This is a genomic window from Psychrobacillus sp. NPDC093180 (assembly GCF_044754065.1).
Classification (GTDB): Bacteria; Bacillota; Bacilli; order Bacillales_A; family Planococcaceae; genus Psychrobacillus.
The window spans coordinates 115,343-230,685 of sequence record NZ_JBIVOJ010000002.1 but is presented as its reverse complement, the minus strand read 5'-3'; the positions used below and the strand labels follow the sequence as shown (position 1 = coordinate 230,685).

The following is a 115,343-nucleotide window of genomic DNA, read 5'->3' as shown; positions in this document are numbered from 1 at the left end:
GACAATGCCGCAAGCGTATGGTTTAAAACTATTTTTCAATAGCTCCCAGTCTTTTCCCCAATTGATATTTACTTTTTCTAAATCGTGCTCCGGTGCCAGTACATTGGCAAAGCCTCGTTTTGCTTCTAAAATCTTTTCAGAACTAGTAAATCCTTTTTTAGCTAGTAAAGCAGCAAGCAATCCATTTTGTGCAGCCTTTCCTGGATGGAATGGTTTTGTCATGGTGCCGAAAACTTCTCTTAAACCTGAGGCTTGTGTCCCAGCAATACCTAATGCCCAAAGCATTTGTTCCTGATCCAGCTTTAGTAGAATTCCCGCTGCAATCGCTGCGCCAAAAACACCAGTTGAACTTGTAATATGCCAGCCTAGCTGATAATGGCTTGGATAAACAGCGTTTGCAATTCTTAGTTCTGCTTCGCACCCTAGAATAAAAGCGTGTAATATCTCTTTTCCACTTAAACCTAAATGCTCTCCTAAAGCTAAAACTACTGGAGCAATTGGACCACTTGGATGGTGAATCGTATCTAAGTGGGTATCGTCGTAGTCGAATATGTGGGATGATGTTCCATTTATTAATGCAGCCATTAATAAATCAACCTTTTCTTCCCTTCCGAAAATGGAAACTTGCTCTGCAGTTTTTAATTCTTTTGATAACTCTAGTAATATATCAATAGAGGGATGGGTAGAAGCTCCTGCTGCTACACCCATCCAATTTAACAAGCTTCTTTTCCCATGGAGTATTACTTCTTGTGGAATCTGATCATAGGAAGTTGACAAACAATGATTCACTAATGTTTTCGTTACCATCTTATTCCGCCTTTTTACACGGCCTTATTGTCAGGTCGATTTAGTTTTTATTTTCCTGCATTTCTTGCTGCTTCAATTACATCCGCACCGATTTCATCCTCATATTCTTCATAAATAGGCTCTAGAACTTTTCGGAATTCTTCAATTTGCTCTGGCGTTAATTCAACAATTTCTACATTGCCTCTTTCTTTAATCGTTTCTAGTGCTTTTTCATTTAGACTTTTTGCTTCTGCACGTGCCACTTCCGTACCTGCTGCCAATCCACCTTCTACTATTGCTTTTGTCGCGTCATTCATGCTGTCCCAGAATTTTGTGTTTGTAAACACAGCATAGTCCACGCGTGTATGGTTCATAACTGTCATATACTTTTGAACTTCGTCGAATTTTTTCGATTCAATATTACTAAATGTGTTTTCTTGTCCGTCTACTACCCCTTGGTCAAGTGCAGTGTAAAGTTCTCCAAAAGGAATCGACTCAGAACCTGCTCCAAGTGCCGTGTACATAGATTCTAATACTTGCCCACCTTGCGTACGGAATTTTAAGCCTTTTAAATCCGCAGGTGAACTAATTGCGTGTTTACCGTTCGTTAAATGTTTTCCACCATTTGGCCACATAGATAACCCAAGAACACCATCATCTTTAAGACTTCCTAAAACTTCCTGTCCTTTTTCTCCATCCCAGAATGCAATCGCTTCGTCATCATCAGCAAATGCAAATGGAAGTGCAGGAACATTGAATTGTGGATTGTTTCCAACGAATTTTGTTAAGTCAGGTGCGATAAATTGAATATTATTTGCTACTAAGTTTTGGTATTCATCTTGATCTCCGAATAGGGAGCTATTTGGATAGATTTCTACTTTAATCTTGCCATCAGATTCTTTTTCAATATATTCTTTCATAGCTAGAGCACCTTGGTGCTTTGGCGTATTTTCTGCAACAACGTGAGAGAATTTAATCTTTAGTTCTTGAACCCCATCTCCACTTGCACCAGACACAGCAACTTTTTCATCACTTTGACAAGCTGCTAATACGAATATAGATAGAACAAATAATAAAAATATAGATAACCTTTTCACAAAAATCCCCCTTATTTTTTAGTGTTAAGACAATAATTTCGAGTATTGCATCTTAGTTGAAAGGGCTTTCAAACAAGCTACTTCATTTTAATTCTGCACACCACGCTTTCTTATTAACTTTTGTAAAGATTTAATAAGAGTTGTCTTACATGTTATGAATCTTGTTTATTGGATACAACTCAAGTAACAAATTATCACAACAAAAAAACAATGTAAAGAAAAATTAAAATATTTAGTATATTCTGCATTAAGGTATTGTTTTTTGAATATTCCTATATTATTATTGGTTTGTAATCCTGTATCCGAAATACAAAGTTAATAAGGGGAGGAATTTTATTGAGAATTTTAAATTTTATTGAAAGCGCTTTATCCGGACTCTTTTTCCTTGTAGGTATTGGCATAAGTCTCTACTCCGTCTTTATGAGGTATGTAATCGGGGCTTCTCAAAGCTGGGCAACAGAAGTTTATACGATGCTACTTGTATGGGCGATTTTCATAGGCTTCTCCACAGCTTTAAAAGATGACAGACATATCGCAATAGAATTTCTGTACGACAAATCAGGCCCAAAGATGAAAAGCTTCTGTCAAATCATTACTTTTGTAATTGGGATTGGATTTAGTATATTTATCTTTTGGACAGGCTTAGAGATGGTATTAGTGGCGCACGAACAAGCTATTAAAACGATTGATCTTGGCTTCCCTATTTGGATTAATTATTTGATCATGCCAATCGCGGGTGCATTGTTATTTATACGTTTCTGTGAGAAAGCCTATAGATTTTTTGTGAAAAAAGAAGATGTTACAGGCGGGAGTGATTTAGAGTGGCAGCAATAATCGTTATTGTTCTATTATTTGTGTTAGCTTTTTTACGAGTTCCTATCGCGATAAGTTTAGTCGTTTCCAGTGTCACCGGTCTATTTTTAGTAGATTTCTCGCTTAACACAGTTATTCAAAAAATGTTTACCGGTGTGAATAGTACTACGCTAATGGCCATCCCTGGTTTCGTGTTCGCGGGATTAATAATGGCTAAGGGTGGAATTTCTAAGTATTTGATCGAGTGTATTAAAACTTGGGTAGGTCATACAAAGGGTGGTTTATCTGTCGTAGCTGTACTAACTTGTATGGTTTTTGCTGCAATTTCCGGGTCTAGCCCCGCTACTGCAGCGGCTATTGGAGCGATTATGATTCCAATGATGGTAAAAGCAGGATATGACAAAAATTACGCAATGGGATTAGTGGCTGCAGCTGGGACACTAGGAATATTAATTCCTCCTTCTATCCCACTTATCCTTTATAGTTCTGTTTCGGAAGAGTCCACTGGAAAACTATTTTCTGCAGGTATTTTACCAGGTATATTGCTTGGTGTTGCATTAATGGTTTATGCAGTAATTGTTGCACATCGAAAAGGATATGGCGGATTAGAAAAGGTGCCTTTAAATGAGCGTTGGAGACCTACTTTAAAAGCTATATGGGGATTAATAATGCCCGTCCTTATATTAGGAGCGATTTATAGTGGTATTGTTACACCAACAGAAGCTTCCTTTCTAGCTTGCTTATACGCTATTATTGTTTCCATTTTTATTTACAGAGAATTAGATTGGGCTAAATTTAAGCAAATTCTAACAGAATCTGTTACTACGACATCGATGATCTTTTTAATTATTGCTGCCGCACTTATATTAGGAATGTTTTTAACAACAGAACAAATTCCTCAAGAGTTTGCTACTTGGGTAAGTGATAGTGGATTTAACAAATGGACATTTTTAATCATCATCAGTGTTGTATTTTTTATTCTTGGAATGTTCCTAGAGCCAACTGCAATCATCCTAATCACACTTCCGATTTTATTGCCAATTATTACAGCTTTGGATATCAACGTGATCCATTTCGCAATTATCATGGTAGTAAATATGGAGCTTGGTATGATTACACCACCTGTTGGACTCAATTTGTTTGTTGTCAGTGCTATTGCCGAGGAAAAAGTCGATCGTGTAATAAGAGGTGTAGTACCATTTTTCGCCATCTTCGCGATTGTACTTGCACTTATTATCATTTTTCCTGAAATATCATTATTTCTTGCAAAATAATAGTAAGACAATAATAAAGCCAAGAACCATTGGATTTCTAAAATCCTGGGTTCTTGGCTTTGTTTTGTTATTTTGTCCTAACAATGAGCTAGTTGTCAGGCATTTAACGAAATGCCTCTATTATTTATAACTGTATTTATTATTTTAGACGAGTGATCCACCCGATTTACTGTATTTAATAATACCTTCTGCGCTCTTGTATGCTAATGCCCCTACTGTTCCAGTCGGATTGTATCCACCGTTATGTGGGAAATTACCAGCTCCAACAACAAATAGATTCTCAGCATCCCAATGCTGTAAGTAAGTATTAACTACGCTATTATCAGGACTTGCCCCCATAATCGTACCGCCCGTATTATGTGTTGTCTGATAACCGACGATATCATAGTCAGTAATAGGATTTTTACCTTCGACTGTTTTTGCACCCATTTCTTTCATGATATTCTGCGTAACTTCGGTGATATACTTATGCAAAGCACGGTCTTGATCAGTAAAGTTATACGTCATTTGAAGAAGTGGCAATCCATAAGCATCTTTATAGGTACTATCTAAAGAAAGGAAATTTTCTTTGTGTGGCATGGATGCACCTTGGGTTCCAATTCCTAATGTACGAGTAAAGTTATGAATAGAGTTCTTTTTGAATTCCGCTCCCCATGTAGGCGTATCACGTGGGATTGGATTGGTTTCAATCGGTCTGGAACCTGTTTGAGTAATGGAAATACTACCACCATGAATAAAATTCAAATCACTATGATCGAAATTATCGCCATTAAAATCATCAATTGTCATACCAAGTGCTCCCGCACCCATAAATGTATTCATCTGCTCATCAAAATAACCTGTGGCACCAGGAAGAACTTGATAGCAATAATTCTTACCTAGCGTACCTCTTCCAGTGTCCGGATTATATTGTTCACCTATGTTAGATACCATTAAAAGTTTTGCATTATTCATCACATAACTTGATAGGACAACTACTTCTGCTTCTTGGATAAATTCCTCACCAGAGAGTGTGTCTAAGTATTTAACGCCGGATACTTTATTGCCGCTTTTGATCACTTCCACGACATTTGATCGGAATCGCATTTCAAAGTTATTCGTTTTCTCTGCCGTCGGTATTACAGTTATTTCGGGAGAACTCTTTGCACCATATTCACAGCCGAAACGCTCACAGAAACCACAATATTGGCAACTATTGATCGCTGCTCCATCTGGGTTCGTATAAGGCTCAGACAAATTGGCTGAAGGCAGCATAAACGGATTATAACCCATTTTCTTAGTAGCGCTTTCAAACTTCTTTAATATTGGTGTCCTTTTCATCGGTGGTGTTGGGAATGGTTGAGCACGTTTCCCCCAAAAAGGATTCGTATCTTCCCCAGAAATTCCAAGTGTTTGTTCATATTTATAAAAATAAGGTTCTAACTCATCATAAGTTACTCCCCAATCTTGCAGCAAATAATCTTTCGATAGTTTATTGGGTCCGTACTTTTCATCCGTCATCGTTTTAATTTTAAAATCATAAGGCAAGAATCTCCAAGAATGTCCGTTCCAATGCGTCCCGGAACCTCCAAGTCCCTCACCAAGTAAAAAAGAGCTTAATTGACGCATTGGGAGCGCAGGCATTTTACGATGATTTCGAATAGTAATCGTTTCTTTTGAAAGGTTTTGCATCAACTCATATCGAACCGCATAACGATATTCGTCATGAACCTTCAAATAATCTTCCGTGTTTCGCGCTTCGCCTCTTTCTAAACCAAGAACCTTTAGACCCGCTTTCGCACATTCAGCAGCAATTATACCGCCTGTCCAACCTAATCCAACAACAACAACATCTACTTTTGGTAATGTAGTAGCCATTCGAAATACCCCTCTCTCCTCTTACATGCTGCCAAGTGACTTTGGCTCGATTTTTTGGAATTCTTCTTTTTCAATTACGGCAATATAGGACATTTGGTGACCTGGAAACCCTTTCATTCTCCAGCCGTCCATATTATTGTTCCCGCTATACATCGGATCGGAGTAAGCACCTTCTAGAGTTGCAGATCGAAGCATTCTAAAGAAAAATGCAGCGGTCGTTCCCGACATCTTCACTTCATCCTTTGAAAAAGCAGTTAAAATTTCATCCATTTGTTCCGGCTCAAGACTTGAAAATCCGTTATCAAATCTTTTATTTGCCTCTTCTTCCAGTTTCTCAATACCTTGCTTAAACACATCAGCTCGTGTTAAACGGCTTTGGTATCCTTGTGTTGGAGCACCTACCGCAAATGGCCCGTGCATATACTCTTTCGAATTGCTTCCATACTGACCGGCTAATTGACGATCAATAAAATAAGGGACTCCTAACTCAATTGCACCTGGTCCTAAATCGTCTTTAGGAAAAATACGTTCTGTCGCATTCGAAAGCACTTCAAAATCTCGGTTGTTCTTGAAAAATTGGAACCCTGCATTCGCGTGTTGAGTATGATCACTCGGACTAGTCCCTTTTGGTGCAGTAGCTGATTTGTTGTCATTAACGTTATAACCAACCAATCCACCGATTAATCCCCCACCAATTAAAGCTCCAGCGGCAACTCCCGACGTTTTTAAAAAGTCTCTTCTCGTTGAAAGATTTTTCTTTTCTTCTGGCATACTCATAGTCTCCTTAAAAATAGTGATTTCAAAAAATACCTACTCCCTAAAAGCATAGACAAATATAACCAAACTCAATCACTACCGATAATATTTTTTCTATAATTGCAATTTTACAACCGCTACTCTTTACCCTAAACTTTTTACGTTAAACATAAAAAGTCTCATCTAACTTCCTCACTAACATCTCGAACTAGGTCCGATAGCCTTTCATTTCAGTATTTGCAATATGTATCTAACTTCCTAACGTTATTGGGTGCCAAGTAAATGTAGCGCAACAACAATGATTAGTGCATATCCCATTTTAATCGTTCATACATTAGTAAAGTCGGTAAAAAGCTGCTCATTGGAGGAATACGAATGGGTTATTACGTGAAAGTGGAAAAAGGCGTTAATATTTTTGTGGAGGATATTAACACAACTTCGAATAAAACGATTTTGTTTGTTCACGGCTGGCCCGCGAATCATCGAATGTTTGAGTATCAATTCAACCAGCTTCCAGCGATGGGCTATCGCTGTATTGGAATTGATATTCGGGGGTTTGGGAAATCGAGTAAACCGTGGAGCGGCTATTCCTATGATCGATTGGCAGACGATATCCGTATCATTATTGATACACTAGGTCTGGAAGATATAACACTAGCTGGGCACTCAATGGGAGGAGCTATTTCCATCCGATACATGGCAAGATATAGTGGTTATAAAGTGGCAAAACTTGCGTTAATAGGCGCTGCTGCACCAGCTTTTACAAGACGACAAAATTTCCCTTACGGAAAAACAGTGGAGGAAGTAGATAAACTAATAGAAGAAACTTACACAGATCGTCCTAAAATGCTAAGTAATTTTGGAGATATCTTTTTCGCACGTTACTTATCAAAAGATTTTATTGATTGGTTTCACGATCTTGGATTAGCCGCATCTGGAAACGCTACGGCGAAGTGTTTAGTTTCCCTACGAGATGAGGATCTTCGTAATGACCTACGACATATAAATGTTCCGACGGCTATTTTGCATGGAAAACAAGATAAAGTATGTCCCTACGATTTTGCCGAATTAATGCATCGTAGTATTAAAGGCTCTATATTAATACCGTTTGAATTCAGTGGACATGGTTTATTTTATTGTGAGATGGATAAATTCAATGAGGAACTTGCGAAGTTTATAGGTTGAAAAAAGCTATTTCACAAAGGGGTTTCTATTTGTGAAATAGCTTTTGATTGTTAGAATCACTTCTCATTTTGTAGAAGACAGGCAACTGAAACAACAAAATTTCATATATTATTAGCGATGAGTATGATACGCTTTGATATAATGATCTGAATAGTTAGTCTACGATAAGAAAGGAGAACTATTTATGCAGTTGGAACAATTAGTACATATTCTATATGCAAATAAATATCGTTCATTAACAAAAGCTGCTTCAGAACTTTTTATTTCACAGTCTGCACTTAGTCAATCTATTTCTAAATTGGAAAAAGAGATAGGGGTAATATTATTTGATCGTTCTCGAAATGGAGTTGTGCCTACAGAAGAGGCTTCTTTTTTTCTAGAAAAAGCTCAGAAAGTAATGATACTTATCGATGAAATGAAAGATAAATCTATGGAAATAAAACATTCTAATAGAAAGCTTACAATCGGTACGGTTGCAGGGTTACATTTATACTTTTTAACTCCTGCTTTACTTTCCTTTCAAAAACAATTCCCTCAGCTTGAAATTGAGTATGTGGAAGCTAGTTCCTTGTCATTAAGGGAATCTGTTATAAACCAAGAAATTGATATAAGCATAATAGCTATATATGAAAAGACAATCATCCCTCATGCTTCTTTACATATACAAGCCTTAAAGGACATCCAGTTTTATGTACTAGTATCAAAGGATTCTATATTATCCTATAAAAACTATGTTACTTACGAAGATTTAATTAAACAGCCAATAATTATGTACAATGGTGAATTCATGAATTGGTTTTTAAAAGATTTTATAGATAGAAACGGGACTCTAAATATTCTATTTAAATCCAATAATACAGATACTCTTCGTGAAACGATTGCTAAAGGTAACGCCATCACGATAGAAACGGAAAATGAGCTTTACAGTAATCCATATGTTATATCAGGAGAAATTATTGCTATTCCACTGCACGATTCAGGACTTCCTAAAACCTCTCTTGGTTTAGTCTACTCCACAAAAAAATATTGGAGCAACGAAGAGTCGGAAATTATTAAGTCACTTACTACATATATTACTGAGTGGAAATACCAACCAAGTTTTCCGTAAAAAAGCACTCAATGTTTCCACATCGAGTGCTTTTTTGTTACTCTTCCCCACCGAATAGCATTGCCTTTCGACGATTTTCTTCAATGGTAGAAGAATGGACATATTTAAAGTATACAATTGCTATTACAATTAGTATACCAATTGTAATCATTAATTCCGCAAAATTTAAACCGCCTAATGGGTTAAACGGGGTGTATAGAAACAAATAGAATATAAGCGAAAGAATTGCTAAACCCCCTATTGTCCTACCCCTTTTCACACGATAAGGACGTACTAAATCAGGTTGTATTTTTCTCAAACGAACAAATGAAATAGTAACAAGTAGCCAAGAAAATACTGCAAAGAAACCTACCACATTTACAAGACTTCCAAAAATTTGTTGACTTGTTCCCAATAAAGCTCCAAAGCTAGTAATGATAAATAAAAACTTCGTTGCTTCACCAGGTGTTTTATAAGCGTTATGAATTTTGGCAAACTTAGCTGGAATATATTTTCCTCTTCCCATACTCAGTAAAACCCGACTGGCAGCTATATAAGCAGCATTCCAGGATGTTAGCAATCCAATCAAGGAAGCAATTGCTACAAATAGCATCGGTAAAGAGGAAGAAGGATACATGACTAATAATGAATCGAGTACTACAATTTGTGCAGTTTCACGCAATTGCATATCAGTAGAAAAAGAAGTACCAATAATAATAAAAACATAGAAGAGAACACTTGCCCAAACAGTTATAATTACAATCCTTCCAATTAAAGATGGCTTGATCGATGTTTCTTCCGCTGCCTGTGCAATCGCATTGAAACCAAGTAAAAAGCCTGGAACCATTAAAAGTGTTAGTGATAGTCCCTCAATCCCAGTAAAAAACGGCTTAGCATTTTCCACACTTCCAAGTACAGTTCCACTCGCAACATAAAAAATTGCAGCAAATAATAGGACAGCTACCGTAATGGTTTGAAAAGCTTTGGAGAATTCTATTCCCCTATAATTCATTAGAGCAAAGAATAAGTTTACTACAACTGAAAGAATCACATAAGACAAATAAACTACCTCTCCGCCCAAAGTGTATAGTGGAACAAATTGAGGAACTGGAAATCCCAATGCCCCTAACATAAGGGGTAGCATAATCGTTTCAACAATGATTAAACCAGCGAATATTACGGTGAGGAATGCTCCAGAGAAATACGCCCATTTAGAACCAAGACCTTCATAAGTGTAAACGATATCTCCTCCGGCATAAGGGAGTGCTGAAGACAATTCAGCGTACGTAAATCCTATGAACGTACATAATATTCCTCCAATTATAAATGCAATAATCCCTCCCATACTGCCGGGAATAGTCGACCAAACCCCTCCGTAAATTACCCATGACCATCCTATTACAGCTCCGATCCCTATAGAAAGTAAATCCCATTTAGTCAAAGCTTTGCTTAACGTATTACTCGTTTGAATTGATTGGGTAGGCATATTTACTTTTTGCATGAGTTAACTCACTCCGCTTCTATTTTTTATGAGAGATTTAATTTGAACAATCTATTCGCATTTTCCCAATAATATTTACTTCTTACAGAATCGCGTAATGGCCAATTCTCCACTTCCTTTACTACTTCTGAAAGAGGGATCCCCATTGTCAACCAGTCAGTAGCAAAAAGGATTTTATCTTGGAGCATTCGATCAGCATAGTACATATACATATCCCAGCCTGTATTTTTTTCCGCTACATATTTTGGACGGAAAGCAGAGGTATCAACATATAGATTTTCATATTTTAATAGCATTCCCACCATATCGTTCACCCAAGGCCACCCACCGTGGCCAGCTATGATTTTCAGATTTTTAAAATCTGTCAAAGGTTGTTCCAAATTAGAAGGATGATCGATATAAAGAGAAGTATTCTTAAAATAATTTATCGATGTATGAATCCATATTGGAACACCCAATTCTTCACATAATGCGTAAAGTGGATAGTATCTTCGATCATTAGCAGGTAGCCCATGCTCATATGGAGGAAGTACTACTGCCTTATATCCTTGTTCCGTAAGTGCCTTACGAACAACTTTTAGGCTTTTAACCCCTTTATGAGGATTAAAGCCCGCAAATCCGAAAAATCTATCAGGATATTTTGCTAGTATACTTGCTACATAGTCGTGATCAACTGGTTCCTCATCTCCATTCCTTCCGTAGTCCATATTATGAATGGCATGATAAACTATCTGTGATTCATCTAATTGTTTCATAAAGTTATCCATTGAAAATTGTTTTCCCATTTCTTTCATAACTTCTTGAATAACCAAGTTAATATTTGTTTGCTCGATTTTTTCAAAGAACTTTTGTTTTGTCCAGCCAATCATTTCTGCCCATTGTGGTCCGAATACCTTCAAGTAGCCTTCATTTTCAGGTTCAGGATTCGAAAAACCTTCAATAATGAACTCTGGTAATGTATTTGAACAATCCACCTTCATTCCTCTACCATCTCCTTGTCTTTCCTATTTATTATTGTGTCCCCTAAATATTGTTGCAAAATTTCCTCCGTGTGCTCCCCTATTTTTGATGAGACTACATGTTCTTTTGTAGTAGAACAATAGCGCTGACCGTTAAATAAAATTGGAGAATTGGCAACTTGAATTGTACCTAAAGCATCATGCTTCAATGTAGATATCATTTTACGTTCTATTAAATGGGGATCTATAAGTAAATCATTCACCGTTTTTACATCACCGATGAGGATACCTTCTTTTTGAAGAATATCCATTGTCTGTTGTGCAGTTTGTTGTATTACCCACTTTCCAAACACAGTATTTAACCTCTCCAATTGTTGGCTTCTTTTTTCATACGCATCTTCCGTTTCACCTGCAAATTCCTCCGCGAGATCTTCCCTTCCAATTAAGCGAAAACATGTTTCAAACTGTTTACTTCCCAATGCACAGACCATCACCCATTTATTATCTTTTGTTTTAAATGCATCCCAAGGAGCACCAAACGGATCTGTATTCCCTTTTGTCTCTAAAGTTTCCCTTGTCATACTTGCTCGAATGACAGCATCTTCTAAAACAGATACAGTGCTTTCTAACATACTTACTTCAATTTGTTGTCCCTCACCTGATCCCATTCTTTGATATAATGCACTTACGATTCCAAGTGCTAAATAAATTCCAGAAATTCCATCTGTAATACCAGGACCTGTCTTCTGAGGTGTTCCCCCTTTCTCTCCAGTTAGACTCATTAAACCTCCCAGTGCCTGCGCTATAGGATCGATGCAAGGAAACTGTGCATAGGGACCAAAACTACCAAAACCAGAAATAGAAGCGTAGATTAATGAGGCGTTTTCCATTTTTAAAGAATCATAGCCTATATTCATTTTGTCCATTGTTCCAGGAAGGAAGTTTTCTACTACGACATCAAAGTTTTTTACCAACTGTTTAAAAACTTGTTGATCCTCATGCTTTTTCAAATCTAATGCAATGGATTTCTTATCTCGATTCAGCATATAGAAATAGCCACTTTCCTGATTTTTTAAGGGTGGAAAATAACGAGTCTTATCACCAACCCCTGGCATTTCTACTTTCACTATTTCTGCACCCAAATCTTGAAGTAACAATGTAGCGTAAGGACCTGAATAGACCCAAGTTAGATCTAATATTTTTACACCCTCTAACGGCTTGTGCATATTGCTCCTCCTAGTTAAGCAGTCTATTCATATTTTCTTTCAAACAATGGTGTTTTCGTTAATTGTTTTCCAAGTACTCCAGATTTGCACCATTCAATACTCGGAGTAACACGTAATTCCTGGTGAAGAGCATGCTTTACCTTCTCTTCAATATAGGGTAGATCACTTTCTGTGACTCCTGTTGCTGACTCGATCTTTAGCATAAGTGGCGGGACAACCCGTGGAGGAGGGCTATCTAAAACAATACGAAACTCACCGGTTAACTCACTTTGAAATTTGGATAATACATTTTTGATTGCAGAAGGATAGACATTGACGCCTTTTATAATTAACAAATCATCTGAACGTCCGACTACCTTTACTCGATGTCCCGTAAATCCACATCCTGGACATGGGTCTGTAAAAACCTGTACCATATCGCCAGTAGCATATTTGATACGGGGAAGTCCATTAATTCGTAATTCTGTCATAGTTACTTCCCCTACTTCACCGTTTTTTAGCTCAATAGACTTTTTCGTTTCTGGGTCAACAAGATCCTCCGTGAATAAGGCAAGATCGGGTGCCACACAATGAATTCCATGATAGGTATCTGAATCACATGAAAAACCTAACTCTCCAAGATAATCATAAACTCTACATTTGTAAGCGGTTTCAATTTTGTTTTTTATTTCTGGAATACCAATTCCTATTTCTCCAACGGTAAATAATGCTTTTAGTTGAAGACTTCCTACTCCCTGACCAATCAAATCAGGTGCACGATCAATAAGATGTTCTGCCAAAGATGGCGTCATCATCGCACCACTAGGTTTTGTCATTTGTGCATACTTCATTATCATTTGACTCCCTGCACGCACATCTACATCAATTGGTAATACTCCGTGCTCTCGAACACCGAATAGTATAGAGGAAGTTGCATAAATACCTAACGAATGACTAAACAACAACCGATCTCCTTTATAAATACCCCCGTATTCCAGCATATTAGAGATATACTTATTCATTGTTCGGACATCTTCTGCCGTATAGGTGTAGGTAAATGTTGGTGTTCCAGACGTTCCACTAGTTGTTCCAGTGAAGGCAATTTCATCTGGTCGGCACAATAGATGCTCTCCAAATGGATGCCCCTTTTCCTCTAATGAACGACGCTGACTTTCTCTTTCCATTTCCTTGTTCATAAAAAATGGCATTTTTTTAAAGTCCTCCAATGTTTGAATCTCTTCAGGACGTATCGAAAGTTCCTTAAAAATTTGACGATAATAAGAGGAGTTTCTCGCCGCTCTCCTCAATTGTTTTTGTAACAAAATTTCTTGATATTCTTTTATTTCTTCTGCAGACATTTTATTAAATACAGAATTTGCATAGGGAACCCGTCGTTGTTGTTGCATTATAACAGTCATGTCACAATCGCCCCTTTATATTAACTGATTTTTCCGATTATTAATTTCATAATACTTCTTCACATAAACTTTGAAAACTTCAAAAAACTAATAGTACTATAAGTAAAATTAATAGATTAAGCTAGTTCTGTTACCGAATACCTTACTCAATGAGAAGGGATTATGTAATTAAAAAAATAATAACATATGACCCGCAAATTCCTTGGATAAAAAAACTATTTCACAAAGACTTCCCTTTGCGAAATAGCTTTTATGGCGAAACAATTTTTTATACAGGCAGCAGGCACCTGGAACACTCACCTCAACATTGTTCGGAAATATCTCCTATTAACCGAGGAAGCCATTCTTCCAAATCTCTAAACTCAAAGCCCAAATTTCTAGCCTTTTCATTGTTCATTAACCAAGACGCTGAAATATTAAACGGCGAAACATTGGTTTCATTCGGTAGAGAAGTAATGATCGCAGAAGTTTGTGTCTTTTCTTCTATAGTAGTGATTAGGTCGCTTAACTTAACTTTCCCGTTAGAAAAGGCATTAATTGGACCAGTAAATTCTGAAAGACCAATCCATGCTAAGAATTTTCCTGCTTCTTCTTCCGTAATAAAATCAATGGTTGCTTCTGGATTTACTAAGTGTATCTCCTCTTGATTTCGAATTTTTTCAATATGAAAATGAAGGCGTTTGGTAAAATCATTCAGACCCAACACGATAGGAAATCTCACCGCTACCACAGGAAATGGTGCTTTTTGAAAAAACACTGCTTCCGCTTGCCTTTTTCCCTCATTATAGGAAAAATCCTCTTTTGGCCCTTGAACGATAGTATATTTCCATGGATCGAAATCCTCTTCAACATAGCCTACTTCTCCGTTCCCCACATCGTAAACTGACTTAGAAGAAGTGAACACATACTTTTTCGTCTTATCTTGAAACACTTCTATCGCATCCATTGCTTCTTGAGAAGAATAACAAATTTGATCAAAAATAATATCCCATGTTTCATTGCCGCACTGTTCCTTAAGTTCCGCCACGTTCAATCGATCGACTATGATTCTATTCACGCGTGTTGAAAAAGGATCCTGCGTATTACCTCTTGTCGCGATCGTCACCTCAAAACCTTTCGCTAACAATGCTTCTACTAAATGCACTCCGAAAAACCTTGTGCCCCCTAATACTAGTGCTTTCCTCATTTGCTTCTCCCCTTTGTTTTATTTATTACTCTTCTATCAAACTATTAAAGCACCTACGACAGATTCGTTTTATTAAAATCTCCCCATAAGATCATTGGATTCTCCATTTCTTCTTCAAGCTCCATACTAACCATCCGCAACACTCTTTCTTCCGGTTCCTTTTGTAATTCTTCATAAATAACTGCTGATTTCCCCAGACCCACACTTTTTGCCTCTTCCAAACTTGCACAATAATAAACTCTCTCTACTCCGGCAAAATGCATTGCTGTAAAACACATCGGACATGGAAATCCACTTGCATACATTGTAGTGCCAGATAAATCATTCGTTTGTAAGTACTCTTGTGCACGACGAATAGCCAGCAACTCAGCGTGCCCACTGATATCGTACTTCATATGAAGCTCATTTACCCCATCACCAAGCACTTCTCCATTCTTAACAAGAACTGCTCCAAAAGGCTGTCCCCCATCTCGAACATTTTCGATAGCCAATTCAACAGCGCGCTTCATAAAGTTATCCATGATAAAGTCTCCTCCCTTTGAAAATATAATAGCATAACAACCAAATTTATTACTGGTACCTAAATAATAAAAAGCTGCATTAAAAAATGTACCCAATCGTTAGTCATGTCTAACAAATGGGTACATTTTACTTTAAGGTGACGTAATTAATTCAATAATTCTGCTCCATTGATGTATTCTATTTCTTGTATGTTGTCAGCGCCACGGATTTCTTTTACATTATTACCGTTGATAATTACTTTTCTTACTTTTGTATCTTTGAAGTCGATGATTGTATCTGCTTCAGAAGGTTTTAGTATTACTGTAGTTTTCTCAAAGCCTGCTCCTTGAAATTCTGCGTATGATGATCCAGTAAAGAGAATTTCTTCTGTAATTACTGATTGATCAGCAAGTGATACGGAAACATTTGGTTTAGTAATTGTTAATTTATTTGTAATAAGCTTTTTAATATTAAATAATTTTTCTGGTTTGATCTGTTCTGGCTCTTCAATAGATGTCTTTTGCATTTCGAAAGAGTCTACCAGCTCGTTATCGATTGTAAAGACTTTTCCTTTTAGTTTGTTTCCTTCTATTGAAATAGAAGTGAAGATTTGTGTGTCTGTGTCAAATTGAACATCTACATAGTCACTAACTTCTGTTGGGTAGAATTTCGGTCCTGCCGAGCCCCCAATTACATATACCGTTCCTTCTCCATCAGTTTGTACCTTTCCGCCCTTCATAGCGTGTGTTCTCATATATGAATGATCATGTCCATTTAATACGAGATCCACATTTAGTTCTTCTAACAAAGGAGCAAATGTTGTAGCAGTAGCATTAACTCCAGTTAAAGGATTACTTTTGTATGCTGGACGGTGATACATTGCGATAATCCATTCTTTATTTGATTTTTCTACTTCTTGTCTGATCCATTGTTGTTGCTGTTCCATGTCTTGAACACCAAATTCTGAATTCAACATAAGAAACGTGGCATTTCCATAGTCGAAAGAATAAACAAATCCTTTTTTACCTTCAGGCCCATTTTGAGGATAAGCAAATAAAGAATTATAGATGGATTCCCCATTCCCATATACATCATGATTACCTAACACAGACATGAATGGTATTTTTTGCGACAAACCTTTTGAAGCTTGTAGGAAAAGTTCCCACTGACTCATGACACTGCCGTCTTCTACTATATCTCCACTATGAAGGGCAAATTTTGTATCCGGATATTTTTCTAAGCCTAATTCAAATAATTTCGTCCAAAGTACAAATCCTGCCGCATCTTGGGATTGTGTATCGGTGAAAAATAAGAAATTGAATGGTTCTTCATCATTAACCTCTGTTCTAAATATACCTATTTCACTCCAACCTTCTTCAGTTCCATCACCTACGCGATATTGGTATTCAGTACCTGGAGTGAGTTCATTGACTGCTGTTTTATGAATCATCATTTCCGTATTGCTATCTGCGTACAATTCACTTGCCCCATTTGTACGAATGACAGAATCCGATCCGAAGCCTTTTTCGTCGTTATTAGCGACTACCTCAACTATAGAGTTTGTGTGAGCTGTTGCTGTGCGCCATGTAAAGTGTTGGGATGTTTTAGGATCTTGTGTCCATGTTAATGTGATATTTTCAGGTTTGTGTGTACCAAGTTGTGGTGTAATTGTGAATGATTCTACTTGACTGACTAAACCATCTTTCTCTGCTTGAATGCTTAGCGGTATTTGAGAAAGCGTTAGTTTATCTGTTATGATTTCTCCGTTTTCATCGGAAAGGTCAAATAGACTGTTCCAATCAGTTACTTCTGCATCTCCACTTGGTACATGATAATAACGAACTTGCCCATTAGGAATATAAACTCGGTAGAAGCCAAATGTAGCAGTAGGTGCATTTGTAAATGGCATGTAGGCCCCTGCTGTTACCGTTTGGTATGGTTCGCCTTGTACTCCGCTCCCACCTTTATAAATGGTTGTATCGTTCACTATTTTTAATAGTTTCGTGCCGTTAGTAATGCTGATTTTAGCACCTTCTACTGGATTTCCCTCAAGATCTTTAACGGTAAGTTTGGTTATGGTCCCTACAGATTTCCCTTCAAGCGTTAGTACGTATGGTTGCTTAATTGCTGATTCGAAAGGATTTGTTAAAAAGGGTAATGTTCCAATTGTTGTATCTTCAAATGTTAAGCTGCCATCTAATAACGCGAGTTTTGTCGTTCCTGATGCGTTATTCCCTAAAGAGAATGATACTGTTCCTAGTATTTCATCATCATTTGTTTCGATTGCATTTAAACCTTCTAATTTCAAAAGAATTTGGCCAGTCTCTTCGTCTACTTGATTGATAATTGCCGTGTTTTTGAATTTGTCTTCTAATTTTACTTGAAGTCCCTCTATTGTTTGGTCTCCATCTTGGAAGGTCATTAGCAATGGATCATAACCCAATTTTAAATCGGTGCCGCTTAAGCCTTTAATGTTATCGATTGTTAATTGTACTTCAAATGTCGCCCCTGCTAATGATACAGCAGGTCCAGCCCAATTAAATTCAGGACCACCAGAAGAGATGGTTAAACTAAATGTTTCAAATGTATGGTTTCCTTCGTTGTCATATACTTCGACATAAACTTCATGCAACCCATCTACTAATGGAGTTATTGATTTATAGGAGATGATTCCTATTTCTGGATTGAATGTTGGTATAACATCCTTACCATCTATTTTCATGTAGATTTTGTTTGCATCTAAACCAGATCCATTTACGTTATCTGTTGCTGTAATGCTTATTTCCGGTTTGTTTGTTGTAGATGTATCAGAAGGATTGAAATTTGCGAGTGTTGGATTGGTTACATCTTCATCAAACTCACCATATACTGCTTGAATGTTATCAACGTAAATCGTACCAGCAGATTTTCCCTCATCTTTTGTAGCCATATAGCGAATTGCTTGTCCAATTTGGAAGGGGGCTACCCAAGTGTCTGGAATAGATGCTTCGACGTATTTCCAACCTTTCCAAGTTACCCCGTTTGGATAGTCGCTTGTGAAATCAATATTGAAGCTTTGACCATTCGCATCATACATCTGTTGTCTGAGCCAATGCTTATTTCCATCCCCGTAAATCCACATACCGATTTTATCAGGATTTCCAGGTACATCAATACGAGCATCCTTGCTAGCATAAATTCCTGAAGTACCAAGTTGACCAAGGAAATCGTAATCAAGACGTAACGCATTCTCTCCAAACCGAACAGTATCAGTTGAAATAGTAGCTGCTATAGTTTTAAATCTATCACCAGTTGCTTTCCAACTATTATTTGTCTCAAAGTCTTCTAATACAATATACGGTTGCTCTGATACACTTGTATTGTTTTCTGACTCGGCAGCCTCTACATAACCAATATTTTGCGAATTTAACATATTGTTAATTAATATCAAAATAAAAGCCAAGTTAATCAATGTCCTCTTCATTAATAATCTCCTATCAGTATTGTATTATTATTTCCTTGTCACACAAACAAGCGAGTTTAAAACTTTCCGTCTTTATCTGCTGCGTGTATAGAAATTACTCGTTTAATAGCAGACTTCGAGCTTAGTTTGCTTCTTTTGCTTTCTCTTCAAATTCATATACAGCAACTGTTCCTGAAATTTCGTGAGTTGCAGCAAGTAACGCTTTACCGGTTGGACTCTTTTCAGCAGGTATAAATAATAATCCTTCTGGTGAAACATCACCAGCAGCATCTTCTGAGAAGTCACGGCTTGAAATAAGTGTGACAAACTTTGGAGCTTTTACATCGGTTAAATCATAAACCATAATACCGCTATAGCGTTCTAAAGCAATAAATCCATAAGTTGTTCCATCAATTTCGCCAACTACAGCTGTTTCAGGCTCAGGACCTTTATCATCACTACGGTTGTCTACTTTTATCTCATCGCTATTTGTATTAAAATATTTTGGTGTTTTCTCAGCGATAATGCGTTCAAACTCACTTCCGCTATCATATACTTGCTCTAACGATTCAGCATCGAAAATGGAGAAGCTACGCCCACCATACCCATAAATTGCTTCATATGAAGTAGCCTCAGCATTTATTCCATTTTCTGTTGTCACTTTATAGCCATCCAATTTGGACAAATCAAATTTGTCTAGTTCCTCTTGTGTATAACCTTGGTATTTAGTAGCATCTAATTTAATCGGCAACTCGATATCTGCAAGATCCGCTACTTCCGTATAACCACCATCATCTACATAGTCACGAGAGTCTCCTTCGTTCGGTATGATGATGTACGTTTTGCCATGAACCACAAAAGTATCCACTGCATCTGGCATATGCCAAGTAAGAATTGGTGCTTTATCAATACCAATCGCTTTATCATCTTTGTTTGCATCCATTTCATTTCCAGTTATAGAATGATCGATAACTCCTAATCCTTTCACAGACACAATTTTATTGTTTACTAGATCTACAGTAGCAATAGCATTATTTTCTTGTAATGTTACATAGGCTGTTTTACTGTCTAGTGAAACTGTTACATATTCTGGTTCTAGCTGTGCTAAGTAGGAAGAACCTTTGCCTTGGTATGACATCCGGACATTTTCATCTAACATAGCTTCGGTGAAAGTTAATGTTGTTTCTTCAAATGAAGCTACATCAATGATAGAAATAGAACCTTCTGGATCAATGGTCGTATCTTTATTTGGCTCTCCTTCATTTGCAACAACTACTTTTTTTCCATCAGGTGTGAATGTCACCATATCTGGTAAAGCCCCAACTTGGACAGACTTCACAAACTTCCCATCTTTTGTAGCAAAAATAATATAACCTAGATCTGTTTTTTCAGCGTAAGCAGCAATGGCGATTAAATCTTCCGTTGGATGAGAAGTGATACTTGTAATGTTCTTTACGCCTTTAACACCGTAATCCTCGATTACAACACGTTTCGTTGAATCAACTTGTGTAAATTCACCTGATTTAACATCAGCAAATGATAAAATATCAAATCCACCAATAGCACCATTTGTAACGAATGCTTTTTTCAGCTTTTCATCATAAGCTAAAATTTCCGTTCCAGTTTCTCCTTGACCACTGTCATAACGAGCGACTTGTTTAACTGTTAGTTGTTCCGAATTAGAATTATATAGGGGTGGCGTTTTAATAGTGCTGACATTTGACCTAGATACCATGAGCTGTGCATGTTTTTTATCAGCAGGTGTTTTGAATGTCGCTAATAGTAGATCACGCGATGCTTTACCTGTGAAGCGGTACATAATTGCAGATCTTTCTTTCAATTGTTCAGTAAGCTTCTGAAGCTGTTTTTCTACTTCTGCCGAGTCTTTTTTTGATTCTGCTTTTTCGATTGCATCCATGATCGGAGTTATGTATTTAGTGGCATAGTTATATGCATCAATATACGGTACTACGCCCTTTGTAATTCTTTCATTATATAAGTCTTCTAAATCATTTAATAATGCTTTTTTGTTTTTGGACTTCGACTTTTCTATTGCTGCTTTAGCTTTTTGATAGCTTTCTTTTGCAGTATTAAGCGCTGGATAAAGGTCTTTACTCGTCATAATCTTTCCTTGCTGTGCAGGAACAACATAAGCATAAGATTCCTCTTTCATATCTTTTCGCGCTTGATCCACCATATCTTGTAATGAGCTACTTGCAAAACTGACTCCCGATGATGAAAATAATGAGGTCGCAAGCACCGTGGCCATGACTGAATTTTTTACCGTATTCTTTTTCATGATTTTCCTCCTACTAATATTTGTGAACTACTAATCTACTAATAAAAGTCTTTAATAATTGAATACAACAATAACTATTTAAGAATAGAGAATACAAATATTAAGTACAATGTGAATATTGTTAAATGAATGTAAATTGTTATTAGCACGTATTTACATAAAAAAGTGTTACGGGTATCAGATACCAGTAACACTTCTTTTTTCTAAAATTATGAAGCTTTTTGAACATTGGATGAGCCAGTTTGCCCCCAAATTGATTGCACCCATTCCGGATGATCGATAAATGGATTTCGATTTCCTTGCCAGTTTTGTATAACATTATTTCTGTTTAGTTCCACTTCATCAACCGGGTCTTGAAGATGCCATTTTAAGAGAGTTGACAGCTTGCCGTGGTAAGGTGCACTTCCATTACCTAGCTTTTCGTTTAATTCCAAATCAACTTTATCTCCTTTTTCATAGCGAGTAGCCATATAGAAGAGAATTCTTGCAACATCACCTTTTACGCGATTTGGCGGCTCAAATGAATTCGAAGTTTTGAAACATCCATTACATCCGTTAACTGGGCTTCCTCCATTATCAAAATCTAAATTTCCTCTAGCGCTATTCACTTGTACATCCGTAGCACGTAGATGATGGATATCAGTACCTGGTCCTTTACTTGTCCCAAAGTCGCCATGTGATTTAGCCCATGTATGTTCACGATTCCATTGTCCTACATTTCCACCGTTACTATTTTTGGAACGTGATACTCCTGAGTAAAATAAAATAACGTTATTTTTATTGTTCGGATCTTCATCCGTCTCTTTTAAAGCTTCCCACACTTGATCATAAGAAAGTTGAGTATGATCATCGATAATTTCATGTAGCGCGGCTTTCAATGCTTGTCCTTCTTTGCCAATTGCATCTTTATAATAGTCATCTACAGTAGAATCAGTAGAAGTCACGTTTACACTAAAGTTCGTAGTTACACTCTTTTCACCATCTGTTGCAGTAACTCCAACAATATGCGTACCTAATTCAAGGTTTAATATTAATGTGTCTGCCTCAACAGTACCTTTTGTTGATGTAAAAGTCAGTTTATCATTGTCTGGATCAGAAAAATGTTCTGTCAATAAGATAGATGCTGTTTCTCCATCTTTGATGTCCAAGTTAGCGATAGCTTTTTTTACAATCGGGGCTTTATTTTCACCGGGTAAAGAAGGAACCTCAATGGGTCCCCCTTTAACATTTGTGAATTTAATAGTTTCTGCACTTGCACCATTAATAAATTCAATTTCTTGAATGTTTTCAGCTCCGCGAATTTCTTTTACATTAGTACCGTCAATAATTAACTTCTGTACGTTTGTTCCTTTGAAATCAATAATTGCGCCAACATTTACAGGTTTGATCGTTACAGAATGCTTCGCAAAACCTTCACCTTGGAATTCTGCGTAAGCTCCTGTGAAAAGAATCCCTTCTGTAATAACTGACTTGTCATCGAGTTTAACTGATACGCTTGGTTGCCCAATCGTCAATTTCTTAGTTTTAAGATTTTTAAAGTCATATTCTTTTTCTGCTTTAATCGGTTCTTCTACATCTTCAGATAGTAAATCGATTTGAACCATTACTGGATCATGATCGCTTGCGCGTCCAGCCATATCCGTAAAGTCTGCGTTTATATGAAGAATATCGATCTTTGTTTTTCGTTCTAAGTTCTTAGTAACTAAAATATGATCTAAAACTTGTGAATTACCTTGATACAAATAGGTGTAACGGTCAGCAGTTTCTACTTTGTTAATCATATTTGTCATTAGACTGCCTTCATGGATTCTTAAAGATTGAGAGAATTGATAATCATTAAAGTCTCCTAAAGAAACAACATTTGCATCTGGATTTTTCGTTTTAATATCATCTACAAAGTTATATACGATATTCGCAATTTTATGGCGTTGCGCTTCACTAACATATTTCGGAGGTTGAATAGATCCAAATAAAGGAGTATCTCCAGACTTCGAATTCCAGTGATTCGCTATTACAATAACACTTTCACCTTTAAAATCAAATTGTGCTGCTAATGGTTTACGGCTGCTATTAAATGCGCTGTTTGTAGGGTCAATGCGTCCTGGATTAAGTGTTAACTTACCATCTTGGTAACCTACAGCTGTAGTCGCATTTCCAGAAGAGATACCTTCTGTTAATTTCACGCGTTCCGGATTATAAAGGAACCCAACACGGATATTGGCATTTGGCGCCCCACCATCTTGATTGTTTACTGGGTCAATATTCACATACTCATATTGTGCTCCGTCCGCAGCTTTTATTGCTGCAATCAATCTTGCATAGCTTTGGTTTGCTTTTGAGTCTCCAGAATCTTCCCCATTATTATCTTGAACTTCCGTCACTCCAACAATATCAGGACTTTGCATGTCATTAGCGATTGCTCTTGCTAATTTACTAGCTTTATCATTGGAAGTAGATTTTGTATTGTTTGAGAAGTTCTCTAAGTTATAAGACGCAATCGTTAATTTATCTTCTGCTTTAGCAATTGTTGTCTTCTCAGGTTTTGCAGTTCCCTTTGTATGAGCAGCTTTCATTTCATCTAAAGAAACATAGATTTTAAAGTTTTGGAATGAATAACCTACTACTCCAGTAATCGGACCGTTAAACTTATCCCCCGTTGCTACTTCAAAATCACGCCCAGGACCATTAGGTTCTAAACGGAATTGTATACGATTCGGATTTTGGTTACCCTCTTCATACAATACACCGCCATGAAGAGAATTCGTTGGCGCTTTTTCTAGAAGTGTAACAAGGTCTCCATGCTCTTGCGGTGCAACTGCTTTCACATTTCCAACTTCCACTCGCATTCCTTCAATGCTTTCCCAGAAATCAATTGCATCTACAGTAGGATTGAATACAGTTAGGTTATCACTATCAATTTTTGCTAATGCCATTTTTGTTTCATCGATGATGATTGGAGATGGTAAAGCAACACCATTTTTCAAAACTTCAACTTTTCCACCTTGATCATTTCGAACGTTGATTTGCGTTGTTTTCAAGTCTGTCGTTTGACGATCATCATAACCATCGTATGCATATTCACTTACCTTACCAGTAACGGATACCAAATCACCTACTTTAATTGGCCACTTGTTCTTACCACTATAAAGTAAAATTGCCTCGGAGGTATTGGGATTATTATCCGCTAACTCATCCGGTGTTTGGATATGATAATAAGTTGAACCACTTAATTCAAATGAGTAAGTAACAATCCCTTGAATCCCTTCTACAGTTTGACCATCGAATGAAGTAGCGTGACCCGCTCCTTGAATATCATGAATTTGAAGACTATCCGTAATCTTATAAACAAAAGACTTCACTTCAGAAGATCCCTCAGCAGTTATTGCTACAGCTTTAATTGTTGTATCTTTTTTAATCTCGATAGGTGCAGTATATTTGGTGCTTTCTTTTGTCGGTTCAGTTCCATCTACTGTGTAATAAACTTCAGCACCTGCAGTTGTAGTGGACAACGTTACTTTTGTACCGCCGACAAATGTTCCACTACCTGGATTTGCTATAACCGGTTGCAAAATAGAACTATCGGAAACAATATCTTGCACTGACCGAGGGATGATTTGGTAATCTGAATCAAACTGTTGAACAATACCAGTAATAGATTCATATGTGTTACCAACAAGCAAACCTAAAGAACCATTTTCATCACGGACAATGAATTCAGTTACTCCATCAGTTGCTGTATAGTTTCCTGCATTTACTGATTTCAATGTAATATTATTTGCTTGCACGAGAAGTGATTCATTGTTTTCAGATACTTCTGCACCTGTAACTATTTTTGGTGATGGTGCTCCTACATTCCCTGACTTATTCACAATAGTTGCCCCATCTAATTGAAGAAGTCCCCGATAATCTGCTAATTTACCAGTGAGGACCACTTCATCCCCTACAGTTAAAGGCAGGCTAGTAGGGCGTACGGCAATACCACCTGTAGAATCTTGAATCGAAATAGTATTCTTTAAGTTTGCAGCTACAATTCCTTTAACAGTTACTGTCTGACCAAGCGCTGTAGCACGTGCCTCTGCTATTGATACTGTCCCTTCTTCACTTGATACTGTATAACTAAACTCAGCAACCGCACTGTTTTCAAGTCCTTCTTTTATAGCGATAGCTTTTACCGTCATATCTTTATCAATGACGATTGGAGCTTCGTATTTAGTACTTGATACTGTTGGTTCTGACCCATTAGTTGTGTAATAAATTGTTGCTCCTTCTGTTTTTGTTGATAGAATAATTTCAGTGTTTTTTGGAACGCTTGAAGGTGGCGTCGACACTGTTACGGTATCAACTTTATTTTCTATCGGTCCAGGACCATCACTATCCATTATGTGTGAACCTAAATTAGAAGAATCGTCCTTGGGAAGCGTCGTCCATTCTACAGATGGATCAAATGTATTATCAATTATTCTATCACCTGTCTTAACCGAACTTTTGCGAACTAGTGTAACATCCACGCCAAAATTTATCTTAGAACCGTTTGCCTGTCCAATGGAATCAATCACTTCACCTGATTTTCTTAAAACAATGGGATCATCACCATTAAAATTAATAACAGTTGAATCTATTTGATTCCCTTTGCTTTTTATATCGGCATTTGCATCTTTATGATGCACTACATAGGTGCCATCATTAGCTAAGCTACCCGATAATGTTACTTTGTTTCCTGCTGTAGCCGCTCCATTGGTATGAAGCTCAAGTGTATAAGCACTTAAATCAACTGTAGCTCCCGTTCCATTGTATATTTCTATTGCCTTATTAAAGCTACTACCTTCTATATACTCTGAAATAATTAGATCAGATGCATTTGTAGCCGCTACAGCATTAGTTGGGATTGCCGGAATTATTAATCCGGCTACAAGACCAGCGGATAAAAAAGCATTTATAGGCTTTTTCCAATTCCTTTTACTCATCTGAGAATTCTCCTTTTTAAGTAGGGATTTTTAGTAAATTAATTATTCTACAAAGCCTTTAAAAATTACGAAGAACAACTTACAAACTATCAAAGAATCATTTCACCAATAATTGTTATACCGTCAAAATTCACTGTTTTCCCGCCTAGTCCAGTAAAGTCTGCATCCCCTTCAACTGTAATATTAGAAAAAGAAATGCTTCCGCTTGGATTACCTTTAAGAATCAAGTCACCTTTGATTACTGCATTTTCAAGTTTAGCAACATCGGTCACTGATACTGTAACGTCGCCATTATATACTTTCAGTGCTTCTGGTGTACCAGAGAAATCTTCTGCTGCAATCTCTCCTCCTGGAAGTTCAGTGCCAGGGCCTTTACTTGCAATGTCAACGATACGATCCTCTACTTTTGGATCAACATTTACTAGGCTTGCAATATGTTCACGTAAGTTCTCCCAGTCAGAAAGCCCTAAATCTGTAACTCTTCCCTCTTCATATGCTTTTTTCAGCACATCGTAGCCATCTCCACCTTTTGCTGTAAAGGCATTGGTTGCAACTACATATTTTTCGTCATCTTTAATTTCTAAAAAGCTATCATTTGCCGCTTTATATTTAATAGAAACTACACGCTTTCCTACCTGCTTAGATGAATCGAATTCTACTTTTGCACCAGATACATGAAGGAAGCCACCATTTTCTTTAGGAAATTCTTTAAAACTAGTTTCAAATGTTGCTTTTAATTCTGCACCAGTTAGCTCTACTGTCGCTAATGTATTTCCAAATGGAAGTACTGTAATAACTTCACCTACTGTTATCGGACCTTGGTTAATCCCTGCTCTTATCCCTCCACCATTTTGGAATGCCATAACGACATCTTCGTTATACACTTTTGCTTTATTTAGCATGCCATCTGTAATCAGATTTCCAAGTGGAGTTTCATTACTTCTTACACTAACATTACTATCTGCACTTGATCTAGGGTTTTCTAAAGCTTTTACAGCTGTTGCACCAGTAGGCTGTTCTTTCAACTCTTTGATTTTATCCGAGTATTTTTTCAACGATTCAGCTGCTTCTGCATCCTCTTGTTTTGCATTGATACTTATTAAATCGCCAGCATGTTTTATTACTCTTCCATATTTATCAAACTCTACATCCAATGTTCCTAAATATTCACTATATTGATACGCCTGCACAATAACTGTCGGGTCTTTTGCTTTGCCATTAAGATCTTTATTTACTACAACCGGTTTTTCTAGCTTTGTATGACTGTGCCCGCCTACAATTACATCGATTCCTGTAACTTTTGCTGCCAATTGCAAGTCATTGTCATAAGCTGGATTATCATCATAACCTAGGTGAGTTACCGCAATAACTTTGTTAACTCCTTGCTTTTGGAACTCATCTACCATTGTTTGAGCTGCTTTTACATAGTCAGTAAAAGTTACCTTTTCAGGGCTTGAAATATCTTTTGTTTCTGCTGTTGTTAAGCCGAACAACCCTACTTTTTGCCCATCTACAACTTTTATAATACCGCTATAAATTTGACTATTTTTCGCATCACTTGATATCTTCACATTAAAAAGACCTTTTAAATGTTCATCTTGTGAAAAGTCTACATTAGAGCTTACAATTGGGAAATTAGCTTTTTTGATAAACTCTGCTAATGCTTTGTGACCTTCCGATCCTGAGCCAAGATCAAACTCGTGGTTCCCAAGAGTCATCACATCATATTTCATCAAGTTCATAAATTCTAAATCAGCTTGCCCCTTAAATTCATTAAAATATAAAGTTCCGGAGAAGACATCTCCTGCATCTATTAATAGTGCAGATGGTTTTGCTTTACGAACATCCTTGACCGCTGTAACACGTTTCGCTACATTATCCAAGTTTGCGTGTGTATCGTTGGTATGCATCAAGGATAAATTAAAGTTTGAGCCAGTATTACCGTCACCGCCTCCACTGTTTCCACCGCCGTTATTACCTCCGCCACCAGTAGTAGGTGGAGTAGTAGGTGGGGTAGTAGGTGTTAGGATGACAACCCCTGCTTTTTTACTTACCGCTTCTACTTTTTCTAATAATTCTTTCACCATCGGAAGATGTTCAGTAGCTGGCAATCTATAGAGTAAAGGTTTAATCGTCTCTAAAACTTTTATAGCTTCAGCAGTTTTTCCCGCTGCTAATAATTTATCTGCTTCTAGTACTTTCATATAAACAGTTACCGGTACCATTAACTGATCACGTTTAAGGTTTGCAGGGTCTTTATATTGTTTTAACAATAAATCCCTTGGAGCTTTACCTGTAAAACGATAAAGAATCGCTGTACGGCTTTTTAATTGAACGGATAGCTTGTGATATAAATTCTCCACTTTTGCCCAGTCTTTTTCTGACTCAGCCTTTTTAAGATCTGCCATAATCGGCGTTAGATATTTGTCTGCATAATTGTAAGCGTCAATATAAGGTATAATTCCTTTTGTTATACGTTCTTCATATAAAGCATCTAAATCTTTTAACAAAGTATCCTTATTTTTTGCATTTGATTTCAAGATTGCTTTTCTAGCTTTTTGGTAATTTGCTTTTGCCGAATTCAATGCAGGATACAAATCTAAACTTGTTGCGAGTTTTCCATTTTGTGAAGGTACTACATAAGCATAAGCTGCTTCTTTCATATCTTTTCTCGCCTGGTCGACAATTTCTTGCAAAGAATTATTTGCGAAACTAACACTTGTTGAAGTTAATAAGGACGTTGCAAGAACTGTTGCAACTACAGACTTTTTTACCATATTCCTCTTCATAATTTCCCTCCTAGTATTATTTCTGCTAGGCATATTCTATTTAATAACTTACAATTTCATTTAATAAATAGAATAATCAAGCAACTACTTTATTATAATTAAAATAGAGTTTTAACACAAACAGAATATTTTGAAATCTATGAAAATTACCGCAGAAATAATTTTACTTTAATAAAAAAGCTATTTCACATAGAAACCTAAGTGAAATAGCTTTTTTCATTTTATAGATTTTTTTTACAAAACTAAAAATAACTAGTAAAAACTCCATATCCATAATAAACCGTAAGTAGCGATAATGCAGCAAACACTACATCTTCCACTGCTCCTCCAGTTTTCGTTGTAATCGGAAAACGCACCGTTACTTTAATCGGATACAATAATTTGATCCCGTTTTTCGTAGCCATATCCAAAATATAATGGCTGGCCATTCCTACTATGATTCCCGCTACGATAGATTCATTTGTTACGAATGACTTTAAAAGTATCCCAATAAGAAACAAAAACAATAAACTATGCGTAAAGGAACGGTGACCAAAAAGGGTGCTAATAATTTTAGAGAGTAAAGGCAGTTTCCGCCCGATTTTACTACCTCCGTGGCAAATATCTGGAATCAAAGAACCGACAACGCCAGCGCCAACTAAAAGGACGGTTTCATAATTTGAAGTTTGGGCAAAAGCAAGACTTGCTGTAATACCGCCAATGATGTGAGTCTTTCCTGTCATGCTTCTTTTTTCTCCTTTTATACATAAGCTAAATTACTATTTTACACTATTTTTCCAACAGACTAAATAGGCTATCAGTAATCATTAATTTAGAAATTGCCACTCTCGAAAATGTTTGGCGGCTATTTGAAATGGGTATCATATAAAAACAATACATTACATTTAGGGAGTGACGAAGATGAATAAAACTAGATGTGCCTTATTAATTGGAGGAATTGCCGCATTATCATATGCCTATTTCACTAAAATTGAAAATAGAGACCAAGCAATCACAACTTTGAAAAATACAAAAACAAAAATCAATTCTTATACGGATACAAAAAAACATAAGCCAACACAAATGACGAAAGCTGGTTTCTCAGATCCTAAAGACCCAGACGACAATCGTATGGTAGAAGAAGGAGCCATGACAAGCGTTCAGTATTACAATGAAAAAGTACAAGAGCCCGATTCTAAATCAGCAGCAAAAAATGCCTTTCCAAAATCTCAACAAAAAAAGCTTCCTGAAAAAGAAGAATCTTTACCAGAAGCAAATAACCAATCACCTGCAAAACAACAAAATACCAACCATAATGCAAAAGACTAAAAAAGCGGCTGAAGTTTCAGTCGCTTTTTTCTACTCAGTTCTTCTTTTGTAATAATGCTAGCTTTGCTTTAGATGGAGTTTCGTAACGAATTGCCGCGTTCTTTTGAACAAAGCTACTTCCCCCTAAACCATAAAGCCCATTCTGTTGCCCTTTATAGCTGTAAACTCGATACTCTTCTCCCTTTTTCAATGTTCGAATAGTAGATAAAGAGCCATCTGTTTCTATTTTCATTAGATAAGTATCTTGAAGAATCGTTACTTTACCGATTTGACCAATTTTAAGCTCAGTTTTCCCCCACATTACTTTCGGGCTGTCTTTTGGAACCTGTACATGCATCAAATAATTTTGTAGAAATTGGTCAGCCAATACTTGATACCCTGCTTCATTTGGATGAATGTCCTTTGGGTTTTCCAAGTAGGAAGTGCCATTTACATCAAAAGCAATTGCTATTTCCACAAAATGTACATTCTCTCTTTTCGCGATTTCAGCCATTCTACTATTTACAAAACTAAAAGCGAGTTTCAACTGTTGCTTGACCCCATTATCCGCTATATGAGGTAACGGAAAATAATAACCAAATAAATAAATTTCCGCTTCGGGGTTGAGTGCTTTCACTTGTTGAATAGCAGCAGTCAAATTACTAGCTACTTTATTTAATAATGTCGACGCTGTCGCAAGATCTGTATTAATACTTTCATCCTCTGGATTGTACATTTCATCTATAAAATCGTTGGCACCGCTAATAATCGTAACCAGTTCTGCCTCTTTTAAAGCTTGCTGTACCTCAGCACGCTTTAATGTTTCCAACAAGCCAACGCTCGTTTCTCCCGTCATTGCAAAGTTTTTGTTAAAAGACGCTAACATATCTTTTTTAGCGAGCTCTTCACTAATAATATCTGTGAAGCCCCTGCCAATCTTAATCCCATATGGGGTATGACCAGCTGCTAGGGAATCACCTAATGCTACATAATCGACTTTCTTATTCTCTGCCTGTGCTGTAGGAGTCCACACACTAGAAAGAGCAAGCGCTCCCACTAATACAAACGATAAAATTTTCTTCACTATTAATCCCTCCTTCACCCATTCTATAGTATGCATAAGTACCTATATCAATGTTATTAGAATAGAACTACAACTGTTATAATAATAGCTTTTCCCTTTCAGAGACACAACTCTATTATTGAAATAAATGTAGCGAGCTATAGAAAGGAGATAAAGCAAAAAATCCTTCCACAGTCTTTGTGTAACTGAGAAAGGATTTTTTAGTTTCTCCAATAGCTAGTTTTTATCCATCTCACTAGTCCCCGTAATTTCAATACCATTCAGTGCTTGGGTGGCCAACCGATCCGCTTCCGCATTTGCTTTTCTTGGGACCAATTCGTATTCTGGCTGAATACCTAAGTCTTTCATTTTAGCTTCAATACGATCTGCCCAACTAGATAAATCCTTTTCTATCACTGGCCATTCTTCACTCAAATGATTAATCACGACCTGTGAATCTCCAATGAAGCGGACTGGTAAATGATGAACCCCTAGAATTTCAAGCTCTTGCAGGCTTAGATAAAACGCTGCATATTCGGCCTCATTATTGGATACAAGCTCGGTAGCAAACGAGTTTCTTCTCAATCGATATGACTTTCCACTTTGCTCATAATAAATAACACACCCCAAGCCTGAACTACTAGTCGCTCGGTCGAAACCACCGTCAAAATAAACGGTCACATTATGTGGTTCCGTTTCGATTCCTTTCAAATAGCCTTTCAGCTCTTTTATCGTCCACGAACTATCAAAACGATCAATGAAAATCACATTCTTTGCACGACCTATTTTCTCCAAGTCCTCTGCCACAAGTAGGGCTTGAGTTGCCGGCATCTCTTCCGAACGGAAGGTAGTTTCCACACCTTTAGGAGTCCTATAAATACATTCAATTAAAACAATCATCACCAATCCTCCAAACTATTAAATCCACATAACTATAGATTACCCAATACAGTACATTTTTACATATGGAAAGAAAAAAGCGTAATCCTAATTGGACTACGCTTTCTTCTTTCCCCTAAATGGGGATACACTCGGAAAATTCGCTATTGTTGCTTTGTTAAACCGTTACTGACAATATTAACTTTCATCTCGTCAGTGCAGTTCACTTTGTCTGAAAAACCATCAGACATCAAGGTGCACTTCCACAAAAAACTTTTCTTTCACTTGCCGATCATACTCTTTGGATCAGAACCTAAATATATCGGTTCCCGACGAGAGTGCCTTTCGCCAGTAAAGCAAATTTTCCGCCAAGGCTGTGCAAATCATCCTTTGGAGTCTCTTGTAAACACATCGTTTACCAGTCCCTTCCTACGGTAGTTCCGCCTTGTATTATTTATATACCCCGCCTCATATTAGTTAAACATCTTTTTTTAAAAAAATTCTATACACGCTATAGATTAATATCTTCAGATGTACTACAAAAGAAAAGAAAAAGCGTAATCCTAATTGGACTACGCTTTCTTCTTTCCCCTAAATGGGGATACGCTCGGAAAATTCGCTAATGTTACTTTGTTAAAACGTTACTGACAATGTTAACTTTCATCTCGTCAGTGCAGTTCACTTTGTCTGAAACATCATCAGACATCAAGGTGCACTTCCACAAAAAACTTTTCTTTCACTTGCCGATCATACTCTTTGGATCAGAACCTAAATATATCGGTTCCCGACGAGAGTGCCTTTCGCCAGTAAAGCAAATTTTCCGCCAAGGCTGTGCAAATCATCCTTTGGAGTCTCTTGTAAACGCATCGTTTACCAGTCCCTTCCTACGGTAGTTCCGCCTTGTATTATTTATGTACCCCACTCAAAATCATTTAAACATCTTTTTTAAAAATCTTTTTTTCAAATACAGGGACAAAGTTCGACATAAAGTGCAAGCTTAAAGAGGAAAATATCCATTTATGCATATTCTAGAGATTTTTCTTATCAAATTTAGTATATTTGAAATGCAAAAGATATTTTACACAGAAATTATTAAGTATTTTGTACCTCTTGTAAACACTCAATTATTCTTATTGCAATTTATTTAAGGAGTACAACATCTTAATATTAGTTTGGAGAAACTATTTATCCTTTAGCAAATAGCATGTTAATGTTCGCCACATAAGTCTTCTTAATTTAGTCTAAGTATTGTTTTTTATTTTGTTTAATTGCACTGATGTAAAAAGGAAGTTCGAGGAATTCAAAGAAAAACAATGCTTGCTTATATACTTCTTTGATTTCTACAATAGCAACATTCATTTTTTCTAAGCACTGACCTTTGTAGTATAAAAATTGACCAACCAAAAAGAAAAAAGACGTCTCTTTTGATTTTTGTATCCCTTGATTTGCAGTTTCTAAAGCTACATCGAAGTCTTGTATATCGTAAAGTATTTTACATTTGTTGAATAATACAGTAATAAGGGTTTCAAAAATCTTATGATCGTTATAATTTTTATGCATATGCTCTTTTAAGATTTTATTATAGTGGAATAAACATTTTTGACTTTCTCCATTCTCTCCATATACATTAGCAATTGTATTGTTAATTTTTATATGCAAAAATCGGAACTGTATTGTAGTTTGATTGGAAAAGTTTAAAATGCTCTTTAACTTTAGAATGCATTCTTCTGGAGAAATCATTTTTAAGTAGTAATGAGATGTATGTAAAATATAGTCTAGATAAAAATTTAACCAAATATTATCTCCATCCATCTTTTTATTGCTAAGGATCGAAAGAACTTTTTTATAATCATGCTCTTTTAAATGAAACTCAATATCTTTTATTAGCTTTTCACTTTCTAGTACATTTTTATGAAATAACATTTCTATGAAGTATTCGACTGGAACTTGTAGTTTTAATGCGATTTTTAATAATGTATCTATTGCCGGATATACTTCTCCTGCTTCAATTCTACTTATAGTCGACTGTGTACAAATATTACTTGCGAGCTCCTTCTGGGACATCCCCATTTCAGCTCTAAGTTTGCTAATTTCTAAACCTAAGTATTTCATTTCCAAAGAATCACCCCATATTATTATGAAAAGGAAGGTAAAAAAACATGAAAAAGTTTAAAAAAGTATTGGTTGTCCTATTTGTTCTATCTGTAGTACTTTATTCAAACATCGGTAATGAGACTGCTCAACCAAAAGTTAAAGGTCCAATTACAACCTTAGATCTACCATTCATTAATTAATTCTATTAGATTTTTCTAATAGTTCAAGAAAAAACATTTCCCACTTGTAGAAATCCAGTTGATCTTAGCTAAGTACTTAGTTCAACTGGACATTCTGTTGGAAGCGCTCATAAACTAAACATATAAGGAGAAAGACTATGGAATCTAAAGCAAATCTTCAACAATATAATCCTACACTATCGCAATATAGCTCAAATATCATCCATTCCCAACTAAATAAATCATTTTCTCTAGAGTCTAGCCTTCCATATGCAATTGAGCAAAACCAATTAGAATTATACTACCAACCAAAAATCAATGCTAAAACCAATCAAATTATAGGAGCCGAAGCTCTTATAAGATGGAATCATCCTAAATGGGGAATTATTTCACCAAATGAATTTATTCCTTTAGCTGAGAAAACGGGAATAATAAATGAGATAGGTAAATGGGTGAAACAAACAGCTTGTGCTCAAAATAAAGCTTGGCAAGAAGCGCAACTTCCGATGATTCCTATTTCAATTAATTTATCTGCATCTCGCTTTTTAGAAAGAGATTTAATTTGCAATATAGTTCAGACGTTGAAAGATACGAAACTAGAACCTCAATACTTAGAAATAGAAATAACAGAGACATCTCTGTTAGAAAATGAGGAAATTGTTTTTTCTGTATTAGATGAACTTAGAAATTTAGGTATTAAAATCGCCCTAGACGATTTTGGAACAGGTTACTCTTCCCTTTCCTATCTTAATCGTTTCAAAGGAAAACTAGATATCCTTAAAATTGACCGTTCTTTTATTCGTGATTTAAGTAGTTCACATGAAGAGGATTCCAATTTTATAGTGAATATGATTATCCAACTGTCACACCAGCTAAAGATGGAAGTAATTGCTGAAGGCGTTGAAACGAATGAACAGCTGCAAGTATTACAAAAATACAATTGCAATATTATTCAAGGTTACTTGTTCTCTAAACCACTAACTGCATCTAAATTTGCCGACTTACTAAAAACGTCCCTATGTGAGAAACAAGACTAGATTGTTTCTTACATAAGGACATTTTTTTAATAAGAACAGTTTTGCTTGACTCGTACGCTTAGATCAAAAAAAGAAAACTATTTGGCCATATCTAGTGCGTTAAGCAGTTCCGCAATTTGATCATTCTGCTGATTTAAAAATTCTTTAAAGTCTTCTGAGTTTTTATAGTCACTTTCCCAACCGGCACTTGTCATTGCTGTTTTCCATTCTTCTGTTTCTACCATTTGTTGAATCTTCTCATTCCAGTAGCTAAGCGCACCCTCACTCATTTCTTTTGGTCCAAAGATTCCTCGCCAAATCATAAATTCCGCATCGATTCCTAGTTCATTCATAGTCGGGACGTCTTTCAGTTCTCCTCCCATCCGCTCCGGAGAAGCGACCGCAAGCACTTTTACTTCTCCAGCTTTTACATACTGAGTTACAGATGAAGCATCTGTTGCAAGTACATCCGCATTACCACCTAATAAAGCAGTCATGGCTTCGCCGGTGCCATCATACGAGACGTATTTGATGGATTTGTGATCTATTCCAGTCTTATACGCAGGTAATATGGAAACTAAATGATACATCGAACCAGGGCCTGATCCTCCTGCAAATGAAAGAGAGGTAGGATCCTTTTTTAAATCATCTAATAATGCTTGGAGATCATTATACTTAGAATCTGCTCTAACCACAATGGAGCCATAATCTTTTGTTAATTGGGCAAGAGGTGTCGTATCGTTATGTCCAAATGGGCTATTCCCTTCTTTTTTCAAATGATTGATTAGAACAGGAGGTGAACCTGTGAATAATTTGTAATCATTTTTAGCTTCTTGTGTAACATAACTAGCGAGGAAGACAGTGCCTCCACCGCCCGGCTTATTTTCGACCGTCATACTTCCATCCACAAGCTTGGCATCTGTCATCACTTTCGTAAATGTTCGAGCTGTTCTATCCCAACCTCCCCCTGGTCCAGAAGGTGCTACGACAACAATTGCTTTTTCTGGGTACGCATTTTTATTAGCTCCACTAGCGGTATTCCCCTCAGATCCGCTACATCCCGCTAAGCCTAACGCCATAACTGTTCCAAGTAAAATTCCTTTCCATTTTGCCGTTTTCATCATTACTACTTCACCCCTTCAGATAGTATGAATCTCCATTTTTCTAGTAAGCTTTGAAAGCGTATACATACTTAGTTAAATGAATTCTCCCCGACGCTATAATCAGGGAGAATTCTATTCGTATAAGATTAGTTCACCAGCTCCGCATTTTTGCCTAGGATATACTGCGCGGCAGATGTACCTGCTAATTTTCCATAAACGGCACCAGACATCAGACCAGATCCGCCTGGATAGTTTTCGTAAAAGATTCCACCAATCATTTCACCAGCCGCAAACAGTCCTTTAATCGGCTGTTCTTCTTTATTCAATACTTCTCCCGAGGTATTTACATGTAATCCACCAAACGAGAAGGTGATACCACATGTTACAGGGAAAGCGTAGAATGGCGATTTCTCAATTCGGAGTGCCCAGTTCGATTTTGGTGGAGTAATTCCTTTCGTTCCTTTTCCATCTTTCTCTGCCGGCTTGTAATCGCCTTCCTGCACTGCCTTGTTATACTCTTCAATCGTTTTTAGAAATTGTTTTTGAGCTACTGGCAATAAATTTGCAAGTTCTTCTAGCGTATCGGCTTGATAGAAAGTTGCTTCTTCCAAGTCATATTCTTTCCGCAGCATCGGGCGAACTTGAGCATCATAAATTTGGTAAGCTACATGTCCTGGTTGTTTTAATACTTCGCGACCATATTTGGCATACGTATAATTCCGTAAATCTGCTCCTTCATCTACAAAACGTTTACCGTCATTATTCAGCATAATGCTGTAAGGATACGAATGCTTTTTAAAAATATCACCCGGTTTTGTAAAGTCTCCCACAATCGGTGCGTTTGAATCTGTTCCAATCGAATGGCAGCCGGACCATTCTCCAAATTTTTGAGCTCCAACTTCTAAAGCCATGAAAATACCATCACCTGTATTAAATTCAGTCCCACGGACAATGGCAGCTTCCCATTCTTCACCGATATGTTCGCTTCTCAATTTCTTATTTGCCTCGAAACTACCGCAAGCTAAAATGACACCGACTGTATTTACTGTAACTTTCTCGTTATCTTTCTCCACTACAATACCCGTAATTTGGTTGTTCTCTTTTATTAATTTCACCGCTCGCGATTCATACCATATATCGATTTCGAGCTCCTTCACTTTAGTGAAAAGTTGCTTCATTAGTCCTACACCTTTGTCTTCTGTTTTAATAGGCAGACCGCCCCAAAAGTGGCGTTTACCATCTTGTATAAAGGATTGATTTTCATAGTTCAACTCAAATTTGATACCTTGATCTCGCATCCATGCAATCGTTTCATAAGATTTAGAAACTAACTGTTTCGCAAGTCCAGGATTACTTTTTCCTCCTGTAACGCGCATCAGATCATCATAATAATCACTTTCACCGTATTCGGGCATCATGATTAGATCTGCTTCTTCATCTGTCAATTCTGGAATAATTTTTCGGATAGCTTCTAAATTATTATAAGCAACACGAATTGCCCCATCTGTAAAAAAGGAGTTCCCTCCACGTTTTTCCTCAGGTCCTCTTTCCAAGACAAGAACATTCGCTCCACCCTCTTTTGCAGCAATCGCCGAACATAAAGCTGCATTCCCTGCTCCAACTACCACTACATCATAACTTTGTGTATGTGACATTTCGACCCCTCCTTCATAACTCTTAACGTTATAGTAGAGTAAAATGAGAGATAAATATAATATCGTTTTTTTATTTTCATCCATAAAAGAATTTTATTAATAAGTTATCAAGTGATATGATGAAATTAATTGATTGAATATTTTGTTTTGGTGAGGTGGACATTTTTTGGATGAAAAAGATTGGCATATATTAACGACGCTTTATGAAGAGAAGAATATAACAAAAGCAGCTGGGCGGCTTTATATTTCACAGCCTGCTTTAACTTATCGAATACAGCAGATGGAAAAAGAATTCGATTCCAAGATCGTATCGAGAGGAAAAAAAGGGGTCGAGTTTACGGTAAAAGGAGAATTTCTTGTCCAATACGCTCAGAACATGATTGATCAATTACGCAAAACAAAAGAAGAGATTTTAAACATGGACAACACCATAAAAGGTACACTTAGATTAGCTGTGTCTGGTCTATTTGCTCGTTATGAGCTACCTTCTTTATTGAAAGAATTTTTGTCCATATACCCTGAAGTTGAGGTAAATTTAAAAACAGGTTGGAGCTCCGACATTCATCAAATGCTTCAAAAAGAAGAATCGCATCTTGGAATTGTGAGAGGAGATTATAGCTGGAAGGAAAATAAAATCTTATTACGGGAAGAAAAGATATGCATCGCTTCTAGTAAAAAAATAGCATTCGACGAACTTCCATACCTACCGAGAGTGAATTACCAAACGGACCATTCGTTAAAAAATACAATTGAAAACTGGTGGCAAGAAACGTATTCGGTTCCACCAATGATATCGATGGAAGTAGACCGGCTTGATACATGCAAGGAACTGGTTCTAAATGGTCTAGGATACGCTATTCTACCAGAGATTTGTATTAAGAATGATGAGGACTTGTATATTGCTCCTATTGTTTTAGATGACAATAAGTATTTACTAAGAAATACATGGATATTTTATCGGGATACTGCTCTAGAGTTAGCTCAAGTTAAAGCTTTTATTGATTTTTTGAATGATTAATGTTTCTTGGTAAAATCAAAAAAGCCCCCATCTATTAGACAAACTAACAAATGAGGGCAGTTTCTGATTCACCTAAATATTTTTATAAACACCAGTCATGAACAACGCCTGTTTTAACGAACTGAATGTTGGTATACTGCTAAAATCGAGTCCTAACTGAATGGAAGTTTGGGCTATTTCTGGACGAATACCGGACATATAAGTTTGGATGCCGAGTAAGTTAAGAATATCCATCAATTGAAACATTTCGTTGGCTACCATCGTGTCCATTATCGGGACAGCAGAAATATCAATAAAAAGCTGTTCAATTCCAAGAGCAGAACACTTTTGTGGCACTTCTTGTAGTAATGCTTTTGCTCGGCTCGTATCAATATCACCTACAATTGGTAACACAGCTACCCTTTCTAAAATTGGGATAACTGGAGTGCCCAATTCATTTATTAATGTTTGTTGTGCAGTCAAACGATTATTGGATAGCTCATAGTATTTTTCTGAAAACAGATAGATAAGATGATCAAAAGATGTATTGTATATTACACTCCATTTTATAATATCTGTTTTGGACACTAGCTCTTCATGTTCTTTTGCAAAGAGACTAACAAACCCCCATATAGTTTCACGGGTTTTGTTTAAAGCCTCAATGACTTCATGTATAGGCGTATTATTTTCAATTCTACTTTTAGCTACTGTCTCAGCCCATAGCAATTGTTGCTCCTCTAAAGAACCCTTTCCCTCTAGAAATGCGGAGACAACAGTTTTTATCGTCAAAGCATGTTGTTCTAGTAGAATGTCATCTATTTGTGGATTCGAATTGTTCGAGTAAAAAGCCCCAGTAAAATTGTCTTTCTCCGAGAACCATCGTTCTGTAATATTTCTAGAATTGTTAATTAGGTATTCATAAAGTTGTTCATTAATTGATTTCAATTTACTTCCTTCTTTCTTAATTAACACATGGCTTCTTTAAGTATAAATGTTTCGAAGGAAAAATGGTAGTTTGCTGCCAAACTGGTACTTTGGAAAGATCAGCATTGATTCTTAGCAAATAGTTAAGTCCCTGGATGGTCCAGCTAATATTTTCAGAAAATGCATTCGGAATGTGAATCTCTCCAAATGTTTTTATGCAACAAAAAAGTCCGTTCATCAGCTTCTTTGTGAACAGACTTTAAATTTAAATGATTCGCTACATCCAGCGATGTTCCAATGTTTATCTAGGCTTTCTATTAAATTTTTTTCACAGGAACACACCTTAGTTTGTTAATATTTTCTATTAAGTGAATGATTTTTGCTGTTTCTTCTAAAGAGACAGGGGTTACCCCTGTTTTAAAAAAGGCTACTACATGTTCGATTAGCCCCGCATAATACGGCTTTTGTTCTGTCCATAATTGTAATGAATGTATCTGTTCCTCAGAATGGAGGATTGCTCCAAAACGATTATGCCATGCGTTTTCTCCTCTTATAATTACATGTTTACCATTTACAAAGGTGAAATGTATCTGCTCACAATCTGAATGTACTTCATAGTTTATATGTTCGACCTCGGTTCCAAAAAGGGTTACGACCATTTCAACTAGATGAATCCCATACCAAAAGTAGCCTGGCATTTGTGCTTGCATCGGAGTGGGGCCGAAGAAGTAGCCACTTTGGATATCTCCCTTATTCGCAATCCTACTAACAGATTCCGCGAATCGTAAGGAGGAGGCACTCATCACCGGTGTACGATGTTCTGCGCTTAGCTTCATCAATTCTTTCATCTCTGCACTGCTCATCACGATTGGTTTATCTATGAAAACCGGTTTTCCATATCCGACAATTTTTTTGAACCAGTCTAAATGATTTCTACCATCCACTGTCCCAAGGATTACTGCATCGACAGCGTTCATAAATGTTGCCACATTGTCTATTGGGATGACCCCATATTTATTTATAACTATTTCAAAATATTGAGGAAAACGACTTTTGCTGATTGGTAAATCCTCTGAAAAAGTAGGGATAGCATGCGTAATTCTTGCCCCTTTTACATAGTAAGGATCGTTCCTGTCATTTAATAATCTCGTGAAAATTTCACTATGCGAAGTGTCGAGTCCTATTAAGCCAATTTTCATACGTTGCTCTCCTCCTTATTAAGCAGAGAAAATACTTGTCTTGGTCTCCCCCTTCTTGATATTTTTTCTATACCTATTACTTCTATTAACTTTGCATCCAACCAAGACTGTACAATACGATGGGCACTTCTCGGGGTTATTCCTAAAACGGTAGCTAATTCATGGGCAGTAAACTCATTTTTCTTTTTTCGTTTTATTAATGCCATTGTCTTTTCTATATTCGCTGCACTCATCCCAATTGTTTCTGCTTTGCTTATTAATAGTTGATCAGTGACTGCTAACGGATACTTAAGGGGGGCTATTAAATCGATTGGACCAAATACACTACGATCCTCTCTAACTATAAAACAGGATGATCCCCCATTTTCTTGCGCTTGAACAAGTGCTACCCTCGAATGAGAACCCGCTTCTAGCGCAGTAAATCCAAAACCAATTCCTATAGATAAATGAACTCCTAACTTCTTTTTTACCTCATTTAAAATAGGTAGAGACTTATATCCTTCGGTAATCCTTTCAAATATTCCACGATTCGTGACAAATAAATATTCAGTACTGCTAAGTGCAGTTAAATATCCACTCATTTGTTCTGCAAAATGAAGTAACATTCGATAAGTGTCATGATTTCTTTTTTGTACTTGCTGTTCAGTCATAAATTCATTCATAATAGCTGATGAGTTTTCAATAAAAATTCTCCCAAAAATAATTTGCATTTCCTTTTGCTGTCGCTGATTTGTTCCAAGAAGCATTCTTTCTATGGCGACAATGATATCTTCTTCTGCAGGCTTTAACCACTCATTAATTATATTTTTTTGGTTCAAGGTTTCACTTACTAACTTCAAGCTGGTGACAACAACGGTTGAAGAATCTTTTTCTATATTATTGAGATGAAAATTAACCACATCTCTTAAATTTTCCATGGAGATAACGCCTTCAAAATTACTATAGGTAAACGTTTCTTCTAGATTACTTTTTACTATTTCGATATATTCATTTGGAATTCCATCGAAGCTTATAGAAGAGAAATTATGTTTACGTTTCAATTTATACAATGCCTGATATAATCCTGAACCTTTCAAAGGTATATAAAACGCTGGAATATCATGGGGCACCTCTTCTTTCGCAACTAAGTACGGGATTCTTCCCGAATAAAATAAACAATCAACCTTTTCCCTCAGCTCAACTGTGAAATCCTTAGCTTCTTCTATCTTATCGGATAACCGAAAGATAGGCTGGATAGTAGGAAAGAGATCAAAACATCGTATAAGTGAATCGCGTATCCAAAGAGGTCCAATTACCCCTACCTTTATTTCCGTCTTCATAAAACCCTACCTTCCCAATAGGAAAAGACACATCCTACAGAATGTGTCTCCTCCTATTACTTACTTTTCCATTTCGTTGTTTAGAAAAGACTTCACGAATTTATCGTCATTCAGTTCTGGATAGGTTGCGTACACTCGGTCAATTTCTTCTGATTGACCGGGACTCAAAGTTTCATGATCCATTAAACACCAGTTCCCTTTGAGAAGTCCTTGTCTTGTGAGAACTTCATTGATGCCTGCGATGCTTCCTTTAAAATCATTTTTTGCATCAAAAAATGCAGAATTTGCATCTGTTACATTTTGAGCTATAGAAAACCACTTTTTATCCACTTGCTCCTTATTATGGGCAAGTTTCTGTTGCTCAAACAGTTTTACTGCTTCATATGTCCAAACCGACCAGTGTCCTAGTAGGCCACCAACGATTGGTTTTGTTGCTTGTTTTCCGTCTAATTCAAAATCATATATCGTAAACAAATCGGTAATAATATTATCGTCATTTCCCGTATAAAGTGCTATTTCGTCGCGTCTTGGTGAAGCACAAACTGCCCTGATTACATCTAATGTAAGATATCGATTAAAAGGCGCCATTTTAATACCTACTACATTCGGTATATTCGCAAACTTTTCCCAAAAGTCATAACTAAAAACTCGACCACCAACTGCTGGCTGCAGATAAAAACCAAACACCGGTAATTCTTTTGCGACTTCTGCTGTACGGATGAGCAGTTCCTTTTCGGAATACTCGTTTAATCCTCCGTTGCTTAATAATACTATATCGTAACCAAGAGATTTAGCTATTTTTGTTTCTTTTATCGCCTGCTCCGTGCCTCCGCAAACCCCTGCTATTTTTAGGAATGGACGTTGCAACTGTGCTTTCTCCACTTCCTCTATCGCTAACCTTAAAACGATTTCATATAGATTAAAGGAAGGATCCCGAATTTCAAATTGAGTTGTATGCACTCCAACCGCAATTCCACCAACACCAGCTTCTAAATAGTATCTTGTCAATCTTCTCTGTGCTTCCTCGTCCAACTGCTTATTAATCGTTAAGGCAAGAGGGTGCGCTGGGATAAAGGCTCCTTCATGCAAATGCTCCTTCAATTCTGGTGATAGGGTCATTTAAAATTCCCCCTTCCTCTCTTGGAAATGAGTCGGCTTATTGAGCGTTTCCCCGTCATTCTCCACCCAATTAGATGTCCATTCTATCATCTCTCTTATGGAAACACGGGGATAGCCAAATAGTTTATGTGCTTTACTGGAATTGTTCAATAGAGCATTTTCTTCCTCTTTCCCTACGAAAATTGGCTCTTTACCGAACAAACGTCCAAATTCATTTGCAAGCCATCTAACTGAAAGTGTTTCCGGACCTGTGACATTAATAATTGTTGGAGGTGTGCTAGCTATCAATAGGGATCGAATTGCGTATTCATTGGCATCCCCTTGCCAAATAACGTTTACATGCCCCATAGATAAATCTAGTGGCACTTCATTGTAGACAGATCGGGCAATCTCTAGTAATACGCCATACCTCATATCAATCGCATAATTCAATCTAAAAATGGTTAGCGGTGTCTTTTCTTTTTGAGAAAAATAAGTAAAAACTCTTTCTCTTCCTAAAGAAGACTGCCCATATTCACCAACTGGTGCAACTGGATGGAGTTCATCACAACCGCCAAAAGCAACCGGTACAAGAGGGTATACATTTCCAGTAGAAAATGCAACTATATTCGATCCTTTAAAATGCTCCGCTACTCTTCCGGGTAAGTAAGTATTCATTGCCCACGTAAAATGTTCATTTCCCGTAGTTCCAAATTTATTGCCTGCCATATAAATCACATTCTTTTCAACAGGTATACGCTTAAGCTCTTCATCATCTAACAGATCTGTAGCAATTGTTTCAATCCCAGCTCTTTCCAACTCTTCTTTCAATGTGCCATTTGAAAACCGAGAAACACCGATTACTTTTTTATCTACACCGGCCTTATCAATCGCTTTTTTTGCCATCATAGCAAGTGTAGGCCCCATCTTACCACCTATACCTAAAATCATAATATTGCCTTCTAATTTCACTATATCTTCTATCAATGCAGCGGATGGTTCAGTCATTAAGTTTTCCAATTCTTCAACTGTTTTCAACGTATATCCCCCTATTCAACCCTTTTAAGAAAAAAAGATATTTTTGATATTGTTAAATGCTAAATAAATTAAAACAAGCAACCCAATAACCCCTAAAATATTACTTAACCACTTATTTCGGAGCTCCCCCATCACGCTTTCATCGTTGGCCACAACTAAAATAGCAATTGCAATGAAAGGCACAACTAAAATGGTTACTGCTTGAGCGAAAATGATTAAGTTTAAAGGAGCTGATCCAAAAATAATCCCAATAGCAGATCCGAAAAGCATCACCAGGATAATAAACAATTTCACTTTCATATTCGCTAGATTATTTCCTATGCCTAGACCGTCAGCGAGTAATGCTCCCCCAATCGTCGCATTTCCCATCAAGGAGGAGAATGACGCACCGAATAACCCGAGCATGAATACAAAAGTAGACCAACTTCCGAATAGTGGCTCTAGCGCCAATCCCATTTCACTTGCGTCATTTACAATAAGTCCCTGAGGTTTCAAAATAGTAGCAGCAGTGATCATAATAAGAAATGAAATAAACCCAAGAAGAAAAATTCCTAAAAACGATTCCTTCTTACCACTTCCTGCATCTGAAATAGTCCATCCTTTTTCTTTAACTAAATACGATTGATATAACGCACCGACAACAGAAAAACTTGTCGCGAATAAAGCAATGATTAATCCAATACTATCTTTAGGAATAATCGGGATGAAACCTTTAAATATATCAGCCAATGAAGGCTGAACTAATATTACTGTAATTAGAAAAGCGAGCAACATAATCACAACTAAAACAAGCATCATTTTTTCCAGAATGTTATAAAACTGTTTTGCAAACAATAAACCTATGGAGATTAAGGTAAAAGCCACAATCCAAATAGTCGAATTCATACTGGTGACCGTTGATACAGCAATCCCAACACCAATTGCATTACCAGCCTGGAAAGAAGCAGTTACCAAAAACGCTCCAATCCCTATCAATGCCCCCGCAAATATTCCCCATTTTTTCTTCATAACTTCTATGAAAGTCGATTTTGCTGCTATCCCAATTCTCGTGCTCATCTCCGTATAAACCATCATCAAAATGACTGCTAGTACAAGCGCCCAAACCAATTGCGAACCATATATGGCACCTATTTTCGAAGATAATGTAACACTTCCTGGGCCGAGCACTAACGCCGAAGTAATCAACGCAGGACCTAGATAATTAAGAATATTTTTCTTTTTCCCCTCTGTTCTACCTGTCAATTTAAATCTCCCTTCCGCTTTAAATATTCCGAACTTTCTATTATTATATTAACTTACTACTTTAATAGATGACATGTCTTTAATATGACTTTAATTTGGAAGGTATACGGGTGTAACTATTCTGCATTACTAGTGCCCGAATTTTGCATCAAACCATAGGTAAGAAAAATAGCCAAAGTTTTCACACCTTGGCTACTGCTTTCCTATTCTGACAATCATATTCAACCTTGAGTTGTATATGATTGTCAGAATGTTTTAGAATTGTTTTTTGCATAGGAAATGTTATTTCCATTCTCTTTCTGTATAACCCTTTTCTTTAATTCCTTCATTTGTTTCCTTAATAATCGCTTCGCCTCCTTTTTTCAAGTACTCGTCGACAAGTTTATCCCAATCCGATATTGGTCTTTGACCGGCAATCATTTTGGATTGCTCATTGATCAAAAACTGCATTAACTCTGTACCTTTTTCTTGGTTTGTTGGTGACAATACTCCATAAGAAGGATCCACATATAATTTATTGGACTCGAACATTTCCTGCAAAGAAGTTGTCATCTCTTTCAACTCTGGTAATTTGTAATCATCTGCATAATTAATATTTGCGTCCGCAGGGACTTGTTCTCTGTTATCTAAGAAGTAAGTCGATGGTGCAAGTCCTTCAGATGAGAAAGTCGGGACTTGAACAGGAGCTCCATTTTCCATGTTGTAACCAATTCCTTCTTTACCTAAATAGAAATCAAAATCCGCATTTTGTGGATTTTTTTCATCTCTCGGATAATACTTCTTACCGAAATCCACCATCTCCAATGCACGATAAATCTTTCCTTCATCATCAGCAAGTTTAGCATTTAGCGCTAGGATTCCCGAATATCCAGAGCCTATTGTGAAGCCTTTTGACTTATCAGGAGTTTCAAAAGGAGGTATGGCTACAAGCTGTGCTTCTGGATTTATAGCTAATAATCCTTCAAAATATGCCTCTGACATACCTGATACCCCACCCACAAAAATACCAGCTTTTCCTGAATAAAATTCCGTGTTTGTACTTGCCCAATCTAGAACAGCAAAATCTTTTGTCATTGCGCCTTCTTTATAAAGATTAGCAAAAAATTGAACCAAATCTTTTCTTCCATCGGAAATCACACCAGGGATATAATCTCCATCATCATTTTGGTGATACCATGCATTAAAATCCCAATATGTTCCCATGTTAAAGTTTGGATTTATATTTTCACCAATAGCAACCCCGTACGTATCTGCTTTACCATTACCATCCGGGTCATCCTTCGTAAATGCTATTGCAACTTTCTCCAATTCTTCGTAGTTCGTTGGTATTTCCAGTCCAAGCTTATCTAACCAATCTTTACGAATGATTGGTGTTACAGGATATGGTTGAGAATAACGTGGGATCCCGTATATTTTTCCATTCACTTTAAAAGAATTGTATACATAGTCTGGTATATTACCAAGCGTTTCATAGTTTGATAGATAATCATCTAACGGTAAAAATGCCCCATCTTCAGCCCATTGGTAGAAGCGTGTATCAGTACCAGGAAATCCTATTAAGTCCGGCATAGAACCCGACGCTACAATTGCCGAGGATTTTTCAATATAATCCCCTTGAGGAATAATCTCTGGTTTATAATCTACGTTGAATCGTTCGTTTATCGCATCTAGTCCTGGACTACTTAAAGGGGGAGGATCGCCAAAACGAAATGTCATCCCGGTAATTGTATATTTTTCACTATGATCAAATGGATCAATTTCAACCTGCTCTTCTGTTTCTACTTTAGTATCTTTTTCCTTGTCTGTTTCCTTTACACTGGTTGTTTCATCAGAAGTACATGCTATCAACATAAAACTTAGGACTAGAAGTAGAAAGCTAATAATAAAATACCGTTTTTTCACATTAACCCCTCCATTAATCTTTTAATAAAGAAATAATTACATTCTTATTACTGATAACAGGCGTATTCTAACCTTTTACAGACCCAAGCATCACTCCTTTTGCAAAATGTTTTTGTAAGAATGGATATACAACTAGTATTGGTAAGGTTGCCAATAAAATAGCAGCCATTTGTACCGTCTCTGGAGGAGGGAGAGCCTCTAGCATGGCAGCGTGACCGCCAAGAGCAGCATTTGGTTCATTCACAATGACAATTTGCCGTAAAATAACCTGTATTGGCCACTTAGCAGGATCGTTTAAATAGAGAACTCCCGAGAAATAACTATTCCAATGACCCACTGCATAAAACAGGCCGAAAGCTGCTAAAGCAGGTTTCGATAAAGGCAAAATAATTTTCGTGAAGATTTGAATATCATTGGCTCCGTCCATAAGTGCAGCTTCTGTCAGTTCTTCCGGAATCCCTTTAAAAAATTGAGTCATGATGATTAAGTTAAATGGACTTATCGCCACTGGTATTATCAATGCCCATAACGAATTCAATAAACCGGTTTCTTTTACGATAATGTATGTCGGAATCATCCCTGCAGAAAATAGTACTGTAAACAATACTAGGAATAAGATTATCCGTTGCCCAATAATATTTCTGGTTAAGGTATAAGCCATTGTAGACGTGAAAACAAGGTTAACAAAAGTTCCTACCACCGTTATATACACTGTTACCCAAAGTGATCGAAGGAATTGATCAGACCCTAAAATATAGCTATATGCATCTGTCACCCAATCCTTTGGCCACAAGAGAAAATCACTATTGAGTACATCACTTACACTTGAAAAGGAAACGGAGAAAATATAGAGAAAAGGGAAAAGCATAGCTACTGCGATCAATAACAACAGTATGTTATTAACGATTTCCATTACCCTTTCTCCAGCTGATAATTTAAACATAATCTTGCCTCCTAACATAAAGTGAAACTTCAATCAGTGGGAGTCTTACTCCCCGTTAATGCGGGATAAATCTATCAAGCTAGTAACTTAATATAAGCCCTCTTCACCAAATTTCTTCGCAAGTCTATTGGCCAGAACAACGAGTATTAAACCAATAACACCTTTGAACAACCCTACTGCTGTAGCGAAACTGAAATTGGCTTGCTGGATTCCTTTAAAATACACGTACGTATCCAGAACATTCCCCGATTCCATATTAAAAGGATTCAACATTAGAAATATTTGCTCGAACCCACTATCCATGACATTCCCTAAACGTAGGATTAATAAGATGACAATTGTACTTTTTAGTGCTGGTAAAGTGATATGCCACATTTGTCTTAAACGGCTAGCACCGTCCATTACAGCGGCCTCATATAAATGGGGGCTAATACCAGACAATGCTGCCAAAAATAGAATAGTCCCCCATCCAGATTCCTTCCAGATAACTTGCAAAATGACTATAGGCTTGAACAAAGCTGGATCTGTTAAAAATGGGATGGGATTTGCATCCATAAAATTCACTAAGAAGTTATTAACTAGACCTTCACTTCTTAGAAAAATAACGGTAATTCCCACAACAACGACCCATGACAAAAAATGTGGTAAATAAACAACAGATTGTAAAAAGTTCTTATAAACTCGTATTCTAATTTCATTGAGCATTAAGGCAAGGACAATGGAGATTGGAAAGGCGAAAAAAATTTGTAGCAAAGATATTTGCAGGGTATTCCAAATAACTTGGATAACCTCAGCATCTTCGAAGATTAATTTAAAATATTTTAATCCTACCCAAGGACTATCGACGAACCCTCGAAACGGGCTATAGTCCTTAAACGCCAGGAGTATTCCCGCCATAGGTATGTAGCGGTATATGATAAAATATAAAACGCCAGGTAAGATTAGTAATAGTAAATAACGATCTTTCCATAACTTCGTTTTTAAAGATATTTTCTTTCTTTTAGTTGGGATATGATTTGATGTCGTTAGCGTTGAATCCAGCGTATGAAGTTCCTTATTTTTAGTTTCAATAACCACCCTCCCCTTTCCCACAGGTTCTTTCTTTGTTGATTTATCAAACTACCGGAGTTTGAGTCTTCAGATAAATAAAAGTTATATTATCTTCATTTCCTATTTATTCTCACTTGATGTTTTGCTCTTTTCTAAAATAACAAACATTTTGTGAGAAATAGTCATCAATACAAGGCTTATAAGACTACCTCCGAAAAATGGTAGTAATCCTGGGATTTTAATCATTAAATAGTATGGAAAATAAAATCCAAGAACCATGAATATAGAAAACAATGGATTAGAAAGAACAATGAGTAAACAGTTTCTAAAATATTGTTTTATAGTCAATTTATAATGAACAAAAACGGGAAATGCATAAAGCAAGGCAACGATATAGATAGCCCCAAGCATAAAAAAGAACAAAGAAACGAGTAGTGCCCACAGAGTCGGAATACCACGGAAAAATTGTAGATCTACGTAAATTATTAGCCCAAGAATAAGCCATAGATAGCCGTATTTGTTTGATCGAACAAATTCCTTTTTATACTCATTTTTAAAATGAGTAAAAACCTTTAATTCTTCTACCTCACCTTGCGTCCACTTTCTTAGTACAGAGAACATTGCTACTGTAGAAGGAAAAAATCCTAAAATTCCAAAACCAATGAGTATTCCCATTAACCAAAGAATATTTAGATACGCAAGCTTAAAAGCCCAATCCATATAGTGATATAGAGAACCTCTCCACCCTGAAAGTTCCATGTTAACCACCCTTTATAAATACATAATATGAATCTCATCATCCTGTTGAAATTCGAGTTAATTTAAATTAAATAGTTATATCTATCTCATAAATTCCAGGAGACAAATTTAACTCTAGTATTCCTTTTTCAGTTTTGTAGTCTGGTAAATGCTTTTCATCATTTATTACTAAGCTTGTGATTTCAGGAGTTTTTAACCAAAACTGTGTATCTTTTAAAACTTCCAATTGTAATTGAGAACCTCTATTATTCGAAAGATAAGAGATATTAATGGCTTCAGTAGATTGGAAAATCGTAATTCCTTGCACTTTTAACCAGCTTCCATTCACGACAGAAAATTTACTTGGCATATTATCCGCAACTTGAAAGGAAATCCATCCTTGTTCACCTTGAAGACCAATTTCTTCATTCGAAGTTGTTTGCCAAAATGACGCTCTCGCCTCATTTAGAAGAATATAATCTATCATACTTTTTCGATTAACTTTCATATAGAAACGTGATTCATCTTTTGTTATTGAATACTCTAATTCGTTTTGTGAAACTTCAGGAACAAGTATTGTTATTACATATTGTTGTTGCTCATTATCAATAGGTACTACTTGGAGGTATGGTCCGTAATCTTCTGCTCCCTTATGAATCTCCACACTTTTGGTTGAGTCTTTTGGATAGCAACAGTAAAGTGAAGCGGAAGCCGCGTCTCCTACGAACTTTATATGCGTTTTTTCTGTCATTTCCCCAGGAAGTATGTTCTCTTTGCTTGCATAGATTTGGGCATTTGTATGAAATAGAAAGCTGAGAACACTATTCTTATCCTTTTTTACTACTTTATCTACGATTACAAAATAACATTTATCTATGTGTAGAATTTTCCGTTCCCATTGTGAAATATTGCCGTCATAAGTATCGGCTGACTCACCTACTACAAAGGAAAAATTATCGGAAGTATACCAGTCTACAAATTTACTTTTCCCTAATTGCGATTGTCCTTTTCCGTCCACAAGCATACTATTATGTCCTATTGTTCCAATGGTAAAATCTCTTCTAGAGCCTTCTACGTAGTCCTGATATCCTGGATTCGTTAGTAACCATTCACCCGCAACATGTAAAACAAAATTATTCTGGTCAAAATGATTATGGTTCTTTGCCGATTGACTAGAATTGAAGGCTAAGAGATGATCATTTTCCATCCATCCACTTCTAAGACAAGCCCAGCCTATCGTTGAAAATACATGAGAGTTTTTATTTTTATAATATTTATCCGGTTCTAACGGCACTGGAATATTATTTGCATTAAGCAATGTCTCCAAATGACTCTCTGCGAATTTATTCATGTACCAACTTGCTATGCGGTTCTGATTTTTAGAAGCTATGATTGCCATGAGATAAGAAATATCCAAGCTATAAAATGAGTCAGAAAAGTTCACAAAGCTCGATTTTCCACCAGTTCCAAGCGTATATATAAAAATATCCGGAAGAAAACGGAAGTATGGATGTTTGAGAAATTCGTCGTGTCCCGTCGAACGGTGGTACGTATCAACCGCCATCAAGATATGCCTTGCTGCTACATTTAAATACAATAGTCCTTCAATATCAGAATCCATCATCCTGTTTTCTAAATAGTTTTTAATATAAGTGCAGGAATTAGAGATAAACGGTTCCACTTCCTCACTATTATCACTATCTAAGATGGAAAGCGATCCAATAAGCATGGCAACCCGCTTTGAAGCAATAATATTATGGCTATCATGATCGTTAAAATCACTCTTGAATGGCTGTAACCCTTTTGTTAGGATTGCATTTTTAATCATATTTTTCTCTGAGCTGTCCAGTGTATGGAAGATTGCATCGTATCCTATTGCTGCTCCTATGGTAAAATGAGCATTGCTTAAATTTCCTTCGGCACCTCGGTATGGAAACTCAAACCACCTTGTAAACGAGGATAGTGCAATGAGATACTCCTTCACTTTTGTAGCGAACCTTTTTTCCTTTGTCATTCCAAAGGCAAATGATAAAATCCTAATTCTTTCCTCAACAGCTCGAGAATACATCGTCCAAAAAGGGTAATCAGTATATCCAGGCGGATCTCCGATAGGTTCTAGCTGTACTAGCGGTAAAGGAATATCCAGTTGGACCGTACAACTTGGATACAACACCGTGAACTCTTTTTCGACCACATATAACTCTGCTAGTTCTAAGCTCTTATTCCACATAGCTTTAAAATCAATTCTACTTCCTCGTTCGCTCTCTTCTATTCTCGCTTTAATGTCTACTATTTCTTGTTCGTTAAATAAGATTCTGGGATTTGGTTTTAGCTGCTTTACATGTTGAGCAATTTTTTTCACTAGTACAGCCCTCCTCAGATCACGACTTAACCGTTATTAGTTGACTATTTTAATATTATTTAGAAGCTCCTCAATACGTTTACATGTATCCTCTGCTTTTTCCATATTGGCCCAGAAAAATTGCATTTCACGTTCGACTAATTCAAACTCCTTAATAGTCAAGTGAAGGTCTTTGATAGTCTTAGAGGTTCCCATTACTTCTTTAAAAGCATTATATTTATCAGGATGAATCCCTGGTTGTAGAAGGTTATTATCTTCTGCAACTACGCGAAGCATTGGAATTGTACATCCATTTTGCTTGAGTAAAGTTTGTGCTTCTGTACTTACCATAAAGCTAATAAGTGCTTGCGCTGATTCCTTCGCCTTGCTAGTTGCACTAATTCCTAAAGCACCACCCAAGAGAAGAGTTGACGGCACCTCATTTTTAGGAGGCGGTAAAACATCCCATTTTATCTGGTGGTCTCTAAATTCATTCATAAAATAATAGGTCGTCAAAATCATAGCTGCACCTTCTCTCATAAAGAGATTTTCGGCTAACTCATTACTTCCATGAGAGAAAATTGGAGAGACCTGATGCTTATACATTAAATCTCCGCAAAATTTTAGTGCTTCGATATTCTGTTTGCTATTCATTACGGATGAAGATTGATCATCTGCGATGAAAGCACCTTTATTTTGCAAAAGGAAAACCGGCCATCGATTTGTAGAAGACGAAAAACAAAAGCCATATTCGTTAATTAGACTGTCGTCATCTAAACCTTTCGTTGTACGAATTGATAAATCTAACAAATCATCCCAGCTATCTATCTGAAAGTTTTTCGGGATTCCTGCTTCTTGGAAAATTCGTCGATTGTAACAAATCATTACTGGTGAAAATACAAATGGAGTTACAGGAATTGTCTGATTATATGTAAACATTTCAAACACTTGCTCATAACTATCCTTTTCCAAGTCGATATGCTCCGGTAAATAAGGATCAAGCAAATCTAAAGAATTTGTTTCTATTAATTCGCGAAAGTGATAGTCGGATACGATGAATACATCTGGTCCACTTCCATGCTTTAAAGATTGGGACAGATTGTAAATGTACTGGCTATTAGGCAATATTTGAAGGTTTACTTTAGTAAACGGGTTGAGTTGCTCAAAACGCTTAATAATTTTTCTAATAATTTCAATCTCATATGAATTGGAAAACCAACCTAGTGTAATGGTTTGTTTCTGCGTTTCTTTCGGTATAGTTACTCTGTTCCCTTTACCAGGTATTTTTTCGATTAGTCCTTCCTCGACAAGCTCTGCCAAAGCATTTCTAATCGAAACTCTACTTAATTCATAAACCTTACTTAATGTATTTTCCGGTAAGATAAATTCCCCCGGCTTAATCTTGCCTGAAATAATTTCTTCTTTTAATTCATGTAAAAATTTGTTATAGCGATTTTCAAATAAACTCTTTCTTTTCAGCAATACCTACAGCTCCCTACCAATTGATTGGCCTATTTTAAATGTGAACTTAATGTTTTGTGAAATTTTGTATGACAATTTCATAACCATTTATCCAGAAAGGAATAGGCAAGTTGACGAATCTCCACAGGGAAATCATGTCCCGAGTTTCCTATCAAGGATCTAAATCTTTCTCCTTCTCCCATCCACTCGTATAAGGAATTAAGCTCAAATAATCCAGTAGCTGCAGGCTTCCAATGAGGAAATATATGGTCATTTTGGCCCATCCACAGGAAAAAGGGTGTTGGAGCAACTAAGGCGGCAATTTCGGTAAACTCAAATGGAACAACGCCCTCATCTATATAGTCACTGATCTTAGGTATATGGCTGAACCACTCCCTACTGCCCCAACGATGCTTCTCAGGATCTTGCGTAAAAAGTGAAAGCCCACAACTACAAACCACTGCCTTAACCCTTTTGTCTATCCCTGCAAGAAAAAAGCTATTGTATCCTCCTAACGAATGACCAATCGCCCCTATTCTAGAGCCGTCTACTATGCTCAGTTCCTCCAATAAGCTTATTCCTTGTTGATGATCCACTAGCATTTTAGCGACAGCTGACCATTTGGGATAACTCTTATAAAACGAGGTTGTTTGAAACGCCTTCTCGTTTGGTAATATTCGTTCTCCTGCTGTTATTGTATCTGGAGCTAAAACAACGTATCCTCTTTTTACAAGTTCCAGTCCATATCGTCTATTCTCCCTTCCCATTACAGTACTAATGTCTTCTTTTCCATTATCGCTCGTGGGATGGAGGGCAATTACACTTGGAAACCGCTTACAAGAAGGTGAGTACAATAAATGAAGGACATCATTTTCTGTTACTAAATCAGCTTCATCCAGAAACTTTGGTACTAATAGGTTGGCCGGTACCGTATCCTCATAAACTGTGGAATAACAAATCTTAATTAGGTAATAGTCAGTATGAATCTCCCAAGAGTTAATTTTAAAACTTGTTTTAACCAAAGAAGGAATTCCACCTATACATTCCATCCAGACTTTTAGTAAGTTGGCTTTTTTTATTTTCCAATCGTCTCGATCATTCACATTATGTAGTAAAGGTGGAGCACCATCTTGCAATAGCGCTTTTAATGAATACATATCTGTTTTCCTCCCTAATTTCCCCCCGTTTGGATACTACATAAATGACTCCCACTACCATAATAAATCCGATTATTTTTATGAACAATCCCACTACTTGCCCTCATGGGAAGTGAATGAATTACGGTCGGTTCTGCACACCGCTCTTTTAGTATCTCTATACTAAGCAATGTATCACTAAGGAGACAATAGAGAGTACTCGCTTGTAAATCAAAAGCAAAACTGTTTCGTACTATTTGACCCCAGTTGGATAAGTCTTTATAAAAAAGTATCTGTTGTGTATATGGATTACACACAAAGTAAATACCTTGTTCGGTAAGACAATGTACACGGTCGAATGAATCGACAAAGATTTGTGTAATTTCACGAGCACCTTCTATTGGAACAAACCTATTTTTGAGCTTATAATTTTCCCTGTCTAATAGATATAAATGTCCTTCTTTTTCTCGTGACTCTGCTCCTCCAGGTGTCTCAACACTTGTTCCTCCAACGATATCACCAGAGCTTAATTCACCAAGACTAATGGTACTTTGGTTAACGACTAACTTTTCATGTGTTAATAATTCATTTTTCTCTTTTTTTACATGATAAATTCCTAGTGACCCACCGACCATTCCGTAACCTGGAAAACCGCCCCAAACAATATGCTCTTTATCCTTTAAAGCAATGGCACAGCGCGGTCGATGAATACTTTCTTCCTGCAATATTAATTTTGGGTTTTCCCTCTCGATGAGTTTCTTAGCAGTATCAAAAACATATAGCTTTCCCCCTGCATAGGCTGTGCCAATTAGTAGACTCCCATGGGAAGCATAAGCTGCAATATTGCCACCCTCCCCATTTTCAATTACCTCTCCACCAAAATTTGTAGTCTCGCTAGTAGAGCAATCAAATCGAAAAAATTGTAATGGGTGCATAGAGGTGCCATATATATAATCATCTGGTCCGAGATAAATAGTAGATAATTTCGCTCCGTCCGAAGTATAGCTAAATTTTATACACTTCCCTTGGCCAGTTTCCTTGTGAATAAGATGTATTAATCCTTCAGACAGGCTGTAACTTTCTATTTGATAGTTTCCCTCTCGATATCGATGTATTCTGTGAAATCCGGTTCCAGAATAATAAGACAAGGACGGTGGTTTTTCACCATCGATCTTTTCAAAATCTCCATTAGAAAACTTCATCCACCGGGAAGAACTACTTGCATCTATATGTCCGTATACCAAACCATCTTCTCCCAAAAAGACATAACCAGTTCCCTTTTTCCTTTGTGATTCTGAGATAAGGCTTTTCTTCACACCTCTTTCCATATGAAAGGCAACAATATTTTTGTGCTCAGTACCAATTCCTATATACGCCCACCCAGTTTGATCAATAGCTATACTCCCCGGATACTTTTCCGTATGGTCCATTGAACCATAATCCACTATCTCTTTTGAATGAGGGGAATAGCAAAGTAAATGGCAATGAGGATACGAAGTAAAATAAATATTGCCCAGGAAATCCTCCGCAAAGCTAAAGCCAACAATTTCTTCCCTATTTTCAATCGTCTTATAATAAATAAATCGCTCTAAAAAAGGATCCAATACCATGAACATATTTGCTGCGCCAGTATAAAACATTCCATTGCTACTAAACGAAGAATAAGGGTATTCTACGTTGTTTTCAGGAAAGAATACTTGTTTTGTAGTACCATTCTCTAGATTGACTATAATGACAAAACCCTTGGCCGCAATAACGAACCTATAGTTCCCCTCTGCATCTATACAAATGGCTGCCGTTCTCTCTTCCTCTGCTGAAACAGGGATACCATAGTCATGAAAAAGATTATTATGCAAAGTGACCCTCCTTTCGAAATAGTTACTTATAATAATAGGAAGTAACTTTATCGATTGCAGCAATCATATCTTCTATATCTTGATCTGTATAGAATTCATTGATATTCAATCGAATTGCTGTTTCTAAAATATTCTCGGCGTTTGGACAGATTCCAAGTGAGTAATCATAGAAACCCAGATCAAAGGGATAATGACTATTTATATAGGCATGTTTTTTTTGGAATAAGGGCTGTGCATATAACACCTTCGGAATATAACCAGGCATATTCGGAATTCCTTCTGCTGCTAAAGCTTTTGAAAACTCTTCTCTGGAGCAAGAAAACTGTTCTAGATCCAAAGTGAGCATGTAAAACCAATAGCTGCACCAACCTCCCTCAGTAACTTCCATAGGATTGATGCCCTTTATAGTACTCAGTCCTTGTTGGAACCTTTCGCCTAATTCATTTCGTCTTGTACAGATCCACTTAAGCTTTTTCAACTGTCCTATTCCAACTGCTCCTTGCAGCTCGGTCATACGATAATTCGGGGCTAAGTATTCTAAATCCTTTACTACGGATGTTTCTTGTCTTTGATAATTTTTATCTGCAAATGCATGTGCAGTATAATAATCTGATTCTTCCCCTGAGTTTATCGTCACAATTCCTCCGTCACCGGTAGAAATATGCTTGAAATCATTTGTACTAAAACAGCCATAATCGCCAATTGTGCCCGTTAGTCGTCCCTTATATGTCGTCATATAGCTTTGGGCACAGTCTTCTATAACCTTTAGACTATATTTTTTGGCAAGCTCCATAATCGAGTCCATATCACAAGGATTACCAGCTAAATGCACAACAATTATAGCCTTTGTCTTAGAGGTTATTTTTTTTTCGATAGATTTAGCCGTCATAGTGTAGCTATGCGGATCCAAATCAGCAAAGATTGGAATAGCATTTTGATAAAGAATGCCAATCACTGTCCCCTGGTCTGTAATAGGACTTGTAATCACTTCATCTCCAACCGTAACACCAGCTGCTCCTAGTGCGACGTGTAATGCTGCAGTTCCAGAAGACGCAGCAACACTGTACCTCACTCCATAAAGACTATTAAAATCCTTAAGAAATTGCTTGACTTTATCTCCGAAATGATAGAATAATGTATTTTGCTCCAGTGCCTCTAGTAATTCCTTTGCTTCCTCTAACCCAAAGCGTTGCCCTTTCCCAAAGGATGTAGTTTTGACTTTTGGTCCACCGTTTAAAGCTAATATAGTTTCCTTCATTCATAAGTCCTCCAATTAGGAATCTTTCACTTTAACCTGCTTAAAGCTGATGCCAAACTTTTTAACTATTTCTTCCCCATCTGCTGTATGCCCTTCTAGCAAAGGAATAAGGAATACAAAATCATTTACTCCATCTAGACCTGTTGCTTTAATGCCACCAGAATGACTAATTCCGTTTATCTCCACCTTCCGACGAGCCCGCTCCCAATCATTGATCTGCTTACTGGTCCAAAAAGTAAATCCCTGACTTCTAGCAGAAGCTATTACATGAACTATGGCCTCTAGCACTTTCGGTTGATGATAGATGTGATATTGATGGAATAGAAAATGCGCTACTCCATTTACCATTTTCACTCCATCTAGGAATGGCTGAATCACACTTACGTCCGACAATGTATTATGATTTAAGTCTTGAGTTAAGAAACCAATCTCTAGAACATCATATAATCTATTTTTTTCATCCGACCAGGCAATTGGAAAATATGGCTGACAGGTGCCAAAAAGGAATCCAATATTTCCTTTTTTACTTGGCCCTCTTGTTTGATCCACTTGTATCCCATTATTTTCACACCAAGTGAATAGTTCTCCCCAACCTTCAAAACGGGTATAGTGGTTTTTATTTGAAACAATATCATCTGTTTTTGTCGCTGTTTTAACCCACTGTAATTGTTTTTGAAAAGCTTCCGCTGACCAAACGCCTTCATCCTGTTGTAGAGCATTATAATGAAGCGCGATTTCATGACCGTCTTTTTTTACTTGTTCATAAATCGAAGGACTGTATCCTGGCGCTATCATGCACCAAGTAGATTGAACATTTTCTGATTTCAATGTGTCCAATGTAATTTGTGCAGACTCATCTACATTTAAATCACTATCATGGGAAATCAAAGCTATATGTTTTATACCAGCTGGCCATTGATCTAGAAATGCGATTGTCAGACCTTTTTCTTGAATTTTTTTTGTAAGATGTTCCATTATTACTTCTTTCCATAAGTCTGCATAAGGATGTGAAAAATAAGGCATTCCTGTTTCTGTATGCTCTCGATCTAAAACCCAATTCAATTCAAAGCCATCTTCCGCCTTTAAAATGTCTTCATCCAAATTTGCAGTACCATCCGGGGCTGGTGTCCCATCTTGAAAAACAGGTTGTATGCCTTGTTGCAGTCCAACTATCGTTTGTGGAATTGCAATAGACCAACGTTCAATAGTCCCAAGTCCATACTTAATCTTTTGTAATGCGGATGCCCCTTCCCACGTTTTTGCTTCATCAACAACAGAGCCTACTTCAGTAACTTCAAACTCTTCCTCTTGTTTCCAAGGATCTACATAAAGAAAACGTAAAGGTATAGATTGGTTAAAGATGGCAGATAATTCTGCGTAGCCCTTTTGAGAAGGAAACATTTTAGAAAAACCTAATTTCTGCCTAACAAATTCTAATCCCCCATATGAGATGACCGTTCCACCTGACTGAACATACTCTAATAATTTCGTGCCTACCACTTCGTTATCACCAGTATGGACTACTATTAGAATGTCAAATGAATCATAAGCATCCAATACATCTACTTTTTCATAGGGAAGTCTATAATGATCAAGAATTTCAAATAAAAATAACTCAAAAAGATTGATGCCCTCAGACCATCTTACCTCCGCATCATCCTTATCAAAAAGAATACCGATTTTGGCCATTTCCATATACCCATCACCCTTCGAAGCACAATAGTATACGTGTAATAGACATGTATACTATTGTGTATAATCAAACATATTCGTTTAAATTGAGAACAATGATTTTTCCCATTTATAATGCTTTCTAAGGTGTTATTAATATCTTATAAAAATACTAGTATAGAAAATACAGACATGTATACGACATGTATTTTCGTTCATTATAGATATAATTTTCTAAATAATCAATATTTATTTTTGATAATTATTGATGACTGAAAACTTGTTCTAGTGCATGATACAACTTAAAAATTTAAATTTTATGGCTGAACATCCGAATGATTTTATAAAAAAGTATTTTCTTTTTTTCATTAAAGAGAATATACAAATGAATATTTAAAACGCCAAAAGCCCACCTTTTCAGGCGGGCTTTTGACGCTTGTTTATTTATAGGAACCCACTTCTCACACCGATATTTTTTCCAATAGCCTCTCTTCCGACTTAATCCGTCGACCGCTCTCCTCATCGAAGAAGTGGGCACAGTCCATCTCAAAGCCAAGCATGACTTCCTCACCTGGTGAAACAATCGTACGTGATTCCACCTGAGCAATAAATTCTTGTGTACCAATGGATGAATAGAGAAGCATATCCGAACCGGTCAATTCCGAAACCACAATTTTAGCAAGTATATGCTCAAATCGTGGATCACCCTTCAGACCAGTTTGCATTTTAATATGCTCCGGACGGATTCCCATGACAATCGTTTCTCGATCATAGCCTTGTCCTTTTAAAACTGCTAGCTTATCTTGTGGTACCTTTAGGTCGATCCCTTCTGAAACAAAGCGGTTTCCTACTATTTTTCCTGAAAAGAAATTCATAGCGGGTGATCCGATAAAGCTTCCGACGAATACATTTTCTGGATAGTCATATACAGTCTTCGGAGTTCCAACCTGCTGGATAATACCGTCTTTCATAATGACAATGCGGGTAGCCATCGTCATTGCTTCTGTTTGATCATGCGTTACGTAAATAGAAGTTGTTTTCAGACGTTGATGAAGCTTGGCTATTTCTGCGCGCATTTGGAAACGTAATTTCGCATCTAGATTCGATAGTGGTTCATCCATTAGAAACAGTTTCGCCTCGCGAACGATGGCGCGTCCTAATGCGACACGTTGCTTCTGCCCACCGGAAAGTGCACTAGGTTTTCGTTTCAACAAATCCTGCAAACCTAAAATTTCTGCCGCTTCCCTCACTCGTCGGTCGATTTCTTTTTTATTGGTCTTCCGTATTTTTAGTCCAAATGCGATATTGTCATAAACAGTCATATGCGGATAGAGTGCATAGTTTTGAAAAACCATTGAAATGCCGCGATTTGCAGGAGGAACATCATTCATCAGCTTATCGTCTAGAAAAAACTCTCCTTCTGTAATCTCTTCAAGCCCGGCAATCATCCGTAGCATTGTCGATTTCCCGCAGCCTGATGGTCCTACAAGTACGATGAACTCCCCATCCTTCACATGTAAGTTAAAATCAGTTACCGCATTCCCTTTTATCGCTTTATCGTATTGTTTGTTAATATTTTTCAACAGCAACTCAGCCATTTTACTTCCCCCATTCTTATGATTTTCCGCCTGATTGTAAATTGATACCTTGTATAAAATACTTTTGGAAGAAGAAGAACAGGATGACAACTGGTAAAAGTACAAACAATGACCCTGCCATCAAGTAATTCCACTGCGTGTTCATCTCACCTTTAAACACTTGAAGTCCTAATTGAAGCGTATATAAATTCTCATTATTCACATAGAGGAGTGGTCCTAAGAAATCATTCCAAGCTCCATTGAACGAAAAAATCGCCACGGTTGCCATTGCAGGTTTTGTCAATGGAATGCCGATCTTTCTCCAAATATAGAAATGACTTGCCCCTTCCATCTTGGCCGCTTCAATCATTTCATTCGGAATCGTCATATAGAACTGGCGAAGCAAAAATATATTAAATGCACTGCCGAAAAAAGCGGGTACGACAAGCGGCAAGTATGTATTAACCCAGCCAAGCTTTGAAAATAGAACGTACTGGGGAATAAGTGTCACGAAACCCGGTATCATCATCGTCGATAGGACGATGGCGAACAAAACGTTTCTTCCTTTAAACGGTATCTTTGCAAATCCATATGCAACAAAAGAGTTGACAATCACTTGCCCGATTACAACCAATATAGTAATAGTCAGCGTATTGATCGTGTACAAATCAAACGGCGCCGCTTCCCAAGTTTTCAAGTAATTCTCCCATTTCCAATCGGTAGGGAAGAATGTCGGTGGGAAACTCATCACTTCCTTCATCGTTTTCAATGAAGTAGAAATCATCCACCAAAGCGGAGAAAGGAATAATAGACTACCAATACACAATAAGATGAAATTCGCGATCTTCAGTACTTTCTTCCGATTAGTCATACTTGCAAAATAAGCATCCTTCATTTTTTCGCCTCCCCTTCATAATGCACCCAGCGAGGAGCGAGTTTTAGATTGATCATGGTTAGTACAAAAACTATGAGGAACAGTACCCATGACATAGCCATTGCGTAGCCCATATCAAATACTTTGAACGCTTTATTCCACATATAGTAATTATAGAATAGTAGCGAGTTGACAGGACCTCCACCGCCATTAGTCATGACATATGCCTCCTGGAAAATCTGGAAGCCGCCGATGAGACTCGTCACTACATCAAAAAAGATAACCGGTGTAATCATAGGTAATGTAATATAGCGGAATTGCTGAAACGTGCTCGCTCCGTCTATTTCTGCTGCTTCATAAAGAGACTTCGGCACGCCTTGTAGACTTGCCAAATACAAGAGCATTCCACCGCCAACACTCCAAAGCTTCATTAAAATAAGCGAAGGCTTCGTCCATTCAGGATCAAACAACCAATTCGGGCCCTCAATGCCGATCCAACCGAGCATCATATTTATTAACCCTGTGCCAGGGTCGAGTAATTGCATCCAAAGAAGATAAACACCTACACCCGATAAGACGGCTGGTAAGTAATAGATGGTACGGAAAAAGCGAAGTCCTGGTACATCTTGATTGAGTAGAACAGAAAGGAAAATAGCTCCGATTGTTGTAAGAGGAACAGAGAAGGCTACGTAATACAACGTATTGTAGAGGGACGTCCAGAACAGTTGGTCATCCACAAGTAACTTCTCGTAATTTCGTATCCCGACAAAATCCATCTGGGATGTAATATTATAATTGGTAAAACTGGCACCCAAAGAAAATAACAAAGGTCCTGCTGTAAAGATAAGAAAACCGATGATCCAAGGAAGGATAAATATGTATCCAACAAGACCTTCCTGCCGTTTAAAATGTAACTTTCTCTTTTTCATTGAACTATCCCCTTATGTATAGAAAAGGAGGAGAGCATTTCTGCTCCCCTTTTATCTTTATTGGTTTTCATTTACTAATCGTTCTACTGCCGCTTGAGCATCCTGCAATGCTTGTGTAGGAGTTTTCTTTCCTAGCATGACATTATCTATTTCCGGATTGATAAGAGCCGGAAAATCTGGTGCTTGTAGAGGTGTCGGTGTTAACAAAGTATTTGGCATGTTATCAACAGCCATCTGATACACAATTCTATCCTTCTCCGACATTTCTTCACTCTTAGCAGTTGCCTCTGCAGCTTTGATGTTCGCTACATTGTCATAGTTTTTGACAGCCCAGTATTCTTGCGCATCTTGATCCGTCAAATATTTGATAAACTCCCAAGCTTCCTCTGGATGGCTTGAACCTTCTGGGATTTCAGCTACAAAACCGCCTCCCCAGCTTGTATGACCATTGCCAGGCTCACTTTCTGGAAGCATTGCTACGCCAAAGTCTAGTTCAGGAGCATAATCACGAATTTGCGTATTGAATGTTGGAGTGTTGACAAACATCGCCAATTTACCTGTAAAGAAAGGATTTGACTGCTGACTGTCTATTTGCGATTTATATGAGTTAATAACGTTATCGCCGTAACGCTCCTTCCAACCTAATAACCAATCCAACGTTTTACGATTTATATCTGTGTCCACTTCGACATTTCCTTTTTGATCAACAACGTTTTTGCCGGCAGCGTTCAACATCCAAACGTCATAGTTAATACCAAATAGCGGATAGAATCCTAAACGGTCATATGTATCGCCGTTCTTTTTGTCTAATTTTGTTGCGTATTCTTCTAGTTCAGCCCATGTTGTCGGTGGCTTTTCTGGATCTAGTCCAACTTCTCTAAAAGCCTCTTTGTTGTAATAGAGAATACGAGTATCTGTATTGAATGGAATTCCATATGAATCTCCTTCATATAAAGTAGCTTCCCATAGTTCCGGATAGAATCGCTCAGAGATATCATCCTTCTCTAGAAATTGTGATAAATTCATTGCTTGTTTCTTTTGTCCGCGAAGCGCAGTTGCATTAATATCATTAATGACAACATCTGGTGGATCACCGGCTGCTATGGACGCAAGCTCCTTCGTCCAAATATCTCCCCATGGAACGAAAGTATGTTTTACAATAATTTCATCTTGTGAGTTATTAAAATCCTCGATAATCTTTTCGATGACAGGCCTTCTAATCTCTGACCCCCAGAAACTCCAAAAATCGACGACCACCTTACCTTCTGCTTCTGCCTCCAGAGCAGCGCCATTATCGCCTCCAACCTGGAAGCCTGCGCAACCTGAAAGAAGCAGCATCACAGCAACTAGTGAAAACAACATTCCCTTTTTAAACAACTCTTTCTCCTCCTTCAGGATATATAAAAAAATACATACGCCTCCCTTTTCCCTCTTAATCTGACAAATAAACTTATTTTTCTCAAAATAGTTTATTAGTCTTTCTATGACTCTCTGTTTCTCCCTGTTTAAAGCACTAAATGTAAATTTCGAGATAGGCCTATAGTATTTCTATCAACTAAAAAAGGCCATTCATCAATTTCTCGATGAATGGCCTTTGAATAGAAATATTGAACACCAACAACTATTCTCTTCCCAAAAACGTCCTCCTACTCCGTTCACTTCGCTTCATAGAACTCACACTAAAGAAATAAGCAACCATGATCCCAACAAAATCTATTCCAACATCCACCAATCTACCATTTCGATTAAAATAGAGCTGAAGAATCTCCGTAAAAACTGCGAATGTTCCGGTTACTAAAAGAGCAAGACCCACCCGCTTCCACCATCGAAAATATAAGGTATACAACAGAGCAAACGTCATCATATGACCTGTTTTTTGTATGATATAAAATTGGCTTGTTAACTCAATATCACTCGTTATGAGTAGATCAAGGTAATTGGGAGAAGATTCAAAGCTAAACTGGACAACTTGGTCATACAAAAAGATATAAGCATCTGATGTAGTTGTCGCAATAAGAATCCAAGCACTCCACAAAATAGTAAGTAGAGGGTATATCATGTGGAATCATCCTTTCTTCGCATTCGCTTCCGTCCCTGTCCATAGCCTACCCATCTACGCGAGTTCGAAACAAAATCGCGACATAAATACCAATTCCAACAAATGCACCCGCACTATCTATTAGCACATCTCTCATCTGTGCCCCCCTCCCGGGAACAACAAGCTGATGCAATTCATCCGAGATGGCATACAATATGCAAATGAATAATGCCAGTATACCCGCTTTATATCTGTCTACTCCACTTAAATGCAAGGAACGTATAACAAGCACACCTAGCACTAAATAGATAAAAAAGTGAGCATTCTTTCGAACGAAATGATTTATGTTTCCAACAAGAAAGTCCGAATGAGGAGCAACTTTTTCTACCGCCGTAACTATGACCTCGGTTATCGCTGTGCTTAACTCGTTAGACTCACTAGCTGGTTGATGTGAAAAATAAAAAATTAATGCCACCCATAAAATAACTGCTATGTAGGTAATAGGTTTATTCATCTCTTCGTCTCTCTTCTATAATTAACCATATAATAATTCTACTATATCAGATAATTTTCTTTTCTATCTATAAAGATTTATTATTCTGTAAAATGAATTCTAATAAAATGAATAAATTATCCTTAACGAGAGAGAAAACCACACGAACACGATAAAAAAAGATGATGCCTCTATGCATGGCATCATCTTTTTTAGGAAACACACGCTCTTCACTCAAAGCGCAAAGCATTACTAGGTTTCATCCTTGCCGCTTTCAAAGCGGGATAAATCCCAAACAAACTACCTATTCCAAAGGTTGTATACAATGCAAGCTTTACTGCCCACATCGGTAGCACTAAAGCAAATATCTCGATATTATTATTCCATACCTCTATAAATGCATAGCCGAGTCCAATGCCGACCGCTCCGCCAATGCAACAAAGAAGTAACGTCTCAAAGAAAAATTGTCCCATTATTTCCGACGTTGTGGCACCAAGTGCTTTACGAATGCCAATTTCACGCGTCCGCTCTCGTACCGACATCACCATAACATTCATAATTCCAGTTCCGCTGATCAATAAGGCAGTTACAGTTATTCCGAACAGCATTACCTGTAAGATAGAAGTCACCTTGCCTAATGCGCCAAGCATCTGATCTTGCTTCACAACGCTGAAATCTATTTCAGAATGTTGAGCTTTTATAGCGTTAAATACTGCTCCATCCACTTCATCTACCGCTTGAATACTTGCAGATTCAACAATCATTTTCGTTAAATTTTTCATATCTGTCGTTGCTAGTGCTGTTTCAATCGGCAGCATAATATTATTGTCCGTACTAGACCCAAGTGTCGCATTTGGTGCAAGCACCCCGATTACTTCATACGATTCTTCATTAATCGTTACTTGTTTTCCAACTAATGACGTCTCTTCAGCTGAAGCACTTTCCCCTAGCAACTTGTCCAATACTTTTTTCCAGATTGGTTTCGTTTGTTGTGCTTCACCGGAGCTCCCTTCATCCTCCATCGGTACCTCCTGTTTACCAAGCAACGCCTCGTGAATATTGTTACCAAGGACAATTACTCTTGCTTCTTCTGCCTGTTCTTCCTTTGTAAAAAAACGACCTTCAGAAAGATTCGCATGCTGAATCCGACTGTACTGATCGCTTGTTCCGACCAAAACAGACTGCACATTTCTTTCATCGTATTGAGCAATAGTGATCGTCTCTAGTTGAGGTGTCACTGATTTTACATTCGGCACACCTTCAATTGCTTTCGCATCATCATACGTCAGTGTACTCGGAACATTTGTCAGCCCACTCAATAAATCCTTTTGTCCATTTGCCGTATCCAAGACCCTTCCAGGTAATACTAGAATCTGCTCGGCTCCAAGACTGCCCATTTGCTTCATTAATGTATCTTTTACACCTATCGCAATCGCTGTCAATACAATGACCGCAAACATGCCAATCACTACGCCCATCATGGCAGATAATACACGAAAGCGATTGGACCACAATCCATAGCAAGCAAGTTTAAATGCAGTAAACAATTTCATACAAGCACTCCATTCTGCAAGTGTAGAATGCGGTCCGCCCGCTCTGCTACTTCGATGTCATGCGTTATAACAATAATTGTTGCACCATTTTTATGTACACGGTCAAACAAATTTAATATGCTTTCCGTCGTTTCCTCGTCCAAGCTTCCCGTCGGTTCGTCTGCGAGTATTAGCCCCGGCTCATTTACGAGTGCCCTTGCAATAGCCACTCGCTGTTTTTCCCCTCCCGATAAGCGATCCGGTTTTTGATTTTTCTTTTCGGAAATTCCCATTTCATCCAATAGTGCTAGTACACGAGCTTTCTTTCTTCTTAAACGTTTTCGGCCGTACGTTAAAGGAAGCAATACATTTTGATAGACCGATAAATTGGGTATCAATTGAAAGTGCTGAAAAACAAAACCGATTTCTTCATTGCGCAAGCGTGCACGTCGCCCTCGACTCATCTTATGTACCGATTTCCCTACCAACTCATATGTACCTGAATCCAACAAGTCCAGTGTCCCAAGTAGGTTCAACATCGTGCTTTTACCAGACCCAGACTTCCCCATAATCGCCACGTACTCTCCAGGCTCTACACGCAAATTCACACCACGTAAAATCTCCGCCTTTCCACTTCCCGAACGATAATACTTCCGAACATCACGAAGTTCAATCATCCAATAACCTCCATTTCCATAAAAACAGGTTTATCTTTGTAAATTTCACTATCTTCGGTTTTCCTATCCTCTTTTCCATGATTCGACAAACCTTTTCATAACCCTTGTAAAAATGAAAAAACGGCACTATACGACCATGTAAAAAACAGCCGAATATGTCATTCGACTGCTTTATTGATTAATTCGTTTTTAGCTTACCTATTAATTATTGAAATAAGATCGTGAAATCTACTGTTAAATCAGCACCATTATTCACGGTAATTGGAAGAGTGATAGTTTGACCTTTCAAGTCTTCCAGTGAATCTGTTCCTGTAGGAAATTTAGAGGCAATAAAATCAGCCGCTTCTTTAGATGTTGGATCGAACCCATTCACCTTCGTTAATCCTAGTTCTTTTATAAATGATTGGTAGAATCCTTTTCCTAAGAAATCTACAACCCCCACATCTTTCTTAACGACGATGATTAAAGAATTGGAAGCACCTGTTGCAGCTGTAATATTATCAAACTGGCTAGCATTTAATGCCTTTACTAATGTACCAACCTTCTCATCTAATTTTTGTTGAGGAGTAGCTGTAGCTTCACCAACTGCTACTTTCACTTTCGCCACCTCATCTAATAAGGCCTTAATAAATGTATTAGATGCAGCATTTGGTAAACGGTCCAATAAAGCTTCTACTTCTCCAAATTCTTTTTTCGCTTCAGCTTTCTTACCAGCATCTAAAAAGTCATTAATTTTTACAAGTGACATGTGAATAGTTACAGGTACCATCATTTCATCTCGTTTTGCATCAGCTGGTTTTTTATATCGTTCTAATAGAAGATCGCGTGCCGCTTTACCAGAGAAACGGTATAAAATCGCTGTTCTTCCTTTTAGTTGATAGGAAAGCTTGTGGTACGCTGTATCCACTGCCGCAAAGTCATTTCTTGCTTGAGCAGCTTCTAACTCTTTCATAATCGGTACTAAGTATTCAGTTGCATAGTTATAGGCATCAATATAAGGAACCAATCCTCCCGAAACCTTTTCGCTATACAAACCATCGATTTCTTTTAGCTTTGCTTCCTTTGCAGAAGTTGATAGCTTGGAAGTGACAACTGCTTTCCTCGCAGCTTGATAGTTTTTCTTTGCACTATTTAATGCAGGGTATAGTGCACTACTTGATACAAGCTTCTCTTCTAGTGATGGATAAACATAATGTGTCGTTGCTTTGTTCAATTCTGCCTTTGTTTTATTTACCGCTTGATCCACTGCTGTATTGGATGCCCCTAATGCAGCTGATGAAAATGATAATACCGATGTTGTTAATAATACAGCCGCTGTTGTTTGCTTGATAAAACGTTTACTCATGTTTCTCCTCCTCTTTTTGGGTGAAAATCTTCGCACAATTAACATTGTATTCTAGCCAGTTCATATTGATACTAATTTAAGGGACTTTTCACGTATCCAATATACGAGAGTACATCCACTTCTATGTAGCCAACTCTTTTGATCTGCCAGAACTTTTGAAACCCCTACAACATCTCAAAGCAGTTCCTCTTTTTTCGATAAACTTCCCCCACTTCTCTTTTTGCCATAGATAGGATGAATTATTTCATTTTTCCTATTATTTAACCCTATTACCCTCTTAATCTTTTCTTTAAACCTCTTTTATAATAAAATTTAAATTATTTCTAAAAAGCTTGATTTCTCAAGGGTGAACACACTATTAGAGACTCGATAAAATGATAGGTAGTCGGAAAAAAGTCACAAAAAAAGTTTCCGCCAATGACGGAAACTTTTTTCCTACTATTATTTTATTTCCCAATAAATTGTTGAGTCCAGTAGTAACCACTATCTGATAGTCCTACTCCGATATGTGTATAAGATGGGTTCAGGATATTTGCTTTATGTCCCGGAGACTTCATCCATGCGTCCATTACTTCTGACGCAGTACGTTGACCCATTGCAATGTTTTCACCTGCTGATTTATACGAAATGCCTAGAGATTTCATTTGGTCAAATGGTGAGCCGTATGTTGGACTAGTATGAGAAAAATAATTTTTGTTTTTCATATCTTGCGATTTTGCTTGTGCTGATTCCGTAAGCTTTGCATCTATTTGCAATGCTTGAAGTCCTGCTTTAGCACGTTCACTATTTACTAAATCTACAACTTGCTGAATTTCAGAAGAAACCTGTACATTTTCTTTATTTTGTTCTGCTGGTGGCTGTTGCTCTGAAATAATTGGTTGCTCAGCAGCTGGCGCTTTTTCAGCTTCTACATTTTTCGGTGCTGCATTATTGCTGTCATTCTTAAAGTTATATTTATATTGATATGGAGATTTCCATGTTTGTGTGTCATAAGATTTTGCTGTTGAAGTGGTATTTGCATTTCCAGTAGTCATAGATGCCTCAGCAGCGTGTGTAGAAAATAGAATGCTTCCTGCAAGTACCCCAACTAGTAATGAATAACTTTTTTTCATTATTTTTTTCCTCCTTCTTGTGCTCCACTAGTATAAACATAGAATAGGAGAGTTTTTTACTACAAAATATACCAAGGAACCCAGTAAGAAAGAAAAAACTATTTATACCAACTGTTCTATAACAAAAAACATGGATATATTATCCTCTAGATTTAATAATTTCATCTCAAATACTGTTGACAGTAATGAAGAAACTCCATAATCTCCTTTTTTCTGATTCAAATATATCTCATCCTCTTTTAATACGTTTGCCGCCAATCTATATTTCAAAGATTCAATATACAAAAGCAGCTTCTTACTTTATTTCATTAATAATTTTGGAGTTATTATATTACACAGTTACCAGTTCAAATAGATATTTCATTTTCAATAATATTGAATTACAGTAAAATGTGCGAAATTTTCATTACACTTCATTAAATATTAATGAATTTTCTTAAGTAATACTTTATAATTAAATTATAAAATATAAAGGAGTTCAATATGAAAGATGTTGGTAAAAAAATTAGAGAGTTACGTATTCAGAAAGGTTATACACTAAAAGACATTGCCGATAAAACAAATCTTACTAGTAGTTTCCTTTCTCAATTGGAAAGATCTAAAACATCAGTGACACTGCAATCTCTATCTAAAATATCTAAAGCTTTAGGTGTAACACAAAGTTACTTCTTCACACAGCAAGAAAAACAAGAAGAAAATAAACAAATTACACGTCATAAAACACACCTAGATGTAGAAATTCACGGAACTAATTTCATTTATAAGACATTATCCGGCAATTTACACAACCAACTCTTTGAACCTATGCTTGTTATTCTTTTACCGGCAGAAAAACAAATTCATCAACCATCTACTCATGAAGGGCAAGAGTTTGTATATATTTTAGAAGGCACATTAACTGTCATGATTGAAGATTCCATAACTGCGTTGGAAGCCGGAGATAGTTTCCACATTGAATCAACCACACCACATACATGGTACAATACTACATCTAAAATCGTAAAACTTCTTTATGTATCTTCTAACAGTTACTGAAATAAAGGTATGTTTAAGTACTTTTATTTCATTCAAATTTTTAGACTATGTAATATTTGAAATACTAAAAAGCTATGACCATTTATAAACAAAAAATAGGTCATAGCTTTTTTAGACACGAGTATATTCATCTATTAAATTTGTTTGAGCTCAAGCTTTTTTGATAATAAGGATAATGAATAGTTTATCAAAAAGTAAGTCAGTGCTACCAATATTATAATGGGAATAAAATAATTATAGCTTTGCCCATAAATAATCTGGCTACTCCGTGTTAACTCAGGCAATGAAATTATTACAGCTAACGAAGTATCTTTAACTAAGGTAATAAACTGACTCACAATTGGCGGAACCATTCTTCTAAACCCTTGTGGAATAATTATATGCCATAGAGTTTGAAATGTGTTTAATCCGGTTGATAATGCGGCTTCCTTTTGTCCCTTCTCTATAGATTTTAACCCACTTCTAACAACTTCGGAGAACATTGCTGAATGAAATAATGTCAAGGCTACTATGGCAGCATTTACTGTAGATAGTTTTATTCCTACCTCGGGTAAAGCAAAATAAGTAAAAAATATTATTAATAGAATTGGTAAATTTCTTATTATTTCTATGACAAACATTAACAGTGGGGAGAGTAACTTAATATTTACGTATCTTATTATTCCAATTAAAGAGCCTATGAAAAAACTAAGTATAATAGAGATTAAAGCTACTTGTAATGTGACTAACAATCCTCTAAGTAAGAATATTATATTAGCTAGAGAATATGCTTCCCAAATATCCATCTAGCTCACCCCCTCAATTATTTAAACTCAATTTCTTCTCTAACAATTGAACACCAATACTTATTGGTATTGTTAATAGAAGATAGAATACACCAGCAAATATATACACATCGAATATTTTATATGTTTTTGAAGCTATAATGTCTGAGTAATACATAAGATCGAAACCTGCTACTACTGCTATTAACGATGAGTTTTTTACAATATTTAAAAACTGATTACCAATTGGGGGAATTACTACTCGAATTGCTTGAGGCAAGATAACATTTCTCATTGCTTGACTATAATTTAAACCAGTAGAAAGTGCGCTTTCCAATTGTCCCTTCGGAATGGAAAGTATACCAGCTCTTATCGCTTCGCAAATAAGTGTAGAATAATAAATTATTAGACCTAAAACTCCAGAAATAAAACCATTCAAGCTAAGACCAATAAAAAAGAAGAAGATAACAACCAACAATGGAATATTCCTTATAAATTCAACATATGCTGCCGCTATACCATTTAACAACTTATTGGGATAAATTCTACAAACAGCAATAAATGTACCTAAGAACATGGCTCCCATTATGGAAATTAGACTAGCAATCAATGTATTTTTTATCCCTAATAAATACAAATCATAGTAGTTTGTCAATATAGTCAAATCCATTTTTGTTATCCCTCCTAACAAGCACCAAGTTTAATTACCTTTTAATCCATTTATTAAAAATTTCATCATACTCCCCAGTCTCAACCAACTTTTCTAGTACTCCATTAATTGCTTCTACAAACTCTTCATTTCCTTTTTTAACACCGATACCATAAAAATCATTTGTGAGCGTTTCTCCAATTAATGTATAATTAGGATCTTCATCTGCCATGCCATATAAAATTGCATCGTCAGTAGTCAATGTGTCGCCCTGACCACTTTTTAGTGCAGAAAATGCATCAAAATACGTATCAAATTCAAGTACTTGAACATCACTAACCTTTTCACGGATCAAATCTCCAGATGTAGCCCCCTTGACTGTAATAACTTTTTTTCCTTCCAAGTCATCAATACCAGTTATTTCGCTTCCTTTTTTAACTAATAACGATTGACCCCCTTCAAAATATGGATCAGAAAAATCAATTACTTTTTTCCGCTCATCTGTTATTACCATTGTTGCAATAATCGCATCAATTTCATCATTTTCTAAAAGAGGAATACGTGTTTTAGTATTTACTTCTACGAATTTTACCTTGTTTTCATCACCTAGAATTTCTTTTGCTATAGCTTTTGCTATATCAATATCAAACCCTTCAATTTCTCCAGTAGATGTATTCTTCAAGCCAAATAAGCGTGTATCTACTTTTACTCCAAAGGTAATTTGATCTTGTTTTTGTATCCGATCCATTACCAAATCTGTATTATTATCTGTTGAATTCGCAGAACTAGTATCTTCAGAACACGCTACTAAAATCATTGCAGCTATAAAAACAAACAATAATAACTGAATACTTTTATACATAAATACACTCCTCTTATTTTTAGTGCATTACTCTTTTTAAAAATAGTTTTGCTCGTTCTTCTTTTGGTTCTTTGTAAAACAATTTAGGTTCGGAGTCTTCGATAATCACACCTTGATCCATAAAAATTACACGATTAGCTACTTCTTTTGCAAATCCCATTTCATGCGTTACTACTATCATTGTCATTCCTTCTTTTGCTAAGTCCTTCATAACAGTAAGTACTTCTCCTATCATTTCAGGATCGAGTGCAGAGGTAGGTTCATCAAATAACATTATTTCTGGACCCATTGCTAAACTGCGTGCTATTGCCACTCTTTGCTGTTGTCCACCAGAAAGTTGGGCAGGGTATGCATCTATTTTATGCGCTAAACCTACTTTTTCTAATAAACTTTTTGCGTCTTTTATAACTTCATGCTTATTTCTTTTAAGAGCAAGAATAGGTGCTAAAGTCACATTTTCTAAAACAGTTTTATGTGGATATAGATTGAAATGTTGAAATAACATTCCTGTCTTTTTCCTTAGTTCTAAAATATTCGTCTTCCTATCTGCCAAAGATATTCCATTTATAAGTAAGGTCCCACTTGATATTTTTTCTAATCCGTTGATACATCTTATTAATGTGCTTTTCCCTGAGCCAGAAGGACCTATAACAACAACTACTTCGCTTTTTTTTATATTTAAATTAATGTTTTTCAAAACTTTAGTATCCGCATACGACTTTTCTACATTATTAAAAGTAATCATATCTTCACCTCCATTTTAAACATTGATTTTAAAATATATCTCCTAAAAAATTTTAAATTTTTCATTTCATTCAAATACAGTAGTAGCTATAAAAATCCCGCATATGATATCTATGCACTAAATGAAGCCGGGGAGAAAGAAAGAGAACTAAAAATTAAGCGCTTTCATAAGTCATTCATAGAATCTACGAAGAGAATTGAAATAACTATAGAATTACTCTTAACCAAAATAGAATTTGAAAAGAAAATATTTTTCTATTTTAGAAGACAACACTACACTATTAGAACTTACACAGTAGTCTCTCAAGAAATTATTTGAAATGATCATTCATTGTTTAAATTAATACTTTGTCTAAACTGGTAGCAGGTACCTCTTCTTTTTCTAATCTTCGTTTTTCAGCAGCCTCTACATAAACCGCGCAGGCAATATCCCCAGTAACATTACAAGCAGTTGAGAACATATTCAAAAATCTATCAATCCCTGCAATAATCGCAATAGCTTCAAGTGGTAGATTTACGGTTGACAAAGCAACTGTAAGCATTATAATTCCAGCCCCTGGGACTCCTGCTGTTCCAAGAGAACCAATTGTGGAAATCAGTGCAATTAAAACAATTTGTTGGAATGTCAATTCGACCCCAAACATTTGAGCAGTGAAAATAGCAGATACCGCAATGTAAATAGCTTGACCATCCATACTTACTGTTGCTCCCAATGGCAATACAAAACTAGACACCTTATTCGAAACACCCAATTTTTCCTCTGCACATTTCATTGTTAAAGGTAGTGTCCCCGAACTACTTTGCGTTCCGAACGCCATCAAAGTCGCTGGCATGACTCCTTTAAAAAACTGAATAGGACTCATCTTTCCTAATCCTTTAACAGCGGTACTATAAACAACAAAATATTGAATAGTACAGCCAATAGCAACCGTCAATAATAGTTTCAACAATGGGACAATAACATCTAAACCATGTATACCTATAATTGGAGCTAAGAGTCCAAATACACCAATTGGAACAATTTTCATGATAATCGAAGTTAATTTCATCATTACTTCCGCAAGGCCATCAAAAAAGTTATAAACAGGATCCGCTTTTTTTCCAACAACTGTAATACCTATACCTATTAATATTGCAAGGAAGATAATTTGTAGCATATTATTCTCAGCCATCGCTGTTATAGAATTTTGGGGAATGATATTGATTAAGACATCTAAAAAGTTCATTGAAGCTGTGCCTTCCGGGACTTCCCCAGTTGGCTTGATAGTCCCTATTCCCTTACCTGGAGCAATCCAAAAAGCAAGAACTAGACCAATGATTACTGCAATTCCAGTTGTTATTAGATAGTAGGCCATCGTTTTAAAACCCATACGTCCTAATTGATGAATACTTCCGGTACTAGCCATACCGACAATAAGCGTACTTAAAACTAGTGGAGCAATGATAAACATAATGAGGCGTAAAAATATTGTACCCAAAGGTTTTACAATTTCCGCTTGAGGTCCGAATATAACACCTACAACCAATGCAAGAACAAAAGCAATAATAATTTGGTTGACTAATCCTACCTTTTTAAATAACCCCATATTCTTCCTCCTCCTTTTATTAATTACATAGGAATTTGCGGACACACTAATTTACTTTGTCATATCTCCCAAAGTGGTTGGTCTTATAGGAAACTTTGCTTTTTGTAGCACTATAGGTTGATCATTCCCCTGTTTATGGGATAACACAATATTTCGTAGACTGCTTTGACAAACCCTGCCTTGACACATTCCCATACCAGATCTCGTTCTTATCTTTAAACCAGGAATGGATGTAGCTCCTTCCTCAATCGCACGTTCAATATCTGATAAATAGACACCTTCACAACGACAAACAATCATATCATTTGTCATGAAATCACCTCTTGCTTTTGTTGAAAAACAGTCCATGACTTCTCCATTTTTCTACGACCGACTTCAATTTCTGGAATAAATTTGATCGGAGATTGAATGCGTGCACGTCGAATTTCTTCAATTCCTTCTTCTTTGGTGAGTTTAGACGGTTTCTGTAAGTAAATTAATATAGATAACCCAGCCATTTTCCCTTGCGCTATAGCTACTTTTGCCCCTTCAATTCCTGTAATATTTCCAGCTACAAACAACCCAGGTATTGAAGTAGACATATCTACAGAATGTAATGGAACGAGCCCACCTAATTCCTTAATATCTATTAACGGACAACCTATTGCTTGTAAAAGATCAATTAGCGGATAAAGACCCGCAGAAAGACAAATGGCATCGACTGCTAATTCTATTTCCTTACCATTTGGGTTGCCATCTACATCCACATTTTGAAGAGTTACAGATTCGACTTGCTCCTTACCATTAATACAAACAAGTGACTTTCTCAAGTAGAGTGGTATTCCCTCTACCTTTAAAAAATCCAATGCTAATATATGAGTAGCCATCTTGCTAAGTCTTCCTGAAACTAATTTTCCTAGTTTTTGCAACATTAAGTTTGGCGCTAAGTGGGAAGCACTAGTTAATCTTTTCACATTTTCGGTAGGTGAAAAAAGATTTCTTTCTATTAAAGGAGACTTAGGTGGTAGTGCAACGCCTATTACCTCTATACCAGCTTTCTTCATTTCCAATACAACAGATAAAGATAAAGGATCTGCACCAATCACAAATACTCGTTTTCCTAGAGCAACATGATGTACATTTGTAAAGGTTTGAGCTGCACCTATACTGTAAACACCCGGTAATGTCCACCCTGGGCAAGGAAGTGCGTGTTCTGCTGCACCAGTTGCTACAAGCAACGCCTTACAATAAATACTTGAAATATCTCCTCCACTTAGTTTAATTTCCCATTTCCCTTCAATTGACCACACCGTCATACCACATAAAACCTTAACCCCTAGTGCCCGAGCTTCTTCAGTTAATTTTTGTGCGATTTGCTGTCCATCCCATAACTTATTAGGACCTTTTAAGGTAAGATCATCATAATGTTGACCCAACAGTCTTCCACCTGGTCTATAATATTCGTCTACTATAATAACGCTCGCACCTGACTTGGCTATATCTATTGCTGCACTTAAACCTGCGGGACCAGCCCCGATAATAACAACGTCTGAGATCACCGAAGAATTTCTCCTTCCGTCCATTCCAAATTTGTTTGTATGTACATATTTGCTTTTAAAGGTGTAAGACAGGACCGTACATTATTTACACCATCTACTGTCGCTCTGCATTCATAGCAATGACCGATTCCACAATATAACCCCCGGGGTTCTCCAGTAGTGGTACATCTGCGGACACTCCTAATTCCGTTGGCCAATAGTGCAACTACAACTGGTTCACCTTCTAAACCTTCCAATTTTTGATGATTAAATGTGAAGGACACCCTTGGTTTTGTCGTATCTATTTTTATTCGTTTAAGCATGGGCTACAGCTCCTTTAAATCTTTCTAGAGAAAAGGAGGATAATTCAAGACTTGAAGGTAAGCCACAAAGTAAGTCAGCCATAATTTTTCCTGAAATAGGAGCAAGCGCAATTCCATCTCCTTCATGACCCGCACAAATATAAAGTCCTGGATACTTCGGAACATTACTCATAATAGGTAAACTATCTGGAGTATATGGGCGTAATCCTGCAAAAGTTCTAATAATCTTTACATCCTTTAAATGTGGAAAAACGTGGACTGCTGCATTTCCGATCATACGGATAACCTCGGGGCTGGTGGAAACATCAAATCCCACAAATTCACGTGAACCACCAATCAAAACATTGCCGCTCACGGTTTGCCCCATTACTAGACCTACTCCATATGGATTATTAGATTCACCAGTTGCTCCACTTTTTGCTGCAATATAAGCTCCACTTAAGATATTTGCATTAAACATAGGTGGTAATTTTTCCGTTACAAGTATTTGCCCTCTTCTTGGTACAATTGGAACGTGGACATTTAAAGAGTCCAATAATTTTGGCGTCCATACACCAGCTGCAACAATTATAGATTCAGCATAGAGGTTTTCATCTTTTAAACTAACGCCTATTACTCTATTATTATCCAAAATCAAACTTTGAACAGGCTTTCCTAGTAAGACACTTGCCTTAAATCGCTTTGCTGCACGTACAAAGGAAAGAGAAGTCTTTAATGAGTTTACTTTGGCATCCTCATCACTCCAAGTAGAACCAATAATATGTGGTGCAAGTCCGGGCTGTTTCTCAATAATTTCTTCACGAGAAACAGTCCTCACCTTTAATCCAACTTTATTTTGCTTTTTCACTAATTCTTCAAGCATTATTTTATGCTGTTCGTTTTCCATCAAAATCATACCGCCACCTTGACGATATTCAATGGATTCTTCTAGTTCTTCCTCTAAACTTTTATAAATTTCGTTGCTTTGAATTGCAAGTTCAAGAAGTGGACCAGGTTTTTTCGTTTGAAGAAGTACAGCTTGATCACAAGAACTAGAAGTACCAGCTGCAATATCGGTCCCTTCTATCAAAGTCACACTTATCCCCTGTTTTGCCAAAAAGTATGTAATGGCGGCACCGATAATCCCACCGCCAACAACAATTACATCTTGTTTCATAAATACCCTCCTTTTTGAAAGGTTAAAATGTTATACTATGCAGCTGTGTATATGAGTCAGCATGGAAACGATATCAAAAACCGGCAACCCAGTTTCTTTCTGAATTGCATCTTTATAAGGAGTCAAATTTGTACATTCTAAAACAATCGCACGTACATCCTCATGATTGGTGACGAATAATTTTGCTTGGTTAACAACTTCTTCTCTCATTTTGTCTAGATCCATCACTTCTTCACCATTGATTATTGTTTTTGTAAACTCCTCCATATCATCCATGCCTTCCATCACCATCGGTATGCCTTTGACACCGATCGTTTCGAAATGTTCCTCTGTCAAGGTTGCTTTACTAGCCGTTAATACACCAATTTTGCCTTTTTGGCCGATAATTGAATATACTAGCGGAATTTGCATGAGATTCGATGAATAAAAAGGAATATTAATTTCACTTTGGATTTCTCTTTGAAACAAACTTAAAAATCCACAATTTGTCGTAAGAGCTTTCACACCTTCATTCTCAAGTTCCCTTGCAGCTTCAATAAATAAAGGAATTAAAGCTTTGTCTCCTTCTTTTACTACTCGGTGCACTGAAGCCGATTTCACGACTTTATAACGCACAGGAAATGGCCAAGTTTCTGCATTTCCCATATCACCGACTGGTCTAGGAAACTTTGTATCTAACATTAAAATACCAAGCTTTTGTCCAAAAGTGACGTATCCACCATAAACTAAATTCATCTCCAAAACTCCCCCAAATACTTTGTTTGAATAGCTTTACTTCTATATCGATTGAAATTTCTTTCCGGAACAACAGTTCCAGAAAGAAATGATTAATAAGTTAGAACGACTCTTTCTTTTGGATCCTTGTTGCTATCTGTGCGCCAATTCGTTACAGGTGGCACAATATCGGTAATGCGTTCGATTGATATATCTAAGAATACAGGAGAATTCTGTGCAACTGCCCATTCAAAAGCCGTTTCTAACTGTTCATTTGTTTCGACCTTACGTGCCTTAACCCCAAAGCCTTCCGCAATCTTTGCTGCATCAATTTCAGTAAAATCTACAGCAATATACTGTTCATCGTAATATAGTTGGTGGAGTTTCTTAATCCATCCATAACTATTATTTTGTAGGAGTATAAAAACAATCGGTAAATTTTGTCTAACAGCTGTCTCCAGTTCCCCGACAGACATTGCAAAACTACCATCTCCAAACAAAGTAAATACTTTAGCTTTTGGTTGAGCAAACTGTGCACCGATCGAAGCTCCCAATGCATATCCTAAATTTCCATGACCACGATCGAAAACAATCTGTTTACCTGCATTTTCGATCTTAAAGTTGGCAGCCATGTATGGATTCTGCGTGCCTGCATCTACTACAAATAAAGAATCCTTTGGTGCGTGTTTATCTAACCAATTTACTATTCGTGCTGGATTTACATGTTTTGTTTTCTCAGATACTTCTAATTCAATTCGGTTATTCGTCTTTTCTCGTGTGGATCGTACAGTAGAAATCCATTCTCCATTTGGTATATATGAACCTTGCTTATGCAACAGCTCTAGAAAACATGTAATAAATGATTGAATATCACATTGGATAGCAAAATCAGTTCGTATATTTAAATCTAAATTCTCTTCTGAAATATCTACTTGAACAATTGTTTGTGTTTTATTGAATAGACTTTTTGCTACTGTCGTTACATTGTTTAACTTAGATCCCAATACAAGCACGAAGTCAGCTTCCTTTACGACATTGTTCGTGTCTTCTGTTCCTCCATTTACCCCTATTACTCCAATCGCTAGAGGCGAACTTTCAGAAATCGAACCTTTTCCATTAATCGTTGTGACAACTGGAATAGACAGTGAGCTCGAAAGTCTCGTCAATTCTTCGTATGCTTGTGATAAATGAACTCCACCACCTGCTAAAACAACTGGTTGTTTGGATTGTAAAAACATTTTTACTACTTCTTGCACGTCTTCTTTTAGTGGTGCAGATTTAAATCGTTTTTGTTTTAATGGATAAAAATCCTCTTCTTTAAAATTATATTCTTGTTCGTGAATATCTTCTGGAACGGAAATATGAACAGCCCCCGGACGTCCCGACGTTGCAGTACGAAATGCTTTTCGAATAATTTCGGGTACCTTGGATGCAAGTGTTATTCGAGTATTCCATTTTGTAATTACATTTGTTAACTCTACTTGTTTGAGTTCCGTCAATGCTCCAGTTCCTTCACTGCTTAAAGTAATATCTGAAGAAAATACTATGATTGGTACAGATGATGCAGTTGCTTCGCTAAGTCCTGGCACTGCATAAAGCAGACCACCACCACTTGGCACATCTGCTACGCCTGGCTTGCCAGTCATACGTGCATAAGTGTCCGCCATATACGTTGCGTGTCGCTCATCCCGGCAAGCTACATATTTAATTTCATTTTTAAATTTTTCAAAAGCGTTATGAAATGGCATACTCGTATCACCAGGTACTCCAAATACTACTTCAACTTCATTTTCAATGAGCAAACGTACAATTGCATCAGCTGTTCTCAATGACATCACCTTTTCTAATTTTATTTGAAAACAAATAAGTTTCTGACTATTCAAAATAGTACTTTATATTAATCTACATCAATAATAATATAGTGTCAATACAAAAATTAAGTAACACTTAATTTTTGTAGTGCGTTTTAAATAAAAAAATTATACTAATGAACAATTCCTTTTTCATAGAAGTAATAAATAGCCTGTTTTGAAATAATAATTATTTCAAAACAGGCTTTTAGAATTTTTTAAATGCTATTTTTATATCTTTAAATTGCAAAATTTTATCAATCTTGCTGGATACTGATTTCTACCATTAGTCTTCACAGCGGGACCTCTTTAATAACCCTAGCAGGATTCCCCCCAACAATCACATCATCTGGAACATCTTTTGTGACAACTGCTCCGGAAGCAATAACAGCATTGTTTCCTATTCTTACTCCAGGATTAATAATCGCTCTGCCTCCGATCCAGACATTGTCTCCAATATGTACAGGTTTGCCGGACTCTAACCCTGTGATTCGTTCTATCGGATTAATAGGATGAGTCGCAGTATAAATGTGTACTCCAGGTGCAATCATGCAATTATCTCCTATTCGTATTTCACAAACGTCTAGAAAAACACAGTCAAAGTTTGCATAGAAATTCTCCCCAATATGTATATTGTAGCCGTAGTCACAACGAAATGATGGTTCAATATAGAATGTATCTTTAGTCGATCCAAGTAATTCTTTTAATAGTTCTATACGTTTGTCATCTGCGGTTTCAATTGTTTGATTAAATAATCTCGTTAATTTTCGTGCTTGCATTCTTTCGTGGAATAATTCAGGGTCGGCTGCATTGTATAGCTCACCGCTCAACATTTTTTCTTTCTCTGATTTCATCCAAGTCTCCTCCTTGATTGCATTACTTTGATATTAACATAGGGATGGTCCAATCTTTGATGATATACTATTACTATATGAAGTCTTAAGGAGGATACATATGATCCGTATTCAAAATACACCGAACTTCACGGGCGCGACTACGTCTGGAGATATTCATGATTTCGAAGAATTATACGAAGCACTCCATACGATTGTTGGAGAGGAGGAGGAATATCCCAGGTATGCCGCTGTTCGGCTGCGTGTTCTCGGAGTCTGTTATGATATACGACACGCAATGATGGGTGACCGTGGAGCACAACATGTGTTGAATGGTCTTGACCGTGAACAAATGCAGCGACTTTCCATCGTAGGCGCAGAGATGAATATTTATCTTTCGTTTGAAACATACTGGCCCGAAATGATTTTCGTCACTTTTGCACTTAATGACTTTATTCAACTTCGTGAGAAAAACCATCAAACACATGCCTGGGATGCGACAATTGCGACCGTTCGTAAATTCCAAGCAGCTGTAGCTATCTGTCTACAAGAAACTTTATCGACTCAGAAATTTGCCCAACTAAAAAAATACATCTCCCCAAAAGCAAACTGGCAAACCTATAAGTATGATGGATATGCAACACAATATGTTGACATGCTCAATATCAAGTTTATCCAAATGGATTCACTAAAGCGTGAAAATAACCTCAGTATTATGGCTAAAAGATTAGGTGATATTGATCAACAGTATCTCCAAGAAAAGGACACTATTCACAAGTTTGCAAAAGAACAGGGATTACACCCAGACCAAGTCCGCTATTCCAAAGAATACCCGGATCATATCGAATGGTGACACCCAACACTTCCTAATCTAGGAGGTGTTATTTTTGTGTCTGACAAGGACGCTTAATATAAGCATCTTATCTCCTATTCTTTCACTGAAACTCTTGTTGCAATAATACTTGCCAACCCAATAAAAAATTATCAGAAATGCTCCTACTAAAGCCATATTTACAATCCACTTCCATTGAATTTAACAATATTTTGAGGTAAAATTAGTACAATTGGGAATTCTTTCTATTGGTCAGATTCTAGTATTTTGCACCTGGCAGAAAAGAGTTCCTTTTTACTATGCTATAAGAAAATTTATACTCTTTTAAATAGGGGTATGTATATATATATAAAAGCTTAAGGAGGAAAACATGAATACTACAGAACCTTACTACATTACAGAATCTAATAGAATGTGTATAGAAGCTGGGATGGATCCGTATGAGGTATCGAGACCTAAGACCTTTTTAAGCAAATCGGAGTTTGAAAAGAAGCGAAAATCATATAGCGAAATATTATCAGTCGTAAGTTTTTTCTCGAATAAGTTACTAGATTCCTTAAAAGGAACGCCGATACTTGTTGTTGTTTCAGATGCAGCTGGTTATCTGCTTGAGATTGAGGGAGATGAGACTATTAAGTCTACCATCGAGCAGTTTGGTATTGTTCTTGGTAGCTTATTCATCCAAGAGGATACAGGAACGAATGTGATTAGCCTCTCGTTGCAGCAAAAGCATCCGATCAGTCTGATTGGCGAACAGCATTATCATACGTTTCTTCATGGTATCGCTTGTTACGGAACCGGATTTCACTACACGGATGATAATGACTTGCTCGGCAGTGTGTCCATTATGATGCCTATCGAGTTTCAAAATCCACTTTTCTTGACGATGCTTTCTCAAGCAGTTGATTCGATTGAAAGAGAGCTATTATTAAGAAAACAAAATAAGAAGCTTAATATTATGAATCAAATTATGTTAAGCAGAACAAGAAACGGAATTGTCATTACCGATGAGAATGGAATTACTACAGAATTTAATAGCTTTGCTGAAAAAATATCTAATAATAGTAGAGATTCGGTTATGGGTAGAAATATCCAGGAATCTCATCTAACAGGAAAATATTTTAAGGAAGTACTGGAACAAGAAAAAATAATAGAAAATGAAGAATTAAAATTTAAAGATAAAGAGGGTAACCTTATTGTCTGCCTATTCGATGCACAGCCAATTTATGAAGAGGACAAGATGATTGGTGCCTTTGGACAATTCAGAGATATTTCTGATCGATATTTGTTGCAAGAAAAATATAACTATTTAGCTTTTCATGATGATTTAACAAATCTCCCAAACAGACGATATATAAATAAGGAAATAGAAACCATTATTCAAGCACTAAACGGCGGTGAGTGCAGGACTTTAGCTCTGTTTTTTATAGATTTGGATCGCTTTAAAATTATTAATGATAATTTTAACCATTCTTTTGGAGATAAATTTCTGATTGAGGTAAGTAAACGTTTAAGCAGCTGTCTCGGAGAAAAGGATATACTTGCTCGAATGGGTGGAGATGAATTTGTTTTCCTGCTGAAAGATTTTGTTGATCGGGACTATGTTACGAATAAAGCAGAAGAGATACTTCAACTGTTTCAGCAACCTTTTTACGTCGGCATGAAAGAATTACATACGACAGCAAGTATCGGTGTTGCCATTTATCCCGAATATCCGATTTCAAAGGAGCAACTGATGGTCTATGCCGATAATGCGATGTATCAGGCAAAATCTCAAGGTAAAAATCGGTATGTCATTCATACTGCCGAATTATTAAATGTCATGATGGACGAATACAAGCTAGAGGTCGATTTAAGAAGAGCACTGGATAAAAATGAATTTGTTCTCCATTATCAGCCTCAGATTAATAACTACACAGGTAAGTTGGTTGGATTTGAAGCACTCATTCGCTGGCAGCATCCGACACTAGGTTTAATACCTCCTGGAAAGTTTATAAAGCTTGCTGAAGAGAATGGATTGATCACGCAGATTGGTGAATGGGTAATTGAGGAAGCCTGTTCCCAAATCAAAAAATGGCAAGATGCTGGCATGACACCAGTAAAAATGTCCGTTAATCTATCTACCCAGCAATTTCTAACAAGAAATCTTATTTCATTCATGAAAAATGTACTCGAACGTACAGCTATTGATCCGGCATATCTCGTAGTAGAGATTACTGAATATATGGCAATGGAAGGCGAATATTCCATACACGTTTTGAAACAGCTAAAAGCGCTTGGTCTTGGTATCAGTATTGATGATTTTGGGACAGGTTACAGCTCTCTTAATTATCTGAAGAACTTTCCAATCGATTATATTAAGATCGACAAATCCTTTGTAAGTGAATTAATGAACAACGAGAAAGATACGATCATTGTAAAAGCAATCATCACATTAGCTCATAATCTTCATAAGGAAGTTATAGCAGAAGGAGTGGAAACTAAGGAACAGCTTGATTTTTTGAAAGATCACCAATGTGATATCTCACAGGGCTATTACTTTAACAAACCACTTCCAGTAGATGAAATTGAAACCATCTATTTAGCACAACATTGACTATAAGGGGACTCTTACAACATGACAACGACTTCATCGGTATTAGTATCGAATTTTAAACATTGGGGAATTCACCATATATTTGGTATTCCAGGTAAAGCAATATCTCCAATACTATTCGAAGTATTACACCATGAAATGGAATTTGTATTAAGTAAACATGAAGCAGCTGCAGGATTTGAAGCCACTGGTTATGCCCAGATGAATCGAAAAATAGGAGTCGCAGTTGGTACATCTGGACCAGGCGGTACTAACCTGCTTACAGCCGCTGGTCAGGCGAAAGCCTCGAATCTACCATTATTAATCATCACTGGACATCCTTCCATGAAAGACACCGGAAAAGCAATGGGACAGGACTCAAGTCTTTTTGGTGCGGATCTTGTAGATATGTTCCGATCTGTCACGAAATTTAGTGCTCGGGTAGAACGAGGAGATATGCTAAAACCTTTTCTAGAGCATGCCCTGGAAAAAGCTCTATCCGGTGTAAAAGGACCTGTCCATCTTTCTATCGCGTTTGATATTTTATTGGAAGAGATTGAACCATTCCAGCTAGAGCTACCAGTACCTCATGAAATGATTTCACCTAAAACTAGTGAAGTGATCGAGAAACTGAATATAGCTAAACGTCCTCTTCTATTCTTAGGAAAAGGAGTACATTCGAGTCGGGCGTATGAAGAAGTTCAGCAGCTTGCCGAACATTGGAACATCCCTGTCATCACAACTCCAGGAGGAAAAGGAACATTCCCTTCTAACCATACGCTATCTCTAGGCGCATTTGGTCTCGGTGGTACTCCTGAAGCAGCAGCATACTTACAAGAAAAGGTCGACCTATTAATAGTGATCGGTTCTAAACTAAGTGATATGTCTACAGCTGGTTTATCGGAAGCGATGTATCCCGAACATGTCATTCACTTCGATTATGACCCAACATTTATCGGGAAATCGATTCAAGTACCCACTACTCCAGTACTTGGGGATATAAAGTCGAATTTGACAGCTATGTTAAAAGATATGCCAAAAACAGATAGCGAAGCATTTTTAACACCAATCGAGGAGATTCAACTTCAGGAAAATAATCCAGGGGAGCGTATGTCCGCAGTCCAAGTTTTACGGGCAATGCGCCACGCACTTCCAAACGATGCGATTGTTTTTGGAGATGATGGAAGTCACTCTTTTTATGGTATTAAACACTTTGATATCTATAAGCCAGGCACTTTCTTCTTTGATGATATATTCGGTGCCATGGGGAACGGAATTGGCTACTCCATTGGCGCAAAACTAGCAGCTCCTGAAGAAACGATTGTGTGCTTAGTTGGGGACGGATGTATGTTCATGCACGGTACTGAACTTTCAACGGCCTATAACTATAACTCCCCTGTTTTGTTCGTCGTTTTAAATAATGGACGACTTGATATGGTGGAAAAAGGAATGCAAAAAATGATCGGCACTTCTATCGGTGGTGTGTACGAGACTCCACTCAATGTAAAAGGGTTTGCCGAATCTATGGGATTGGAAGCATTTACTTGTCATGACCCATATGATTTATCCAATAAAATAAAAGAGTCGTTACTGAAGATAGAAGAAACAAATAAACCAATCGTAATTGAAGCATTGGTGGATGAACACGAAATACCACCAACTATGGGGAGGCAATAACATGGAAAACAACAAGCGATATGAGGCCGGGAAACAAGCAATGGAGGAATTATTTTCACAAGAAGTACGAACTGGCATGGAAGAAATGAAAAAAGTTTCCCCTGACTTATGGGAGATGATTGTATCCTTTGGCTTCGGAGACCTCTACTCTCGAAAAACACTTTCGTTCGCACAACGAGAAATCATTACACTGACAACGCTTATCACACAAGGAGCTTTCGATCAGCTTAGAGTTCACTTACAAGCAGCTCTAAATGTTGGGCTCTCTAAAGAAGAAATAATAGAGATTATCATCCACTGTGCCGGATACGTTGGTTTTCCAAAAGCGGTTCACGCAATGGGAATCGCTGGAGAGATTTTTAAAGAATCAGAGGAAACACACAATAAATAAACCAAATGCCCGCCTAAAATCAGGCGGGCATTTGATTTGGCTACGTGGAAGTTTAAGAACTTCTATCTCACGCTTGTTAAACTTTACTTTTATCCAATAAGCTTCTCAACTGCTCCGATAACTCTTTAATAATATCATCTGTTTTAATCGAATCATTCTCATTTCCTCTATTATATCCATATTCTAAAATACGTTTGAATTCTTCTTGTAATTCTGCCGTTGTCATACGACAATACCTCCTATGTTTTTCAATATATTGTATCTATTAATAATTAATTAACTTTTTGTATATTGTAATACAGCGCCAATACAGCATGATGTCAAAACTACTCATTATCTATTAAATTACGATTAAATTCGATGCAAAAGTTTTTGAATGATTAACTCACCTCTAAAATATCAGATAACTTCCAGAATAATAATACAGGAATGCCTAATCAAAGCAAGCGCTTTTTAGCTTTTATTGTAAATTACCCCATTTACATTGTAACAAACTTCATAATTATAGAATAGTCTGAATAAAAAATAGATTTTATGTTCTAAAAGGACAAAATTTGTCAAAAGAGAACAAAAAATAACACCCACCTTTTTGTTAGGTGAGTGTTATTTTATATTACATATTTAATAGAAAGTAATTTTTTCGTGTACAATCATTTTTTTCGCTTCCATAAAAAACGCCCTCTTATTCGTTAAGTGGACGTTTTTAATGTATTTAATTAAATTTTTAATGTATTTAATTAAAATAGAATAGCTTTTTTCAGTTCACTTAATCTGGATTATTTGGGAATCACACTACTCTAAATAATATTCACCGTCCCCAGGAAGATATACTGCCAAATGTAAAATTCCCATTTGATCCATTAGCTAAATACACAAGAACATATAATCAAACGACAACACTTAATTGAGAATGTCATATTTTGCTGTATTAATGGAGAGTTCCGATTCCAAAGCATGACCTACCCGATATAAAGTAACTTCATCGAATTCTCTTCCGATAAGCTGAAATCCTACTGGCATACCATCAGAGGAAAAGCCACATGGTACTGACAGACTAGGAAAACCATTAAGATTTGTCGGGGCTGTAAGTTTGATAATTGACCAGCGAATATGCTGACCAATATATTTTTCAATATCCACATGGCGCTCACCGATTTTCGGCGGCAGGATGGGCAATGTCGGAGTGAAAATTATATCAACGTTTTCTAGTACTCGGTTAAATTCTTCTTTAGCTAGTTGACGAGTCTGTAAAGCCTGCGCATACTCATATCCTTTCGTCTCCATGGCTGTATACAGGCGTTCTTTCACCTCGTCATCCCATTGATCTGGATAATCTTTTAAATTCTGTTCGTGAACAGCGAATGCTTCACTTCGTAAGATAACTTTATGTGCATCTGAGAACTTTTCAAGGTGCGGCAAATCTACAGACTTAACAACAGCACCCATGTTTCGTAAAACTTGAATAGTTTTATTCATTATCGTTCTTACTTCATCATTCATATCATCAAAATAAAATTTAGTAGGCAATCCTATTTTCATGCCTGCTATTCCTTTTCCTATATCTCGTAAAAAGTCTTCTGATTCACGATCAATGGAATAAGGATCATTTTTATCGAAACCAGCAAGAGCATTCATAACTATTGCGTTATCTGCCACAGTTCTAGTCAGTGGTCCGACATGATCAAGTGTCCATGAAAGCGGATAAACTCCTTGTTTGCTAATACGGCCATATGTCGGTTTCATTCCAACAACACCGCAAAAGGAAGCTGGAACCCTGACTGATCCTCCTGTATCAGTGCCTAACGCAGCGTAGCACAAGCAAGCAGATACTGCAGCGGCGGATCCGCTACTCGATCCTCCTGTCATTTTTTCCGGATTGTGAGGATTTCGAACTGGGCCAAAATAGGAACGATCACCAGTAGGACCATAAGCAAATTGATGAGTGTTCAACTTTCCGATTAAGATTGCTCCTGCCTCTTTCAATTTCTCAACTACGGTTGCATTAAATTCAGGGACAAAATCTTGGTAAATTTCAGAACCCATTGTAGTCTTTGCATTTACCGTATAAATTAAATCTTTTAAACCAATGGGAATTCCGTGAAGAGGACCTTTATAATTACCAGCTTCTATTTCTCGTTGAACTTTATGAGCTTGTTCTATTACATCTTCGCGATCGACGGTGATAAATGAATTGATTATAGGATCAATGTTTTCTATGCGTTTCAGGAATTTTAAAGCAATTTCAACCGGTGATATTTTCTTCTCTTTAATCATTTCAGAAATCTTTTTAATATCGTAAGTCACTAAATCTTCTTTAGTTTTCATCTAATATCCCATCCTTTGCATCATTTATCTTGATATCACTTAACTAGTCCAAGAGAAAGAGCAGGAAAAGCAATAACAGCAATCAGACCGAGTATCAGTACAACATAGAAAGGCAATACGCCTTTGACCACATTTCCTACACTTTCTCTAGTAATCCCGCTCACTACAAATAGATTTAATCCTACTGGTGGTGTAATCATTCCCAATTCCATATTAATCGTCATAATGATTGCAAAATGTAACAAGTTTATATCGAATATCGCTAATAGTGGTAACAAGATTGGTAAGGTGATTAGAATGATAGACACCGCATCTAGGAACATACCTAACACAAAGAACAACAAGTTAATGGCAATTAGGAAAACCCAAACATTTGTGGAACTTGACTCTATCCATTGTGTTATCGATTGTGGAATTTGTTCAGTAGTCAGGAACATACCGAAAATATTAGCAGATGCAATAATCAAGAAAATCATTGCTGAAATATTGATGGATTCTTTCACTATGCCTCTAAATATAGGAAATTTCATTTCTTTATAGACAAATACAGATACGATTACTGAATAAAGAACTGCAACAAATGATGCTTCCGTAGGTGTCATAATCCCAGTATAAATTCCACCCAAAATTAGAATCGGCAATATAAAACCCCAAATTGCCTTTCGTGATTTACGGATTCTTTCTTGCATACTTTCTTTTGGCAATGTATCATACTTATTTATTCTGGCATTTATAATGGCTGAGATCATTAATAGTGCTCCCAGGAATATACCAGGTAAAATACCCGCCGTAAAAAGATCCCCGATGGACTGTTCGGAAACCACTCCATAAATAATTAGAGGTATAGATGGCGGTATTAATATACCAAGAGTTCCAGCAGCTGCAACCAGTCCCATCGAATACCGCTTGCTATAACCTGCTTCTACCATTGCAGGAATCATAATAGCTCCTATAGCAGCAGCTGTCGCTGGACTCGATCCAGAAATAGCTGCGAAAATCATACAAGCTGAAATCGTAACAAGTGCAAGTCCGCCTCTAAAATGACCGATCCATGACTTTAACGCCTCGATCAAAGCGAAAGAAATTCCTCCTTTTGACATAATGATTCCGGCAAAAATAAAGCCCGGAATTGCCATTAATGCTGAGGAACTAACCGAAGTAAACATTTTTTGTATAACTGCATACATTGTAAAATCGATTAAACTAAGGGCAAATAAACTAGATAATCCGAGACTTACAGCAATTGGAACTCTGATTAAGCAAAGAACAAAAAATGATATCAGCAGTACTAATGTGGCACTCATAATGGTCCCTCCTTCCCGTTATACCGCATTCTTCATGCGTTCAATATTTTCTTGTTCTTCATCTTTAACTGGATTACGAATAACATTTACAATCCTAACCAAAAAATAGAAAGAAAGCAGTCCCATCCCAATTGGCATAATCATATAAGTAAGCCAGATTGGAATTCCTACATCTACAGTTACTCCTCCTTGAATTCTTGCAATATCTACCATTTCTATTCCCATGAACATTAAGTAAATACTAAACCCAGCTCCTAGGACATTGCTTATAATATTGAATATTTTCTTAATGAAGGATGGCATTTTGTCATAAACTAAGTCCACTACAATGTGACGTTCATCTTTTAATGCCATACCAAAACCAATGAAAATGGCTGCAACCATAAAAACTTCGAAAATTTCTGTTGTCCAACTAACTGGATTATTGAAAATATAACGCATAAACACGCCGTATATAGCAATAATTGAACCTGTAATAAAAAAGAAAGATGCAATACCTTCTTCAACTATTTCTAAAATCGATAGGATCTTTTTCATTTTGAATAGCCCCCTTTGTAACTATAAATCTATGAGTATTAAGAAGATTATGGATTAGACCATAATCTTCTTAAGCTGTTCATTATTCGTTCGCTTGTTTTGCAGCTTCGATATATTCTTCACCAATGATAGATGAAAATTCATCATAGATAGGTGCCCATGCTTCACGGAAAGCATCGATTTCTTGTGTAGTAAGCTCATAAATTTCAATGTTTCCTCTTTCTTCAAGTTTCTGACGGCTTTCCACATTCATAGTTTTAGCAGCTTGACGTGCTGAATCTGTACCAGCCTTTAAACCCTCTTCTACAATTTTACGGGTTGGTTCATTCAGACTATCCATAAACTTTTTATTTACAAAAAGACCCAGGTCTACTCGTGTTTCTCCAGACACAGTCAAGTATTTTTGAATTTCATCAAACTTCTTACTTTCTATATTTACAAAGGTATTTGTTTGTCCGTCAACTGTACCTTGCTGAAGTGCTGTGTAAAGTTCTGTGAAAGGAATGGATGTTGAACCAGCTCCAAGGGTAGAGAAGACCTGCTCAAGTACTTGTCCGCCTTGTGTACGGAATTTCAATCCTTTCAAGTCCTCTGGAGTCTTAATCGGTCTTTTATCATTTGTTAGGTGTTTCTGTCCATTTGGCCACATGGCAATACCATAAATACCATCTTTATCTAAGCTTTTTAGAATTTCCAATCCCTTTTCGCTATCCCAAAATTTTACCGCTTCATCATCTCCATTGAATAGGAATGGCATTGAAGGAATATTAAAACGAGTATCTTCCCCAACTAGTTTCGCCATATCAATTTGTGTTATTTGAACATTGTTAGCTACTAATTGCTGATAGACGTCCTTGTCTCCAAACAACTGACCGTTCGGATATATCTGAACTTTAATTTTGCCTCTTGATTCTTTCTCTATATAGTCTTTTACTGCCAACGACCCTACATGTTGAGATGTATTTTCAGATACTTCATGAGCAAGTTTAATGGTTATTTCTTGTACTTCATTGCTTGAGGTAGCACTAGGTTCCGAAGATTTTTTATTTCCACAAGCTGACAACATCATCAGTAAAACAATTGAAACAATCATAAAACCTCTTTTGAAATTCCTCATAATTTACCCCCTAAAAGTTTTTAATATATTTTTACAGTAATTCTTCGTGGATTGACGCTATAGAAAACTCTCATCGCTCGGATGATTCTCCCTTAATAAAATCTATTTATGGAAAAAAACTAATTTACACGGAAGCCAGTTTTTTCAATCGGTTGCAAATTTCATCAGCAACCTCAACTGTAGTGAATGAACCACCAATATCTCCTGTTTTAATCCCATCATTTGTAACCTCTTCGACGGTTTCAAGAAGTTTTTGACCCAATTCTTGCTCGCCAAAGTGATCCAGCATCATTTTGGCAGTCCAGATTTGACCAATCGGATTAGCAATACCTTTTCCAAAAATATCGGGAGCTGATCCATGCACCGGTTCAAACATAGAAGGATATTTACCATTAAGGTTAATATTAGCTGCTGGCGCAATCCCGATACTTCCCATGATTGCACCACTGATATCTGTCAGGATATCGCCAAAAAGATTACTGGCCACTATAACGTCAAACTCCTGCGGACGTGTCACAAAAAAAGCGGACAAAGCATCAATGTGATATGATGCGGTCTTTACCTCTGGGTAATCCTTCTTTACCTCATTGAAAACACTATCCCAAAATGGCATTGAATGAACGATTCCGTTCGATTTTGTTGCAGATGATAGATGTCCTCTCCTTTTTTTAGCCAGTTCGAATGCATAACGCATCGCACGTTCTGTTCCTTTTCTTGTAAACACTGCATTTTGAATCGCTATTTCTTCTTCGCCTTTATGAATCTTGCCACCCACTTCGCTATATTCGCCTTCACTGTTCTCTCTTACGACAATCAAATCGAAGTCATTAGGATTGACCAAAGGGGACCTTAGTCCTTTAAAATATTTTGCGGGACGGATATTAATCTGCTGTTCAAATTCTCTTCTAATTTTTATTAACAGACCCCATAAAGAGACATGATCAGGTACAAGGTCAGGGTTACCAATTGCCCCAAGAAAAATCGCATCGAAATTCTTAAGTATATCCAACCCATCATCTGGCATCATCTTCCCATGCTCTACGTAATACTCGGAACTCCAGGGAAACTCTTTGTATTTGAAATTCAGTCCACCATGAATTTCTGCAACCGCTTCCAATACTTTCAATGATGCAGGAACAACCTCTTTTCCTATTCCATCTCCTGCTATTACAGCAATTTCATAATTTTTCATCCTGTTTATACAACTCCTTTTTTAGATTGGTATTATAACTTTGCACTAAATTCCTTTGAAAATTGCACCCATAGATTAGTTACACTTTTGGCTACCTCCATATAAATTTTATAAACGCCTTATCTCGCACTTTTATCAAGTAAGCAGTACTTCTTTTTTAGAAGCGCCTCTATATCATTTCGATACTTAAAGAACGTATTAAATTCTGAAGGTCTTCCTGCGTATGTTTCTCTAATCTTTTCGAAGCTTTTATCGCATTTTTTTCTTTAATTGCATCCAATATGTCCGAATGATCTTTCAATATAGTGGTAGCACGTTGCACTCCTTTAGTATTGAGAAGTCTATAATAATAGGTTAATGAATGAAGATCCTCGACAATCTTTTTCAATCGTAAATTTCCGCTGATTTCGATAATCAGTTCATGAAAACGTACATTACATTCTACAATTCTTTCCTTTTCCTCCTTCTTAATAGCTTCTTGCGTTTCTCGCAGTGTTTCTTCCAATTCCTCCAACTGTTCATCTGTTGCCTGTTCAGCCGTAAGAGCAACTGCAATAGATTCAAGTGCTATGCGACATTCATAGATATCCCGAACATCCTGTAAAGAAGGTTCATACACCGTGATTTGAGAATTACTACCCATGGTTAGCAGTCCTTCATTAATCAATGTGCGGATTGCTTCACGAACAGGACTCCTACTAACCTTAAAATGCTTTGCAAGTTGAGCTTCATACAAACGTTCTCCTGGTTTATAGAACCCGCTCCAAATTCTTTCTTTTATTGTCTGCTGAAGTTGCAAGTAGTAAGGCTCTGCTTTCTGTAAAGTTTTCTTATTCATCCTCGATTCTCCAATTCATATTATGTTTAATAAACAATTGAGCTAAAAATTTTTCTGTCGACTGTCGATTATAATAAGCAGTATATTTGTTCATGAGTGCACTTATGACTATTTTTAATCATGTAACAAAAGAGATGAAAAAGAGGCTTCCCATAAGTTCAATGAACTCATGGAAAACCTCAGTTGTGTCGTATTAAAAATATTATTTTTTATCATCCATAAAACGGGATATCGCTGGCTAATGAATAAGTATCTATACTCACTTATATTCAGCAATAATTTTTCCCCACCCATTTTCTTCGGTTGCATAGAAGTCGCCCTTAATAACCCCACCACCTAGAATTTTCATAGGCTTTAATAATTCTAGCGGTTCTCTTTCAGTCGATTGGATATTTACTTGTGTAGCAACTGCAAACTTCTCCTTCAGTACAAAGTCGGGATTTGTATCTCTTTCGATAATTTGTTTAGTCGAAGGCTCTCCGCCCGGGTGAGGGATAGTTTTTATAAGTAAGTGTGGTGTCGTTTTTGGTTCCTCCAATATTGGTAGGTCAGCGGTCTTCTCGCCGATTAATTCTAAAAACACTTTGCCATCTTTTTCGACTTTCCCCCTAAATAAATCATTTTTCTCTGTCAATGTAATTTTTGCATACTTTTTCGGATATCCCCAAAGTTCTCTCCCTGCAGCTATTGCTGCGTCATTGTTTTCATATTCATAAATATAATATCCACCAGATTTCCCTTCAAAGGTAACCGGAATTACAATAGCAGCATCCATATAAGACACCTTATTGCATTTGCTATAGTCTGTTATGGAGATTACTGCTTTATTACTCACATATTCATATGGTGTAAACGAAAGAATTCGACGGACTTCTTCTTCGTTCAATTCTACAACAGCGTATAATGACACATAATCTTTACTTTCATATGGTACAAAAGGATCTGGAAACATTGGTGCATGCGCTGGTGTATTATACGATTTTACTGACACAGTATAACCTCCTTTACATTATTTCTTTTTCTTTTGTAAATTTACTCACAACTAAAATGACAATAACAGATATTATTGCTGCTGGGATAAGTTCATACATATAAGCGACCCAAGGTGTATTAATCCAAACCATAGTCACCACAGTACCTGTGATCATCCCCCAAACAGCTCCCCATTTCGTTACCAAATTTGTATATAAAACTAATAGCAATACCGTTCCAAAGCTCGCAGCGAGTCCTGCCCAAGCATATAGCACAAGTTCAAATACTGCTTGTATATCCATTAATGCAATTCCTGTAGCGATAGTACCGAAAACTAACATAGTGATACGACTAATTTTAATCATTTGTTCATTTGTATATGTTCTCTTTGTTATTACTTTTAATAGATCACTAGCAAAAGATTGTGTAACGGTCATTAATTGAGAAGAAAAAGTGGATTGAATAGCTGCAAAAATAGCTCCAATTACAACTCCAGCAATAATTGGATGCATTGTATCCCCTACCAAAGTTGGAAATACATATTCTGCATCTGCTAAATCAGGTATTAATATTCTTCCAATAAGACCGAGTAAATTTGAACCCATCATTACAACAACAACCCAAAACATTGCGATTAAAGAGGCCTGTCTAACCGTTTTATCGTCTTTTGCTGATAAGAAACGTTGAACAATATGCGGTTGTCCAGGTTCTCCTAACCCAAATCCGACCAACCCGACAATAATTCCAAAAGCAGCGGCGCCTGTTGCCCCTCCTGCATATGAAAGTAAAATTGGATCAAGTGTATATAGAATATGAAAGAACTCCACTGGACCGCCAAATTCAAAGAAAATCATATAGGCTGGGAATAATAATAGTACTGCTAGCATGAGCAATCCTTGGAAAAGATCCGTCAACACTGCAGAATTATATCCGCCAAAAACTGAATAACCTAATACAAACACCGCCGATAAAACTAATCCCCAGCTATAATCAAAATCTACAATAGAATTCAGTGCTTTCCCTGCTGCTGTCAATTGAGATGCTAAATAAGCAGTAAAGAAAATAATGACGATAATACTTGCTACAATCTTAATCATATTCGTACGATCTTTTAACTTCAAACTAAAGAAATCTACTAAGCTTAACGCACCGAGTTCCTCGCCTTCTTTACGAAGACGGGGAGCTACAGCAAACCAGTTAATTAGATAACCTACAATAAACCCTGGCAGCATCCACATCGTTGAAATCCCAGCAGTATATGCATACCCAGCTGCTCCTATAAAGATCCATCCACTCGTATCTGTAGCACCCGCACTAATTGCTGTCGCCCATGGTCCAAAATTTCGATCTCCTAGAAAATAACCTTCTTCACTCTTACTCATACGTCTTTCAGCCATAATCCCGATGACAAAAACAACAGCTAAGTAAACAACAAAAACTGTAAGCATCATTTTGCATCACCTTTTTTCTGTGCACGACTTGCAAGAATAAATGTAGAAATAAATCCTATGACAGGAACGATAACATACAAAAACCAAACTAAACCCGCATTCTCCATTTACTTTCCCCCTGTAATTTATTTCTTAAAGTTCATCAATTACTTTTCCATAAGAAAGTGTATAGCCCCCAACGAAGTAAATAGCACCCACTACTTCTACATCCCCTAATGATGCTAATGGATCGTCCAATGATTCTTCCCAGTTTAATGTTGCTTTTCCTGTAACTTGCTTTTTTGTTACTGCATCATAAAATTCATTTTTCAAAATGGTATTCAAATGTGTTCCTTCATGTTCTACATGGGGAAATCTTTTCACTTGAAGTCTTGGAAACAAATTTGGTTGTTCGAATGCTTCTCCGGTTTCTTCAAACGTTACATCAATTATTTTCTTACCTTTACGGCTAACACTACCGGAAACTTTGCCACCGTCCACATTAAATTCAATTTCTCCTATTTTTTTTGGATAACCCCAAATCTCTCTTCCTGCACATAAAGCATCGTCTGTGTCTACATATTCAAAAGACATACAAGCTCCGTTTATGTCTTTGTATGAACATGGAATGATTAAACCCCCTTCATTGTAATTATCCAACCCTTCAATTTTGTTATTTCTTAATAGAAAAACTTCAAAAACATCATCTGTCACAGTAAACTCTTTAGGTAAAAGTCTCTGCATTTTTTCTCTATCTCCTCGACAATAAACACTCACTTTCTCATATTCCTCATAACGATATGGTAGCTTTGGATATAGTGGAGCATATTCTGGTAAGATTGAGTATTCATATTTTTTCATTATCATTCTCTCCTTTTTCTGTTTGCTTAATATATTGCAAGAAGCGTGCCAAAAATAAAAACACTGATAATGAATATTCATCAGTGTTAGTAAATCAGTTTTACTCAATTTTTTATTAAATATTGAGTAATTACTCATATTTGAGTAATTTTATTTTATGGATATGCGATTCCAATCTGTATCGTTTTATTTTATTACTTAATGTTTGTTGTGGTATATCTAAACTTCTAGCAGCTTGCGATATATTCCCGGCCGATTGTTGTAATGCTTCCATAATAAGCTGTCTTTCTTTTTTCTCTATTTCTTCCTTAAAGCTTACTTTATGATAATTCTCTCGTACATTATTGTTATCTCCATTTGTGGATAGCAATTGAAGATAGTCAGTCAGCTGTATATCCTTCCTTTCAATAAAATCTGTTTGTACCATGTTGAGTAATCGCTCTATCATATTTTTTAACTCTCTAATATTTCCTGGCCATGAATAATCCATTAAATATTCCATTGCCTCATTAGACATAGCTTGTATATGTTTTCCAAATTTTTCATTAAAGTGAGCGATGAAATGATTAATCAGAAGAGGAATATCACTTTTTCTATTTCTCAATGGAGGAAGTTCGATATTCAATACACATAGCCGATAATACAAATCATCTCGAAATTCCTTATTGGACAGCAATTCTCCTGGATGAACGTTGGTCGCTGCAATGATGCGAACATTTACTGGAATTTCTTTTGTTCCTCCTACTCTTCTTACCTTTTGATCTTGAATAACACGAAGCAATTTCGCTTGTAAACTTTTTGACAATGAATTTATTTCATCTAAAAACAAAATTCCGCCATTCGCTATTTCAAATAGTCCTTCTTTATCTAATGCTCCTGTATATGCTCCCTTTACTGTACCGAAAAGATAGGATTCCAATAAATTATCAGGAATAGCAGCACAGTTTTGTGTGATTAAAGGGATATTTTTCGAGCTAGCATGATGGATGTTTTGAACTATTACCTCTTTGCCTGTCCCCGTTTCACCATATATAAAAATCGGGGATGGAGAGTTTGCAAGCAGTTTTATTTGGTTTTTTAGTTTTAAAATGGATTCCTCTTCCCCAATAAAATCATGGAAATTCCCCTCAAAATTATTCATTTTGTTATCTATTTTATTTTGATAATCTGTCCTAGTTTTTTGTAAGTCTATTAATTGTTCCTTCAAATTTTGAAGGGCAGAAAAGTCTTGAAATACTTCATAGGCACCAATAATAACTCCATCTTTCATGATAGGATATGTAGATGTCAAAGTCGTTTTTCGTTCTCCCCTATAAGTTAAAAATGTTACCTGATTACTACTAATTTCTTTTCCCGTAATAATTACTTCTTGAAAAGTACTTTTGCTTTCTATTAAATTAGGAAAAACATCAAACACACTTTTCCCGATTATTTTTTCATGATTTAACCCAATGGAATCGACTGCTCTATTGGCAAAAGTAATGGTCAAATCCGTGTCAACAACCATTACTCCTTCATTAATCGAATTAATCACATTTTGCTCCCAGGTCATCGACTCTCCCCCTTTATAGCTTCTATTTACAAGAAAATTCATTTAATAATAGAATACACTAAGTTACTTTATATCTGTCTATCTAAATAGAAATTTATCGACTTTGCCACGTCCACAAAAAAACGACCATATACACTTTTGCCCCTTTCTAAGTAAATTTCCATCAAAAAATCCAGGACACATAAATGTCCTGGATCCTATAAATCAATTACTTGGAAATGAGAAAGAAGCTTGCTCCAATTTCACTCATCTTAAGCCATTTATCTTCAAACTCCATTGCAGGTAGTGGACGGCTAATACCATAGCCTTGTGCATAATCACAGCAATTCGCTGACAAAAATTGATATTCTTCTGCTCCTTCTACACCTTCCGCAATGACTTTCAAATCTAGTTGCTTAGCTATCGCTATGATTGTTTTTACAATGGCTTTATTCTCAGCGTCTTGGCTCATATTAATCACAAATGAATTATCGATTTTTAATGAATCAAGTGGATATTTGGTCAGATAGCTAAACGATGAGTATCCTGTTCCAAAGTCATCCATTGATAGACTTATACCAAGCGCTTTTAGGGCATCTAACTTCTCAATCATGACCTCTGCATACATTGCAATACTCTCTGTGATCTCTAAAACAATATAGGACGCATGAAGTTCATATTTCTCAATAGCATTTTGCACTTTCACTAAAAAAGTTGGATCGAGTAACTGTCTTACAGATACATTAACACTTACGGTTAAAGGCTTGTAACCTGCCTTTTGCCAACGAGCATTTTGTTCTATTGCAGTATTCATTACCCAGTGGCCTATTGGAATAATCATTCCTGTCTCTTCCGCTATTGAAATAAATTCATCCGGTGGAACTTGTCCAAGTGTTTCGTTATTCCAGCGTATTAGAGATTCCATCCCTACTATTTCATTGTTTTTTAAATCTATAATAGGCTGGTAATAAAGTTCAAATTCTTCATTGTCTAATGCGGTTCGTAATTGTTTTTCAATCATCATCTTCCTGTAAAGTTCCTGATGCATTTCTGGTGTAAACAATTGAAAGTCATTCTTTCCTCTTTCTTTTACATGGTACATTGCGATATCTGCATGTTTTATCAATGTATTAGCGTCATCTCCATCAGTTGGAAAGATGCTTATTCCAATGCTTGGTGTAATGATGTAATCACTGCCATCCACCCAAAAACCATTTATAAATTGTTCTAATAACTCTTTTGCAAAAGTCTCACTATCCGCCTCATTATGATGTGGAAGTAAAATAGTAAATTCATCGCCTCCAAGTCGATAAATTTTAGCACCAGAATGTCTTTTTTTCAGTAAGTTTTCTAAACGTTTTGTAACTTCGATTAATAAAAGATCACCCACATCATGTCCGAGTGTATCATTAATGTATTTAAAGCGATCTAAATCAATAAACATAATCGCATTCTTGCTATTCTCCATCTTAGCTTTTTCAAGAAAGTTAGTTAAATCCTCATTGAACATTCTTCTATTCGGTAACCCTGTTAGGATATCGTGATTGGCTTGGAACATAATTTCATTTTCATATTTCTTTCGTTCGGTAATATCCATTGATACAGCAAGTGATCCTGAGCTGTCATTAATATTGATCGGTACTTGAACAGTTTGTAGCCATATGGCATCTCTTGATTTGGCTGTTACGATTTCCTCTTTTATAAAGAGTTTTTCTGTGTGCTTGAGCATAATCTTCTTTTGATCAACGTTTTGTCTTATTACACAAGTATCTAGCTGAATGTCATCGTCCGTTTTCCCAATCATATCTCGAATTCTCATGCCCATTAACTGCGCATATGATTGATTGACTAGAGTATATCGACCATTTTCATCTTGAGCATAAATGTAGTTTGGGTTCAAATCGATCACTTGAAACAGAAAATTCTTTTGCTCAGACAGCTTCTTATTCATCTTGTTTACTATTTCTAGATACATTCTGCTCGAAAGTATCAATAACGAAATTGCAAAGAGTAAAATCGCAATTGAACTTGGGTATAATCTTGTCGCTGGGAACATATTTAAAGTTCCTATTGCATATGCAGTGAAAGCAAAGATATTAAAATAGACTAAAAAAGAACGCATACTCTTGTCTTTTACTTGTAAACTTATTAAAAAACAGAGAATCATACTAAGTACAAATAAAAGAATATTAAAATGAAACAACCATGATAGCTCTCCATAAACAGGAAAGTAATATATAGTGGAACCATTATGTATAGCTTCTAATCCACTAACCCCCTTATTACTCCATCCGCTTATATAAACAACCAAAGCCATCAGATAGAATAATAGAACGGTAGTACGATTTATCCAAAAACGCCACTTCTTTTTTAAGTCATTTGCCAATATTTCATGAACAATTATATACGCTACATAAAAAATCGTGGGTGGTATCATGATAGAGCCAAATCGAAAGAGTTTGAAATAGATTTCAATGGTCTCTTCTTTAAAAATAGTAGACGAATACAAAAAGGCAACATCTAATTGCCAGACTGAGGATAACAAAAGGAACATAAAGATAATTTTGGATAGATTATTTTTTTTGAATAAAACAAGTATCGTAATTCCAATACATAAGGGAATACAGGATAACAAAATTAAAAATAGAAAAAACATATAATGAACCTCCTATGCAAGTGACAATAATAGACAAGCATTATTCCCACTACTCCCTCTAGTAATAATGCGCACTTACTGTACTGCTTGATGTCTAGTTTTATATACAATCGGTCGTAGAGTAATAAATCCATATTCCAGAGAAAGCAGAGTTATGATGATATGATTTGCATCGCTCCCATTGCGCCAATTATGTCTCATAATCTCTTATATAGAAGTGAATGTAATGTTTGAAATCAAAATTTTCCATAATGTGCCCTTTCTAATATAACTAGTTATTTAAAGTACTAAATCCTTTAATACCTCATCCTTATATTACTATATCTTCCAATTATTCCATCTTTCAATTCTAACTTTATTCTATTATATACGACATAATAATAGGAAGTCTATGTACTCAGACCTTAAGACCTACAAATGTAAATAGCCAATCATTTTATGAATTAAAATCTAGTATAATGGCATGGATAAACAAATTTAAGTTATATAGGATTACTCTTAAACAGTGAAAATGACCTAGGAAAAGTGGTGGCATATTGGTAGGGTTAAAGTAGAAAGGATAAGAGACTTCAGAAGATTATCTTGCACGGAGACGCAATCTACAAAAAAATCCAGGACAACAAAATGTCCTGGATTCTCTATATCAATTACTCGGGAAAGAGAAAGATGCTTGCTCCAACTGGTCTTCTGGCCAGCGTTCCGAAATAGTTTTGTTTTTCGTGAAGAATCGAACTGTATCCGGTCCAAACATATGGCCTTCTCCGAACTTGGAACGTTTCCAACCGCCAAAATTATAATAACCAACTGGGATTGGGATTGGTACGTTGACACCGACCATGCCCACTTCGATTTCGCTAGTAAACTTGCGGGATGCAGCTCCGCTGTTTGTGTAAATCGTCACTCCATTACCTAATTCGTGCTTGTTGACCAAATCGATGGCATCTTCAAGTGACGGTACACGTACGACGATGCGTGCTGGTCCAAAGACTTCTTCTTTGTAGATTTTCATGTCTGGTGTAACGTTATCTAGTAAAGTTGGTCCAAGATAATATCCTTCCGAGCTTTCACAGATTTCTGGATTGCGTCCATCAATAACCAGTGATGCGCCTTCTTCAATACTATTATTTATTTCGGACAACACGTTTTGTTTTGCTTCTTTTGAGATGACTGGACCAAAATCGACTTGGTCGTCTGTGTATGGACCAACTTTTAACGCTCTTACTTTTTCATTTAGGATGGAAACGAATTTCTCTGCTGTTTCCTCACCAACGGGCATTGCTGTCGAGATTGCCATACAGCGCTGGGAAGCTGCTCCATATGCAGCTCCTAAGAATGCAGTGGCAGCCTGCTCAAGATCTGCATCTGGCATGATAATCATATGGTTCTTCCCGCCTCCAAATGCTGCAACGCGCTTACCATGCTGAGTTCCTGTTTGATATACATATTCGGCAATTCGAGTAGATCCAACGAAAGAAATCGCACTCACATCTTCATTCTTCAGCAACTCATCCACAACTTCCTTGTCTCCATTGACTACGCTCCATACGCCTTCAGGTAGTCCAGCTTCTGCCCATAGTTCACTGATAAACAGTGCAGAATGCGGCACTTTTTCAGATGGCTTCAAAATAACTGAGTTTCCTACTGCAACTGCCATCGAAGTCATTGCAACAGGAACCATTACAGGGAAATTAAAAGGAGCTATTGCTGCTACGACTCCCAAAGGTGACTTGGTTGAATAAGCATTAATATTCCCGCCTACATTGACAGAATACTCACCTTTCATTAAATGAGGTGCACTTAACGCCAAATCCACTGATTCCAATCCACGAGTAATTTCCCCTAGCGCATCTGCTTTCGTTTTACCACTTTCTAAGCAAACAATATCGACCAATTCATCTTGTCGAGAAGAGAGCAAGTTGCGGAAATTTAATACGACTTCCATCTTTTTAGCGAGTGATTTCGCCTGCCATTCTACCTGACCTTTTTTTGCAAGCTCGATTGCTTGTTTGGTTTCTTCAGCTGATGCAAGTGGCACCCCTGCGATTACTTCTCCAGTGGATGGATTGAAAACTTCGCCAAAACGGCCGCTTGTCCCTTCGACTTTTTTTCCTCCGATAAAGTGGGATAGTTTTTGAACTTCTTGTATAGTTGTCATAGTACTTCCTCCTTCTTATTTGTTTTTACTTCTGATAAATAAGCTGCTGAAATATCTAGATGTCCGAACCCTTCCTGAGACATTTGTTCATATTCCTCTATCAATTGATTGGTCACCGGCAGATTCACTTCTCCTTGAACAGCCATTTGCTGTGCAAGGCGCATATCTTTTAGTAAAAGATCGATGGAGAACCCTGGCTGGTAATCTTCATTTTTCATATACTCTGCATAATTGCGTGTGTAGATTTTGCTTTGTCCATAGCTGACATTTAAGATTTCATACACTTTATCCAGTGATAATCCAGCACTTTCCGCCAGCACTAGCATTTCTGCGACACCTTTTGTATAAAAGCCGATCATCAAGTTGTTCAGCAATTTGATGCGAGTGCCGACACTCGGTGAATCGCCAAGCAAGAAAATATTCTTACCCAATACATTTAGTAGCGGAAGTGCTTTTTCATAATTTTCTTTTGTTCCACCAACCATAATGGTCAAGGTAGCTTGAACTGCTCCGATAACCCCACCACTTACTGGTGCCCCTAAATAATGCAGGCCGTTTTTACTAGCAAGAGTCGCAATATCATCGTTTAGCTTCGGGTCCACTGTACTGAAGTCTATCAATAAAGTGCCCGGTGCAGCAGTCTCGATTAATCCGCCTGGATTTGTATAAATCGCTTCCACCACTTGAGGTGTCGGCAGACTAGTCATAACCACTTTTGTCTGTGCGGCAAGTTCAGCGTTCGTCTTCGCAACTTTACCTCCAAGTTCCGTAAACTTTTGCAGTATCTCTTCTTTGACATCCATTCCATAAACGGTGTAGCCAGCCTTGATCAAATTAGTTGTCATTGGCAATCCCATGTTGCATAGTCCAATAAAACCGATTGTTTCCATTATTTATTCCACTCCTTTTAAAAGATTGAATATAAGATAATTGCTAATGCGAGTGCTATCATAGAGACGACAACACTAATGACAAATACTGGCTTATAAGCTCGATCATGAGTTTCATTACTAACTGCCCGAATTGTTGTTACGATATATCCGTTATGAGGCAATGAGTCCAGACCTCCGGAGGCAAGTGCTGAGATTCGGTGCATTGCGTTTGGATCCAAGCCTTGTAAATTGTAGATTGGAGCCAAAATCGGAAGCGCAATTCCAAGTCCGCCTGAAGCAGATCCTGTGATTCCTGCAATCACCGTGACCGCAAGCGCTAACCCAATGTATTCCATGCCTGGAAGTCCAACAAGGCCGTCAACAATCATTTGAAAAGATGCCGTTTGCTGGGCTACTGCACCGAAACCAACCACCGCACAAATATTGACGGTAGCAATGACAGCATTTTCAGCACCTTTTGTGAACATCGCTCGGTATTGATCGGTGTATTTATACATCGTACCCAGCCCTACTGCGCAGCCGACAAATAATCCTAAAAGGGCCGCACCCACAGAGGATATGAACTGCGCGCTAATGTTTAGCGTAATGACCACAAGTGCAAGCGGTAAGATGGAGAAGAATACCGGCGGCAATTTACGCTCTACTGACTCGAGCTTGCTCAAGTTCTCCATGACAGCTTTCGGTGCATCAAATTGCTCACCGTTTTTGATAGCTCTGTCCACCATAAACTTCATTGCATAACTTCCTATCACGATAATGAAAATTGCGACAACTACCGCGATCCACCCTCCAGCAGTCGGCTTCGTGCCGAAAAACTCCATCGGTATCAAGTTCTGCACTTCCGGCGACCCTGGAGAGGTCATTGTAAATGAGATCGATCCGAAGATAATCGATGCGGGGATAAACCTATGCGGAATATTCCCTTCTCGGAACAACGATAAGGCAATCGGATAAGCAGCAAATGCGACAATTGCCACACTCACTCCGCCATATGCCATAACCGAGCAAGCAACCACCACTGCAAAAACAGCATGCTTTGCGCCAATTTTCCGTTTCACCCAATTGGCAATAGAATGCCGCTCCGGTTTCTTCCATGATCTTTCCAAACACTGCCCCAAGTAGATATACAAGGAACCAACTAGCAAAATAGCCTGTGAATCCCGCCATATAATTTTCTGTAAGCGCTTTCTCTAAAGACAAATGATTTGTCAAAGCGACTACAATGGAAGCAATCAATGCTGCAAAGATAATATTCATCCCTCGCATAGTGAAAAACATAAGTAACCCTAACCCCAGAAAAAAACCGATAAACGCAATAACCATCTTCTTCCCCCTGCTCCCCTTTAAGCATTCAAACATTTGAGATACCAAAGTCAGATACTTTAGTATCTTAAATGATAATAGATAGAATTTTATTTGTAAACAGTAAATTTTATATTTTCAGATTTTTATATTTCAATTCTTCTTCTCTATTAATAGCCCTTGTATTATTTAGAAAATATGTTAGTTTCAATTAATAAAGGAGTGTAGATAGATGAAACCATCTTCCCAAAGAGCGATCAAAGCGCAGCAAACACGCCAACTATTATTAGATACCGCTCTTGAAATGTTTGGTAACAAAGGGTTTGACAATGTAACAATCGATGAAATTGTCGAAAAATGCAATGTCTCAAAAGGAGCTTTTTACACACATTTCAATTCCAAATACGATGTCTTTACAGCAAAATTCAAAGACATCGATAAATTCTATGAAAGCTTTCCCGAAAAAATAAATCCAGCATATACGGTAAAACAAAAAATCATTCTTGCTTACCAAGAACAAATGACATACTTACGCGATGAATTAGGAGTCGATTTTGTTCGAACCCTCTATATGAGTGCCTTAGCTCGCACAATGGATGAAAAGCATTATTTAGTTGACCCCGAGCGAAGAATTTACAAATTGATAGAAAGCTTCCTCGACGAAGGGCTTGAAAAAGGGGAATTCACTTCTGCATGGGAAAAAGAGCAATTGCTTCATAACTTGACCCAATGCATGAGAGCCACAGTTTTCGACTGGATTATCTTCCAAAATAAATTGGATATTGTTGAAGAAATCACCATACTCGTTACGATGATTTTTGAGGGGATTGGGAAACGGGAAAGCGATTAAAAATCTTCCCTGTGAAAACACAATTCGGAATTGTTTCTTACTCAGAGAACAATGTAAAAAAATGACCGATCAGGATATCCTTTTCGGTCATTTTTCTTTTCTGGATAGTTGTTTGTTAAAGCAACTAATCAAAGAGATATAATTCGACTTGATAGGTCTATAATACTCCATCATTATTTTGGTATGGTATAATACTCACAACAAGAAGTATTGTAAGGACGTGTGAAAAGTAATGATTACACCATTTGCTTTAGGATTTTTAACTGCAATTTTAATTATCGGATTAGTAGCACCATACGGGTATATAAAGTGGAAAAAGCAAAAAGCAGAACTATTAGAAGAATATGCACGATTTGTTGATTTAACGGAAGCCACGAAAGATTTCTTATACTATTATCAGATAGTTCCAGAGAAAAAATATTTATATTTAAGTCCTTCCGCAGATATTTTTTTCGGAGAAGGTGCTATTGAATATGCCTATCAAAACCCTCAAGTATGTTATACAGACGTCCATCCCGATGATTATGAAAGCTTATGCAAGAAAATTGATGGCGAAATCGACTACAGTAAAAGTATTATTCAGCGTTGGAAAGATCAAAATGGCGTATATAGATGTTTTGAGGAATATGCGATACCAATCTATGAAAATGGAAAATTGGTTGCCTTAAAGGGTATATTAAGAAATATAGATGAAAAAATTGAAATGCAACAAGAATTGGAATATCGGATACATCATGATGGATTAACAGATTTATATAATCGGGAATATTTTGAGAAAAAATATGCAGAACTCGACGAGCAATTAGATATCTCAGTGGCAATAATTATATGCGATTTAGACGAATTAAAGTATGTAAATGACAACTTTGGTCATAGAGAAGGAGATAAGTTAATCAAAGAAACAGCAAGGGTGCTTAATAAGTTCTCTTCAGACATAGTAACTGTAGTAAGACTGGGTGGAGACGAGTTTGCTATGATTATAGCTCATGCAACGGAAAAAGAAACAGAGGCATTGATCGAAAGCATTAATAATATTCTTGAACTTTTTCATGAGAATAGTTTAGAGAGGAAAATTAAATTATCCATGGGATCTGCTTTTACCAATAACTCAAAAGGAAATATGACCGAGTTGTTTTTACAAGCTGATAAAAGGATGTATGAAAATAAAACAAAAAGAAAGCAGAGTGTAGTGACCCTCAGTTAGAAATACTCTGGTTAATTCAAACAAACGCTAAAAAAAGGGTGCCGAATGATGACGGCTCCCCTAACTTACCGATATTCTACAATCATATATCCCCTAGGTACATACCACTCCACACAAGTCATCGAGATAAAATACTATCAATTAATATGTAAATCCCAGTACCTCCTAAAAGGATGTATGTAAATATCTTAAATACATGTTGATTTAAATATTTAAATAGAATTTGCCCTATGATCAATCCTATAAATACAGCAGGAATGCCATACAAACTAGAACGCCAGATAATCATATCTGTACCGGTTAAAACCAGTTGTGATAACAGACTAATAAAATAGATAAATAAGAAAAACGCTAATGTGGTAGCTCTAGTTTTTTCTTTTCCAGCGTTAGTCCCAGCAAAGTATATCAACAACGGGGGGCCCGGCATACCTATGCTTATAGTTAAAACCCCAGATATCCCACCCACTATATAATCTCTAGCCGTAGTCGATTTGAATCTAACGTTAACAATTAATATTAAAGTTAGCAACAATAAAATGATACTAATCAGCAGTTTAAACGTCTTAATATCAACCGTTATATAAACTAGACCACCAAGTGGAAGTCCCATAATGCTTCCCAAAATTAATTTTCTCAATAAATATGTATCAATATTCTTTTTGACTTTCATGATTAACGCAAGGGAAATGATTAAAGAAAGAATAATATTTATTTGAATAGCTTCTGAAGGCTGAAATAGCAACAATAAAAAAGGTGTGGCCATAATCGAAAATCCAAAACCAGTGCTTGTTTGTAAAATCGATGCCACGAGTATAATACAAATATATATAAAGAAGTGTTCCAAACTTATACCTCCTCTACATAATATTATACTATATTTGTAGAGAAGCGGCTTTTAAACAAGAAAAGACAGCTAAGAGTAAAATCTCTGCTGCCCTTACCAAGGATCTGAATAATGCCACGCTTAATTCACAACCGTCGAGTTCCCTATTTCAACTGTATCCACCGAGGTAGATTTGCTCGCCGAATCTCTTTCCTCTGATTCCTCAATGATAACCTTCCCATTTGTTTCAGGCAGTAGCCATACCGCCACAATTGCTATACAAAACGAAAACAGACCTACGCTAATAATCGCATTGCCCAGTCCTAGTTTTCCAGACATTACCCCTATAAATGCTGGACTAAAGGCCGCGAAACCACGCCCTACATTGTATGAAAAACCTTGACCTGTCGCTCGAATAGCTGTTGGAAATTGTTCCGAGAGAAAGGAACCAATTCCTGCTGCTTGGCCTGAAGCAAAATAGCCGAGGAAAAATCCGATCACATAAGATACAAACTGTCCTTCAATAGGTAAGAAAATAAAAAGACCTAGCGTCGCAATAGAGCCTATAAAAAAGAGCGAAAAGGTTTTACGTCTCCCAAACATGTCATGTAAATAACCTCCCGATACATACCCGATATATGAGCCTGCAATAACCATGCAAAGGTATAAAGTAGTTCCGATTAACGCTAAATTTCGGACTTCTACAAGGTATAAAGGCAAAAAGCTAAAAATGGAATAGTAAATTCCTTGAGCACCTATACATAGCAAAGTTGCCAATACGGTTGTACGAAGTTGCTTTCCTTGGAAAAGACGGATTAATGGTAATTTTGCTTTTGGATTTTTTTGAATCACTACACGGTCTTTCACATTACGTCTAATATAGAAAATAGCGAGAGCCGGGATAATTCCTGTTAAAAATAAATATCTCCAAGCTTCCTCTGCTGGAAAATTAGCGAAAACAATCCAAAATACAAAAGTGGATAGGGCCCAACCTACTGCGTACATTGCTTGGAGGTAGCCCATCACTCGTCCTCGCTTCTCTGCAGATGCATATTCAGCAAGCAATGCAGCACCAACTGGCCATTCCGCTCCATACACTAACCCTTCAACTATTCGCCAAAAGGCAAGTTGATACATATCTTGTGCGGTAGCGGTTAATGCGGTCGAAACCGCAAATGCAAGAATAATATAACTGAGCACACGGACACGACCATATCGATCAGCCAACATACCTCCAAAAACTCCACCGATTGCGGAAGCCAACAAACTACATGTGACAATCCATCCTCCGTCAGAAACAGACATATTAAGCGCTACAATAATCGTTGGAAGAGCAATAGAGAACATCGTCCATGTATATCCATCCAACCCCCAGCCGAGACTCGATGCGATAAAAGCCTTGCGTCCTTGTGAGTCCATATAAAATCCCCCCTATAAAATAGATAACTAGAAAACGGTTTTATCCACGTTAACAAGCTGATTAATGTTATTCATCGAAAGCATTTAATGCATTGACTCCATGAGCAAGGGCTGAACCAGCTTTTAAGGCAGTAGCTACCATTATTGCTTCGGCTACTTCTTCCTTAACAGCATTAGCTTTTTTGGCTCCTTTTGTATGAATATCAATGCAGTAGGGACAGCCTGTAGTATGGGCAACAGCAATGGCAATTAGTTCTTTTTCTTTAACACTTAATAATCCCGATTTCATGGATTGTTTATCAAAATCAACAAAGGCCTTAAAAACATCCCCGTTCAATTTAGAAAATTCACCTAAACGATTAAAATAGGATCTTTTATACAACTCCTCTTCTCCCGTTTTATCAAACGCATTCAGTGCATTAACGCCATGAGCCAGTGCAGATCCCGCCTTTAAGGCAGTTGCCACCATGATTGCTTCAGCTAGTTCTTCTTTTGAAGAACCTTTTGCTTTTGCTTGTTTTACATGTAAATCAATACAATAGGGACAACCTGTTGTATGGGCAACTGCCACGGCAATTAACTCTTTTAATTTGGAAGTCAGACTCCCTTCAGCTAATGCCTGCTTATCGAAATGTAAAAAAGCTTTAAAGGCATCTGGAGCCAAATCGGTAAATTCACCAAGACGTGCAAAATTGGATTTTTTATATAAACTATCGTTACTCATATTTCTTCCTCCTCTATTTTCTTTGTTATTTAAGTTGGATAAACTTATTAATTTCTTTTAGTGCCTCCCCATTCACCAGCATTTGCTCTTGTAATTCCGCTTCATAATAGAGCAGGTTTTCAAATCTTGGCACCGATGCATGGACAATTTTTTTAGTAATTCGTAAGGGATCAAATGGTTTCTGTATTAGTTTTGTTAGTAATTCTTCCACAGTAGGTAAAAGCATATCCCCTTCTACTACTTTCGTTACTAACCCAATTTCCTTCGCTTCTTTTGCTGTAATAATCTCGCCTAGCATAATAAGTTCTTTCGCTTTAGAAGCTCCAATCAAATTCACTAAACGTGGGGTCCCTCCTCCGGAAAAAAACATACCCCTGTCTATTTCCGGCAAGCTTAGTGATGCATCATTGGAAATGATTCGAAAATCGCAAGACATTGCAAGGGCCAACCCGGCACCGAAAGCAGGTCCATTAATCGCGGCAATAGTAATTTGATCAAGAGCATCTAACTTTCTTAGAAATTCCTGACGATTAATTTGATCTTTTCTTATCCAAGAAGAATCTTCCTTATTTTCTTCTATACTTTTTCCCACTTCTTTGATATCTGCTCCCGCCGAAAAAACGCTTCCTGCTCCTGTAAAAACAATGAATTTATACTTTTTGTCTGAACTGATTTCTGATATTAAGTGATTTAATTCTTTATCCATTTGCTTGTTCATTGCATTTGCTTTCGATGGACGGTTGAACGTAACATAAAGTGTTGGATCTCGATATTCTACAAGCAAGGTTTCATACTTCTTCATATAGCGCACTCCTTTCTCTATCAATCATTCTGTTAAATTTGCCTTTCAGCCAATTCCCAAAAGGGTTCACGCAACTTTTTCTTGTCGACTTTTCCGTAGGACGTTAACGGTAGTGCCTCTATAATATGAATATCTTTTGGGCTTTTATATTTGGATAGTTTTGATTTGCAGATTGTCATTACTTCAGCAATGTCCAAGTTCTCCACTTTTGTTGTTAGAAATGCCGTGACGGCTTCTCCCCAATCGGGGTCTGGCACACCTATGACCGCCACCTGTCCTACTCCTGGATGCTCTTGAATAACATTTTCTACTTCTGACGAATAAACGTTCATTCCTCCGCTTATAATCATGTCTTTGGCCCTGTCGAGAAGATACAGAAACCCCTGTTCATCCATCACACCTATATCTCCCGTATACAGCCAACCGTCTTTTAGTGTCTCTGCAGTTTTATCTGGCTGATTGAGATAGCAGATCATATTGGTAAATGCCTTTACAACAACCTCGCCTTCCATGCCGACAGGAACCTCCTTTCCGTTGGCATCCACAACCTTTACTTGAGAGAAAATGGTGGACCTTCCGCAGCTCTTCAATAAATGCAACGATCCTTCTTCCGTACTATGAAACTCTTTCTTCAACCAAGTTGCTGCACTTTGTGTTTCTGTCAGTCCATAAATTTGCAAAAACACTGGCCCAAAAATGGATAAACCTTGCTTTAAGCGCTCAGCAGTTATCGGTGCGGTTCCGTATTGAATGGTTCGTATGGAAGAAACGTCCACCTCTTTCCGTTCTAGGTAGTCGAGCATTCGGTATAGAATGGTCGGTACCAAGCTTAAGTAAGTAATATGGTTTTCTTCAATATGTCGAATCACCGTTTCTATTTCAAACTTATCTTCGATAAAGATCTCCGCACCTTTTATTAGTCCTGAAAACAAATACAGGCCAGCTGCATGAGGCAAAGGAGTAGTTACAAGAATTTTCTCATCGCTTTGAATGTTTGCTTCGATAATGATAGAGATGAACGTTAAGCTGGTAGATTCATACGTATGAACGACTCCCTTTGGCTTGCCGGTAGTTCCACCCGTATATAAGATAAAAGAAAAATCGGATGGCTCACTTTTAACCAATACTTCTTCATCAGAACCAACCTTCTGCAAATCTTCCCAAGTGATTAATTCATCGAACTTTGTCTCATCTGCATCAAGCACGACAATTGTATGGAGTTTAGGTAACTTAGATTTAATTTTTTCAATCATTGGCAGGAAGCGATTGTCTACGATTAATAACTCCGCCTCTGCATCTTCTAAGATATAAAGAATATCCGGCTCACTAACCATCGAGTTAAGCGCTATTTTCGTCGCTCCTAAATAGTAAATTGCTATTTCACTTACTACATACTCGTAACAATTAGGAAGTAATAAAGCGACGCGTGATTGTTGGCCAATATTATTTTTTTTCAAAGCATGCGCTGTACGGTTTGCAGCAGTGTGCAATTCATTATAAGTAAAACTAGCGCCATTGACATGCAAAGCTTTTTTATCTGCATTATTCTTTAAACTGTTTTTAACCAGTTCATTTAATACAAGGGAAGTTGAATTCATATCTAATCATCCATCTTTGAATATCCTATTAACCTATTTGATTATTTTAAATAAAATAAATCTTTAAAAAATAATATCAACAGATCAAAATATAGTCTAATATATAAAATAAACCGATTGAGACGTTAAACGTCTTAATGATTTTGGGAGGAATTGT

General features: G+C 36.9%; 92 protein-coding genes and 1 pseudogene (1 of these 93 cut by a window edge). 14 read left to right on the top strand and 79 right to left on the bottom strand.

From position 1 onward, the window contains the following. A protein-coding gene (locus ACIP9W_RS04185; RefSeq protein WP_400786362.1) for an MmgE/PrpD family protein crosses the window boundary here: on the bottom strand, nt 1-807 show its 5' portion. The gene continues 537 nt to the left of window position 1, outside the view; the window shows 807 of its 1,344 coding nt (coding positions 1-807); its start codon is at nt 805-807; its stop codon lies off the left edge, out of view. 47 nt (nt 808-854) lie between these two features. Next, entirely contained in the window at nt 855-1,883 is a 1,029-nt protein-coding gene (locus tag ACIP9W_RS04180; RefSeq protein ID WP_282242764.1) for a DctP family TRAP transporter solute-binding subunit, read from the bottom strand. 336 nt (nt 1,884-2,219) lie between these two features. Between ACIP9W_RS04180 and ACIP9W_RS04175 the strand changes: the two genes are divergently transcribed. Both ACIP9W_RS04175 and ACIP9W_RS04170 read left to right on the top strand, forming a co-directional pair. Continuing rightward, complete coding sequence (locus ACIP9W_RS04175; RefSeq protein ID WP_400786359.1) at nt 2,220-2,717, top strand: TRAP transporter small permease; 498 nt, start codon at nt 2,220-2,222, stop codon at nt 2,715-2,717. After that, nucleotides 2,705-3,970, top strand: coding sequence for a TRAP transporter large permease (locus ACIP9W_RS04170; RefSeq protein WP_400786357.1), 1,266 nt, complete (start codon nt 2,705-2,707; stop codon nt 3,968-3,970). Before ACIP9W_RS04175 ends, ACIP9W_RS04170 begins: the two co-directional genes overlap by 13 nt. Before the next feature lie 144 nt (nt 3,971-4,114). On the opposite strand, the gene ACIP9W_RS04165 is transcribed toward ACIP9W_RS04170, so the two are convergent. Beyond that, nucleotides 4,115-5,827: a GMC family oxidoreductase gene (locus ACIP9W_RS04165; protein ID WP_400786355.1), complete on the bottom strand. Its 1,713-nt coding sequence runs from the start codon at nt 5,825-5,827 to the stop codon at nt 4,115-4,117. A 21-nt stretch (nt 5,828-5,848) separates the two neighbouring features. Continuing rightward, nucleotides 5,849-6,598 carry a gluconate 2-dehydrogenase subunit 3 family protein gene (locus ACIP9W_RS04160; RefSeq protein WP_400786353.1) on the bottom strand — a complete coding sequence of 250 codons (750 nt, stop codon included), beginning with the start codon at nt 6,596-6,598 and terminating at the stop codon, nt 5,849-5,851. 339 nt (nt 6,599-6,937) lie between these two features. On the opposite strand from ACIP9W_RS04160, the gene ACIP9W_RS04155 reads away from it, so the two are divergent. Both ACIP9W_RS04155 and ACIP9W_RS04150 read left to right on the top strand, forming a co-directional pair. Next, the gene (locus ACIP9W_RS04155) at nt 6,938-7,768 is read left to right on the top strand and encodes an alpha/beta fold hydrolase (protein ID WP_400786876.1); all 831 of its coding nucleotides are present in this window, start codon (nt 6,938-6,940) and stop codon (nt 7,766-7,768) included. A gap of 184 nt (nt 7,769-7,952) precedes the next feature. After that, nucleotides 7,953-8,876 (top strand): LysR family transcriptional regulator, encoded by a 924-nt coding sequence (locus tag ACIP9W_RS04150; RefSeq protein WP_400786351.1) that lies wholly within the window; start codon nt 7,953-7,955, stop codon nt 8,874-8,876. Between the two features lie 37 nt (nt 8,877-8,913). Here ACIP9W_RS04150 and ACIP9W_RS04145 read toward each other — a convergent pair whose 3' ends face one another. The 11 genes from ACIP9W_RS04145 to ACIP9W_RS04095 all read right to left on the bottom strand — a co-directional run bounded on the left by ACIP9W_RS04145 (nt 8,914) and on the right by ACIP9W_RS04095 (nt 29,841). Further along, nucleotides 8,914-10,356, bottom strand: coding sequence for an APC family permease (locus ACIP9W_RS04145; protein ID WP_400786349.1), 1,443 nt, complete (start codon nt 10,354-10,356; stop codon nt 8,914-8,916). Nucleotides 10,357-10,382: 26 nt separating this feature from the next. Further along, nucleotides 10,383-11,336: an amidohydrolase family protein gene (locus tag ACIP9W_RS04140; RefSeq protein ID WP_400786347.1), complete on the bottom strand. Its 954-nt coding sequence runs from the start codon at nt 11,334-11,336 to the stop codon at nt 10,383-10,385. Then, on the bottom strand, nt 11,333-12,541 hold the full coding sequence (locus tag ACIP9W_RS04135; RefSeq protein ID WP_400786345.1) for a CaiB/BaiF CoA transferase family protein: 1,209 nt from the start codon (nt 12,539-12,541) through the stop codon (nt 11,333-11,335). Before ACIP9W_RS04135 ends, ACIP9W_RS04140 begins: the two co-directional genes overlap by 4 nt. A 23-nt stretch (nt 12,542-12,564) precedes the next feature. Then, nucleotides 12,565-13,938 carry a phenylacetate--CoA ligase family protein gene (locus ACIP9W_RS04130; protein WP_400786343.1) on the bottom strand — a complete coding sequence of 458 codons (1,374 nt, stop codon included), beginning with the start codon at nt 13,936-13,938 and terminating at the stop codon, nt 12,565-12,567. A gap of 301 nt (nt 13,939-14,239) precedes the next feature. Continuing rightward, nucleotides 14,240-15,124: an NAD-dependent epimerase/dehydratase family protein gene (locus ACIP9W_RS04125; RefSeq protein ID WP_400786340.1), complete on the bottom strand. Its 885-nt coding sequence runs from the start codon at nt 15,122-15,124 to the stop codon at nt 14,240-14,242. A 53-nt stretch (nt 15,125-15,177) separates the two neighbouring features. Continuing rightward, nucleotides 15,178-15,645 carry a nucleoside deaminase gene (locus ACIP9W_RS04120; protein ID WP_400786337.1) on the bottom strand — a complete coding sequence of 156 codons (468 nt, stop codon included), beginning with the start codon at nt 15,643-15,645 and terminating at the stop codon, nt 15,178-15,180. A 146-nt stretch (nt 15,646-15,791) separates the two neighbouring features. Beyond that, nucleotides 15,792-19,088, bottom strand: coding sequence for a metallophosphoesterase (locus tag ACIP9W_RS04115; RefSeq protein ID WP_400786336.1), 3,297 nt, complete (start codon nt 19,086-19,088; stop codon nt 15,792-15,794). Nucleotides 19,089-19,209: 121 nt separating this feature from the next. Next, entirely contained in the window at nt 19,210-21,366 is a 2,157-nt protein-coding gene (locus tag ACIP9W_RS04110; protein WP_400786334.1) for a choice-of-anchor I family protein, read from the bottom strand. A gap of 209 nt (nt 21,367-21,575) precedes the next feature. Beyond that, nucleotides 21,576-26,330 (bottom strand): endonuclease, encoded by a 4,755-nt coding sequence (locus ACIP9W_RS04105; protein WP_400786332.1) that lies wholly within the window; start codon nt 26,328-26,330, stop codon nt 21,576-21,578. Nucleotides 26,331-26,419: 89 nt separating this feature from the next. After that, on the bottom strand, nt 26,420-29,119 hold the full coding sequence (locus ACIP9W_RS04100) for a 5'-nucleotidase C-terminal domain-containing protein (protein WP_400786330.1): 2,700 nt from the start codon (nt 29,117-29,119) through the stop codon (nt 26,420-26,422). A 242-nt stretch (nt 29,120-29,361) separates the two neighbouring features. Beyond that, nucleotides 29,362-29,841 (bottom strand): metal-dependent hydrolase, encoded by a 480-nt coding sequence (locus ACIP9W_RS04095; protein ID WP_400786327.1) that lies wholly within the window; start codon nt 29,839-29,841, stop codon nt 29,362-29,364. A gap of 178 nt (nt 29,842-30,019) precedes the next feature. Here ACIP9W_RS04095 and ACIP9W_RS04090 point away from each other — a divergent pair, with 178 nt between their 5' ends. Then, the gene (locus ACIP9W_RS04090) at nt 30,020-30,427 is read left to right on the top strand and encodes a hypothetical protein (protein ID WP_142539591.1); all 408 of its coding nucleotides are present in this window, start codon (nt 30,020-30,022) and stop codon (nt 30,425-30,427) included. 34 nt (nt 30,428-30,461) lie between these two features. Here the strand turns inward: ACIP9W_RS04090 and ACIP9W_RS04085 are convergent, their stop codons facing one another. The 3 genes from ACIP9W_RS04085 to ACIP9W_RS04075 all read right to left on the bottom strand — a co-directional run bounded on the left by ACIP9W_RS04085 (nt 30,462) and on the right by ACIP9W_RS04075 (nt 34,460). Further along, the gene (locus tag ACIP9W_RS04085) at nt 30,462-31,490 is read right to left on the bottom strand and encodes an SGNH/GDSL hydrolase family protein (protein WP_400786325.1); all 1,029 of its coding nucleotides are present in this window, start codon (nt 31,488-31,490) and stop codon (nt 30,462-30,464) included. A 216-nt stretch (nt 31,491-31,706) separates the two neighbouring features. Further along, on the bottom strand, nt 31,707-32,369 hold the full coding sequence (locus ACIP9W_RS04080; protein WP_400786323.1) for a ribonuclease H family protein: 663 nt from the start codon (nt 32,367-32,369) through the stop codon (nt 31,707-31,709). A 1,215-nt stretch (nt 32,370-33,584) separates the two neighbouring features. Continuing rightward, complete coding sequence (locus tag ACIP9W_RS04075) at nt 33,585-34,460, bottom strand: helix-turn-helix domain-containing protein (RefSeq protein WP_400786874.1); 876 nt, start codon at nt 34,458-34,460, stop codon at nt 33,585-33,587. Between the two features lie 319 nt (nt 34,461-34,779). Between ACIP9W_RS04075 and ACIP9W_RS04070 the strand changes: the two genes are divergently transcribed. Continuing rightward, nucleotides 34,780-35,658: a putative bifunctional diguanylate cyclase/phosphodiesterase gene (locus ACIP9W_RS04070; RefSeq protein ID WP_400786321.1), complete on the top strand. Its 879-nt coding sequence runs from the start codon at nt 34,780-34,782 to the stop codon at nt 35,656-35,658. 77 nt (nt 35,659-35,735) lie between these two features. Here the strand turns inward: ACIP9W_RS04070 and ACIP9W_RS04065 are convergent, their stop codons facing one another. Continuing rightward, nucleotides 35,736-36,758, bottom strand: coding sequence for a tripartite tricarboxylate transporter substrate binding protein (locus ACIP9W_RS04065; protein ID WP_400786872.1), 1,023 nt, complete (start codon nt 36,756-36,758; stop codon nt 35,736-35,738). Between the two features lie 128 nt (nt 36,759-36,886). After that, nucleotides 36,887-38,395, bottom strand: coding sequence for an FAD-dependent tricarballylate dehydrogenase TcuA (gene tcuA, locus ACIP9W_RS04060; protein WP_400786319.1), 1,509 nt, complete (start codon nt 38,393-38,395; stop codon nt 36,887-36,889). Between the two features lie 166 nt (nt 38,396-38,561). Between tcuA and ACIP9W_RS04055 the strand changes: the two genes are divergently transcribed. After that, entirely contained in the window at nt 38,562-39,413 is an 852-nt protein-coding gene (locus ACIP9W_RS04055; protein ID WP_400786316.1) for a LysR family transcriptional regulator, read from the top strand. A 72-nt stretch (nt 39,414-39,485) separates the two neighbouring features. Here ACIP9W_RS04055 and ACIP9W_RS04050 read toward each other — a convergent pair whose 3' ends face one another. The 26 genes from ACIP9W_RS04050 to ACIP9W_RS03925 form a co-directional block, all read right to left on the bottom strand. After that, the gene (locus ACIP9W_RS04050) at nt 39,486-40,337 is read right to left on the bottom strand and encodes an STAS domain-containing protein (protein ID WP_400786314.1); all 852 of its coding nucleotides are present in this window, start codon (nt 40,335-40,337) and stop codon (nt 39,486-39,488) included. 296 nt (nt 40,338-40,633) lie between these two features. Next, the gene (locus tag ACIP9W_RS04045; protein WP_400786312.1) at nt 40,634-41,515 is read right to left on the bottom strand and encodes a Gfo/Idh/MocA family oxidoreductase; all 882 of its coding nucleotides are present in this window, start codon (nt 41,513-41,515) and stop codon (nt 40,634-40,636) included. Then, a complete protein-coding gene (locus tag ACIP9W_RS04040) occupies nt 41,512-42,834 on the bottom strand; it encodes a GGDEF domain-containing protein (protein ID WP_400786311.1) in 1,323 nt (440 codons plus the stop codon). The genes ACIP9W_RS04045 and ACIP9W_RS04040 overlap by 4 nt, the downstream gene beginning before the upstream one ends. Nucleotides 42,835-42,894: 60 nt before the next feature. After that, nucleotides 42,895-43,953, bottom strand: a complete 1,059-nt coding sequence (locus tag ACIP9W_RS04035; protein ID WP_400786308.1) for a dihydrodipicolinate synthase family protein — start codon at nt 43,951-43,953, stop codon at nt 42,895-42,897. After that, the gene (locus tag ACIP9W_RS04030) at nt 43,954-44,970 is read right to left on the bottom strand and encodes an NAD-dependent epimerase/dehydratase family protein (RefSeq protein WP_400786305.1); all 1,017 of its coding nucleotides are present in this window, start codon (nt 44,968-44,970) and stop codon (nt 43,954-43,956) included. It abuts the gene before it with no gap. Between the two features lie 24 nt (nt 44,971-44,994). Continuing rightward, entirely contained in the window at nt 44,995-46,212 is a 1,218-nt protein-coding gene (locus tag ACIP9W_RS04025; RefSeq protein ID WP_400786303.1) for an Nramp family divalent metal transporter, read from the bottom strand. 282 nt (nt 46,213-46,494) lie between these two features. Then, nucleotides 46,495-48,114 (bottom strand): extracellular solute-binding protein, encoded by a 1,620-nt coding sequence (locus tag ACIP9W_RS04020; protein ID WP_400786301.1) that lies wholly within the window; start codon nt 48,112-48,114, stop codon nt 46,495-46,497. Nucleotides 48,115-48,181: 67 nt separating this feature from the next. Next, on the bottom strand, nt 48,182-49,057 hold the full coding sequence (locus ACIP9W_RS04015) for a carbohydrate ABC transporter permease (protein ID WP_400786299.1): 876 nt from the start codon (nt 49,055-49,057) through the stop codon (nt 48,182-48,184). Between the two features lie 87 nt (nt 49,058-49,144). Next, nucleotides 49,145-50,068, bottom strand: coding sequence for an ABC transporter permease (locus tag ACIP9W_RS04010; RefSeq protein ID WP_400786870.1), 924 nt, complete (start codon nt 50,066-50,068; stop codon nt 49,145-49,147). A 159-nt stretch (nt 50,069-50,227) separates the two neighbouring features. Further along, nucleotides 50,228-50,866: a YesL family protein gene (locus ACIP9W_RS04005; protein ID WP_400786297.1), complete on the bottom strand. Its 639-nt coding sequence runs from the start codon at nt 50,864-50,866 to the stop codon at nt 50,228-50,230. A 67-nt stretch (nt 50,867-50,933) separates the two neighbouring features. Further along, nucleotides 50,934-53,207, bottom strand: a complete 2,274-nt coding sequence (locus ACIP9W_RS04000; RefSeq protein WP_400786296.1) for a heparinase II/III domain-containing protein — start codon at nt 53,205-53,207, stop codon at nt 50,934-50,936. Nucleotides 53,208-53,243: 36 nt separating this feature from the next. After that, nucleotides 53,244-54,668, bottom strand: a complete 1,425-nt coding sequence (locus ACIP9W_RS03995) for an extracellular solute-binding protein (protein WP_400786294.1) — start codon at nt 54,666-54,668, stop codon at nt 53,244-53,246. Between the two features lie 77 nt (nt 54,669-54,745). After that, nucleotides 54,746-55,804 carry a dienelactone hydrolase family protein gene (locus tag ACIP9W_RS03990; RefSeq protein ID WP_400786292.1) on the bottom strand — a complete coding sequence of 353 codons (1,059 nt, stop codon included), beginning with the start codon at nt 55,802-55,804 and terminating at the stop codon, nt 54,746-54,748. Between the two features lie 14 nt (nt 55,805-55,818). Then, a complete protein-coding gene (locus ACIP9W_RS03985; RefSeq protein WP_400786290.1) occupies nt 55,819-57,639 on the bottom strand; it encodes a ligand-binding sensor domain-containing protein in 1,821 nt (606 codons plus the stop codon). A 22-nt stretch (nt 57,640-57,661) separates the two neighbouring features. Further along, nucleotides 57,662-58,897, bottom strand: coding sequence for a DegT/DnrJ/EryC1/StrS family aminotransferase (locus tag ACIP9W_RS03980; protein ID WP_400786288.1), 1,236 nt, complete (start codon nt 58,895-58,897; stop codon nt 57,662-57,664). 15 nt (nt 58,898-58,912) lie between these two features. Next, entirely contained in the window at nt 58,913-60,592 is a 1,680-nt protein-coding gene (locus tag ACIP9W_RS03975; protein ID WP_400786285.1) for a polysaccharide deacetylase family protein, read from the bottom strand. A gap of 437 nt (nt 60,593-61,029) precedes the next feature. Further along, nucleotides 61,030-62,166 carry an ABC transporter ATP-binding protein gene (locus tag ACIP9W_RS03970; protein ID WP_400786282.1) on the bottom strand — a complete coding sequence of 379 codons (1,137 nt, stop codon included), beginning with the start codon at nt 62,164-62,166 and terminating at the stop codon, nt 61,030-61,032. Nucleotides 62,167-62,182: 16 nt separating this feature from the next. Next, nucleotides 62,183-63,040, bottom strand: coding sequence for a carbohydrate ABC transporter permease (locus ACIP9W_RS03965; protein ID WP_282242793.1), 858 nt, complete (start codon nt 63,038-63,040; stop codon nt 62,183-62,185). Beyond that, a complete protein-coding gene (locus ACIP9W_RS03960; RefSeq protein ID WP_400786279.1) occupies nt 63,037-63,948 on the bottom strand; it encodes a carbohydrate ABC transporter permease in 912 nt (303 codons plus the stop codon). The genes ACIP9W_RS03965 and ACIP9W_RS03960 overlap by 4 nt, the downstream gene beginning before the upstream one ends. 57 nt (nt 63,949-64,005) lie before the next feature. Continuing rightward, nucleotides 64,006-65,325, bottom strand: coding sequence for an ABC transporter substrate-binding protein (locus tag ACIP9W_RS03955; protein ID WP_400786276.1), 1,320 nt, complete (start codon nt 65,323-65,325; stop codon nt 64,006-64,008). Between the two features lie 244 nt (nt 65,326-65,569). Beyond that, on the bottom strand, nt 65,570-66,007 hold the full coding sequence (locus tag ACIP9W_RS03950; RefSeq protein ID WP_400786274.1) for a VanZ family protein: 438 nt from the start codon (nt 66,005-66,007) through the stop codon (nt 65,570-65,572). A 46-nt stretch (nt 66,008-66,053) separates the two neighbouring features. After that, nucleotides 66,054-66,500 carry a VanZ family protein gene (locus tag ACIP9W_RS03945; protein ID WP_400786271.1) on the bottom strand — a complete coding sequence of 149 codons (447 nt, stop codon included), beginning with the start codon at nt 66,498-66,500 and terminating at the stop codon, nt 66,054-66,056. 209 nt (nt 66,501-66,709) lie between these two features. Next, entirely contained in the window at nt 66,710-68,032 is a 1,323-nt protein-coding gene (locus ACIP9W_RS03940; protein ID WP_400786269.1) for an ABC transporter permease, read from the bottom strand. Beyond that, a complete protein-coding gene (locus ACIP9W_RS03935) occupies nt 68,029-68,688 on the bottom strand; it encodes an ABC transporter ATP-binding protein (RefSeq protein WP_400786266.1) in 660 nt (219 codons plus the stop codon). The genes ACIP9W_RS03940 and ACIP9W_RS03935 overlap by 4 nt, the downstream gene beginning before the upstream one ends. Nucleotides 68,689-68,893: 205 nt before the next feature. Then, nucleotides 68,894-70,033 (bottom strand): hypothetical protein, encoded by a 1,140-nt coding sequence (locus tag ACIP9W_RS03930; protein ID WP_400786264.1) that lies wholly within the window; start codon nt 70,031-70,033, stop codon nt 68,894-68,896. 446 nt (nt 70,034-70,479) lie between these two features. After that, complete coding sequence (locus tag ACIP9W_RS03925; protein ID WP_400786261.1) at nt 70,480-71,145, bottom strand: CAP domain-containing protein; 666 nt, start codon at nt 71,143-71,145, stop codon at nt 70,480-70,482. Between the two features lie 483 nt (nt 71,146-71,628). Between ACIP9W_RS03925 and ACIP9W_RS03920 the strand changes: the two genes are divergently transcribed. Beyond that, nucleotides 71,629-72,180 carry a helix-turn-helix domain-containing protein gene (locus ACIP9W_RS03920; protein WP_400786259.1) on the top strand — a complete coding sequence of 184 codons (552 nt, stop codon included), beginning with the start codon at nt 71,629-71,631 and terminating at the stop codon, nt 72,178-72,180. A gap of 134 nt (nt 72,181-72,314) precedes the next feature. Here the strand turns inward: ACIP9W_RS03920 and ACIP9W_RS03915 are convergent, their stop codons facing one another. The 12 genes from ACIP9W_RS03915 to ACIP9W_RS03860 all read right to left on the bottom strand — a co-directional run bounded on the left by ACIP9W_RS03915 (nt 72,315) and on the right by ACIP9W_RS03860 (nt 83,199). Beyond that, on the bottom strand, nt 72,315-72,965 hold the full coding sequence (locus ACIP9W_RS03915) for an amino acid ABC transporter permease (protein ID WP_400786256.1): 651 nt from the start codon (nt 72,963-72,965) through the stop codon (nt 72,315-72,317). 13 nt (nt 72,966-72,978) lie between these two features. Next, complete coding sequence (locus ACIP9W_RS03910) at nt 72,979-73,614, bottom strand: amino acid ABC transporter permease (RefSeq protein ID WP_400786254.1); 636 nt, start codon at nt 73,612-73,614, stop codon at nt 72,979-72,981. 34 nt (nt 73,615-73,648) lie between these two features. Beyond that, nucleotides 73,649-74,455, bottom strand: coding sequence for a glutamate ABC transporter substrate-binding protein (locus ACIP9W_RS03905; protein ID WP_400786252.1), 807 nt, complete (start codon nt 74,453-74,455; stop codon nt 73,649-73,651). 19 nt (nt 74,456-74,474) lie between these two features. After that, entirely contained in the window at nt 74,475-75,200 is a 726-nt protein-coding gene (locus tag ACIP9W_RS03900; RefSeq protein ID WP_400786250.1) for an amino acid ABC transporter ATP-binding protein, read from the bottom strand. A gap of 334 nt (nt 75,201-75,534) precedes the next feature. After that, nucleotides 75,535-76,785, bottom strand: coding sequence for a dicarboxylate/amino acid:cation symporter (locus ACIP9W_RS03895; protein ID WP_400786248.1), 1,251 nt, complete (start codon nt 76,783-76,785; stop codon nt 75,535-75,537). 51 nt (nt 76,786-76,836) lie between these two features. Next, nucleotides 76,837-77,097, bottom strand: coding sequence for a (2Fe-2S)-binding protein (locus ACIP9W_RS03890; RefSeq protein WP_400786245.1), 261 nt, complete (start codon nt 77,095-77,097; stop codon nt 76,837-76,839). Continuing rightward, nucleotides 77,094-78,323 (bottom strand): NAD(P)/FAD-dependent oxidoreductase, encoded by a 1,230-nt coding sequence (locus ACIP9W_RS03885; protein WP_400786242.1) that lies wholly within the window; start codon nt 78,321-78,323, stop codon nt 77,094-77,096. The genes ACIP9W_RS03890 and ACIP9W_RS03885 overlap by 4 nt, the downstream gene beginning before the upstream one ends. Beyond that, nucleotides 78,320-78,625, bottom strand: coding sequence for a (2Fe-2S)-binding protein (locus ACIP9W_RS03880; protein ID WP_400786239.1), 306 nt, complete (start codon nt 78,623-78,625; stop codon nt 78,320-78,322). The genes ACIP9W_RS03885 and ACIP9W_RS03880 overlap by 4 nt, the downstream gene beginning before the upstream one ends. After that, a complete protein-coding gene (locus ACIP9W_RS03875) occupies nt 78,618-79,781 on the bottom strand; it encodes an NAD(P)/FAD-dependent oxidoreductase (protein ID WP_400786236.1) in 1,164 nt (387 codons plus the stop codon). Before ACIP9W_RS03875 ends, ACIP9W_RS03880 begins: the two co-directional genes overlap by 8 nt. 30 nt (nt 79,782-79,811) lie before the next feature. Beyond that, a complete protein-coding gene (locus tag ACIP9W_RS03870; protein WP_400786234.1) occupies nt 79,812-80,516 on the bottom strand; it encodes an aspartate/glutamate racemase family protein in 705 nt (234 codons plus the stop codon). Nucleotides 80,517-80,608: 92 nt separating this feature from the next. Then, complete coding sequence (locus tag ACIP9W_RS03865) at nt 80,609-82,324, bottom strand: thiamine pyrophosphate-binding protein (RefSeq protein WP_400786232.1); 1,716 nt, start codon at nt 82,322-82,324, stop codon at nt 80,609-80,611. Nucleotides 82,325-82,638: 314 nt separating this feature from the next. Next, a complete protein-coding gene (locus ACIP9W_RS03860; protein ID WP_400786230.1) occupies nt 82,639-83,199 on the bottom strand; it encodes a sugar O-acetyltransferase in 561 nt (186 codons plus the stop codon). Between the two features lie 100 nt (nt 83,200-83,299). Here ACIP9W_RS03860 and ACIP9W_RS03855 point away from each other — a divergent pair, with 100 nt between their 5' ends. The 4 genes from ACIP9W_RS03855 to ACIP9W_RS03840 all read left to right on the top strand — a co-directional run bounded on the left by ACIP9W_RS03855 (nt 83,300) and on the right by ACIP9W_RS03840 (nt 88,653). Beyond that, complete coding sequence (locus tag ACIP9W_RS03855; RefSeq protein ID WP_400786227.1) at nt 83,300-84,031, top strand: DUF6904 family protein; 732 nt, start codon at nt 83,300-83,302, stop codon at nt 84,029-84,031. A 349-nt stretch (nt 84,032-84,380) separates the two neighbouring features. Beyond that, nucleotides 84,381-86,606 carry an EAL domain-containing protein gene (locus tag ACIP9W_RS03850; protein WP_400786225.1) on the top strand — a complete coding sequence of 742 codons (2,226 nt, stop codon included), beginning with the start codon at nt 84,381-84,383 and terminating at the stop codon, nt 86,604-86,606. A 21-nt stretch (nt 86,607-86,627) separates the two neighbouring features. Then, nucleotides 86,628-88,262, top strand: a complete 1,635-nt coding sequence (locus ACIP9W_RS03845; protein ID WP_400786222.1) for a thiamine pyrophosphate-binding protein — start codon at nt 86,628-86,630, stop codon at nt 88,260-88,262. A 1-nt stretch (nt 88,263) separates the two neighbouring features. Further along, nucleotides 88,264-88,653 carry a carboxymuconolactone decarboxylase family protein gene (locus tag ACIP9W_RS03840; protein ID WP_400786219.1) on the top strand — a complete coding sequence of 130 codons (390 nt, stop codon included), beginning with the start codon at nt 88,264-88,266 and terminating at the stop codon, nt 88,651-88,653. Nucleotides 88,654-88,729: 76 nt separating this feature from the next. Here ACIP9W_RS03840 and ACIP9W_RS03835 read toward each other — a convergent pair whose 3' ends face one another. From ACIP9W_RS03835 to ACIP9W_RS03760, 16 genes and pseudogenes are all read right to left on the bottom strand, one after another. Beyond that, nucleotides 88,730-88,879: a YwzD family small protein gene (locus tag ACIP9W_RS03835; protein ID WP_170206537.1), complete on the bottom strand. Its 150-nt coding sequence runs from the start codon at nt 88,877-88,879 to the stop codon at nt 88,730-88,732. Between the two features lie 674 nt (nt 88,880-89,553). Then, nucleotides 89,554-90,978 (bottom strand): amidase, encoded by a 1,425-nt coding sequence (locus ACIP9W_RS03830; RefSeq protein ID WP_400786216.1) that lies wholly within the window; start codon nt 90,976-90,978, stop codon nt 89,554-89,556. Between the two features lie 35 nt (nt 90,979-91,013). Next, nucleotides 91,014-92,282 carry a TRAP transporter large permease gene (locus tag ACIP9W_RS03825; protein ID WP_400786214.1) on the bottom strand — a complete coding sequence of 423 codons (1,269 nt, stop codon included), beginning with the start codon at nt 92,280-92,282 and terminating at the stop codon, nt 91,014-91,016. A gap of 18 nt (nt 92,283-92,300) precedes the next feature. Continuing rightward, nucleotides 92,301-92,819: a TRAP transporter small permease gene (locus tag ACIP9W_RS03820; RefSeq protein WP_400786212.1), complete on the bottom strand. Its 519-nt coding sequence runs from the start codon at nt 92,817-92,819 to the stop codon at nt 92,301-92,303. Between the two features lie 82 nt (nt 92,820-92,901). After that, complete coding sequence (locus ACIP9W_RS03815) at nt 92,902-93,936, bottom strand: TRAP transporter substrate-binding protein (protein ID WP_400786210.1); 1,035 nt, start codon at nt 93,934-93,936, stop codon at nt 92,902-92,904. Between the two features lie 124 nt (nt 93,937-94,060). Then, nucleotides 94,061-95,128, bottom strand: coding sequence for a tartrate dehydrogenase (locus ACIP9W_RS03810; RefSeq protein WP_400786207.1), 1,068 nt, complete (start codon nt 95,126-95,128; stop codon nt 94,061-94,063). A 169-nt stretch (nt 95,129-95,297) separates the two neighbouring features. Further along, nucleotides 95,298-95,966, bottom strand: coding sequence for a GntR family transcriptional regulator (locus tag ACIP9W_RS03805; protein ID WP_400786205.1), 669 nt, complete (start codon nt 95,964-95,966; stop codon nt 95,298-95,300). A 259-nt stretch (nt 95,967-96,225) separates the two neighbouring features. Then, entirely contained in the window at nt 96,226-96,957 is a 732-nt protein-coding gene (locus ACIP9W_RS03800) for an acetoacetate decarboxylase family protein (RefSeq protein ID WP_400786203.1), read from the bottom strand. 13 nt (nt 96,958-96,970) lie between these two features. Further along, entirely contained in the window at nt 96,971-98,389 is a 1,419-nt protein-coding gene (locus ACIP9W_RS03795) for a sodium/proline symporter (protein WP_400786201.1), read from the bottom strand. Between the two features lie 132 nt (nt 98,390-98,521). Then, complete coding sequence (locus ACIP9W_RS03790) at nt 98,522-99,229, bottom strand: acetoacetate decarboxylase family protein (RefSeq protein WP_400786199.1); 708 nt, start codon at nt 99,227-99,229, stop codon at nt 98,522-98,524. A 130-nt stretch (nt 99,230-99,359) separates the two neighbouring features. Next, complete coding sequence (locus ACIP9W_RS03785; protein ID WP_400786197.1) at nt 99,360-100,781, bottom strand: sigma-54 interaction domain-containing protein; 1,422 nt, start codon at nt 100,779-100,781, stop codon at nt 99,360-99,362. Between the two features lie 208 nt (nt 100,782-100,989). Further along, the gene (locus ACIP9W_RS03780) at nt 100,990-103,416 is read right to left on the bottom strand and encodes a sensor domain-containing protein (RefSeq protein ID WP_400786195.1); all 2,427 of its coding nucleotides are present in this window, start codon (nt 103,414-103,416) and stop codon (nt 100,990-100,992) included. A gap of 643 nt (nt 103,417-104,059) precedes the next feature. Continuing rightward, nucleotides 104,060-105,571 carry a CoA-acylating methylmalonate-semialdehyde dehydrogenase gene (locus tag ACIP9W_RS03775; RefSeq protein ID WP_400786192.1) on the bottom strand — a complete coding sequence of 504 codons (1,512 nt, stop codon included), beginning with the start codon at nt 105,569-105,571 and terminating at the stop codon, nt 104,060-104,062. Then, complete coding sequence (locus ACIP9W_RS03770; protein WP_400786190.1) at nt 105,568-106,461, bottom strand: NAD(P)-dependent oxidoreductase; 894 nt, start codon at nt 106,459-106,461, stop codon at nt 105,568-105,570. The genes ACIP9W_RS03775 and ACIP9W_RS03770 overlap by 4 nt, the downstream gene beginning before the upstream one ends. 17 nt (nt 106,462-106,478) lie before the next feature. Continuing rightward, nucleotides 106,479-107,570: a GntP family permease gene (locus ACIP9W_RS03765; RefSeq protein WP_400786891.1), complete on the bottom strand. Its 1,092-nt coding sequence runs from the start codon at nt 107,568-107,570 to the stop codon at nt 106,479-106,481. Between the two features lie 28 nt (nt 107,571-107,598). Further along, nucleotides 107,599-107,721 (bottom strand): annotated as a pseudogene (locus ACIP9W_RS03760) (hypothetical protein); the annotation flags it as partial. Between the two features lie 277 nt (nt 107,722-107,998). Between ACIP9W_RS03760 and ACIP9W_RS03755 the strand changes: the two are divergent. After that, on the top strand, nt 107,999-108,616 hold the full coding sequence (locus tag ACIP9W_RS03755) for a TetR/AcrR family transcriptional regulator (protein WP_400786186.1): 618 nt from the start codon (nt 107,999-108,001) through the stop codon (nt 108,614-108,616). 232 nt (nt 108,617-108,848) lie between these two features. Next, nucleotides 108,849-109,820 carry a sensor domain-containing diguanylate cyclase gene (locus ACIP9W_RS03750; protein WP_400786183.1) on the top strand — a complete coding sequence of 324 codons (972 nt, stop codon included), beginning with the start codon at nt 108,849-108,851 and terminating at the stop codon, nt 109,818-109,820. Between the two features lie 118 nt (nt 109,821-109,938). Here the strand turns inward: ACIP9W_RS03750 and ACIP9W_RS03745 are convergent, their stop codons facing one another. From ACIP9W_RS03745 to ACIP9W_RS03725, 5 genes are all read right to left on the bottom strand, one after another. Then, on the bottom strand, nt 109,939-110,664 hold the full coding sequence (locus ACIP9W_RS03745; protein WP_400786180.1) for a sulfite exporter TauE/SafE family protein: 726 nt from the start codon (nt 110,662-110,664) through the stop codon (nt 109,939-109,941). A 120-nt stretch (nt 110,665-110,784) separates the two neighbouring features. Then, the gene (locus ACIP9W_RS03740) at nt 110,785-112,062 is read right to left on the bottom strand and encodes an MFS transporter (protein ID WP_400786178.1); all 1,278 of its coding nucleotides are present in this window, start codon (nt 112,060-112,062) and stop codon (nt 110,785-110,787) included. Nucleotides 112,063-112,129: 67 nt separating this feature from the next. Continuing rightward, on the bottom strand, nt 112,130-112,786 hold the full coding sequence (locus tag ACIP9W_RS03735) for a carboxymuconolactone decarboxylase family protein (RefSeq protein ID WP_400786176.1): 657 nt from the start codon (nt 112,784-112,786) through the stop codon (nt 112,130-112,132). A gap of 25 nt (nt 112,787-112,811) precedes the next feature. After that, complete coding sequence (locus ACIP9W_RS03730; protein WP_400786174.1) at nt 112,812-113,588, bottom strand: enoyl-CoA hydratase/isomerase family protein; 777 nt, start codon at nt 113,586-113,588, stop codon at nt 112,812-112,814. A 32-nt stretch (nt 113,589-113,620) separates the two neighbouring features. Next, nucleotides 113,621-115,186, bottom strand: coding sequence for a class I adenylate-forming enzyme family protein (locus ACIP9W_RS03725; RefSeq protein ID WP_400786171.1), 1,566 nt, complete (start codon nt 115,184-115,186; stop codon nt 113,621-113,623). Nucleotides 115,187-115,343 lie beyond the last annotated feature (157 nt).

Bases quoted from the DNA above. Each gene is read 5' to 3' on its own strand.
- ACIP9W_RS04165 (WP_400786355.1), bottom strand. From the start codon at position 5,827: ATGGCTACTACATTACCAAAAGTAGATGTTGTTGTTGTTGGATTAGGT.
- ACIP9W_RS04160 (WP_400786353.1), bottom strand. From the start codon at position 6,598: ATGCCAGAAGAAAAGAAAAATCTTTCAACGAGAAGAGACTTTTTAAAA.
- ACIP9W_RS04150 (WP_400786351.1), top strand. From the start codon at position 7,953: ATGCAGTTGGAACAATTAGTACATATTCTATATGCAAATAAATATCGT.
- ACIP9W_RS04145 (WP_400786349.1), bottom strand. From the start codon at position 10,356: ATGCAAAAAGTAAATATGCCTACCCAATCAATTCAAACGAGTAATACG.
- ACIP9W_RS04140 (WP_400786347.1), bottom strand. From the start codon at position 11,336: ATGAAGGTGGATTGTTCAAATACATTACCAGAGTTCATTATTGAAGGT.
- ACIP9W_RS04135 (WP_400786345.1), bottom strand. From the start codon at position 12,541: ATGCACAAGCCGTTAGAGGGTGTAAAAATATTAGATCTAACTTGGGTC.
- ACIP9W_RS04130 (WP_400786343.1), bottom strand. From the start codon at position 13,938: ATGACTGTTATAATGCAACAACAACGACGGGTTCCCTATGCAAATTCT.
- ACIP9W_RS04125 (WP_400786340.1), bottom strand. From the start codon at position 15,124: ATGAGGAAAGCACTAGTATTAGGGGGCACAAGGTTTTTCGGAGTGCAT.
- ACIP9W_RS04120 (WP_400786337.1), bottom strand. From the start codon at position 15,645: ATGGATAACTTTATGAAGCGCGCTGTTGAATTGGCTATCGAAAATGTT.
- ACIP9W_RS04115 (WP_400786336.1), bottom strand. From the start codon at position 19,088: ATGAAGAGGACATTGATTAACTTGGCTTTTATTTTGATATTAATTAAC.
- ACIP9W_RS04110 (WP_400786334.1), bottom strand. From the start codon at position 21,366: ATGAAAAAGAATACGGTAAAAAATTCAGTCATGGCCACGGTGCTTGCG.
- ACIP9W_RS04105 (WP_400786332.1), bottom strand. From the start codon at position 26,330: ATGAGTAAAAGGAATTGGAAAAAGCCTATAAATGCTTTTTTATCCGCT.
- ACIP9W_RS04100 (WP_400786330.1), bottom strand. From the start codon at position 29,119: ATGAAGAGGAATATGGTAAAAAAGTCTGTAGTTGCAACAGTTCTTGCA.
- ACIP9W_RS04095 (WP_400786327.1), bottom strand. From the start codon at position 29,841: ATGACAGGAAAGACTCACATCATTGGCGGTATTACAGCAAGTCTTGCT.
- ACIP9W_RS04090 (WP_142539591.1), top strand. From the start codon at position 30,020: ATGAATAAAACTAGATGTGCCTTATTAATTGGAGGAATTGCCGCATTA.
- ACIP9W_RS04080 (WP_400786323.1), bottom strand. From the start codon at position 32,369: ATGATTGTTTTAATTGAATGTATTTATAGGACTCCTAAAGGTGTGGAA.
- ACIP9W_RS04075 (WP_400786874.1), bottom strand. From the start codon at position 34,460: ATGAAATACTTAGGTTTAGAAATTAGCAAACTTAGAGCTGAAATGGGG.
- ACIP9W_RS04070 (WP_400786321.1), top strand. From the start codon at position 34,780: ATGGAATCTAAAGCAAATCTTCAACAATATAATCCTACACTATCGCAA.
- ACIP9W_RS04065 (WP_400786872.1), bottom strand. From the start codon at position 36,758: ATGAAAACGGCAAAATGGAAAGGAATTTTACTTGGAACAGTTATGGCG.
- tcuA (WP_400786319.1), bottom strand. From the start codon at position 38,395: ATGTCACATACACAAAGTTATGATGTAGTGGTAGTTGGAGCAGGGAAT.
- ACIP9W_RS04045 (WP_400786312.1), bottom strand. From the start codon at position 41,515: ATGAAAATTGGCTTAATAGGACTCGACACTTCGCATAGTGAAATTTTC.
- ACIP9W_RS04040 (WP_400786311.1), bottom strand. From the start codon at position 42,834: ATGAAGACGGAAATAAAGGTAGGGGTAATTGGACCTCTTTGGATACGC.
- ACIP9W_RS04035 (WP_400786308.1), bottom strand. From the start codon at position 43,953: ATGACCCTATCACCAGAATTGAAGGAGCATTTGCATGAAGGAGCCTTT.
- ACIP9W_RS04015 (WP_400786299.1), bottom strand. From the start codon at position 49,057: ATGTTTAAATTATCAGCTGGAGAAAGGGTAATGGAAATCGTTAATAAC.
- ACIP9W_RS04005 (WP_400786297.1), bottom strand. From the start codon at position 50,866: ATGGAACTTTCAGGGTGGAGAGGTTCTCTATATCACTATATGGATTGG.
- ACIP9W_RS03990 (WP_400786292.1), bottom strand. From the start codon at position 55,804: ATGTATTCATTAAAAGCGCTATTGCAAGATGGTGCTCCACCTTTACTA.
- ACIP9W_RS03980 (WP_400786288.1), bottom strand. From the start codon at position 58,897: ATGAAGGAAACTATATTAGCTTTAAACGGTGGACCAAAAGTCAAAACT.
- ACIP9W_RS03975 (WP_400786285.1), bottom strand. From the start codon at position 60,592: ATGGAAATGGCCAAAATCGGTATTCTTTTTGATAAGGATGATGCGGAG.
- ACIP9W_RS03970 (WP_400786282.1), bottom strand. From the start codon at position 62,166: ATGGCTGAGTTGCTGTTGAAAAATATTAACAAACAATACGATAAAGCG.
- ACIP9W_RS03965 (WP_282242793.1), bottom strand. From the start codon at position 63,040: ATGAAGGATGCTTATTTTGCAAGTATGACTAATCGGAAGAAAGTACTG.
- ACIP9W_RS03960 (WP_400786279.1), bottom strand. From the start codon at position 63,948: ATGAAAAAGAGAAAGTTACATTTTAAACGGCAGGAAGGTCTTGTTGGA.
- ACIP9W_RS03950 (WP_400786274.1), bottom strand. From the start codon at position 66,007: ATGATATACCCTCTACTTACTATTTTGTGGAGTGCTTGGATTCTTATT.
- ACIP9W_RS03945 (WP_400786271.1), bottom strand. From the start codon at position 66,500: ATGAATAAACCTATTACCTACATAGCAGTTATTTTATGGGTGGCATTA.
- ACIP9W_RS03940 (WP_400786269.1), bottom strand. From the start codon at position 68,032: ATGAAATTGTTTACTGCATTTAAACTTGCTTGCTATGGATTGTGGTCC.
- ACIP9W_RS03935 (WP_400786266.1), bottom strand. From the start codon at position 68,688: ATGATTGAACTTCGTGATGTTCGGAAGTATTATCGTTCGGGAAGTGGA.
- ACIP9W_RS03930 (WP_400786264.1), bottom strand. From the start codon at position 70,033: ATGAGTAAACGTTTTATCAAGCAAACAACAGCGGCTGTATTATTAACA.
- ACIP9W_RS03925 (WP_400786261.1), bottom strand. From the start codon at position 71,145: ATGAAAAAAAGTTATTCATTACTAGTTGGGGTACTTGCAGGAAGCATT.
- ACIP9W_RS03920 (WP_400786259.1), top strand. From the start codon at position 71,629: ATGAAAGATGTTGGTAAAAAAATTAGAGAGTTACGTATTCAGAAAGGT.
- ACIP9W_RS03915 (WP_400786256.1), bottom strand. From the start codon at position 72,965: ATGGATATTTGGGAAGCATATTCTCTAGCTAATATAATATTCTTACTT.
- ACIP9W_RS03910 (WP_400786254.1), bottom strand. From the start codon at position 73,614: ATGGATTTGACTATATTGACAAACTACTATGATTTGTATTTATTAGGG.
- ACIP9W_RS03905 (WP_400786252.1), bottom strand. From the start codon at position 74,455: ATGTATAAAAGTATTCAGTTATTATTGTTTGTTTTTATAGCTGCAATG.
- ACIP9W_RS03900 (WP_400786250.1), bottom strand. From the start codon at position 75,200: ATGATTACTTTTAATAATGTAGAAAAGTCGTATGCGGATACTAAAGTT.
- ACIP9W_RS03895 (WP_400786248.1), bottom strand. From the start codon at position 76,785: ATGGGGTTATTTAAAAAGGTAGGATTAGTCAACCAAATTATTATTGCT.
- ACIP9W_RS03890 (WP_400786245.1), bottom strand. From the start codon at position 77,097: ATGACAAATGATATGATTGTTTGTCGTTGTGAAGGTGTCTATTTATCA.
- ACIP9W_RS03880 (WP_400786239.1), bottom strand. From the start codon at position 78,625: ATGCTTAAACGAATAAAAATAGATACGACAAAACCAAGGGTGTCCTTC.
- ACIP9W_RS03875 (WP_400786236.1), bottom strand. From the start codon at position 79,781: ATGAAACAAGATGTAATTGTTGTTGGCGGTGGGATTATCGGTGCCGCC.
- ACIP9W_RS03870 (WP_400786234.1), bottom strand. From the start codon at position 80,516: ATGAATTTAGTTTATGGTGGATACGTCACTTTTGGACAAAAGCTTGGT.
- ACIP9W_RS03860 (WP_400786230.1), bottom strand. From the start codon at position 83,199: ATGAAATCAGAGAAAGAAAAAATGTTGAGCGGTGAGCTATACAATGCA.
- ACIP9W_RS03855 (WP_400786227.1), top strand. From the start codon at position 83,300: ATGATCCGTATTCAAAATACACCGAACTTCACGGGCGCGACTACGTCT.
- ACIP9W_RS03850 (WP_400786225.1), top strand. From the start codon at position 84,381: ATGAATACTACAGAACCTTACTACATTACAGAATCTAATAGAATGTGT.
- ACIP9W_RS03845 (WP_400786222.1), top strand. From the start codon at position 86,628: ATGACAACGACTTCATCGGTATTAGTATCGAATTTTAAACATTGGGGA.
- ACIP9W_RS03840 (WP_400786219.1), top strand. From the start codon at position 88,264: ATGGAAAACAACAAGCGATATGAGGCCGGGAAACAAGCAATGGAGGAA.
- ACIP9W_RS03835 (WP_170206537.1), bottom strand. From the start codon at position 88,879: ATGACAACGGCAGAATTACAAGAAGAATTCAAACGTATTTTAGAATAT.
- ACIP9W_RS03830 (WP_400786216.1), bottom strand. From the start codon at position 90,978: ATGAAAACTAAAGAAGATTTAGTGACTTACGATATTAAAAAGATTTCT.
- ACIP9W_RS03825 (WP_400786214.1), bottom strand. From the start codon at position 92,282: ATGAGTGCCACATTAGTACTGCTGATATCATTTTTTGTTCTTTGCTTA.
- ACIP9W_RS03820 (WP_400786212.1), bottom strand. From the start codon at position 92,819: ATGAAAAAGATCCTATCGATTTTAGAAATAGTTGAAGAAGGTATTGCA.
- ACIP9W_RS03815 (WP_400786210.1), bottom strand. From the start codon at position 93,936: ATGAGGAATTTCAAAAGAGGTTTTATGATTGTTTCAATTGTTTTACTG.
- ACIP9W_RS03810 (WP_400786207.1), bottom strand. From the start codon at position 95,128: ATGAAAAATTATGAAATTGCTGTAATAGCAGGAGATGGAATAGGAAAA.
- ACIP9W_RS03805 (WP_400786205.1), bottom strand. From the start codon at position 95,966: ATGAATAAGAAAACTTTACAGAAAGCAGAGCCTTACTACTTGCAACTT.
- ACIP9W_RS03795 (WP_400786201.1), bottom strand. From the start codon at position 98,389: ATGATGCTTACAGTTTTTGTTGTTTACTTAGCTGTTGTTTTTGTCATC.
- ACIP9W_RS03790 (WP_400786199.1), bottom strand. From the start codon at position 99,229: ATGAAAAAATATGAATACTCAATCTTACCAGAATATGCTCCACTATAT.
- ACIP9W_RS03785 (WP_400786197.1), bottom strand. From the start codon at position 100,781: ATGACCTGGGAGCAAAATGTGATTAATTCGATTAATGAAGGAGTAATG.
- ACIP9W_RS03780 (WP_400786195.1), bottom strand. From the start codon at position 103,416: ATGTTTTTTCTATTTTTAATTTTGTTATCCTGTATTCCCTTATGTATT.
- ACIP9W_RS03775 (WP_400786192.1), bottom strand. From the start codon at position 105,571: ATGACAACTATACAAGAAGTTCAAAAACTATCCCACTTTATCGGAGGA.
- ACIP9W_RS03770 (WP_400786190.1), bottom strand. From the start codon at position 106,461: ATGGAAACAATCGGTTTTATTGGACTATGCAACATGGGATTGCCAATG.
- ACIP9W_RS03755 (WP_400786186.1), top strand. From the start codon at position 107,999: ATGAAACCATCTTCCCAAAGAGCGATCAAAGCGCAGCAAACACGCCAA.
- ACIP9W_RS03750 (WP_400786183.1), top strand. From the start codon at position 108,849: ATGATTACACCATTTGCTTTAGGATTTTTAACTGCAATTTTAATTATC.
- ACIP9W_RS03740 (WP_400786178.1), bottom strand. From the start codon at position 112,062: ATGGACTCACAAGGACGCAAGGCTTTTATCGCATCGAGTCTCGGCTGG.
- ACIP9W_RS03735 (WP_400786176.1), bottom strand. From the start codon at position 112,786: ATGAGTAACGATAGTTTATATAAAAAATCCAATTTTGCACGTCTTGGT.
- ACIP9W_RS03730 (WP_400786174.1), bottom strand. From the start codon at position 113,588: ATGAAGAAGTATGAAACCTTGCTTGTAGAATATCGAGATCCAACACTT.
- ACIP9W_RS03725 (WP_400786171.1), bottom strand. From the start codon at position 115,186: ATGAATTCAACTTCCCTTGTATTAAATGAACTGGTTAAAAACAGTTTA.